The following is a 115,343-nucleotide window of genomic DNA, read 5'->3' on the forward strand; positions in this document are numbered from 1 at the left end:
GCTTCTTTGATGACAGGCCGTCTCGACACGGCATGGGCACGTTGGTCACGACCTTGGACAACGGCCGCTTGGCTCTTTTTGACGCTGGGTATCGTACTGGGTTCATGGTGGGCTTACTACGAACTTGGCTGGGGCGGTTGGTGGTTCTGGGATCCAGTGGAAAACGCCTCTTTCATGCCTTGGCTTGCCGGAACAGCGCTGATGCACTCATTAGCGGTGACTGAAAAACGCGGCACGTTCAAAGCGTGGACGGTACTGCTGGCGATTTCTGCATTCTCGTTGAGCCTATTGGGCACCTTCTTAGTGCGCTCAGGCATCTTGGTTTCGGTGCATGCTTTCGCCTCCGATCCGGCGCGCGGTATGTTCATTCTTGGCTTCTTGATTGCGGTGATTGGTGGTTCACTACTGCTATTTGCGATCAAAGGCGCTTCAGTACGAGTGCGTGGTAATTTTGAGCTGGTATCTCGTGAAAACAGCTTGTTGGTAAACAACGTGCTGCTGATGACTGCACTCGCGGTGGTACTGATTGGTACCTTGTTGCCTTTAGTGCACAAACAACTGGGTCTCGGCTCCGTGTCTATAGGTGCGCCTTTCTTTAACATGCTGTTTGCCTGGTTGATGATTCCTTTTGCATTTTTTATGGGAATTGGTCCACTGATCCGCTGGAAGCGCGATCAAATATCCACACTCTTTAAACCTATGCTCATCACAGCGATTGCATCGTTAGTGTTGGCAGCCTTGATGATGTGGCTGAATGCTCCGACGTTTAGCCCAATGGCTTATCTTGGTTGGGTAATGGCGTGGTGGATCTTACTGTTACACGCTTATGAACTGCACACGCGAGCGACTCATCGTCACAGCTTCATGGTTGGGGTGAAGAAACTGCAACGTAGCCACTGGGCGATGATGCTTGGTCATGTTGGTTTAGCGGTGAGCATCATTGGTATTGCTATGGTGCAAAACTACAGCATTGAACGTGATGTGCGTTTGGCTCCGGGAGATAACTTCCAACTCAATGAGTACAACTTTTACTTCCAAGGTGTGCGTGATAAAGATGGCCCGAATTACGATGGCTACATTGCTGATTTTGAAATCACTAGCCAAGGCCAATATGTCAATACATTGCATGCCGAGAAACGTTTCTATCGCACCGCAAAGTCAATGATGACCGAAGCGGCGATCGACCGTGGCATTACGCGTGACCTTTACATTGCGATGGGTGAGCGTTTGGATGATAACCGCTCTTGGGCTGTGCGTATTTATTACAAACCTTATGTGCGCTGGATTTGGGCTGGCGGCTTGCTGATGGCCATCGGTGGTGCCTTAGCCATCAGTGACAAGCGTTACCGCTTTAGAAAAAACGCACATCAGGAGGCTTAAGTGAATAAGAAGATTTTATTTATCCCGCTAGTGGCATTTTTGCTGTTGGCTGGTGTGTTTGCTACCCAGTTAATGAAAAACTCCGCAGGGGATGACCCAACCAAGTTGGAATCGGTTTTGGTGGGAAAAACCGTTCCTGAGTTTCGTCTCGAAGATCTGGCAGAGCCCGGTAAGTTATACGATCAGTCGATTTTCAAAGGTGAGCCTTTACTGCTCAATGTGTGGGCGACCTGGTGTCCAACCTGTTATGCCGAGCATCAATATCTCAATGAGTTGGCCAAACAAGGGGTAAAAATCATCGGTCTTAATTATAAAGATCAGCGAGATAAAGCAACTCAATGGCTAAATGATTTAGGCAATCCTTACCTGATCAGCTTGTTTGATGGCAATGGTATGTTGGGGCTGGATCTTGGGGTCTACGGCGCTCCAGAAACCTTCTTAATCGATGCCAATGGCGTGATTCGCTATCGTCATGTTGGGGATGTTAATTCGCGCAACTGGCAAGAAACACTCGCGCCACTGTATGAAAAAATGCTGGCGGAGGCGAAACAATGAAAAAGTGGTTGTTTGCAGTCTGTGCCGCCATGCTGATTTCTCTCTCGGCGTTTGCAACGATTGAAGTGTATGACTTTGATACCCCAGAGCAGGAGAAACAATTTCAAGAATTGGGGGCGACCTTGCGCTGCCCGAAATGTCAAAACAACACGATTGCCGACTCAAACGCTGAGTTGGCACAAGATCTGCGCCAAAAAGTGTATGAGATGACCAAAGAGGGTAAATCGAAATCGGAAATCGTCGACTACATGATTGCGCGTTATGGCAACTTTGTGACCTACAATCCGCCATTTACCTTAGGTACCGCTGTTCTTTGGCTTGGGCCTATTTCAGTGTTAGTGATTGGTTTCACTGTGATTGTGTTACGCAGTCGTCGTAAAGCACGTGATGCTGCGAATAATGTCGAGTGGAATGAAGAGCAAGAAGCCCGTTTGAAAGCATTGCTAAAAGAAGAGCAAGAGGGAGAGAAGTAATCATGTGGATGTTTTGGATCTCGACCCTATTACTGGTGGCGATTGCGGTGGTTTTCGTCATCATTCCGTTTATTCAAAAGCGTGCGAATAACGATCAGGCTTTGCGCGATGAGCTGAATAAAGCGTTTTACAAAGACCGATTGAAAGAGCTTGAAGAGGAAACCGAAGAAGGCATTGTTGCCGATCAACAAGATTTGATTGCCGACTTAAAACAGACTCTGCTTGACGACATTCCAACCCAGCAAAAACATCAGAAGGAAAATCGTGTTTCACTGTGGATGGTTGCGCTGCCTTCAGTATTGTTGGTGGTCGGATTGAGTTATGCGCTGTACGCCAAGTTTGGTCACTATCAGCATGTTCAGGCTTGGCAGCAAGTGTCAGCACAACTGCCTGAATTGTCAAAAAAACTCATGTCGCCACAAGCGGAACTCAGTGACGAAGAGATGAATGATTTGACGTTGGCACTGCGCACTCGACTGCATTATCAGCCTGATGATGTTACCGGTTGGCTGTTGCTTGGTCGGATTGGCCTTGCTAATCGCGATCTGGAAACCGCGATTGGCGCGATGAAGAAAGCTTTTGCTCTGGATAATGAAGATCCGGATGTGAAATTTGGTTACGCACAAGCTTTGATGCTTTCGAATGATCCTGTCGACCAGCAAGAAGCGAAGTCGATTCTGCTCAAGTTAGCCCAACGTGGTTATGCTGATTTACGCGTCTATTCATTATTGGCGTTTGATGCTTTTGAAAGTGGAGATTTTCCTGCTGCAATCAAGTACTGGAGTTTGATGCAACAAGCGATTGGTCCTGACGATGCTCGTTATGAGATGCTCAGCCGCAGTATTGAAAGCGCTCGTAAGAGAATGGGCGAGGGCATGGCAGAGGGGCAATCGGTGAAAGTCACCATTAATCTAGGTGAGCAGGTTAAGGTTGATCCTAACGCAGTGTTGATCGTATCTATCCATGCTCCCGGTTCGCCAATGCCTGTTGCTGCAGCCCGTTATCCGCTAGGTGAGTTTCCAAGAACCGTGGTGTTGGATGACAATAACAGCATGATGGAAGGATCAAAATTGTCCAGTCTTGAGTCGTATGTGGTACGCGTGCGTATCGACAGCGATGGTAATGTGGCGACGAAAAGCGGTGACTGGTATGCCGAAAGTCCCACAATGAAAACAGGTGAGCCTGTTGACGTTGTGCTTGATAAGCAGTATGAATAAAATCACAAGCTGAAAAATAATATAACAATAAGGCCGATGGGATCATCGGCCTTTGCACATGGAATTACGTATGGTTGGCCGCTTATCTTGGATTACGCTATTCACACTTTTTTTAGTTGGGTGCAGCAGTGCACCTGATGACTCCTCCCCTCATTCGCAGGTGAACGATCCTCTGGAAAGTTTCAACCGGCAAATGTGGACAATTAACTATGACTATCTAGACCCTTATGTGGTGCGCCCGGTCTCTCTATTTTATGTCGGTTATGTACCTAAGCCTGTACGCAGTGGCATTGCCAACTTCCTCTCTAACTTAGACGAGCCTGCCAGCATGGTGAATAACCTGCTGATGGGCAATGGGACAAAAGCGGTCGATCACTTTAATCGTTTTTGGATTAATACCAGCTTTGGTTTACTCGGTTTGATTGATATCGCTTCTGAAGCCGGCATCAAAAAATACGATGATAAGGCGTTTAGTGATGCGGTAGGCCATTACGGTGTGGGCAATGGCCCCTATTTAATGGTGCCAGGTTATGGTCCCTATACGGTACGCGAAGTGACCGATGTGGTGGATGGCATGTATTTCCCGCTTGCCTATCTCAATATCTGGGCTGGGATAGGCAAATGGGCACTTGAAGGCATGGAAACGCGCGCTGCGTTAGTCTCGCAAGAGGCCTTATTACAAGACTCTCCTGATCCTTATAGTTTGGCTCGCGATGCTTATCTTCAACGGCAAGCTTTCAAAGCGGAGATCCAAGTGGATGACTATGACCCTGAGGAAGAAGAGTATCTCGATGAGTATTTAAATGAAGGGTTATGATCGCCTCTGAAATCAGGCTGACATAACCCTGCCGCTAAAGTATTCATTGGAAACAATATACTCTGTATTACGGATCAGCTCTTCCCGCATTTCTGACCAGTGTACGATTTCATCGTTTGCGCTAGCGATTTGAGGGACAACTCCCCCAACCCGAATATTAAACGGGGTAAGCTCTTGAGCCCAGCTCTGAGTAAACCCCGATACCATCGAATTGGCACTCACAATGCCGGATCTATCTTGTACTGTGTTGTAACACACCACATTGACGATGACCCCTTTGGTCTGCTGTTGGCGCATCCTAACAGAACAAGCATGACTGAAGTTAAACAGTGAAGACGCAATAGCCGCGAGCTGCTGAATAAACTGCTCGCTAGGTTTTTCATCGACTAGTGACGGCAATGGCGCAGACGGTAAGTTGTTGATCAGCACATCGGGCGCACGCTCAAATTTTTGCTCGACCATATCAAGCAGCGTCTCAATACTTTCTGGGGAAAAATCCTTGATATGAAAGTAGGCAACTTGATCTGAGAGTGCATGACAGCGCCAATAGGTATCGACTAATCCTTGTTGATCGCGATCGCAGAGGATCACTTTGGCTCCTAACTTCACAAAATGTGTTGCCAGTGTGCTACCCAAGGCTGAGCTTGCAGAAGTAATTAATATTATTGCACTTTTTATGTCCATGAGTGCCACCTTACCTTATTTTTATCTGCCTTTTTAACCGTGAGGTTTCGCAGGGGGTTTGGACAGCATGGTTGATTACATGTGTATACAGTGTGAATAAGTTCAAATAACTTTGGATTAACCAAACTGAAACTTAATACTTTGCATCCATTCACAAAAAATATTAAACAGAATTATTGTTTGCAGTATGCATTATGTATATCCCCTTCCTACTTAAAACTCAGGGGCTAGGTTGGTTTCTCAAGTGTAGAGTCACTCTATACACATAGTGCTACCCAGTGGCCTCTTACCTGCAACTCACTGTAGTTTGAACATAGAGCGAATGGCTTTCTTGCAGAAGAGAAGAAAGGTGAGAGAAGGTCAAGATTAACTAGCAGTACGTAATTGATCTTGGCGATAGGCGGTGGCGAGACGATGATAAAAGTCTTTTGCCAATAGCGTAGAGGGTTGCTTATCCGCGAGGTGACGTCGTTCGTGCCCTGAGAGGTTCAAGTACACCTCTTCAGGCAAACCTTGAGTATCCTGTGGACGATAAGTAAGCACTTCCGGTGTGAGATAGTGGCTGAGCTTTGCACTGGCCATGCCACCTTGATGAAAGAGTGCGGCTTGCCTGGCGGAGATTTGATAGGAGCTCTCATCATTTTCTAGGCGTTGAGGCTCTGCGAGTTCAAAACGCTGACGCAATACTTGTTCCGTTATCGGTGGAACCTCAATTTTATCTACTGGTGTATTATCACGGACATCATTAGAGAACAGGGCCAAGAGTAAGGCAAAGTCGGCACGACGCCCATGCGTCACTGCTTGGCTAATTCCTTGGCCAAAATGCAGTTCGCTAATGACACCGGCTTTATCTAATGTATGGACTTGCATGACACTCTCCCCTTGATGTCCATATAACGGCACAAGAGCAGAAAACTTGAGGTGAACAAATGAAAAAAGCCTGCAAAATTGCAGGCTTATGACGATTTATTAAGCAGTGTCAGCTTATTTTGCTAGGTTCTGAGCAACGAAGTCCCAGTTAACCAGAGCCCAGAAACCATTCATGTAATCTGGACGTACGTTACGGTAGTCGATGTAGTACGCGTGTTCCCACAGGTCAACCGTCAGCAGAGGGGTTACACCTTCTTCAGTCAGTGGTGTTGCTGCGTTTGAAGTGTTAGTGATTGCCAGAGTGCCGTCAGCTTTTTTCACCAACCAAGTCCAAGATGAACCGAAGTTGTTGATGGCTGAATCAGTAAATTTTGCTTTGAAGTCGGCAAAAGAACCGAATGCTGCATTGATTGCTTCAGCAACTGCGCCTGTTGGCTCGCCACCACCGTTTGGTGACAGGCAGTGCCAGTAGAAAGTGTGGTTCCAAACCTGCGCAGCGTTGTTGAAAATACCTCCAGTTGAGGTCTTGATGATCTCTTCTAGTGATTTGTTTTCAAACTCAGTACCTGGGATCAGACCGTTCAGTTTTACCACATAAGTGTTGTGGTGCTTACCGTGGTGGAAATCCAGAGTTTCTGCTGAGATGTGTGGTTCCAGTGCGTCTTTCGCATAAGGAAGAGCGGGTAATTCAAATGCCATTGCTCGATTCTCCGTTGAGTGTAAAGAGTGGATTCTCTTTATGTCATTGCTTCCAGTGTATTATTTTCTTCGTCGTTACGACTGACTTGCCAAGTATTTTAGCAACTTTTTACTTTATTAAAAGCCTGAAGGCAGAAAAAGATCCTGCAACGCCAAGTCGAGCGTATATCCATATTGAGAATATGCTTTTTATTCTCGGTTATTCCTTTAGAATGTGCCCATATTTGATGACATCCATTAACGAGGAAGCGATGGAAACTATTGACAAAATCAAACAGCAAATCGCCGAGAACCCGATTCTGCTTTATATGAAAGGCTCACCGAAACTGCCAAGCTGTGGTTTCTCTTCGCAAGCCGCACAAGCTCTGATGGCTTGTGGTGAGAAGTTTGCTTATGTAGATATCCTACAAAACTCAGACATCCGTGCAGAGTTGCCGGTTTACGCGCAGTGGCCAACGTTTCCACAACTGTGGATTGAAGGTGAGCTGATTGGCGGTTGTGACATCATGCTGGAAATGTTCCAAAAGGGTGAACTGCAAACTCTGGTAAAAGAAGCGGCTGCTCGCTCAGCAAGCCAAGAGTAATACTGGTTAAATTTACAGTTTTTCTTGATTTCATAAGGCCACATTGAGTAATGTGGCCTTAATTTTATCTCGTCAGCGATTTCCATGACCCGGTTATTTATTGCAGAAAAACCTAGCCTTGCGCGAGCGATTGCCGATGCACTACCCAAGCCTCATAAAAAAGAACAAGGGTGTATTCGCTGCGCTAATGGCGATATCGTGACTTGGTGTATTGGTCACCTTCTCGAGCAAGTCGAGCCAGACGCTTATGATGAGCGCTACAAAAAGTGGAATATGGCGGATTTGCCTATCATTCCACAGCAGTGGCAACTGCGCCCAAGAAAATCCTCCTCTCAACAGCTCACTGTCGTTCGTAAGCTACTCAAAGAAGCAACGCAGATTATCCATGCCGGTGACCCCGATCGGGAAGGGCAACTGTTGGTGGATGAGGTGATCGATTATTGCAAAGTACCGAATAGCAAAAAAGAAACCGTGCAGCGCCTTTTGATCAGTGATTTAAACCTTTCGGCAGTCAAACGAGCCTTGCAAGGCTTGCGCAGTAACCGTGAATTTATTCCACTCTCTGTTTCGGCTTTAGCGCGTTCACGTGCTGACTGGCTGTATGGTATGAATATGTCACGGGCTTATACCTTGCTTGGAAAAAAAGCCGGTTATCAAGGCGTGCTCTCCGTAGGGCGAGTACAGACACCAGTACTGGGTTTAGTGGTGCGACGGGATGAAGAGATCGAGCATTTTATTCCACATGATTACTTTACTCTTGATGCTTTAATTCCATACCAAAATGGCACCGATCACTTCGACATACGTGCCCGTTGGAAACCAAGTGAAGCCTGCTTACCTTGGCAAGATGAAGAAGGGCGGGTCATTAATCGTAAATTGGTGGACAATGTCGCCAGCCGCATTGCGAATCAGCCCGCGACTGTGACTGAATCAGAGCAAGATCAAACCAAGCAAGCGGCACCTTTGCCTTATTCACTTTCAGCGCTGCAAATTGATGCGGCAAAACGGTATAACTTCAGCGCACAACAAGTGTTGGATCTGTGCCAGTCTCTTTATGAAAAGCATAAATTGATCACTTACCCGCGATCTGATTGTCGATACTTACCGAAAGAGCATTTAGCTCAGGCTGCCGACGTGGTAGCGGCGATTGCCAATAATGCGCAAGAGATGGTCACCGCAGTGAATGATGCGGATTTATCACTACACTCCAAAGCATGGAATGACAGTAAAGTCGACGCGCACCACGCCATCATTCCAACGCCGAAGAAAGCGTCGGTTAATGCGTTGTCAGGGCATGAAATGAAAGTGTATCAACTGATTGCGCGTCAGTACCTTATGCAATTTTATCCTGCGGCGATTTATGCAGAAGCCAAACTGGCCTTTAACATCGCTGGCGGCATTTTTATTGCCAAAGGGCGTCAACTGCTCAGTGCTGGATGGAAAGTGTTGACCGGTCAGCAAGATGAGCAAGAAGAGGGGGTCGATAAAGTGCCTCCTTTGCCTGTTGGCACCGTACTGCAGTGTAGAGAAGGGGACATAAAACAGAGACAAACCGAGCCGCCACGCCATTTTACGGAAGCTACATTACTGCAGGCGATGACGGGGATTGCCCGTTTCGTGGCCGATAAAGAGCTGAAAAAAATTCTGCGTGAGACGGATGGTTTAGGCACTGAAGCCACACGAGCTGGGATCTTGGATACCTTGTTTAAGCGTGGATTGCTGCAGCGTGATAACAAGCTCATTAAAAGCACGCCAGCTGGCCGAGGTTTGATTAATGCGTTACCCAGTGAAGCCACCTATCCCGATATGACGGCACATTGGGAACATCAGCTGCAAGCGATCGCGGAAAAGGGGCAAGCTTATCAACCCTTTATGCAGACTCTACAAGGCCGCCTCGAGCAGTTGATTGAGCAAGTTCAGGTCGCACCGGTCCCTGTATCATTGCAAGCTTTGCCAGCGGTGAGTAAACCTGCCTTTAAGCGCGCACGCCGTGCACCAAAGAGTAAAGCCAGAACGTATAAAGCTTAATAAACCCAGAGCAGAGCAAAATGATCCCACTGATTTACCATCCTATTTATTCACAACTGGATTTGCCTGTGGGGCATCGTTATCCGATCAATAAGTATCGCCTGCTTTACGAAGAGATTGTGCGTCAAAGAGAGCAAAGTGAAGCATGGCAAGCGAGCTTCGAGTTTCATACCCCCATTGCTGCCGAGCTTTCACGCATCACGCCATTGCATGACCCAGCTTATGTGCAAGCTTTGCTAGAGGGGACGTTACCTGCGGCCAAGATGCGTCGAATCGGATTTCCTTGGAGCAAACCACTGATTGAGCGTACTTTGCACTCGGTGGGAGGAACCTGCCTCACGGTTGAGCAAGCATTGCAATCAGGGGTGGCAATTCATCTCAGTGGTGGTTATCACCATGCTCACGCCGATTTTGGTAGCGGTTTCTGTCTGTTCAATGATCTGGCGATAGCCGCGCACTTCGCACTCTCTTTGCCTAGTGTTGATAAAGTTCTGATCATTGACAGTGATGTACATCATGGTGACGGCACGGCAACCTTGTGCGCGGAACGTGACGATATCATTACGCTCTCTTTTCACTGTGATAAGAATTTTCCGGCGCGTAAGCCTGCTTCTAGTATGGATGTCGGATTTGCTAACCAGACGGGCGATGAAGAGTTTTTGTCCACCTTCATCCAAGTGGTGGAAATGGCGGTCAATCTCCATCGACCTGATCTGATCCTCTATGACGCCGGTGTGGATATTCATAACGATGATGAGCTAGGTTATTTATCCATTTCACAGGCCGCTATCGCGCAACGAGATCGTTTTATGTTGGGTTTGGCAAAGCAGGAGAGCATTCCAATCGCTTGTGTCATAGGCGGTGGGTATCGCGAAGACCATGCGGCACTCGTGCCATTGCATCTTGAGTTACTGAAAGCGGCGTTAAGCGCAGGGTATTGAGGCGAAATTATGACCGTACGTAAAAGCAAAAAGCCGCTGAATTATCAGCGGCTTTTCTAATGTGGCGGAGAGATAGGGATTTGAACCCTAGGATAGCTATTAACCATCGCCGGTTTTCAAGACCGGTGCTTTCAACCACTCAGCCATCTCTCCGTTATGGGGCGCATAATATCGACCCTAAGTTCGATTGTAAAGCCCTGAAAATACTGTTTGCTTTAATTATGTACACTTGGCCGCTATTTTTATGACTAAGCGCTATTTTACACATTAAATAAAACGGAAAAGGGGAGTTTCTAAGAAACTCCCCTTTAGGTGTATGGTCGGACTGAGAGGATTTGAACCTCCGACCCCCGACACCCCATGACGGTGCGCTACCAAGCTGCGCTACAGTCCGATGCGCGTAATCTAATGACTTTTACTAGATGCGTCAACCCTGAACCGACTTAAAATAATGAATTTAATTATCTTTTGCGTAAAAACGCTGCAATTCGGTCAAACCTTGCATTAATACAGGCAGTGTTGGGTTGGTTTCTTTAAGACGTTGGTAATCGCCATCGTAGACTTTGAAATTACCAAACTTATCTAAAACCGTAGTTTGTGAATCGGTAATCAAGGCTAGCTCACGAGCATCACCCGCCAAAATCCATTTACGCTTACTTTCGTTAAACAGATTTTTACCGCTGCTGTAATCAACTGGATTGGAGGAAACACCGAGCAAATCTTGCATGAGTGTTACCGAGAAATCGAGATGACTAGAGCGATGAGCATAGGTTCCTGCCACTTTGCCAGGCCAATGAATCACCATAGGGACTTGCAGTTGGTAGCGACTGTAGTTGGTGTTTGAACCCCAAGTATTGGTTTTGGTTTCATTAAACTCCGTGCCATGATTGGAGGTGATCACTACCACAGTGTTATCCATAAGTTTCAACGAGTTCAGTTGTTCAAGAACGGCGTTGATGACTTGGTCGGCTTGGGTCACGGACACGTTGTATGCACTGCGTAAACGATCCTCTGCGGACTCTTGAGCACTACTGAGTTCTGAAAACTCTTCTACGGTCGTCAGTTCTAAAAAACTAAACCAAGGCTGTTTTTGACCGACATTTAGCCATTCTGCCCAGCGTTGTATCGCTTGTTCATCAGGGCTGCTCTCATTTTTAACGACAATGGTTTCTATCGGTAAAGTGCGGAACATAGTTTCTTTATAGAGTGGGTCTGCAAAGTTGTTGCCGCTAAATAAGCCAAACTGATAGTCATTTTTCTTCATCACATCAATCAGTAGCGGTGCATTGCCTTGTACTCGCACACTGCTGGCGTAGGTACTCGGTAAGCCGTAAAACAGACCAAATAAGCCAAACATATCGTTGCTTGAACTGTAATGATTGGTGAAATTGAGATTCTCATTCGCAAACTGATAAGTATTGGGCATGAGTTCACGGGTCAGGGCATCTGCACGCAAATTATTGATGCTGACTATCAGCACGTTCAAATTATTGGCTCGACGACTGAACTCTAACGGTTCGAGTGGGTAAATCAGACCGTCAATATCACTATTCTGTTCGGCAAGGCGCTTGCTGTACTCTTCTTTATCGAGCAAGCCGTGCTTTTCCATAAAGGATTTTGCTGTCATTGGATAAGAGAGCGGGAAATTCGCTCGCTGACTGGTGACCGGGGAATAGAGATATGCATCCGACCACACATAAATCAGATGGCTGGCGATGAAACTGAAGAAAAAGACGGCCGCTAGAGGTCGCCCGATGCGTTTGTGCGACAGTTTACGTTGCTTGCGCCAAACCCATTCTGATAAACCGAGCTCAAGGAGAAAGATGAGGGGCAGTACCACAAACAAATGTTGCAAATCCGCACTGACACTGCTGGTTTCATCGCTGAATAGCAGTTCCCACACCACAGGGTTGAGGTGCAAATTAATAATTTGGTAGGCCTGAGTATCAATCAGTAAAACAGTGAGGCCTAACGTCGAGAAGCATACGGCCAAAAAGCGGAATAAGCTTCTCGATGGAATAATGAAAGTGAGTGGAAAAAGCACTAATAGGTAGAGTGCGAAAACCAAAAAGCCGAAATGTCCAACCCAAGACAGCGCAAGGTAGAGCTGCCCAAGCAAGGTTTCTGGCCAAGGTGATTGAGAGATATATCGTGTGCCAATCAACATGGCAGCGATGATATTAAAGAAGGCAAACCAGTGCCCCCAACCTACTAAACGAGATACCCGATCGCCGTATGTATTTCCGCTATCTACCATGTGCTTTTTCTATTTATGGGTTAAATGGGTCAATTTAGCTTTGCAAAGACGACACTAATGCTTGCGCGAATTTTTCAGCAATCACTTTACGTTGTGCAGCAGCAACATTTTGATTGATGACATTCGTTGCGATGTTGCCAACCACCATCAAGGTGAGCTCTGGCGAAGCATTATGTTTATTTAGTACCGCAGCAATTTCAGTCAGAATGGATTCAACGTGTTCGTCACTGTATTTAGATGTAATAGGCATATTGACTCTGATGATGATAGTAAAAGCGGCTTATGATAACCTACTATGCCTGACAACTGAAACCAGAACGATGATTATTTCACTATGAGCCTATTCCTTTCTAACGTGATTTTGCACCAACTCCGTAAAAATGATAACGATGAATTGGTGGTGAATTATCGCGCCGAATCTCTTCGCAATGATACGTCAACTGAAAACTTAGTCGCTGAGTTACATCGTGTTTTTAATGCAAAAGCCGGGAAAGGTTTCGGTTGCTTTAAGTCAGACAGTGAATTCCAGCTTTGGTTGCAAGAGATGCGTCGTGGAATATTACCATTCTATGAGTTTTCACAGCAAAGCGCTCAGCGCCTAAAAAATGAGTTAGCCAAGTATCCTTTTGCTGATGAAGGGATCTTAGTGATGGCTGAATATCAATCTTTGGCGACGGATTATCTCTTTATTGGTCTACTGCCTCTCAATCAAAGTTTGAAAGTGACGGAAGGGCTCGACATCAGTGCGACCGACTATCTCGACATCAACAAAATGGATATCGTGGCGCGTATTGATCTTTCGAGCTATGAAACCGACAAAGAGTCCAAACGTTACCTGAGTTACATCAAAGGTCGTGTTGGTCGTAAAGTAGCAGACTTCTTTTTGGACTTTCTACAGGCGGATATTGGCTTAGACACCAAACAGCAAAACCAAGTGTTGATGCAGGCGGTGGAAGACTTCTGTGCTGACGCGAAATTCGAAAAAGAGGAAGTGATCAGTTACAAAAAGCAGGTGTATGAGTACTGTAACGATCAAATCAAAGCGGGTGATGAAGTCAGAGTGCAAGAGCTCTCCGGCGAGCTGCCTCCGAGTAATGAGGGCGTCAACTTCTTCGATTTCACTCGTGAACAAGGCTATCAGTTAGAAGAGAGTTTTCCTGCCGATCGTTCAACGGTTCGTAAGCTAACCAAATACGTAGGCGCGGGTGGCGGTTTAAACTTGAGTTTTGATAGTTTGCTGCTCGGCGAGCGAGTGTTTTACGATCCAGAAACCGATACGCTGACGATTAAAGGTACTCCGCCTAATTTGCGTGATCAGTTAACTCGTCTGCGTTAAACATCAGCCTGACGATCATGAGATAAGTAGGTGGTTTTCATTGAGTTCATTGAAAAAGAGAGCGATCACGCTCTCTTTTTTGTACGCAATTTATGGCGTGCACCATCAAGAGTAAAAATAGGGTATATGCTTGATCTGACGTTCTAAACAGGATGGTTAGGCATGGAACAGACTTTATTGAATCAAGGTGTTAGGAAGAAAGCCGTGATGGCTGTTTTCGCGGCTTGGAGTTTAGTCGCCGCTTTGGTGTTGTGGCAGTTCTATTTGATCTCTTCCTCCTCACGCAGTCTCGATGAGCTCACCAATCGTTTGATGCATTTTCGTGAGACGCTCTATTTTGCGCAGCCCTATCGAGCCAATCAGGCTCCTAATTTGGAGCTAGAGCTGTCATTAGTCTTAGCTTTACGCATGCAAATTGAGGCAGAACAATCGAGGATATGGATTCGGCGAGATGTGCAGCAGCTCTTGTACCAAACCGATCGATTTATTGAGCAAGCGCGGGCATTTTTAGCTATTGAATTACATCCAACGGAGTTAGCTGAGCGCTTTCGTGAGAGCCGACAGCGTGTGCAGGTCGATCCTCAGTTATTGTCGGCGTATTTCCAGTTAGGCGCGTTTAGCTTTGAAGCGCTGTTTGCGGATAATAGAAACAGTCCTGAAATCTATCGAAGTTTAGAGCGAATTTTGCAAGATTCTTTAACCTTGCCCAGTCGTGAACAAGAGTCGCTACAAGTTGCTTTAGCACAAGTTTCTCGCTTACTGACGCAATACGCCGAAGGCGATAACCTCGTCGGAAAATTGCTCAATCATGCTGTTTATGAAGAAGCGAGTATGCTTGAAGAGGAGTATCACCATCAGCTCTGGATCATGATGGTGATTCTGGTTGGGGCTAGCTCGATAGCGATGCTCTGTTTTATCGTATTGCCATCCCGTCCCCAGTTTTTGCCACGATCTGCTTCAAACCAAGAAAATATAAAATTTCACGAGCTAGGTGGCATGAGTCATCAAGTCAATATCGCTCTGGTAGAGCAAACGCTAAATGGCGACTTTGAAGCCGTTCGACAGTTACTCAAGGTTTTTCTAGAAGATCATAAAAATGATGATGAGCAGATCCGTTCGCTGTTACTCAGTAGTCCTGAAGCCGCGCAGCGACATTGTCATAGCCTAAAAAGTGTTGCGGCAAGTCTTGGTGCTGAGCGCTTAAAACAGGTCGCTGCTGAAATAGAGAGTCATTTGCGAGCGGGTCAGATCCCAAGTGAAAGAGCCTTGGATAATCTTTCTGCTTATCTGGCTGAAACTGTGCGTGAGGCAGAGTGGCATGTATCGCGATTGCCTTCGGATGAGTTGTCGATAAAAAGAGCGCCTTAGCGCTCTTTAAGAGATAACAAGTGATGGAACGTTGTTATGCCGAAGCCGGTGCTTTCTGGATTTCCTCTGCCGTCGCTTCTTGTTCATTCATGGCCTGTGTGGGTTCACATTTATCGACAAACCAACCACAGTAAGATGTGATGATAGTGACGAGGATACACACGAAACTTAGCCACATAAACGGTGCATAAGAGAGTGTTGCCACACCCAAAATGCTCGCCATATAGATACCGTTATCACTCCAAGGCACCATGCCAGAGGTCAGTGTGCCGCCGAATTCCGCGTTACGAGACAGGTTCTTACGTTGATAGCCTAAACGATCGTAGTTCTTGGCACAGATTTTTGGGGTCAGGATCAGTGATACATACATCGCAGAACCAAATACGTTCCCCATAAAGGCGGTACCGATAGTGCTGGTCGCTAGCGAACCTGGGCTAGTGACTCGGCGCTCGAACAGTTTGGCGATGGTTTCTAGCACGCCGACTCTATCAAGCAGTCCCCCAAAACCAAGACCGAAGATGATAACCGCAACCGAGCCGAGCATGGATGACATACCGCCACGGTTAAGAATTGCATCAATAAAGCTTACGCCAGATTCAATATTGTAAGGTGCCCATGCGGTGTTGAACGCTTGAAGGAAATCGACATCTTGGATCATCACAGCCCAAACGATACCGAGCAATGAACCAAAGCTGATCACTGGGAAAGAAGGCATACGCATTGCCAACAAACCCAGCACAATCAACACAGGCACGAAAGAATAAGGCGTGATGTAGAACTGCTGTTCCATCGCGGCAATGACCGTCTCTACTTGTGACATATCGACGTTGCCAGCGTAGTGGAAGCCAAACAGCGTAAACAGAATACCCGTGATCACATAGCTGATCAGAGCAATCGGTAACATGCCTTTAATGTGTTCCATCACTTCAACGTTAGACATCGAAGAGGCTAAGATCACAGAGTCAGACAGGGGAGACATTTTATCTCCGAAGTAACAGCCTGACAGCACAGCACCTGCGGTGATAGGCGCAGGAATACCAAGGCCTTGCCCTATGCCCATCATAGCAATACCCGCTGTACCTGCCGCACCCCAAGAGGTTCCCGTTGCCAGAGCAGTCAATGAACAAATCACCATAGTGGCTAATAAAAAGATAGAAGGGTGAATTGCTTTTAGACCGTAATAGATGATGGTTGGCACAATACCGCCGGAAATCCACGTTCCGACAAGAGCACCGACCGCCAATAAGATCAGCACTGCGCCTAAACCATTTGAAATGCCATTTAGGGCGGCATTTTCTAAGTCTTTGTATTTATGTCCTAGGCGAATGCCTAATGTCATGATCACGAACCAGCCAATATACAGAGCCAGTTGGATCGGTAAATCCAGCTTCGCGGTAAATGAAAACGCTAACAGCAAAAATAGGCCAAGCGAGACGATAACTTGAGTCAAACTTGGCAGGCGTTGTTGGGCTTGTAACATACTAAGAGCCTCTTATCCAATCGTTAGTAAGGAGTCAGAATATCCTTATTGAGTCGAGGTGCACTTTACCGTAGTTAAAATAATATATCGACATTAAAGCTCTTTGTTGTGATTTATATCGTTCAGGTGGTTAATTTGTAGCATTTGCTGTTTATTTTTTGAGTAAAAAATGAAAGTAAATCTTTTGTAATATGAGTTTATTGTGTAACAAGAAATGAGTTTTTTGGTAAAAAACTGACGTCAATACTCTAACTTGGTCAAAAAGTGAGAGTTTTAAGATGCTTGCCGTAAAAACCGAATAACCGATCAAGAAGGATAAGAAAAAGTTGTCGTATTTGCTAAGAAAGGCTTGAGATTTCAGGCTGAACCACTTATAGATGGAGCCAGTGATTTGACATTGGATCTACACGGAGAGTAAGGGAAATGAGAGTAGGTTTAGTAGGTTGGCGTGGCATGGTCGGTTCTGTCCTCATGCAACGCATGGTAGAAGAGCGCGATTTTGATCTGATCGAACCAGTTTTCTTCAGCACATCGCAAATTGGTGTGCCTGCCCCTAATTTTGGTAAAGATGCAGGCATGTTGCACGATGCGTTCGACATTGAGAGCCTTAAGCAGCTTGATGCCGTCATTACCTGTCAAGGCGGCAGTTATACCGAAAAGGTCTACCCTGCATTGCGTCAAGCAGGTTGGAAAGGTTACTGGATCGATGCAGCATCGACATTGCGTATGGATAAAGAGGCGATCATCACTCTGGATCCCGTTAACCTTAAACAAATTCTGCATGGTATTCATCACGGTACAAAAACCTTTGTCGGTGGTAACTGTACTGTGAGCTTGATGTTAATGGCACTGGGTGGCCTGTATGAGCGTGGCTTGGTGGAATGGATGAGCGCTATGACTTACCAAGCAGCATCCGGAGCGGGCGCACAAAATATGCGTGAGCTGATTTCACAAATGGGTGTGATTAATGATGCCGTCAGCTCAGAGCTTGCCAATCCTGCCAGCTCCATTTTGGATATTGATAAGAAAGTGGCTGAAACCATGCGTTCTAGTTCTTTCCCAACCGATAACTTCGGGGTTCCGCTGGCAGGTTCACTGATCCCTTGGATTGACGTGAAACGCGATAATGGCCAAAGCAAAGAAGAGTGGAAAGCGGGTGTAGAAGCCAACAAAATTCTTGGTTTGCAAGATTCCCCAGTACCGATTGATGGTACGTGTGTGCGTATCGGCGCAATGCGTTGCCACTCTCAGGCATTGACCATCAAACTGAAACAGAACATTCCTCTCGATGAAATCGAGGAGATGATTGCTACTCATAATGATTGGGTCAAAGTGATCCCGAATGAGCGAGACATTACCGCACGTGAACTGACACCCGCTAAAGTAACGGGCACGCTGTCTGTTCCCGTCGGCCGCTTACGTAAAATGGCGATGGGCGATGATTTCCTCAATGCCTTCACGGTTGGCGATCAGCTCTTATGGGGTGCTGCTGAGCCGCTGCGCCGTACGCTGCGCATCATTTTGGCCGAGAAATAATCGTCTCCCTTGGCGACGCCATATATCTCATAACAAAAAAGCGCCGTTTGGCGCTTTTTTTATCGACAGTTAAAATCGATTTACTTACGAATTACGCTAAGCCGGGAAACAAGTTACGTAGTCCATTAGCGATAAATTCAATGCCGAGCGCACCAAGAATCAGGCCCATGATACGGGTGATTACGTTGATACCGGTTTGTCCAAGCAAGCGTACGATATACGGCGCTGAACGGAAAAGCAGCCAAGAACAAAAGCTGAATGCTACGACTGTAAAAATAATCCCCAAGGTATCCAGCATATTTGGGTAGCGCGAGCCATAAACAATCGTTGAACTGATGGCACCGGGGCCGGCCATGAGTGGCATCGCGAGTGGGACAACCGCAATTTGCTCACGACTAATATATTCGGATTTTTCCTGTTTATTCTGCTTATCCTCACCAAGCTTACCGCTCATCATCGAAAAGGCGATGCTAAGCAGCAGTAAACCGCCTGCAACACGGAATGAATCGAGAGAAATACTGAAGAGGTCGAGCAGCATTTGACCAGCCAGTAAGGCGATGATCAAGATGATGGCCACGGCGATATTGGCGGTCGCCGCGGTTTTATTTTTCTCTTCCAGCGTCATGTGGCCAGTAAGAGAAACAAATACCGGCATAATGCCTACTGGGTTTACTGCAGCCACAAGGCCGAGAAAAAATTGGAGGAATATAGCAATTTCAAAGCTTTGCATGATGAAGTCTCGTAACCATCATAGGGACATAAAGAAGCGTGCGTAATGTAAGTTAAAGATAGCAAAAGCACGAATGAAAAAAATTGAGTCGCTATTGATTATTATGTGAGAAAAACTAATTGATGAAGAATTATGCAAAGAGTAAGTGTCATTCTTGTGTCAACTTTGTTTGATCATAATGCTGCCTGTTAACATTCGCACATTTTTTGTAAAAACTTAGGTAATGGCTGGTGGTCATAAACATAACCGATATACTCTCAGTAGCACGTTAAGCCCCTCTTAAAAGTGGCAGTTGTGTTTAAAAATGAAACTTTTTTACAGGCTGTTGTAGTTTTTTTAGTTTTTGAAAGCTAAGTGCGGTTTTTTTAATCACGAGTGATTTTTTGTTTAAATCGTTTAATTTCAATTGTTTAATTTATGTTTTTACTCTTGGGTACCACTTGTTAGGTAATTAGTTTTTCATAACTGATCTGAGTCAATTTTTTTCACAGTCTGAAATATTATACTCAGCCGTGAAAGCAATTTACTAAGTCGGTTGTAAGTTAAGTCTTTGAACCACAGTAAAAACGAACTGCAGCACACTTACTAAAGAGTTTTTAACATTTTTTTATTTTAGGAGATTCATTATGCCTGTTACTAATCTGGCTGAACTTGATGCTCTGGTTGCTCGCGTTAAAGCAGCTCAAGCTGAATTTGCTACTTTCTCTCAAGAACAAGTAGACAAAATCTTCCGCGCAGCCTCTCTAGCAGCAAACCAAGCACGTATCCCGCTAGCACAAATGGCGGTAGAAGAATCAGGTATGGGTATTGTTGAAGATAAAGTAATCAAAAACCACTTTGCTTCTGAGTTTATCTACAACAAGTACAAGGACGAAAAAACCTGTGGCATCCTCGAAGAAGATGACAACCTAGGTACTATGACTATCGCTGAGCCTGTTGGCATCATCTGTGGTATCGTTCCAACGACTAACCCAACCTCAACCGCGATCTTCAAATCACTGATTTCTTTGAAGACTCGTAACGGTATCATCTTCTCTCCACACCCACGTGCGAAAAACTCAACCAACGCAGCAGCGAAACTGGTTCTGGATGCCGCAATCGCAGCGGGTGCACCAAAAGACATCATCGGTTGGATTGACCAACCTTCAGTTGAACTGTCAAATGCTCTGATGAAACACGATGGTATCGCACTGATCCTTGCGACGGGTGGCCCAGGCATGGTGAAAGCGGCTTACTCTTCTGGTAAACCAGCCATCGGTGTAGGTGCAGGTAACGTTCCTGTTGTTATCGATGAAACTGCAGATATCAAACGTGCGGTTGCTTCTATCCTGATGTCTAAAACGTTCGACAACGGTGTAGTGTGTGCTTCTGAGCAAGCGGCTATCGTAGTGAGCGAAGTTTACGACGAAGTGAAAGAGCGTTTTGCAACGCACAAAGCGCACGTCCTGAGCAAAGCGGATGCAGACAAAGTGCGTAAAGTGCTGCTGATTGATGGCGCTCTGAACGCGAAGATCGTAGGTCAACCTGCTGCTGCTATCGCGGAAATGGCAGGCGTAAAAGTACCTGCAGATACTAAAGTGCTGGTGGGTGAAGGTCTGGGCAAAGTCTCTTATGACGATGAATTCGCTCACGAGAAACTGTCTCCAACACTGGGCCTGTTCCGTGCTGACAACTTCGAAGACGCGGTTGCACAAGCAGTGACCATGGTAGAGATCGGCGGTATCGGTCACACCTCAGGTCTGTACACCAACCAAGACGTTAACGCAGACCGTATCCGTTACTTCGGTGACAAACTGAAAACTGCCCGTATTCTTGTCAACATCCCAACCACTCACGGTGGTATCGGTGACCTGTACAACTTCAACGTTGCACCGTCTCTGACTCTGGGTTGTGGTTCTTGGGGTGGTAACTCAATCTCTGAGAACGTAGGTCCTAAGCACCTAATCAACAAGAAAACTGTTGCGAAGCGAGCTGAAAACATGTTGTGGCACAAACTACCTAAGTCTATCTACTTCCGCCGTGGTAGCCTTCCAATCGCGCTGAGCGACCTAGAAGGTAAAAAACGCGCATTCCTAGTTACTGACCGTTTCCTATTCAACAACGGTTATGCAGACGACGTGGTTGCCCTGCTGAAAGCGCAAGGCATGGAAGTTCAGACATTCTTCGAAGTAGAAGCGGATCCAACACTGTCTGTCGTAGAAAAAGGCGCTGCAGCAATGCAAAGCTTCCAACCAGATGTAATTCTCGCTCTAGGTGGTGGTTCACCAATGGATGCGGCGAAGATCATGTGGGTAATGTACGAGCACCCAGATACTCACTTTGAAGAACTGGCTATGCGCTTTATGGACATCCGTAAGCGTATCTACAAGTTCCCTAAAATGGGTAAAAAAGCAGAGCTTGTTTGTATCACTACCACTTCAGGTACGGGTTCAGAAGTTACACCTTTCGCGGTTGTGACTGACGACAAGACTGGTGCTAAGTACCCACTAGCAGACTACGAACTGACACCACAAATGGCGATCGTAGATGCGAACCTTGTGATGAATATGCCTAAGTCTCTGACCGCTTTCGGTGGTTACGATGCGGTAACTCACGCACTCGAAGCTTACGTATCCGTTCTTGCGAACGAATACTCAGACGGTCAAGCACTACAAGCGCTGAAGATGCTGAAAGAGTACCTACCGTCTAGCTACGCGAATGGTGCGAAAGATCCTATCGCTCGTGAAAAAGTACACAACGCAGCCACTATCGCTGGTATTGCATTCGCGAACGCGTTCTTGGGTGTATGTCACTCCATGGCGCACAAAATCGGTGCTGAGTTCCACCTACCACACGGTTTGGCGAACGCTCTGCTGATTGCTAACGTAGTACGTTACAACGCGAACGACAACCCAACCAAACAAACGGCATTCTCTCAATACGACCGTCCACAAGCACGTCGTCGTTACGCAGAAGTGGCGGACCACTTAGGTCTGAGCCAGCCGGGTGACCGTACTGCGCAGAAGATTGAGCGTCTGTTAACTTGGTTGGATGAACTGAAAGTTAACCTAGACATTCCAAAATCAATCCAAGCTGCGGGTGTAGCAGAAGCAGACTTCCTTGCAAAAGTGGATGAGCTAGCGGTTGAAGCGTTTGATGACCAATGTACTGGTGCAAACCCACGCTACCCACTGATCGCTGAGCTGAAAGAAGTTCTGCTGGCTTCTTACTACGGTAAGCCATTCGTTGAAGGTCAAACTTTCGAAGGCACCACTGTTATCGTAAAGAAAGCAGATCAAGAAGCGGCGAAAGCGCCAAAAGCGAAAAAGTAATGTGATTGGTTTTCGCTAGCACGAAACAAATCGGGAAATACAAACCCTCCGCAAGGAGGGTTTTTTTATGCCGTTACGTTAAGAATAGTCAGTAGGATGGATGGCCACTTGAGTTAGGTCCACATCACCAAGATAGCGGCCAGAGCCACTAAGATAAGCCCGAATCCATCTTTAATTCGCACTTTTTGACCTAGCCAGAAGATGGAAATCAACATAGTGAAAAAGATCTCCACTTGGCCAAGCGTTTTTACATAAGGCACGGCTTGCAATGACATGGCGCTAAACCAACCTATCGAGCCTAAGCAACTGCTCACACTGGTCAGCATGACTAACCTCGGGCGTTGCCAAAGCTTGTACAAGGTCGATCTCTCTTTAATGAGCAAGTATCCGACCAAACAGAGTGTTTGCAGCGAGATGACCAACAACAATACCCAAGCTGCGCTGTAAGGGAAGGGGAGTTGTGAGGCGAGACTGGCTTCACGAACCCAGAGTGAAGTGAGAGCAAATGCACTACCGCTGCTCAAGCCAAGAAGTACGGTCGGGAGTGAAAGCTGTTTAAAACCGCCGTGACTGCTCAGCATAAAGACTCCAACCCCGCCAATCACTACACCAAGCCAGCCTAATACCGTGAGTTGAGTGCCGAAAAACAGCATACCCAAGATTGCAGCCACCAAAGCTTCGCTTTTAGCCAGCCCAGCACCAACCGCGTAGTTGTTGTATTTAAAAAGCTTGACCATTAACGCGGTAGCCAGGATCTGCATGAACGATGCGCCGACCACATAATGCCAAAATGCACTGGAGAAGGTGGGTAATGCGGCAGGTTGCCATTTATAGAGTGCGATCAGATACACGCCAGCAATCGGGCTTGCCCAGAGAAAGCGTGCGAGGGTCACACCTGCTGTTGTCACATCGCCAGATAAACGGCTCTGGAATGCGTTGCGCCATGCTTGCATAAAGGCAGCAAACAGGGTGAGAAAAATCCATGTCATGGTGTGCTCCAGAAGAAAGTGGAAGTACCATGCTAGAGAAAGGCTAAATTATCAGCAAGTTAAATCATGGATGGCTGGCCGTTGTGAACAAGGCAGCGCAAGGCTGCCTTGGTGATATTATCCCGCCAAAACATCACTAGCGACTTTGTAGGTTGGATCTTCTTTAAGGTTGATTTCCACTAAGCTGCCTGCTTTCTGTAGTAGAGCGCGGCAGTCTTGGCTTAAATGGCGCAAGTGCAAGGTTTTACCAACGGCGGCATAACGTTCCGCTAAGGTTTCTATCGCATCAATCGCTGAATGATCGGCCACGCGTGAGCGAGCGAAATCGACAATCACTTCTTTAGGATCATGGTGCGCATCAAACAATTCAAGGAAGTTCGCGGCCGACCCAAAGAAAATGGGGCCATGAATATGATATTCCTTATGCCCATCAGGATTGATATGGCTGGCTGCGTAAATATGCTTGGCGTGCTCCCATGCAAACATCAACGCAGAGGCAATCACACCGACTGCGACCGCAATCGCTAAATCGGTAAACAAAGTGACCACTGTCACCAACACAATGACGAAGAAATCTTGTTTCGGAACTCGGCGCGCTAATTTGAAGGTAGCCCATTCAAAAGTGCCAATCACCACCATAAACATGACGCCGACTAATGCCGCAAGCGGGATTATCTCAATCAAAGAAGCGGTAAACAGGATAAAGCACAGCAGCAATACGGCTGCGACTATCCCCGATAGACGACCACGTCCACCAGAGTTAACGTTGATCATCGATTGCCCAATCATGGCGCAGCCACCCATGGCACCAAACATGGAGCAGGTGATATTGGCTAAGCCTTGCCCCATACACTCACGGTTGGATTGGCCGCGAGTGCCAGTCATTTCATCTAAAACCGTCAGCGTCAGCAGTGATTCTATCAAGCCAATCGCAGCGAGAATTAAAGCATAAGGGAAAATGATCGTTAGGGTTTCCCAAGTCAGAGGTACCGCGGGAATCGAAAAAGAGGGAAGAGAGCCCGCAAGAGTTGCCGCATCATTCCCAGACATAGCCCGCAGAAAATCCACGACGGTACGAGTTTCCAAGCCTAAACCTTGAACCAGCAGAGTGACAGTGACTATCGCCGCCAATGAAGAAGGTATCGCGGTGGTGAGTTTGGGTAGAAAATGGATGATCGCCATCGTTAAGGCAACCAGCCCTAACATGAGGAGCAATTCCTTTTGTGGTAGCCAAGTCATGACTCCGTTGAGATCGGGAGCTTTAAATTGGCCGAGTTGAGCTAGAAAAATCACAATCGCTAGCCCATTCACAAAACCAATCATCACTGGATGCGGTACCATGCGAATAAATTTGCCTAACTTAAACAAGCCTGCTGCGACTTGCAGTAAACCCGTGAGAAGAATCGCGGCAAATAAATACTGCATACCATGGCTTGCGACTAAGCTCACCATCACCACTGCCATTGCTCCGGTTGCACCAGATATCATACCGGGACGACCACCAAAAATGGAGGTAATCAGCCCGACAGTAAACGCGGCAAAAGGCCAACCATAGGATCGACCCCCGCGACAAATGCAAAAGCCACCGCTTCTGGTACCAGAGCCAGTGCGACCGTCAACCCAGATAACACATCATTTTTTATTGAGTGCTGCGAGAAAGAAGGGAATTCAAACATGGGCAAAACCGTGTTCCGTATTTGTGCTGCTCATGAATGATGAGCATGAAGTGAACCGAGCCGCTTAACATAAAGTGAAAGATCAAGGTGTAACTAAGCGGGTTAATTTTGAACTGCGGATGCTACAGAATTGAACGGTAGGGTGCAATGATCAATTACAGTGTGAGCCCATATCACCAGCGTGAATAAGCGTTAGCGCCTTGCTACTTGAGCTCTAGCGCTATTGGCTGCAACGCCAAGTAGTATGTACGCAAGGTATCTACGCAAGAGATGATGCAAGGCTGTTGGGAAATATAAGAATCACGGGTAAAAGAAAGGGCTGCGTTGGCAGCCCTTATCGTATGGTTTCGCTATTTAGAAGCTTTGCGGCTTACTCATGCCCGCACTGGCTTGATTACGCGCGACTTGACTACCCGCACCACGCGCTTGGTAACGTTCAGCACGTAAAGGCGCGGCGTTAACCTGCACTTCACGGATGTCATCTGAGCCAGGTGCTTTAGTCATCGGCGATGAGGCGTACGGCTGTTGGATGACCGCTTTCGCGGTGAGTGATTTTGCACTCACTGACACTGACTTAACAACCTTAATTGGTTCTGCCATTTTGTCTGCGATCACTTCAACTGTTGTTTGTGCGACAACCTCGTCACTGATTGTGGCTGGCTCTTCGACTTCAGCGACTTTCGCCACTACGGTTTCTAGCGCAGCAGTTTCTGTTGCTGACTCTTCAATTACCGGAGCTTCAATCACTGCAGCTTCAACCACGACCGGCTCAACGGGCGCGATGAGTGTCTCTGCGATCACGTCAGTAATCACTGGCTCTTGCACTACTGGCTCAGGTTGAACCGCAGCAGTTTCACGACGTACGATGACCTTGCCCATCGCCATTTCTGGGAAGACAACGCCTCCGAGTACGCGTGGCGCTGCCACTTTTTCGCTTTCTACTACTGCAGTTGCCGCAGTCGGTGTTACATGGGTCACATGTTGAGCACCTTCAGCAGTTTCATGGCGCGATTGCGGACGCGGCGCTAAGTCGTAGCGAGGCATCACTTTACCCATGGCCATCTCAGGAGAGGCAACCCCACCTTTACGCAGACGGAATGGGTTAGGGCGACGATCACGACCGCGACGGCGACGCTGGCCGCTGGCGCGCAGATGACGTGGCGAGCGGCGATTACGACGCTGCTTCTGATCATCTTGCTCGTTATCCTCTTGAGCCGAATCCGCAAAATCATCGGTTACAGGCAGATTAACTGGCGCTGGAGCGTCGAACGCATTGTCAACAGGAGCTGTAGACAGGTTGTCTAACTCTTCTGCGGCAAGCTGATCTTTGACTCGAATTTGCTTCGAGAGCTTACGACGTTGACGACGTTCTTTAACAACCGTGGCCTTCTCTTCTTTAGGCTCAACGGCTTTAACTTCTTGTTGTGCTTCAGCCGCTAATTGGCGACCTTGCTCAAGCAATTTAGCCGTTTTGCTTTCATCTCGTTTATTACGACGATCTTGACGTTCTGGACGCTCCGTTTCTGGACGTTCATTGCGGTCATTACGTTCGTTACGCTCACCACGCTCTTGCTTTGGCTTGCGCTCTTGTGGCTTACGGTTGTTGTTTGATGTCTCTTTATCGTTACGGTCGTTGTTTTCCTCATTACCGCGGCGACGGTTTTTGTCACGAGGGTTACGACGACGATCATTATTACGATCGTTACGCTCACGACGAGGTTTGTCTTGTTCACTATTCTGCGTTACAGGCGCTTCTACTTTGGCCGCTTCCGGTGTCGTAGAGAATAGGCTCGCAATCGCTTTAAACACACGGCTAAAGAAACCAGGCTGCGCAGGTTGCTGTACCTCTGCAACAGGTTGAGGTTCTGCTTTAGGTTTTGGTGTTGGAGCAGGAACCGCTTCCGCAGGCGCTGCAAAACCTTTCAGTACTGGCTCTTCAATACGTTTTGGTTTGAGCTCAACATCGACTACTTCTTTGCCTTCCGCTTCTTTCATCGCTTCCAGCTTTTTCGGGATCAGGTAAGAGAGAACATCTTGCTCTTCACCTTCACGCACGCGGATCACTTCAAAGTGCGGTGTTTCCATATCGGAATTTGGCACGATAGTAATGCGAACTTGCTGCGCTTTTTCAATGTGATTGATTGAGCGACGCTTCTCGTTTAACAGATAAGAAGCGATAGAGACAGGTACCACCGCAAGTACTTGCGATGTGTTGTCTTTGAGTGCTTCTTCTTCAATTAAGCGCAGAACAGAGAGTGCCAAAGATTCGTTGTCACGAATCACGCCGGTTCCTTTACAACGAGGACAGATGTGATGGCTTGCTTCTGCCAGAGAAGGGCTCAAACGTTGACGCGACATTTCCAGCAAACCAAAGCGAGAAATACGGCCAATTTGAACGCGAGCACGGTCAACACGCACTGCTTCACGTAGACGGTTTTCCACTTCACGCTGGTGGCGAACAGGGGTCATATCGATGAAGTCGATCACCACAAGACCACCGAGGTCACGCAGACGCAATTGGCGTGCGATTTCATCCGCAGCTTCTAGGTTGGTATTGAGAGCGGTCTCTTCAATATCGCCACCTTTGGTTGCGCGGGCAGAGTTGATGTCGATGGAAGTCAAGGCTTCGGTTGGGTCAATAACGATTGAGCCACCAGAAGGCAGGCGAACTTCACGTTGGAAAGCCGATTCAATCTGGCTTTCGATTTGGAAATGGCTGAACAGCGGTACTTCGCCTTCGTATTTTTTCACACGATTGACGAAATCTGGGCGCACTAAACGAATATGCTCAAGAGCACGCTCGTAAATGCTGTTGCTGTCGATAAGAATTTCACCAATATCACGACGCAAGTAATCACGGATCGCACGAACAATCACGTTACTTTCTTGGTGGATAAGGAAAGGTGCAGGGTTGGAATCAGACGCTTGTTTAATCGCACTCCAGTGCTTAAGCAGTACATTTAAGTCCCACTCTAGCTCTTCAGCGCTTTTACCTACGCCTGCGGTACGAACAATTAAGCCCATACCTTGTGGCAATTCTAGTGAGCTGAGTGCTGATTTCAGTTCAGTGCGCTCATCGCCTTCGATACGACGAGAAATACCGCCAGCACGAGGGTTATTTGGCATCAGAACTAAGTAGCTGCCCGCTAGAGAGATAAAGGTGGTTAGGGCTGCACCTTTGCTACCGCGCTCCTCTTTCTCGATTTGCACGATCACTTCCTGACCTTCGTTCAGCACATCTTTGATGTTTGGACGACCTTGGTAGCTATAACCATCAGGGAAGTATTCACGAGCGATTTCTTTGAGAGGGAGGAAACCGTGTCTTTCAGCGCCGTAGTCAACGAATGCAGCTTCAAGACTGGGTTCAATGCGGGTAATGCGGCCTTTGTAGATATTTGCTTTTTTCGATTCGTGCCCCGGACTTTCAATATCCAGATCGAACAGACGTTGGCCATCGACCAACGCGACACGCAACTCTTCTTTTTGAGTTGCGTTAATTAACATTCTTTTCATTTAGAAATCTCATTTTCTTATATAGTTTTGATTCTTGTTTTTGTTGCCGAGTTTCGTTTTCACGGTGCCAGATCCCATGGCTTATTCGATACAGCCTCCCGGCTGGAGGGGATGCTCTGGGGCACATCAGTATTCACAAGCCAACGATTGCCTGTGATCCGCTATAAAGGCGGTGGGTACTCAACATGAAAAGGCGACGAGTAGAGCAACAAAAAGCCTCAAACAGTGTGTCTTACGCCGTGTGCTGCACCTTGTTTTCGACTGACTACTCATTAATTTGCCAGAAATTGAACGGTAAAGAACAAAATGCCACCGGTTCAGCTCTTGCAGCTGTGAACTATAGCAGTGACTGCCAAAGTCAGCAATCAGCTTTCCAATGTAGCGCAAATTATTTGCGGGAGATTACAAAAAACCAACAATCTAACTTATTGTTAAATAAAGATAAGGTGGTTGAAATGTTAGACTTGGAGCATCCGCGCGACCAAATTAGGTAGTGAGCCCAAGGTTAACTTGGTTAAATTGTCGGCAAATGGGGTTGATGCTAATGAAAAATGGCTTTTTTTGTTGCTAAGAAAATGTGACTTTAACTCGATTCCAGATAGAATAGCGCCATGAACGAAATCAGAACTCAAGTCCAGTTCATCGACATTGATGAAGACATGGCTGGTCAGCGCATTGATAACTTTTTGCGCAACCAATTAAAAAATATTCCCAAAAGCGTGGTTTATCGAATTCTACGTAAGGGAGAAGTGCGCGTGAACAAAAAACGCGTAAAAGCAGAATACAAGCTCGAAGCGGGCGATGTGGTGCGTGTGCCTCCCGTCACCGTGGAAGTCAAAGAGAACGAGCCTGCTCCACCGAGTACCAAACTCAGTAAAGTGGCGGAATTAGAACACTGTATTGTCTATGAAGACGATCATTTACTCATCCTCAATAAACCGTCTGGGACGGCAGTGCATGGTGGGAGCGGCTTGCACTTTGGTGCGATTGAAGCCTTGCGCGCCCTGCGCCCCCAAGCGCGTTTTCTTGAGTTAGTACACCGTATTGACCGTGATACCTCTGGGATTTTGCTGGTGGCCAAAAAACGCTCGGCACTGCGTCACTTACAAGCTCAGTTTCGCGAGAAAACAGTGCAGAAGTACTACTACGCTTTAGTCATGGGACATTGGGATGCAGAGTGTAAAGTGGTCAATGCGCCGTTGCTGAAAAATGAAGTCAACAGCATAGTGCGCGTGAACCCCAACGGTAAGCCGTCGGAAACCCGATTCCGTATTCTTGAGAAGTTTGCTGAAGCGACGTTAGTTCAAGCGAGCCCTGTGACTGGGCGTACGCACCAAATCCGTGTACACACCCAGTACATGGGGCATCCAATCGCGTGGGATGATCGTTATGGTGATCGCCGCTTTGATGCTTATACAGCGCAATTTGGGATTGAGCGCCTGTTTTTGCATGCGGCAAACATCCAATTTGTGCATCCTGCCAGCGAGAAAAAGTTGGAAATCCATGCGCCACTCGAATCGCATTTGGAGCAAGCACTGGCAAAAATGCGTCAGGCTTAACCGTTCACTGGATGTTTAAACAAGAAAAGGGCGATAATTCGCCCTTTTCTGTTAGTTTTTTCGTGATAAAACCTTGCGATGCCCGTTGTGTAATGCCAACGCTAAAGTCAAATGACATTGAGCCCTTCATTTTCTAACAACTGAATGAGCTTAATCAGGGGTAAGCCGATGAGCGAATTGGGGTCGTCGCCTTCCAAGCGCTCAAACAAGGCAATGCCTAATCCCTCACTTTTAAAGCTACCTGCACAGTGCAGTGGTTGCTCAGCCTCGACATAACGTCTAGCCATACTCTCGGATAAGGTTCGAAAATGTACCGTAAAGGTATCGCAAAGCACCTGTGTTTGCTGAGTTTGGTTGTTAAAAAGCGCTAAGCCAGTATAAAAGGTAATCGCTTGACCACTTTGGCGTAAAAGTTGTTCAACGGCTTTTTCAGTAGTTAAGGGTTTACCGATGATTTGCTCATCGATCACGCAGACTTGATCTGACCCAATCACTAAGCTCGGTTCTGCTAAAAAGCAGCTACGCGCTTTGTTTTCAGCCAAGCGCATCACTAAGTGTTCAGGTGTTTCTCCGATTAAAGGCGTTTCATCGCAATCGGGTTTTGCAGTGACGAAAGGCAGCTTTAATTTCGCCAGAATTTGTTGGCGAAATGGAGAGGTAGAAGCTAAAACTAGTTGGTAATTTTGCATTTTACTTTACAATCATCGCGTGTTTGACAGCAGCATAACGTATCCTAATGCGCTGTTCATAATGCTCTCTGTGGAAAGGGAAAAAAAACCAAGTTTTTTGCCTTTTTCTTTGACTAAATCTGTTTTGGAAGATAATATTCGCGCCCTATGCAAAAGGTAAAAATACCGCGAACGGTTGATCCGGCTAAAGCCGCTCAGAAAAGATTAGACTTTGATGGCATCATCCAAGCTAATTTGTTCAAGCGCTTAGAGGAGTCAGTCGCAGGCGTTAAACGCGACGCTGAAGTTTCATTGTCATTTGAGATTGATGAACAGCAACTGGTTGTTATCTCTGGTAAAGCTAACATCGAAGTTGATTTAGAGTGTCAGCGCTGTAACGAGGTTTTCGCACACGAGTGCGAAGTTGAATTTACTTATACCCCTTACTTAGGTCGTAAAAGTGAAGAAGACGCCCCAGACGAGTATGATTTGGTAGATCTAAACGAGTTTGGTGAGGTTGACCTAGTTCAGTTAGTTGAAGACGAGTTCATCTTAAATTTGCCTCAAGTTGCGATGCATGACGAAGCGGATTGTAGCGTTGATTCAGACAATTTGGTGTTTGGTGAACTTCCAGAAGAAGTTTTGGAAGAGAAGCCGAATCCATTCGATGTTTTAAAAAGCTTGAAGAAGTAATTCGCTAAGCATTCTTAACATAGGAGTAGGGTCCATGGCCGTACAACAAAACCGTAAAACACGTTCAAGACGTGGCATGCGTCGTTCACACGATGCGCTAACTGCTGCAGCGCTATCTGTAGATGCAACTTCAGGTGAAACTCACCTGCGCCACAACGTAACCGCTGAAGGTTACTACCGTGGTAAAAAGGTTATCAACAAGTAAGGTTGACCTTTGCAAAATTTAACCGTTGCACTTGATGCAATGGGCGGGGATTTCGGTCCGCGCGTAACAGTGCCTGCCGCCGTGCAGGCACTGTCACATTTCCCAGAGCTAAAAGTGATCTTAGTGGGTGATCAACATCAGATCGCTCAACAACTCTCTCTTCTTGGTTATTCGGCCGATACGCGCTTAAGTATTGTGCACAGTGACCGTGTCATCTCCAACTCCGAAAAACCTTCGCTTGCTTTACGTCACAGTGCTGGCAGTTCTATGGGCATGGCGATTGATCTTGTTGCTGAAAATCAAGCGGATGCGTGTGTCAGTGGCGGAAATACCGGCGCTTTAATGGCGCTGTCGCGTTTTCGTCTCAAATTGCTACCGGGTATTGATCGTCCGGCGCTGGTTTCTGCTCTGCCCACTATTTCTGGCCGCAAAACCTGGATGCTCGATCTGGGCGCGAATGTCTCAAGTGATGCCGATTCTCTGTTTCAATTTGCGGTGATGGGCGCCGCGCTTGCTGAGCAGCATCTACAGCAAGCTCCACGAGTGGCAATTTTAAACATCGGTGCAGAAGAGATTAAAGGCAATGATCTGGTTAAGCGCTGTGCGGAAATGCTGACCCAAACTCAGGCGATCAATTTCATTGGTTATATTGAGGGTAATCAACTGTTAACTGATGCTGCAGATGTGATAGTGTGCGATGGCTTTGTCGGGAATGTCTGCCTTAAAGCGTGTGAAGGAACAGCGCAACTCTTTATCGATAAGTTAAAAAAATCGCTTTTAGCCTCATCCATAAAGGGTTGGATTGCAAGAAAACTGTTTTCTGAGCTCTTTACTGAATTAAAAACCCTGAACCCCGACCAGTATAACGGCGCAAGTTTGCTAGGATTGCGCGGCATTGTCATTAAGAGTCATGGAAGTGCTGATGTATCCGCGGTCGTGAATGCGATTTCTGAAGCGGTGCATGAGGTGAAACGACAAGTACCCAGCCGTATAAGCGATCGTTTGGAAGCGGTTTTACTCGAGAGGCATTATTAGTCTTCATGTATAGCAAAATTTTAGGTACTGGCAGCTACTTGCCATCTCAGGTGCGTACTAACGCAGACTTAGAGAAAATGGTAGAGACCAGTGATGAGTGGATTGTTGCTCGTACTGGTATTCGCGAGCGTCGTATTGCGGCTGACAATGAAACTGTTGCCGATATGGCATTCTTCGCTGCGCAAAATGCCATAGACATGGCCGGTATTGATAAACACGACATCGATATGATTATTGTGGCGACCACCAGTGCGAGCCACACTTTCCCATCAGCCGCTTGCCAAGTGCAAGGCAAACTGGGAATTAAAGGATGTCCAGCGTTTGATTTGGCCGCAGCGTGTTCTGGTTTTATGTACGCGCTCTCTATTGCTGATCAGCATGTCAAATCTGGCATGTGCAAACATGTTTTAGTGATTGGTGCGGATGCGTTGTCCAAAACCTGTGACCCCACAGATCGTTCGACCATTATCTTATTTGGGGATGGTGCTGGCGCGGTAGTGGTGGGCGCAAGTAACGAGCCGGGCATTCTTTCTACTCACATCCACGCGGATGGCGAGTTTGGTGATTTACTGAGCCTTGAAGTGCCGGTTCGTGGCGGTGATAGCGATAAATGGCTGCACATGGCGGGGAACGAAGTGTTCAAAGTCGCAGTAACTCAGCTATCTAAACTGGTAGTTGATACGCTAAAAGCCAACAACATGCACAAGTCTGAGCTCGATTGGTTGGTACCACATCAAGCGAACTACCGGATTATCTCAGCAACCGCGAAAAAACTTTCGATGTCGCTCGATCAGGTGGTGATTACCTTAGACCGTCATGGCAACACCTCTGCGGCGACTGTGCCTACAGCGTTGGATGAAGCCGTACGTGACGGTCGTATTCAGCGTGGGCAGATGCTACTGCTCGAAGCTTTTGGTGGCGGTTTCACATGGGGCTCTGCTCTGGTGAAGTTCTAAACGCACAATGAATTTTGACTTTAAGGAGTCCTAGGACTCCTTATCCATTCTTAGATGAAGGAAAGATTTATGAGTAAGTTTGCTATCGTATTTCCAGGTCAGGGCTCGCAAGCAGTAGGTATGCTGGCTGACCTTGCCGAGCAGTATGCTGTGGTAAAACAAACATTCGCCGAAGCTTCCGAAGTGCTTGGTTACGATCTGTGGGCGCTGGTTCAAGATGGCCCAGTGGAAGATCTCAACCAAACTTTCCGTACTCAACCTGCGTTGCTTGCCGCCTCTGTTGCGATTTGGCGTGTATGGCAGCAACTGGATCTTGAGCAACCTGCGGTTTTAGCCGGTCACAGCTTGGGTGAATATTCAGCACTGGTATGTGCGGGCGTGATTGATTTTAAACAAGCGATCAAGCTAGTTGAGCTGCGTGGTCAATTGATGCAACAAGCAGTCCCCGCAGGCACGGGCGCAATGTACGCGATCATCGGCCTAGAAGATGAGGCGATTGCTAAAGCCTGTGCGGACGCGGCGCAAGGTGAAGTGGTTTCTCCTGTAAACTTTAACTCACCAGGCCAAGTGGTTATTGCTGGTCAAAAAGATGCGGTTGAGCGTGCGGGCGTTCTATGTAAAGAAGCGGGCGCGAAACGTGCGCTGCCTCTGCCAGTTTCCGTACCATCACACTGCGCGTTGATGAAGCCCGCTGCCGATGAATTGGCAAAAACTCTAGCAGAGCTTGAATTCAATGCACCACAAATTCCGGTCATCAATAACGTTGATGTTGTGGCTGAAACGGATCCGGTAAAAATTAAAGATGCGTTGATTCGTCAACTCTACAGCCCAGTTCGTTGGACTGAATGCGTTGAACAAATGAGCGCACAAGGTGTCGAAAAGCTGATTGAAATGGGGCCGGGTAAAGTATTGACTGGTCTAACAAAACGTATTGTAAAAACCCTAGAAGGTGTCGCAGTCAATGACGTGGCTTCTTTGGATGCGGTGAAATAACAACAGGAAGAAAACATGAGTCAATTCATGAATCTAGAGAGCAAAGTTGCTCTTGTGACTGGCGCAAGCCGCGGCATTGGTAAAGCGATTGCTGAACTCTTAGCTGAACGTGGTGCCAAAGTGATTGGTACGGCAACCAGCGAAAGCGGTGCGCAGGCGATCAGCGACTACTTGGGTGACAAAGGCAAAGGTATGGCATTGAATGTGACCAATCCTGAGTCGATTGAAGCGGTTCTAAAAGCCATTACCGATGAGTTCGGCGGCGTCGACATTCTGGTGAACAACGCTGGTATCACTCGCGATAACCTGCTGATGCGCATGAAAGAAGAAGAGTGGTCAGACATTATGGAGACCAATCTGACGTCGATTTTCCGTCTGTCTAAAGCCGTTTTACGTGGCATGATGAAAAAACGTCAAGGTCGTATCATCAATGTTGGCTCTGTTGTTGGCACTATGGGTAACGCAGGTCAAGCCAACTACGCGGCAGCAAAAGCGGGCGTAATTGGCTTTACTAAGTCAATGGCGCGTGAAGTTGCATCGCGCGGTGTGACCGTCAACACAGTTGCACCAGGTTTTATCGAAACTGATATGACAAAAGCGCTGAATGACGAGCAACGTACTGCTACACTAGCGCAGGTTCCAGCAGGTCGACTGGGGGATCCTCGAGAAATTGCGTCTGCGGTTGCTTTCCTTGCATCACCAGAAGCGGCATACATTACCGGCGAGACACTGCATGTCAACGGCGGTATGTACATGATCTAACAATTTTGCCTTATTGAGCGATTGAGCAAATTCAGCGCCCGTGAGGCAAGTTTGTGTGAAAAATGTAAGTAACATGCACAATATTTATGCATGATTTATATCAAAAATGGTGTGAATTTCGGTTAAAATCGTCTAATTTGTGGTTAGACCAGAAACCTCACGCTTGCAACTTTCCCTAGTTCGAATAAACTACGGAATCATCGCATTAGGCGAAATCTGTAAAGGAAAAGAAAAAATGAGCAACATCGAAGAACGCGTAAAGAAAATCATTGTTGAACAGCTAGGTGTAGACGAAGCAGAAGTAAAGAATGAATCTTCTTTCGTTGAAGACCTGGGTGCTGATTCTCTGGACACTGTTGAGCTGGTAATGGCTCTGGAAGAGGAATTCGATACTGAGATTCCTGATGAAGAAGCAGAGAAGATCACTACTGTTCAAGCTGCGATCGATTACGTAACCAGCAACGCTCAGTAATCTCTCCTCAGGCGGCTCACTGGCCGCCTGAATTTTTCTTAGTTCTCAACCCTCTCTCATTTCAATTTCAATTCCGGAGAATATTATCGTGTCCAAGCGTCGCGTTGTTGTCACTGGCATGGGTATGTTGTCACCGGTAGGCAACACTGTAGAGTCATCTTGGAAAGCCTTGTTGGCCGGCCAAAGCGGCATCGTCAACATTGAGCACTTCGACACTACCAATTTTTCTACTCGTTTCGCAGGCCTGGTAAAAGGTTTTGATTGCGAACAGTACATGTCAAAAAAAGATGCTCGCAAAATGGATTTGTTTATCCAGTATGGTATTGCTGCGGGCATTCAGGCTCTGGAAGATTCAGGCCTAGAAGTTAATGAAGAAAATGCTGCGCGTATTGGCGTTGCGATTGGTTCGGGTATTGGCGGCCTTGAGCTGATTGAGACCGGGCATCAAGCTTTAATCGAGAAAGGCCCGCGCAAGGTTAGCCCTTTCTTCGTACCCTCAACCATTGTCAACATGATTGCCGGTAACTTATCTATCATGCGTGGCTTACGTGGTCCCAATATTGCGATCTCTACCGCCTGTACCACGGGCTTGCACAATATCGGCCATGCAGCACGTATGATTGCTTACGGTGATGCGGATGCGATGGTCGCAGGTGGTGCAGAAAAAGCGTCGACGCCACTGGGTATGGCGGGTTTTGGTGCGGCGAAAGCACTATCAACTCGTAATGATGAACCGCAAAAAGCGTCTCGTCCTTGGGATAAAGACCGTGATGGTTTCGTGCTCGGTGACGGTGCCGGCATCATGGTGCTCGAAGAGTACGAACACGCGAAAGCGCGTGGCGCGAAAATTTACGCAGAAGTGGTTGGCTTCGGTATGTCAGGTGATGCTTATCATATGACTTCACCGAGTGAAGACGGCTCTGGCGGTGCGCTGGCGATGGAAGCGGCCATGCGTGATGCAGGCGTGACTGGTGAACAGATTGGTTATGTTAATGCTCATGGTACTTCTACCCCTGCGGGCGATGTAGCTGAAGTGAAAGGCATTAAACGTGCGTTGGGTGAAGCCGGGACTAAGCAAGTTCTAGTTTCTTCTACCAAGTCCATGACAGGTCACTTATTAGGTGCTGCAGGTTCTGTTGAAGCGATCATCACAGTGATGTCTTTGGTGGACCAAATGGTTCCGCCGACCATCAATCTGGATAATCCTGAAGAAGGTTTGGGTGTGGATTTAGTACCGCATGTTGCCCGTAAAGTTGAGAGCATGGAATACGCCATGTGTAACTCGTTTGGCTTTGGTGGCACTAACGGTAGCTTGATTTTCAAGCGCATGTAAAAACTTCATCACTCTTTACTTGAGTTAAGACGGCTTGATGCATAGCATTGAGCCGTTTCTTTTTATGGAGTGAGATCATGTACTGGGTCAATGGTCAACGGCGTAATGAAGTGCCTATTCATGATCGATCATTTCAATATGGCGATGGTTGCTTCACGACTATACTGACCAAAGAAGGTCAGGTGCAGCAATGGTCCTCACATAAGGCGCGGTTACAGGCTTGCCTTGATATCTTGCACATACCCGAGCCCAATTGGGATCTGGTATGGCAAGGACTGCAAAGCATGATCCTGCCGCAGGAGAAAGCTGGACTGAAAATACACATTAGCCGAGGTTTGGGAGGGCGTGGTTACAGTCCTACTCAAGTGAGTGAAAGCAGTGTTACTATTAGCGCCTTTGCTTTTCCAGCCCACTATCAAGCATGGCGTGATAAGGGATTGGCTGTGGGGATTTGTCAGCAGCGAATGGGATTAAACCCTCTGTTGGCGGGGCACAAACATAATAATCGATTGGAACAGATCTTACTCAAACGTGAGATGGATAGCGCGGGATGGGATGACGGGGTCTGTTTAGACATCAATGGTAAGGTGATTGAAACCACCGCTGCCAATATATTTTGGTGTAAAGATGGAAAAATTTTTACACCTTGTTTAAGAAATGCCGGAGTCGCCGGAGTTGCGCGTCGACAGACACTCGAATTCGCGCAGCGACAAGAGATTCCTATTGTGATTGATGAATTTACGCTGGAAGACCTATTGAACGCAGAGGAAGTTTTTATTACCAATGCTTTGCTTGAGGTTGCTCCAGTCAGACAAATTGGTGAACAGCAATTAACGATAGGTAGTATGACGCGACGATTTCAGGAGAGTAGTAATTCGTGATTAAAAAACTGGTATTGGTGTTGGTTGCGCTGTTCTTTGTTTTGGCAGGCAGCTACTTTTATGTTGTTAAGAAGATGGATCAATATCTGGCTCAGCCTCTGATGATCCAAGAGGCTCAGTTAGTCACGATAGCCTCTGGGACTAGTCTCAGTCGAGAGCTGGCCCAGTTAACCGAACAAGCTTGGATCCAAGATAGTTTTGTTGCCGAATGGGTGCGTCGTTTTCACCCTGAACTATCCAGAATTAAGGCAGGAACCTACAAGCTAGAACCTAATATGACTCTAGCGCAGGCTTTGGCTTTGCTGGTTTCTGGTAAAGAGCATCAATTTTCCATTACCTTTGTAGAAGGCAGTCGTTTTCAAGAGTGGCGGGAGATCCTCGCAAGCGATGAAAATATCACCCAGCAACTGACGGGCATGACTGAAATCGATATTGCTAAGGCTTTAGGGCTTGAGCATGAAAAGCTGGAGGGGCTTTTTCTTGCAGAAACATACCACTTTACTAAAGGGACGAGTGATCTCGATATCCTTAAGCGTGCGCATCAGAAATTAGATAAGTTTCTGCAAGTGACTTGGGAACATCGCCAAGAGGGACTGCCGATCCAGACGCCTTATGAAGCATTAATCTTGGCCTCGATTATTGAGAAAGAAACCTCAATTGCAGAGGAGCGTGAGCGTATATCTGGGGTATTTATTAATCGTCTGAATAAACGCATGCGTCTGCAAACTGATCCTACTGTGATTTATGGTATGGGCGAAGATTTCGATGGCAATATTCGTAAGAAAGATTTACGTGCACATACTCCCTACAATACTTATGTTATCAATGGTTTACCTCCAACTCCTATCGCTATGCCGGGTGAAGCCTCCATTTATGCAGCGTTAAATCCAGAACAAACGGAGTATCTATACTTTGTGGCAAGTGGAGAGGGGGGACACAATTTCTCTAAAACTCTTGCTGAGCACAATAGTGCAGTGCGTGCTTATCTTAAAAAACTTAGAACGAAACAATGAACGCAAAATTTATCGTAATTGAAGGCCTTGAAGGCGCAGGCAAAAGCTCGGCGATTCAAGTCGTTGTTGAAACCTTGCAGCAAAACGGCATTGATCGTATCACTCGTACCCGCGAGCCGGGTGGTACGGTGTTGGCTGAAAAGCTACGTGCGTTAGTGAAAGAAGAACACCCGGGCGAAGAGCTTCAAGACATTACTGAATTACTCTTGGTCTATGCCGCGCGAGTACAATTGGTGGAAAATGTCATTAAACCGGCGTTAGCAAGGGGGGAATGGGTTGTGGGTGATCGCCATGACATGTCCTCTCAAGCGTATCAAGGTGGTGGTCGACAGATTGCACAGAGTACGATGCAAAGCCTCAAACAGACTGCACTTGGAAATTTCAAACCCGACTTAACATTATATTTGGATATCGACCCTAAGCTTGGTTTGGAACGTGCTCGTGGCCGTGGTGAATTGGATCGTATTGAAAAAATGGACATCAGCTTTTTTGAGCGTGCTCGTGAGCGTTACCTAGAATTAGCCAAGAGCGATGATTCTGTGGTTATGATTGATGCGGCACAGTCGATTGAATACGTCACGGCCGATATTCGTCATGCATTGCAAGATTGGTTGAGTCAAGTTAACTGTGTCTAGTCTCAATTCTCTTTACCCTTGGTTAGTTCCTGTCTGGCAGCCTTGGCAAGCGGGATTAGCGGCAGGAAAAATCTCGTCAGCGACGTTAATTCAAGCATCAGAAGGATTAGGCGCTGAGAGTTTGGTTGAACTCATGGCCCGCACCTTGATGTGTACGAGTAGCCAAACTGAGCCATGCGGTTTTTGCCATAGTTGCGGTCTCATGCAATCGGGAAATCATCCCGATTTTCATGTCGTTAAGCCAGAAAAGGTAGGGAAATCGATCACGGTGGAGCAAATTCGCCAGATGAATCGTATTGCCCAAGAGTCGTCCCAGCTCTCCGGCTATCGTTTGATTGTCATTGAGCCTGCCGATGCGATGAATGAATCTTCCGCCAACGCGCTACTGAAAACGCTCGAAGAGCCTGCACCAAACTGTCTATTTATTTTGGTTACCTCTCGGATTAAGCATCTTTTGCCGACGATAGTCAGCCGTTGCCAAAGGTTAGTGATCCCTGCGCCAACCACTGCGCAGGTCGTTGAGTGGCTAAAAGGGCAGGGGATCACGACGCCTGCCTACGCCTTACATCTTTGCGCAGATTCACCGATCAAAACCCGTGCCTTTATGTTAGAAGGGGGAGCGGAAAAATATCATGAGCTTGAAAGCCAACTGATGAATGCGCTGAGTGGCGATGTGAATGCGCAACTTAAATGTATCGCACTCATCGATGCCGATTTGACCACGCATTTGTATTGGGTTTGGTGTGTTTTGACCGATGCGCAAAAAATTCACTTTGGTGTGCAGCAAGACTATTATCCCGCTGCAAGTACCGCATTAGCTGGCCGCTTTACCTATTCTAAACTTCATGCACAGACAGAAAGCTTGGAAAGGCTGATGGAACAATTGAACCAGTTCAGTGGATTGAATACAGAGCTGTTGTTGCTGCAATGGTTATATCAATTTAGTAATGAGGAAACATGTTTGTAGATTCTCATTGTCATCTCGACAAGTTGGATTACCAAGACTTACACGCGGATGTCAGCGATGTGCTTGCCAAAGCGCATCAAGCCAAAGTGGAATATTTACTCTCGGTTGGCGTTACGCTCGACTCTTTCCCTAAGATGCTCGCGATGATTGAGCCTTTTCCGCAAGTATATGCTTCTTGTGGTGTGCATCCACTGGATGTGCAGAGTGATTTCTCACTCGATCTTTTCCACCAATATGCACAGCATCCTCGAGTGGTTGCGATTGGCGAAACGGGGTTGGATTACCATTACCAACCAGAAACCGCCGATTTACAAAAACTGCGTTTTCGGCAGCAGATTGAGACTGCTGTGGCCCTGAATAAACCGCTGATCATTCATACTCGTAATGCTCAACAAGATACCCTTCAATTACTGAGAGAAGGAAAAGCGCAGCAGTGTGGTGGTGTGATTCACTGTTTCACAGAGGATCTTGCCTTTGCTCAAGCTGCAATGGATCTGGGATTCTATATCTCTATTTCAGGGATTGTGACTTTCCGACAAGCAACGGATCTTAAAGAGGTCGTAAAAGCTTTACCTCTGGATCGTCTATTGATTGAAACGGATTCACCTTATCTCGCCCCAGTACCGCATCGTGGTAAAGAGAACCAACCTGCTTATGTGGTCGAAGTCGCTGCCTATATTGCCGATCTAAAAGGCGTTTCTTTGACAGAAGTTGCGCAAAAAACAACACAAAATTTTCAAAATCTTTTTTTGCGATGAAAATCATATTTAGATAAAAAAGCGAGCGTTTGCTCGCTTTTTTATTCGTCAAATAAATAAGAAATTCTAAATAAGCAGGTGTTTACTGTATTTGTTGAAAAATAGAGCGGAATTCCTCAAATTGTAATTTTGTTACTAAAAATAACATGCCTATCTATTTTATTTACCCAGTAAAATTAATGCTATCAATAATTACCTCTATATAAAACATATGGTTATGCTGTTTTTTGAGTTGAAAATGAAAGGTTGCCGATTGTGATCTAATTAGTAATTTGAAACTTAATTTCGTCGCAAACTAGAAAATTTGAGGGGTATCAAGATATATTTAGAGCCGGAAAATATAATACAAAAAGTGGTTACATTTTCACTGGGTGCTAACATTTAGGCTACGGGGGTATGCCGTTAGTCCCAGCAATTCTAATAACTTAATCAGGAGCATAAACATGTTTAAGAACGCTTTTGCGAATCTGCAAAAGGTCGGTAAGGCGCTGATGCTGCCAGTATCAGTTTTGCCTGTCGCCGGTATTTTGCTAGGCGTGGGTGCCGCTAATTTTAGTTGGCTACCAGAAGTTGTATCACATCTCATGGAACAAGCGGGTGGTTCAGTCTTCGGTCAAATGGCTCTGCTATTTGCTGTCGGTGTTGCGCTGGGCTTTACTAATAACGACGGTGTATCAGGTCTGTCTGCTATCGTCGGTTACGGCATTATGGTTGCGACTTTAAAAGTCATGGCAACAGTGATGGGCGTGAGCGGCATCGATACCGGTGTTTTGGGTGGTATCCTAGCCGGTGGCGTTGCAGCTTGGTCATTCAACCGTTTCTACAAAATTCAACTGCCTGAATACCTGGGCTTCTTTGCAGGTAAACGTGCTGTTCCAATCATTACTGGTTTTATTTCGATTGCACTGGGTGTGGTTCTGTCGTTCATTTGGCCACCAATCGGTTCTGCGATCGCCACTTTCTCTGACTGGGCGGCAAACCAAGATCCTGTAACCGCATTTGGTATCTACGGTATCGTTGAGCGTTCACTGATCCCATTTGGCCTGCATCACATTTGGAACGTACCTTTCTTCTACCAAGCAGGTACTTGTGTGAACGGTGCTGGTGAAACCGTTAACGGTATCATGACATGCTTCCTGACGGCAGACGAGGCTTCTCGTGCGGCAGGCAATGGCTTCGGTCAATTGGCGGGTGGCTACTTGTTCAAGATGTTCGGTCTTCCAGCCGCTGCATTTGCTATCGCTCACTGTGCTAAGCCTGAAAACCGTGCAAAAGTAATGGGTATCATGGCTTCTGCTGCTCTGACTTCATTCCTAACCGGTATTACTGAGCCAATCGAATTCGCATTCTTGTTCGTTGCTCCAGTATTGTACGCAATTCACGCTGTATTAGCGGGTCTGGCTTATGTTCTGACTAACGCGCTGGGCGTGGTTCACGGTCACACCTTCTCTAACGGTTTCATTGACTTCGTGGTTCAATCGCCACGTGCTGACAATATGTTACTGCTGGTTGGTCTAGGCATTGGTTATGCTGTACTGTACTACGTGGTATTCACATTTGTTATCCGTGCTCTTAACCTAAAAACACCAGGTCGTGAAGATGAGAGCGCTGAGAAATCAACATCAAGTGGTAATGAACTAGCAGGTGATCTGGTTGCTGCATTCGGTGGTAAAGCCAACATCACTAACCTAGATGCGTGTATCACCCGCTTACGTGTATCGGTAGCAGATACTGCTCTGGTTGATCAAGATAAGCTGAAAAAGCTTGGTGCAGCAGGTGTGGTTATGGTTTCTGGTGGTGTACAAGCTATCTTCGGTACTAAATCAGACAACCTGAAAACAGAAATGGATGAGTGGATTCGTAACAACGGTTAATCTCATTCTTCCCCCTAGAGAAAAGGAGACCTAAGGTCTAATGCATGTGAGTTAAGCTGAGTTACGCTTTCTAGAAGGCCTAGTCGCATAGCGATTTGGCCTTTTCTTTACTGCTCTTGGATATGTCCTCTCCCGCCTCTCTGGAAGCACAAAGCTTTCTGCCATGTCGAGGATATATCGGAGCACTTCTGGATATCTTCCAGGTGCGACAGCCGGAAGCATCTGCAACTGACTCACCAAAAATATCGATGCCTGCTTAAAGCCTATTTGGTATGGCATTACCGTGTCCAATGAATACGCCATCTGGCACATCATAAAACGCAGCAGGTTGTAGGCGAGCAGCATCCCCCAAAGCTCCTGTTTGACTAACGCCGGCGTTTTACTTCTTAGCGTTAGGCTATTTTGAAGCATGTACTGCTTCATCTCTCGATAACCTAATTCGATTTCCCAACGATGACTGTAGAGCTCTGCAATATCTGCCCCTATGTAACGCTTGGGGTCGGTCATTGAAGTCAGCAGTTGGACCTCTTTCCCTTTCACCTTAGTGGTAATGAGTCTAGCTTCTAGTGTATCCGGCGCATCTGCCCATTTCTTTTTCGCTTGAGCAGTCAGCGAGAGTTCAATCAGCTCCTGACCGCGCCCCAATTTTCTTAACGTCTTATATTGCGCCCCTTTACGCAGGGGAATTAGCCAGTGCCTTTCCTTACCTTGGCTTTGCCAACGATGGAGAAGTCCTAAGGCATAAAAGCCTTTGTCAAACAGGGTCAGGCTATTATCTGGGGCTTTGTCGATAAGCTGAGCAGTGAGGTCAACCTCACTGACGGAGACGGAGTCAAAGGCGGCACTGTTGAGCAGATGGCTCGTTAATTCCATGTGGCAGACCATGCGAACTTGAGGATAGTCTGACGTCGTGGTTTGATTACCTGTTCGGCTAAAAGCCTTATCGTTGTCGGCCGTATCTGGTGTTCGCCAGACCACACCATCAACAGCATGTAAAGTGAGCCCGTACCAGTCAGGGTGTGGGGTTTTCTCATGCCACAATTGCTGAGTTTGGTTGAACACCGCTTCTACTGGCTCATGCCCCAACTTCTTACGGGCGTGGATAACCGCACTCGGCGCAACAAAGGGTTTCTTACCCGGCAGCAATATATCTAGCTGAGAGACCACCTTACTCATCGATAGATGCCGATAAAGAGACATACCCACAATGCTCCATACCATCAATTCCATGGGGAGCCTACGCTTACGAAGCGTGGCAACGCCTGTGTCCTCAAGACATTGATTAATGAGTTCAGGGCAAAGGAGATCGGATAGACCATTGAGTTGGTCAGCAGAGAATTGATGTATTCGGTCGAGGGCTTGTCTTAAGAACATAAAAAAATCCGAGTGCGTAGAAACACTCGGATTTTGACACCCTCTCAGGATCGTTCAACCGATCATTTTTTGCTTAACTGATCGGCATTAAGGTACCGTCGCTCTTTTTTCTTGATTGGTTGCAAAACCATAGCTATTAAAGCCAGATTCAGCACGCTCATCTGCGAGTTCCTTTTGAATAAACAGAATAAAATCCTGCCGTGAAGAGCCGCTAGAAATAGGGATTCGATGAAAACTATCGATGACACGGTCTTCATTCGTTACTGGTAATGATTGTTCAATACCAAATAACTCGGCCCTAGCCATACTGCGTTTGATTCGACGCTTTTTGGAACCCAAAAAGTTTTTCCCAATCGTCTGATTACGAACAAACCTTACTTCTTCGGAAGTATCTGGCACCTCATAAACACTGGAGATCTCAAACAAACCTTCATTAACCATCAATGAAAAATAGGGCTGAAAAGAGAGGCCAATCATCATCTCTTTGTCCTCGGAAACAAAGGCAATGGTTTGGCCAACTGAAGATTCATTCCAATCAGGAAAACTCACACCCACTCTATTCATTGCTTGGTGGTGATTAACCATAAACAAGTGCATTTGTGAGATACAACGCCCTGCTAGCAAGCCATAGTCGGCATTAGCATTCGTGTAACGTATCAAGAAGTAGTAACGTTGAGACATGATAGACCCTCTTAATTAGCCTTGGCGCAATTAAACAATCCACCCTTGATCAAAACAGACATAATAAAGTGCACGTCATTCGGAATGGATTCAGAAGCAGTCATACTTTCAATCCAGTTCTCTGTATTTCTGAGTAATTGATAGAAGTCATTTCCATATGCTACATGTCTTCTTGCTATAACGTATTCTCGATCTGCACCATATTCGTTCACTCTTAAAGGCTTATCAGCCTCTTCATGCCACCAATCGTCAATCGATTGCAACGCTGCACCAACTTTTTGTCCGTGAAACGCGACGGTTTCTTTTCCGCTCAAAAGCTCTACTGTGGCTAGCTGCTTAGTAGGGATTCCATCTTCTCGACTATCCAAAAACTCTTGGCTTGGGTAAACCTCATCTCCCCAGCCAACCCGCAGTTTTGCTTTGATGTCCATGTAGAAGTATTCGGTTGGGTCAGACAATGCTCGCTCCAGATAGGCAGTAAGCCTTTCTAAGCATTCTGTTGAATCACCATCCCAATGACCATACCAAGAGAGTTTTTGAGCATGTTCGACAACAAAGGTATCCAATTCACTGGTCGTCACTTCAATAGTGATATTTCTGCACTCACGATTTCGCCATAACCAAGTACCAAGCAAGATGTTCTTCGCATAACGATTAGCTAACTCTTTGTATCCGTTGAGCTCTTTATAAATCTTAGCAAACATAGATAGTTTACTGCGCACTTCATCATCACTACAGATATCTGGGGTTAACGAATTGGCCCGAATTCGAAGTGAAAATGCGCAATAGATTTCATCAACGCCGGGCTTTACATAGCACTCTTCGATGAACTGAGGGTTTGAATATGCCAAGTCTTGGGGGGCAACATTCTTGTCGACGAACTTGTTCCCCTTATATGCTTCTGAATAGTATCCGCCCCATGATCCCACAGGGCGATATTGTTAGTGTTTGAAGTTCCAAGGCAGGAGTGCATCGATATCTGGCTCTGCTTTCGCTAGCTCTTTCATGCACTTGACCATGTAGTCGTAGAGGATGAGACCGTTGGCTTTCGCTGTCCCAACGATGCTGTAAAGCATCGCACTCGCTTCAGCTCCATTGGGATTGGTCGAGAAGAGCCAGTTCTTTCTACCAATAACCAGCGGCTTAATGGCGCGTTCAGCACGGTTATTGTCTATCGATAAGTGACCGTCATCGATATAGAGGATTAACTTTGACCATTGGCCGAGCGTGTATTTTATCGCCTTACCCAGCGGGCTAGACTCAAGCATCTGTTGAGTCGTCATCCATTCGTATAACTCATCCAGTATCGGTTTGGCATGCTGCTGGCGTTCTGCTTTTCGTTTTTCCGCAGACTCACATTTTAAGCGTGATTCTATCCCATAAAGCTTTTGGATTTTGGCAAGCGCTTTATCCGCTTTACCTGACTTACCTTTGCCTTGAAGCTTTTTCGCGTCCATGAACTTACGCCGAGCATGCGCGAAGCAACCGACATTGGTGACTCGATGAAGCCCATCATAAGCACCATAGCCATCGGTTTGCAGATAACCACTGTAATCCCCCAAGAAGGCAACAGGGCACGACCTCGCGCGACTGTTTTGATAGTCGTACAAGACGATATTTTTCACATTAGGGAGTGCGGCACCTGGCGAGTCCGCGCCCGAGCAGTAGAGCCACATGTAGCATTGCTTGTCTTCCTTGAGGACATTGAGCGGCGTTTCATCCGCCTGAACCACCACTTGCTCAAGTAGGTGCGTTTTTAAGGCCGCGTAAAGTGGGGCGAACTTCTCACTGACTTGGATAACCCACCTTGCCATGGTGGTGCGTGAGAGTTCGATACCCGACTGGGTAAACAGGGATTCTTGACGATACAGTGGCATCGCGTATTGGTATTTGCCGAGGATGATATTGGCCAGTAAGCTTTCTGTGGCGAAGCTTTTAGGGATAATGCTTTGCGGCGCTGGCTTTTGAACGACGTGGTTTTTGTCTTCTGTTTGTTCGCATTGGCGGCAAGCATATTTAGGACGAACATATTCCAACACTTTTAGTACCGCTGGCGTGAACTCAAGTTTCTCGCTACGGTCTTCACCGATTTTATGCAGACTATGTTGGCAGCAAGTGCACTGCTTTTCATGGTCGTCTAAATCAAGTTCGATAACTTCACGAGGCAGGCTCTTTGGCAGTGGCTTGCGTTTACCACGTTTCTTGGTTGTGTTGGTCGTCGTGACCTCAACCTCTTCTTCCTTAGCGGCTTCACATTCCGCTTCGTTGAAGAGGTCACCTTGTGATTCATTGTAAGGCTTTAACGCCTCCGAGCGTTTAGCGAACTGACGGTCGAAGGCAAGTTTGAGTTGTTCAAGCAGCGACTGGCGCTCTTGTTTCAATTGGGTTTCTGACGCCAACAGCGCTTTCACCATCGCTTGTAGCTCGGCAACATCTTGGCTTTCTGGATTGATATTTGGCGTCTTTTTCATGGCATTGATTATACTAAAATTATGCCATTAATGCTTGGTGGATAAGACTTTATTATCGCTTAAGTCATTGTAAAATCATTTATTATAACGGGTTTGTGGCCGATAATCGTGAAGCCAGAAAGCAGTCTATCAAGCTCGAATTGAGTTAGGGTAAACACGTCGTTTTGCTCTTTTGATGGCCACTTGTACTTGGCTTTTTCAAGGCGCTTGTACCAAAGAGCAAAGCCTGTCTTATCCCAGTACAGCACTTTGATTTTGTCGCGCTGTTTGTTGGTGAACAGGAACAGTGCACCACTTCCTAACGGTAAGTCGGTGTCACTTTCAATCATGGCCGCGAGACCGTTGATGGACTTTCTAAAATCGACGCTTTCACGATAGAGATAGATTTCGGGAGCACTGAGCATGCGTTTCATGACAGCGCACCGATAAGTTCTGCAAGATAGGTTGTTGGCGTGCCTTGCGGAATGATCAGTTCAACATTGTTTACAAGTAGTGTCATGTTGGCAACGACAAGGTGAGTGGCTTGATACTTTGTCCTCTTTTCAACGACTTCTGCTTTAACAAAGCCAATCGTGTTCGGTTTTTCGATGTGCTTTAACTGTTGGCGCTTAGCGTAAAAAGTGGAGAGGCTCAGTCCGTTACGTTCACAGAATAATCGTTGTGATAACTGGCTGGATTCATAGTGTTCGAACAGGGTTCGCCATTCTTGGTGAGTGCGTCGTTTAGCCATTTCAAATCGCCTTTGGGTTGGAGGTTTGATCTTATTATTCGGGCTAGACGATTAGAATGCGGGGTTTATGACGCGCTTACTCTGAATAACTCCCTTTTGGTGCGCGCAATCGGGTTCTATCTACATTAAGGGGACACATATCACCACTTTCGGATAGATAGTAGAAATAAGCTTTGCCAGCAGAAAGTGATCGGACATAGTTCAACTGAGTGCAAAGTTCCATAAACGATTAATCCCTATAGTTTTTTATAAGAATAGTTTCGCTACTGCATTCTATCGACCAAAAGGCGTGGTTTAAAAAGTGATCTCGTCCACTAAAACGGACCTCTATCGGGTTTACTTGCTTAGCAAGCCCTATCGCATTCTCCGCATAAGCATGGCAACCTGTGATTGCGTTATCCCGCTTAGTTGGATGCTCTAATAAATGGTAACCAAGAGAAACGGGCAAGTTATCATCGTTTTGAGTGAGCAACCGCTCTAACTCATCAAAATTAGTAGGTTGCTTTTCACTTGGGTATAACCATCGCCCGTATGCAGGTAATCCTTTTAAAACATGGAAAAGTTCACTCCTGCCTGTAAATGTTCTAAGCCACTCAATCTGCATCGATAGCTGTGGTTGGTATAATGCCCCTCCGGCGAAAGCAACGGGAAGGGCCGTTTTAAGCGCTGATCTAAAATCTGAAATTCGGCTTTCACTATGAACTCTGATAACTAAGTCTATTTCTAGATCCGACAATCGTTCACTGCGAATGGTTGGTCGTTTCGCATTCGAGACCGTTCTAGCTTTGGCGACTGAGTTTGGTTCTGTCAGCTTCGCTGTTGATTGAATATTCTCGTTTCGAACATAAAAAGCGAAACTCGAAAACTCAACTGGGGAATCATTGTTAACCAATTGATTAAGTTGCCTTTGATAATCGTGCATGAATCCCCAAATGGCCGTCAAAGACGGCACACCACACAAACAAGGGTTACTCATCGCTACCGCATCTTGCACTCTCATTGACGACAGGTAGATATATTGCTCCCCCGTCACCGTATCTTGATTGTTAATTGGCTTACTTAGTTGCTCAAGCACCCATGTCACTTGTGCTTTAGCTACCTGCATCAGTTTGGGATGATAAGCAAACTTGGCTGAATACATATTATTTTGAAACGTGAGATGTAAGCGTCGGTTAAACTCACTAGCCAAAGAGCCAAGCTCCCATTCTGGCAACGACAAAAAGGCTTGAGCTAAAGTGTCGTCATGCTCTAGTTGTTGCTGATTGGGTTCAGATTCGGCGATATCTCTTAACTCAATGAGTGGCAGCATCCATAAGGCTATTTGCTTTCGTAAAATCTTACTTCTAACCTTACGAGCTCTTTCTCTTTGCCGCTGTGTTTTGGATGGCTCAGACCCAATTAGGCGATTTAGCACCTGACAAATTTTGGCGTTAGTTACCTGATAGTCATCAAAGTAATGACCACTCTTTTGACGGTTTCCCGTTAACGTCCCACCCTTGGCCTGCTTAACACCTAGCGGGTAATTTAGGACTCTCATATACCCACCCAAACTGCCACACAGGTTCCCAATACTGGCAGAATTAGGTAGTGACGAAGAGACAAAACTGAACTTGTTTTCTGGACTTCGCGCTCTTATTTCTAGTTCGCACTGAAGAGCATGACTCACAACGGGCGTGATCGAAACATAATCATCACCCCATGGAAACCGTAATTGCTTACTGTAAGTACTAACACTGTCGGGAAAACTATTCTCAGGAAGCTGTTCTTCAATTGCACGTTGTAAGCGAGCAAGTGACTTCACATCCAAGCCAAATTCTGTAAGCAGATCAAGCCAAACTGGATTTTTCTGCTGAATAAGCGAAAGAATACACACTGGCTGTGATTGCCATTTAAAAGGATTCAGTAACCATAACGTGTGACGATAGACAGCAGAGTTATGAGCCCAGCCCAATCGCTGATCCAATACTGCACTTGAAATAAACTCCTCGGCTGTAGAAAGAGGTCGCGCAATTATCCGTTGGTCCTTAACACGACAGTCTGGAAACTTTAGGGTATCCGCCCCATGATCCCACAGGGCGATATTGTTAGTGTTTGAAGTTCCAAGGCAGGAGTGCATCGATATCTGGCTCTGCTTTCGCTAGCTCTTTCATGCACTTGACCATGTAGTCGTAGAGGATGAGACCGTTGGCTTTCGCTGTCCCAACGATGCTGTAAAGCATCGCACTCGCTTCAGCTCCATTGGGATTGGTCGAGAAGAGCCAGTTCTTTCTACCAATAACCAGCGGCTTAATGGCGCGTTCAGCACGGTTATTGTCTATCGATAAGTGACCGTCATCGATATAGAGGATTAACTTTGACCATTGGCCGAGCGTGTATTTTATCGCCTTACCCAGCGGGCTAGACTCAAGCATCTGTTGAGTCGTCATCCATTCGTATAACTCATCCAGTATCGGTTTGGCATGCTGCTGGCGTTCTGCTTTTCGTTTTTCCGCAGACTCACCTTTTAAACGTGATTCTATCCCATAAAGCTTTTGGATTTTGGCAAGCGCTTTATCCGCTTTACCTGACTTACCTTTGCCTTGAAGCTTTTTCGCGTCCATGAACTTACGCCGAGCATGCGCGAAGCAACCGACATTGGTGACTCGATGAAGCCCATCATAAGCACCATAGCCATCGGTTTGCAGATAACCATCATAGTTGCCCAAGAAGGCAACAGGGCACGACCTCGCGCGACTGTTTTGATAGTCGTACAAGACGATATTTTTCACATTAGGGAGTGCAGCACCTGGCGAGTCCGCGCCCGAGCAGTAGAGCCACATGTAGCATTGCTTGTCTTCCTTGAGCACATTGAGCGGAGTTTCATCCGCCTGAACCACCACTTGCTCAAGTAGGTGCGTTTTTAAGGCCGCGTAAAGTGGGGCGAACTTCTCACTGACTTGGATAACCCACCTTGCCATGGTGGTGCGTGAGAGTTCGATACCCGACTGGGTAAACAGGGATTCTTGACGATACAGTGGCATCGCGTATTGGTATTTGCCGAGGATGATATTGGCCAGCAAGCTTTCTGTGGCGAAGCTTTTAGGGATAATGCTTTGCGGCGCTGGCTTTTGAACGACGTGGTTTTTGTCTTCTGTTTGTTCGCATTGGCGGCAAGCATATTTAGGACGAACATATTCCAACACTTTTAGTACCGCTGGCGTGAACTCAAGTTTCTCGCTACGGTCTTCACCGATTTTATGCAGACTATGTTGGCAGCAAGTGCACTGCTTTTCATGGTCGTCTAAATCAAGTTCGATAACTTCACGAGGCAGGCTCTTTGGCAGTGGCTTGCGTTTACCACGTTTCTTGGTTGTGTTGGTCGTCGTGACCTCAACCTCTTCTTCCTTAGCGGCTTCACATTCCGCTTCGTTGAAGAGGTCACCTTGTGATTCATTGTAAGGCTTTAACGCCTCCGAGCGTTTAGCGAACTGACGGTCAAAGGCAAGTTTGAGTTGTTCAAGCAGCGACTGGCGCTCTTGTTTCAATTGGGTTTCTGACGCCAACAGCGCTTTCACCATCGCTTGTAGCTCGGCAACATCTTGGCTTTCTGGATTGATATTTGGCGTCTTTTTCATGGCATTGATTATACTAAAATTATGCCATTAATGCTTGGTGGATAAGACTTTATTATCGCTTAAGTCATTGTAAAATCATTTATTATAACGGGTTTGTGGCCGATAATCGTGAAGCCAGAAAGCAGTCTATCAAGCTCGAATTGAGTTAGGGTAAACACGTCGTTTTGCTCTTTTGATGGCCACTTGTACTTGGCTTTTTCAAGGCGCTTGTACCAAAGAGCAAAGCCTGTCTTATCCCAGTACAGCACTTTGATTTTGTCGCGCTGTTTGTTGGTGAACAGGAACAGTGCACCACTTCCTAACGGTAAGTCGGTGTCACTTTCAATCATGGCCGCGAGACCGTTGATGGACTTTCTAAAATCGACGCTTTCACGATAGAGATAGATTTCGGGAGCACTGAGCATGCGTTTCATGACAGCGCACCGATAAGTTCTGCAAGATAGGTTGTTGGCGTGCCTTGCGGAATGCTCAGTTCAACATTGTTTACAAGTAGTGTCATGTTGGCCACTGCAATATGAGTGGCTTGATACCTCGTGGTTTTTTCAACGACTTCTGCTTTAATGAAGCCAACCGTGTTCGGTTTTTCGATGTGCTTTAACTGTTGTCGCTTAGCGTAAAAAGTGGAGAGGCTCAGTCCGTTACGTTCACAGAATAATCGTTGTGATAGCTGGCTGGATTCATAGTGTTCGAACAGGGTTCGCCATTCTTGGTTAGTGCGACGTTTGGCCATTTCAAATTTCCATTGGGTCGGAGGTTTGATCTTATTATTCGGGCTAGACGATTAGAATGCGGGGTTTATGACGCGCTTACACTTTAGGTTATGTGTGTGGAACCACTGGATTTCAGCAAGAGAGGCATCTAAGTTTTCGCGGTCTTTAAAATACCTTTGAGCCCGAGCTACATCCAACCAATCCGAGCACCTATCAGCTTGATGACTAGAACTGAGATTGAGCAAAATCGTCAACGTTTCTTGTTCATACCCATCAACACAAACGTCTTCTGTATAGGGCATAAACATCTTTTTTAGAGCAGTTTGTTTTATTGCTTCGTCTTCAATTGCTAGTAGATCACTTAATTTCGTCATAATTACCACTCAGGTAGATACACGCTTAAACCGTCATTTTCAGAGCACATGCGAGTCAGCTTTGTTTCGATGACACTTCTTAGGGTGAACGCCGATTCATGACTGGCAATTTTGGTATGCATCCGCGGCCTAATCGCTGCTTTAATCTCACCAAACTCATACAACCGATACACCTCATCCGTTGTGCAAGAAAGCAATGTAGACACTTCTAAGGGGCTCAACAGCACATCGCCTACATTCCCTTTGCTGCTTGAAGGTAGTGTTGCCATTAACTTTGTAAAGTAAGCTAACACTTGAGTGAGCACGCTATTACGCTCTAACTGCCTACTTGGTAACTGGCGGCAATCTTTAAGCAAAGCGCCAAAAACTTCATTGAAAAACGTCTTTTTCCAATCTTTGATTCGAATGAGATCGGCTTTGTTTACCAACTCATCAAGTTCTTCCTTCAGCACTCTTGGCCAGCAAGAGCAATACTCAACAAATGACTCAAAACTGATGTTCTCAATATCGCCGTAACGATTAACGTACCATAGTAAAAAACCATAGCGCTCAGAGAGCGTCATTTCAGCCTTCAATAATCCCAAAGGTTTTGAGTCATTTCCTGACAACCATCGAGCAACCAGTAGCGCAGCCACTGGCGCATCTTCTACCGGTGAGTGTCGGAGTTCAAAACCGCATTCGCATTGGCTAATACTTTCGGTGGTTTGGTATTCCAGTCTCGATTGGCACTCGGGGCAGTGATGAACCAATTTACAGCCATGGCGCTCACAAGCTTGCTGAGAAAGAAGTTGCCACTGCTGGCGAATGTATGGAGCCTCACTAATACATAAAGGGCAAATAGGCGTGAAGCGTTGACCAAGAAAAACGAAAGGATAATCAGCTCCCAACCGATGCACGGCTTTGTATTCGGGAGAAAACTGAGCTTTTGAATGTGACAACGCAAGGCGCAGTGCACCAAAGTTATTGAGTTTTAATTGGTTCTCAAGATGGATAAGAACTCGCACCCGCATTTGGCTTGTGGTTTGTGCGTGGTAGATATTGATTCGGTTGAGCTCTAAGGGGAAAGCACCGGGAATCGCTTCATGCTGATCCAACGTGTCAAACCAGATGTCTTCAGCAAAATGAGAAAATCGCTCGTAACCTTGCTCTTGCGATAAGCGCAACAAGAAGCTTTCAAGCGATTCGTCAGGGTAAAGTTGAATGTCTGTATTCACATATCACCAACTAAAACTTAGAATTTCTAAGTTTTATTATTAGTGGTTATTCTGATGCATCAAATTTTAAGAAGTAATTTTGTGATTCAACACGACTTATACCTTCCAAACTAGGGCTTACTTTGATCTGCCCGCATCATTTCTTGAAACAAAGTTTTTGAATAAGGTGGGGCTTTGAAGAGCTTGTATGAAGAAGAATCTCGTACAAGACAAAAGCCTTTAGAATAGACAATCGGTTCTTTAGAATGACTGAGACCATTTACCTCTTCCTCATCATCTAAGCAGATTATGAAATCGATGCTTGAATATTCTTTTTTAGAATCATCCGGTTCAAACATCTGATACTCTCTGTCAAATATGTAGCCACTGCGAGCAAGAACCGTACTCGTTTGGCCGTTTATCTTATAACAAAACATTCCGCACAATAGATTTTCATTATGAATTTTGAGCTGCTTTGATTTACGTTCGAAGTCTCTAATTTCTGTTAATTTTGCGTTCGTTTTAACTTCAATGATCGCAACACATTCTGTGCTACAAATTCTAACTTGGTTACCTATACATGGATTCACTGTGCCTTTTCGTCTTAAGATAATATCGTGTTGTCCATGTTCGATGTTCTGGTAGAAGACCTCTCCTTTATGTAATCGGCCATCAACATGATCTAGCCTTTCATTAATTTGATAGCGAAGGAACTCCTCACGAGCATCGCCCAACACTCCTGTATGCTTAAACTTTTCAACAGCTCTTGATTGAAGGCGTAAAAGCTCATCAATGTATTCGTACAAATAAGACACTACTTAAACCTACAAATATTAAGCACTCTGGCTTTCTGCAACCACGGCATTCGCGTTCACTTTACGAATCACCCCAAACAACTCCACTACGGTGCCTTCATCAAAAAAGCCGTAGGCGCTTTCGCCATGGTTATCAGTAAAGGGTGGCTCGAACAGCTGTGACATATCGAGAATGCCGTTGTTGACGAGGTAGTCGATCACTTGGTCGATGAATTCAATCTGTTCAGCGTTATAAGACGCCTCATCGAGAAAGGCACTAAATGCTTCTCTAGCCGCATTCTGATCTAACCCAACTAATTGACGGATAAAGGTACCTAGAGGCTTCTCTTGTAAGATTTTCTCACGGTAAGTTTCAACATCGCTAATCCCACTCGCTTCCAATAGCAATCCTTCTAAAACATCCAAATCCGCTTGGGTGATGGCCTTATTGCGCTTTAGCTTTTGGATTGTTAAATGGTCTTGGTGGTCTTGAATATAGAGCTCAATTTTTTTGCGGTACTGGGCCAAATCAACACTCGGGTTCTTGTACACGTTTGTCACGTCATGGACACCTTGCACTTCATCTGCAAAGTTGGTGTACACCATCTCTTTTTTATCTTTGTCCAACGCAAACATGAGATTGCGTAATTTACGACGCAGCTCTTCCAGCGTGACTAAGTGGATGTCTTGCCAAAACTCTTGAGTCTGAACATCTTGAATGAGCGATAACTGAGCCTGTACTGCTGGAATGGTGGATTTGGCTTCTAACTGCTCGGCGAACTCGATCACTCTTCCACGGAGCATTTCAGAGATCATGCCTTTCTCTAACAGGTCTAACTGCATGGTTAACACTAAGCTATCAAAGCGGTGTGATAGGTGATTAAGTTGCTCATCAGAATTAAAGGCTTCCGCTTCCGTTGGCAGCGGTGAAATCTGATTTTCTAGCTCAGTAAACTTAGCGTCATCAATGTTATCCCAATACTTACGGTCTAAAAACGGCTCAATCGATCGACGCTTCGGCCTTACGATAAAGTTATCGAGATTCATCCCGATGACAATGTGGTGCAACATATCCAGTTGGTAACGGTTTAACTCAGAATAGCGCTCATAGTCTTCTGGGTTTTGCTCGCGGAACTCTTCATTATTCAACTTGCTGTTGAGTAATGTGCTGAGTAGAACGCGTTTTTCGAACACCTGTTGAGTCACTGGTTTCGCGACGCCTACAGGTAAACCTTCGGGATTCGCATCGAAGTATTCAAAGTTCTGGCAGTAATCAAACACCTTGAAGGTTTTCTTGTCGTCATTCGGGCCAAACAAGTCTTTGCACAAGCGTGTTCCACGGCCAATCATCTGGGTGAATTTGACCTTCGAACGCACCACTTTAAAGAACACAAGGTTAACCACTTCAGGCACGTCGATACCGGTATCAAGCATGTCGACCGAAATAGCTATCCGGCAGGTAGGGTTTTTCGGGTCAAAGTCTTTACGCTCGTTTTCGTCACCGCTGAATTCATCAATTAAGCTTTGAGCATAAGTTTCTTTGAAGGTGATCACTCGCGCTAGCTTGCCAGCCCATTTGGGGTAGTTTTTATTGAACATTTTCTCAAGGAAAAGCGCATGATCATTGTTAGCAGCAAAGATGATGGTTTTACCAATCACATCACCACCTTCAACATGAATTCCACCATGCTCATCTTTACTCATTAACTGAGCAAACATCTTCTCGGCAGTATCTTGGTTAAATAAGAACTTGTTGACCTCCGAGGGCAATACTTCGTCCCTGTCTTGCAGCTCCGCTTTGTTTTCCCACTCTTCTTGTTCTTCAGGTGATAAGTCTTTGTACTTTACCCCTTCACGTAGGAACTTGGTCGCGACAGAAATCTTAGTTGGCGGCACAAGAAAACCTTGGTCATACGCTTTTTCGTCTTCATAAGCGTAGGTTGGCATCCCTTTTTGCAGGTCAAAAATGCCATAAGTATCTTTTTCAACTTCGTCTTTGGGTGTTGCTGTTAAGCCTAGGAGAAAGCCGTCGAAGTATTCAAATATCTGGCGATACTTTGAATACACGGAACGGTGCGCTTCATCGACAACAATCAAATCGAAATGACCGACGCCAAAGGGTCGCTCATTCGCGCCACGATCAAGCAAATTCTTCATGGTTGGGTATGTCGAGAAGTACAAACGGCTATCGATGTTGTCTTTGCTTTGGCTGGAGTCAAGAATTGAGCAACTGACACGAGGCAGTAGCTTAACAAAGTTCTTCTTGGCTTGGGTGAGTAGTGCATTGCGGTCAGCAAGAAACAGAATGTTCTTAACCCAATTATTCTTCACCAACAAATCAACAAGGCTGATCACGGTACGAGTTTTGCCCGTACCCGTCGCCATCACGAATAGCCCTTTGCGCTCATGTTCTAGCTCAAAATCTTGCAATAGTTTGGTGATGGCTGATTTTTGATAATGGCGGTTGGTGATGTCGTTGTTGATCACCAGATTGCTGTTCGGTTGGCCATTTTCAAAGAAAGGTTTGCGGTCGGTACGACGCTTCACCATAAGCTCAAGTTCGGCTTTGGTGTAAAAGCCCTGAACTTGACGTGGCGGGTAGAAATGATCATCCCACAGATACGTTTCATACCCGTTGGTGTAAAAAATCACCGGACGCACACCACACTGTTTTTCTAAGCAATCGGCGTAAAGCTTGGCTTGTTGTTGCCCATCTTCGGCTCGGCGGTGAGTGCGTTTTGCTTCAACAACCGCGAGCGCCGTGCCGTCATCTCCCCATAGAACGTAGTCAACAAAGCCATTGCCATTAGGGTTGGCCTGCGAAATTGGCATGCCAGATACAGGGTATTCACGGTCTCGCTTATGCTCGAGTTTCCAACCCGCTTCATGGAGAAGCACATCGATAAGATAAGTGCGTGTTTCTGCCTCGTTGTAATCGTGGGCATCTGTGACTTTTTCCGCACTTTGTTTGGCTTGTTCTATCTGCTCAAGTAAGGCTTGGTTCGCGGCTTTTAGCGCCTCGTTTTCTTTGAGCTGCTTGAGGTAAGCTTCACGCTCGACTTTGTCCGCTTGCTCTAGCAGCGTCTCTAGCTCTTGAACCCGCTTGATGCTGCTTAGCGCTTTCGTCGCCACGGCTGCATCAATTGAGACATACTGTGGGATAAGCGCTTCATCAAAAGGTGGAACCACAAACTTACTGCGATCAAGATTAGGGGTGTAAGTGCGAATAAACCAATAGAGCACATGGTGCAGCTCTTTCACCGCTTGCAAAGCATCACGCTGTGGCAGTGTAGTTTTGCTGTGTACCGCCTCGTTACCCACCTTGATAACTAACTTGAGCTTAGGAAATAGATTTGTGGTAAGGCTTTGCTTAAAGCCACTGTCATGAATGAGTGACATTAAGGCCACATCATGGCGCGGGCGAGTCAGCCAGTTATCAATGTCAAATACGGTTTCAACCATTAACTCCAAGGCATTGCGGGCATAGAAACCAGCAATGCGCGGATCGGTCTTGATGTTGCGCTCCGCATTTTTGGCGCGAGTTTGAATTTCGGCACAACGCGTGGTGTATACATCGCTGCCACCGCTGCGGGCAACGTCCATAAACGCAAAGTTACTCTTGTGAACAATAGAGCCTTGAGCGTCTTTTGAATCAACCGTCTCTGACATTGAATTTCCTTTTTACATCATTATTTTTTAGTATTCGTTATAGCGTTAACTCGCCTTTAAAGGCTTTTTGCATTAGGGCGTTAAAGTTGGCTTGATAAGAACCTCGTAGCTCTTTAAGAGTGTCCTGCTGCTCCCAAATACCAACAATAGAGCGAGTGTATTTTTCAATTTCACTTTCAGGTGGCAAGGGCAAAGTAAGGTCATACAACTTTGACTTTGCAATATTTGGCATTGAACCAGCTGCACCTGAAGCTAAGGCCCTAACTTTTAAATTAAAGCTTTGATTGTTTAGTAGTCCCCATAGATACACTTTTAATTGTTCAGGCATTTGAAATCGAAAAATCAAATCCGGGAGCATCAACTGTTCAGGTGTTTCTCTAACGTAAGCACACGCACCGACTAGTTCATACGTATTTTTCCTAGTGAATAGCAAATCGCCCTGTTTGAGCTCTATATCAGGGTTTGGCAAAGTGCCTTCAAGTATCGCTTTGTTCTGGTCAGGTCTGTATAACCCACCTGTGACAGCACTTAACTTTAATATGCCCCATTCATTATTGAGTGCGGGTCTGCTTTCACATTTTGGGCTTTTACCACCCTGAATTGACACAACTACATTTGAAAGAGCACGAACATCCCACCCCTTCGGGTTCGTTACCGGATCACCAAACATATCAATAAACAGTGACTGAGCGAGGCTGTTTAGTTCTTGCTCCAAAAGCTTACCGTCTTTACGCAGTTGGTCAGCTTTCTCTAGCACCGCTGCGATTTGCTTTTGGGTTTCTAGTGGTGGGAGTGGAAAACTAACAGTCTTAAGGTAGGTTGCTGAAATATTGGGTTGAGCACCACCTACGCCATCTCTAATAAAATCATTTTTTTTAGATATCAAAAAGTAGTAAAGGTAATTTGTGTCAACTTTTTCATTTGGTAAAAACGCGGCACATGCTTGGTTTGTCGCAGCTTCAATATCCAATATTGAGCAAGCACCGATAGTTGCACCGTACATTGCCAGCAACACAGTCCCCTTAGGGAACAATTTTGCTGATGACTTATCTAACCCTAATTGAGTTATATACTCAGATGCTTGCTGAATTCTACATTTGTGTAAGTCACCTGTTTTTATCCACGGTATATCCCCATTATCGTAGTAAGATTTCTCTCTGCGGCTGGGAGTACCGCCGGAGCTAATTTTGAACAAATCACCTAGAGTAACAAATTCCATTACAGTAACTTCTCCAACTCAGCAACACCCTTCGCCATCTTCTCTTGCAAGGTTTTAATTCGCCCTAATATCTCTTTTGGCGAGTCGTACTGCACTTCTTCATACACCACTTCTTTGTAGCGGTTGATGCTTAGATCGAAGTCGTTATTGGTGATGTTTGATACCGGAACCATAAAGCTCTGCTCGGTTCTCTTACGCTGGTATTCTGGGCTATCGCTGTTCGGCGTATTGTCGGCATTAGTTAGGGTTTTAAAGCGCGCGATGATATCGGCAATATTGCTTTGCTCATGAGTCGGCACTTCACCATCTTTGAATAGCTGCGTGCGCTTATCATCGAGTGAGTAACCATCTGCCTGCATATCGTAGAACCAAACGTTATCGGTACCGCCACTATTGGTTTTGGTGAAGATAAGAATCGCAGTACTTACCCCTGCGTAAGGTTTAAACACCCCTGAAGGTAAAGAGATCACCGCTTCCAGCTTCTGCTCGTTAACGATTTTCTGACGAATACTCTGGTGAGATTTGGTGGAGCCAAAAAGAACGCCATCCGGCACAATCACCGCTGCACGGCCACCGACTTTGAGCATGCGAAGAATCAACGCTAAAAACAGCAGTTCAGACTTTTCGGTTGGACCTTTCTGTTTCACCTCAACTTGAATTTCGTTGCCCTGTTCGTCGATTTCGGTTTTGAACTTTGGTGCCGATTTTTTAACGATAGGGTTCTTACCCAGTGCGCGCAGCAAATCTGGTGCGACGATGTCAAAATCCACCGAGCCTTTGAATGGGGGGTTAGCTAAGATGAGGCTGTAGGCTTCGGAGATATTCTCACTGCCTTGATCCTGCAAGCTATCACGGTAATGCACCGACGGGTTTTCAATCCCATGCAGTAGCATGTTCATGGCACCGATGCGCAGCATGTGTCTATCAAAGTCAAAGCCAGTGAACATTTCATTATTAAAGTGCTTACGGTTTTCCGGTTTGTTCACTTCTTTCGCGTGATGCTCTTCAACGTACTCAACCGCCGCCATTAAGAAACCACAAGTCCCTGATGAGGGGTCACAAATGGTATCGCCCACTTTGGGCTGCATCAGCTCGACCATCATTCGGATGATATTACGCGGGGTACGAAACTGACCGTTTACACCTGACTGTTGCAGCTTACTTAGCAGGTACTCGTACAAATCGCCCTTGGTGTCTTTGTCGTCCATGTTAATGGCGCTGAGCAGTTGCACGACCTGATCGAGTAGTTTGGCCGATGGGATCATGAAAATCGCATCTTTCATATGCTCCGCAAAACTACCTTCGTTTTGCAGCGTTTTGATTTTGGGGAACACACGATCACGGACGATTTCCATCATGACGTCTGGATCTTTATCTTTGAAATTGCTCCAGCGCAGGGCTTGCTCGTCTGGTCCAAAGGTTGGGTTATTCAGCGGCAGACCTGTGGCTTGGCTGCGGCGCTCAGCGGTCTTTTGAAGTTCGTCTAAACGACGAATAAACAGCAGGTAGGAGATCTGCTCAATCACTGAGATGGGGTTAGCGACGCCGCCTGTCCAAAACATTTCCCAAACTTGGTCGATCTGATTACGAATTTTGCCTGTTAGCATGGTGATTCTCTTTGGTAAATTGTTCGTCTCTTAACAACAAGAAAACAACTTAATGATGTATCGATTTATCGCGTGATTTTACCATACAAACTCAGTTTTACGTTAATGTGCATCACATTGAATTACTTATGAATAAAAGTGCTATTTTTTATTCAGTTAGCTAGTATCTAGCGCATCGATTTTTGTGAAAAAGTGAACGACGATGACGAGAGGAACTCAGCTCAAAATATACCTAGCGAATGGCTCTGTTACAGGTATTCGACATGCGGAAATTGTCAACTGGACAGGTCAAGCGATTGCCGTACCCAGAGTACACATCAAAGAACTCTCTGAATGGGAAGAAACGCATCGTCCCGGCGTGTACTTTTTGTTCGGATACAATGCAGATAGTGGTAATAGCCTTGTTTATGTTGGGGAGGCTGAGCACATTCAAAAACGATTGTCGCAACACTTAGCAGGCAAAGAATTTTGGAATGAAGCGATTTGCTTTACCAACAAAGATGAAAACTTAACAAAAGCACACGTTAAGTATCTCGAAGCTCGTTTAATCGAAATCATCGTAGAATCAAAACGATACGATCTTGATAATGACAAACTACCTCCAGCGTCCTCACTACCTAGAGGCGAAAGGGATGCAATGGAGACTTTCATTGATAACATTCGCACTGTTATTGGCTCCCTAGGTCATAAATTATTGGAGCCAAGGGTGTCTCTAACCTCTCCTTCTCAAACAAACGAACCAGAAAACACTGTATTACAGCTTAAGGTCAAAAAAGTGGATGCTAAAGCAATGCTTACGGATGAAGGCATTGTTGTGTTGAAAGGTTCTCAAGCGCTAACCACCGCACAGCCTAGTTTGTCTAAAGGCTATACGAAGCTACGCAGTAACCTCGAAGAAAAAGGGATTCTAACGCCATCTGGCGATCATCTCGTCGCGGTTGAAGATATTCTCTTTACAAGTGCCTCGCAAGCCGCCGCCGTCTTACTTGGCTATCCTTGCAGCGGCCCCGATTACTGGAGAGACACTTCTGGTAAAACGTTGAAAGAGATTGAAGCCGAATCCGTTTAAGTGAACGCGGCGATGACACGTTGTTTAAACTGTCCTAATCGCAATTCGTCATATAAGAGGGTGTTGTTTGTATTATTTGACTCAATAACAGCAGCAATATTTTCCCAACTCAGTGTGCTCGGTTGGGAATAACTTGATTGGATTCGATCACTTACCGTGCTCGATAATGAAATGGGTTCATCGGCAACATTCTGCGCTCCCTCTTCTTGCTTAAGGAACATACAGGTGTCTGGAATATCCTGTTCAATTCTTTCAGCAAACCCAATCAAACTTTCTTCAGCAAAGGTATACAACCATGCTTCTTGGTTCATTGAGTCGTTAACTCTCAATATTCTTCCAAGGACCTGCCTGAAATAGAGTTCTGTTTTCACTGAGCTCATATGACAGCAAACCTGCAACCGGGGAATATCCGTACCTTCACTTATCATCCCAACACTGACTATCCACTGAACATTCGAGTGTCGAAAAGATTCAATTTCATTTAGTGGGTTTACATGGTGATAAGTCACAATGCTGGCTGATTGATTAAACTGCTCGACCAAACGTTTTTGAATATCTTTCGCGTGCTTGATAGAAGCAGCGACCACTAACCCGCCTGCGTTTGGCGAAAGTTCCCTGATCTGCGCTAGCTTTTTACAGGCACTGTTCAAGATGTAATGCATCGCTTCTTCATTGTGAATGACGCTTTGATAAGAAATATCAGATTGTTTAAGGCAATCCAAAATGGACGCAAAATGTTGCCTATTGCCTCCAGACGTAATACTCAAATGCTCATTATCGATTAAGACAATTTTCGGTTGGCGACAAACTCCGTCTACAACCGCTTGCTTTAAGCCATACTGGTAATCGCAGATAAGCATCCCTTCAGGGTCAGAATATTCTGCCATCACAATCGGCAGTCTGTCTGAACGCCAAGGAGTGCCTGACAATGCCAGCGTGTATCGTGCAAGTCCTTGTATCTTTGAGACTATCTCTACACCCCAAGAGTTTGATCGACCATCTTCTTCAAACGAACAGTGATGAATTTCATCAAATACGACTAAAACTCGATGTTTGCTGATAGTGTTCCAAAAGTTATCGTCAAAAAAACGGATAGATTGGTAAGTATAAGATCCTCCGAGAGAACCTAACCCTCCGTTAAATGAGCACTCTAATTTCCATGCAAACGTTTTTTGCATCCCTTCAGCTACAGACAAAGATGGAGAAAAACAGAGCACTAAGTCAATCATACCTTCTTCAAATAAGCGCCTTGCCACCTCGGCAGCCATAACGGTTTTACCTGCACCAGGGGTCGCTTGGCAGAAGAAATGCGGTCGTCGATTGGATGCAAATTTATTGATAGCCCGCTCTGCACAATCGGCTTGCCATGCTCTTAGCATTGTAGAGCCCTACCTTGTACCACCTGTATCCAGTTGGTTAGTGCATTGATTTTGCCCAATAGCTTAGCTGATCGCTCTCTCGCTGCGTTAAATAGAGGTTGCATCTTTTGTCTGCTGTGTGGGAAACGCGTCAATAGCGACTGATATTCCTCTATCTCCCCTAGAGTAATCGCGAGCTCTCCTTCATATTGTTTTTTCTCTTGCTCCAATACCATTAGAGGTGTATCAGCAGTTTGAACCGCTATTGGATCAACATTAACTTTACTCTTTCTAGCCACCCTGGGCTCGACTGTGAGCGCTTTGAACTCACTAGTTTGACGGTAACGTTTCGATCTGTAAGTCCCAATAGTGGCAAGCCAACCTTTCTCCTCGAATGATAGAAGTTGCTTATATATATACTTTCGAGCGTCATCTTTACTCGGGAAGGTTACATTACTGCTTAGTAAAGCATCTCTAGCATCTATGACTGAAAATCCATCCATTCTTTTTTCAATCAACAGGTTAAACATGTGAGGGTTAATTCTGGTTACTTTATTCATATCACTAGTACAAACAGCTAAAACTTAGGATTGCTAAGTATACAAAAATCAGTAAAACTTAGACAATCTAAGTTACCTAGAGGTTGAAAAGAAATGTGTAAGTGCAAAAAGACAACCCAATCCCAGAGAGGCTCAAAGCTGCGCGTAAAAAAGCCAAAATCACCCAAAAAGATTTAGGGGTGAAAATAGGCATGGAACCCAGCTCAGCAAGTGGGCGGATGAACCACTATGAGAAAGGTAGACATGTGCCCGATCTTGGCACGCTCGAACGAATGGCTGAAGAGTTAAACGTACCACTAAACTACTTTTTCTGTAGAAACGAGTTAAGTGCTGAACTGGCTTGCGTGATTGACAAAATGAGTGATGAAGAGAAAGCAGCGCTGTTGGACAGCCTAAGCCGTGACAAGTAGCCTCTAAGCTTTAAGCCCATTTTTGCTCAATAGCATGCTCAGCGGAATGGCATCCGTAAAACGAGGGGCCACTATCTTATCTTCAGTGGCGATTGCATTTAAGTTGTAAGCAGAACCAGAGTCAATTTGATGAAGACTAAGCTGCTCTAAAGGACGATCAAACGGGTTATCTAGGTAGGGAAACTTAAATGTAAAAGTGCGTGACAATATTGTTTTGTCTATCGTATCCGCATTGTCGTTGAAGCTCATAAGCAACGCGTCTTTCAAGAAGTGTTTTAACGCTCGACATTCTCCTCGGCACATTGCAAACAAAGGATATAGCAGTTCATTCTTTGTAAGTACTGGTGGTTCATCAAAGCACATTCTTGAACTCAAACCCGCGACAAATCTGGCGAAATGCTTTTTTTGTTCTAAGTCAAACCCATAGGATGTCTTTCTACTCAAATGGCTATTAGTTTTCAACAACTTGAAATAATGTATCTTTCTTCTCCAGCTTAGCCGCGAATTCCATTGTGGTTCTGTCGCTATCACATCAGCATAAGGCATACCCACAAGCACAAAAGAGACTCTTGCTTCTTCACTTATATATTTGAATGTGTTGGCAATAACTTGTCTCTGTTCTGCGGTTGAAAACTCAACAAGCTCTTGAATTTCATTAACAATAATCAGCTCAACAGATTTACGTTTAAGTTGCTTTACAACCGCTTCGCCAAGCGCAATTTCATTACGGCGCCGAATCCCTCGTCCTCCTGATTTACAATCTAAATCAACCAAAAATTGGGTCAGCGTATTCTGTTCATTGATACGACTTGGCACTCTAGTGCTTAATACTGGCTGCTTTCCCCAAGTTGAACCAGATTGAAAGCGTGACAAATAGTTGTTGATCAAAGCTGTCTTTCCACTTCCAGCCTCACCAGTTAACAAGAAAGATTCAGGTTCACCACCTAAAGAGTGATTGAAACGAAGTTGATCGAAAATGGAGTAGATTTCAGTTATCGCGGGATACTCGATAAAGCAGGTTTCAAAAGACTTTAGCTGCTCAAGCTGCTTTGGCGTTAAATTCAAACTAATACCCTTCAATATCTTCAAAATCATCGTCATCTAAGTACTCTGAGGCATCGGAAACAACCTCAGATTTGAGCCTAACAGGAGTCACGTTGATTGAGTTTGGTCCCTCAGATCCGACATCATTAAACTTTGCTAGTTTCGACGTGTTACCTGTTTTAGGAAGGTTGGGCTTGCTACTTTTAACACGACGGAATCTATCGGTTTCTTCGTGGATACGTTTTTTCATATATAGAAATGTATCCGCAAGAGCCTCATCATCAGCAAGATCCTTGGTGTTCAGTCTGCGTACTTTTTGTATGCGCTGGTGTTCAAAAAGTGAAAGTCCGTTTGTATACCCGCTGTTGTCTACTGCTGGAACTTTTATGTACTTCTTTTCTGATTCTAGGTAAACATGAATGTAGCTGATATCAGAAGGATCTGTTTTGGTCTTAACAAAGAGCTGTTTGCCATTATTAGGTGTGCAATATTTTCGGTATTCAATAAGCTCGGCGGACTGATAGCGTAAGTTATGCAGCCTGATCCCGGCCACTCCAATCGTCCTGTGTCTAAGCAATCCTAACTCTACTCTGAGTTGCTCCTTCTCAGCACCGTCATAGTAAGACGGCGTCCATTTCGATTGGTGCCACTTGTGGTATGGGATCTCGCGCTCTCTAGAATCAGGCTTCATGTGGTAATAGTCGACAATCCATTTATGAAGTAATTCAAGAAATACCGATACCCTAACCACCGCATCCTTCTTTGGATTGTAATCTTGTAGTTGAGTAGGATTGGTGAAGGTTTTTCCAGGCAGCGCGTTAACTAACCCTTTATTCATTTGATCGAACAACTTTTCGATCCCTGACTTTCGCCAAGGCTTCGCTGCTTGACTGTATTGAATGTTGGACACCAAAGGCCGTAACGAATCTTCCAAGCTTTGACTCCAAAACTCGGTACCATTATCAACGACCAAGCAAGCAATCTTACCGTGGCAAGGCCACTCATTCTCAATCGATGGATACTTTGCTTTAAGCCAGCTTTTATCCAAAAGTGAATTCAACAGAGCCTTTCTAACAGAGTCAAAGCTTGGCTCTCTAAAGTTGATACTGCAACCAACAATGCACTTACTGAAACGGTCATAAAGCATCGTCAAATAAGGGCGGCCCAAAGGAATATCTAGCTCATCGTCAATCAAAATCACAGGAACTGGGGTATGGTCTATTTCAACAAACTCCATAGGTTTAGTTGCAGCGACCTGCTGACCAACCGAGCGATACTCCCGATCTGCATATCTCTTACCAAATCTCGCAATCGCCACTTCATAAGGGGGTAACTCATTTATTCGATTGTAAAAAGAACGTTCGGCAATTGGCTTGATTTTTCCTTCAACAATCCCTCGATTCATTTGAATCACTCGACTCTTATAATATCGGTATGCTTCTGCAACGCTAAGTCGTTCACGTGTCAGGTATACGTTCTGAATAGCCTCATCAATAAAGGATTGCGAATCCATTTCTTTCTGGCGATTACCCTTAAACGTATGCTTCGGAATAAGTGCCCATGGTTCTCTACCTGCTTCAGAGTAGGATTTTTTCCAAGTTGCTACAGTCCGCCAACTAGGGGGAGTCAGCTGTAATTCTGACTCAACAAGACTTAAGATGGGGTTCAAGTTTTTCTCAGTCCACCCACCTTTCAAGCGCTTCTCCACAAAGGTAATCACTTTTATGCGGCGAAGAACCTCTTCCTGAATTTTTGCTGGCAAACTATCTATGGTCGATGATATTTCAACGGGTTCTAGAATTAGTTCTTTTGGGAGCAATTGTGATTCTTCTTCTGACGCTTCAAACTCATCAAAGAACCCAAATATACTATTAGAGTCCGGTGGCATAGTTAGCACCAAACGCAAGTTTCTAGGCCAAAGCCAATAGTGTTGAGATCTGTTTTAACGTGCCCCGAAGAGATCCAAGGTAGAATAGAGATAAGCGTGTCTTGCTCTGATAGACCAAAATACAAAGACACCTCTTGCAACTTCACCATTTGCTTGCGTTGAATAAATGCCAAAACTCGCTTTTGAAATTCGGTCACTGTTCGCAATCCTGAGTAGCGGTGTAACAACTTAAAGTTATCTAGCGTTGGCCCCATCCTGATTTGCTTCTCAGTAACAAGAACTAACCGTCTGTTGAACTCACTCAACGCTACTCTCTGCTTTTCTTCAAAGCGCTCCCTAAAATCAGGTTTAAGAATCTGGCTAGAGTGTTTGACCTCGAAGAATGTTGATTGCTCATTGTGACCTATTGCTAAAAAGTCAGGGGTATATCGACACTTACGGTTATTGAATAGATAGTGGAAACCAAAAGGTTGAGAGGTAAAACTTTTGATGTTTGGGTTGTATTCGAGGTGAAAACAGAAATCGAACTCCAGAATGGAGAGAGTGCGAACAACAGCATCATTCTTCAAGCTCATGAACTTACAGATGTTGTGCACATGAGATGATTTCTTAGTTTGGTCAAACATAGCTAAGTCACTTTTGTTGTAAACCTACAACAAAACGTAGTCTATGCAGACTTATAGTGCAAATTTGCGAAATATTCTGCAATTTATGCGAACTTATTTTGCAAACATCAGATGGGCGGAGGCCCCAGCCACATCCCGGCACACACATCATCCGCTGTGGCTGCTCCCTTCCGGATCTGACCAGGTTCACGAACTAGTGTTGCGGGAGGACCAGGGCCCCCATCGATTTGAGTTTGGATTGCTCCAAAGCGGGTGCGATTATTAAACATCGACTTAGGCAATGCAAGCGATAATCCTGATTTACCCCCACATTGCCTATCAACCGAACAGCATTTCACCAGTTTGATTAAACGATGTGTAATCCTTTTACCTTGCTGGCAGCCTGAAATGGCGATTGCGTCGATTCCGCCTTGGCGCGATACATCGCAATATCCGCTTGGTGCATCACATCATTGAGTGATTCGGTCCGTTCACGATTCTTAGCAATACCAATCGCCACACTCACTTCAAAACTGACATCGCGCTCTGCATCCACAAACATAAAACGTTCACATTGCGCAACCACATGTTCAAGCCGCTTAGCAGAACATTCACCGATTAAAATAAATTCATCCCCACCAATCCGATAGCTGCGCCCACGCCATACCGCTTCGATGCGCTGAGCCAACTGCTTAAGGACTTTGTCCCCCACTTCATGCCCATACTGATCATTGATCGATTTAAACGTATTCACGTCAAGATAAACCAAGCTTAGGCGAGGCGATAACCCGCGGCGGTATCGGTTATACAAAGCACGACGATTGCGCAACTTAGTAAGGTTATCGGTATGTGATATGCTATGGAGGTAAAACGCCACCATAAACAAAACGATGAAAGCCATGGCAAAAAGCCATTGAGTACTACGCTGATATTTCTTTTCCGCAAGTAATGTGGCTCGCCAATTTGGCTGATAATCATAGGTATGTATGATCTGTTCGGTATTGAGCATTTTAGTTGCCCGGGAAAACAGTGGAGCGAGGGTTGCACCCAGTGGATTTTTAGCAAAACCTATCGCAATGTCATATTGGTAGAAACTGCCAATCATGGTGTCTTCTACAATCGGTAACATCTCCGTTGACTCGCGAAGCAAGAGATTAAAATTGGCTCGATTGAGTACTATGTAGTCCACCTCTTTATTCAGTAAGGCTTGAACTTTCTCTTCCTGACTTGCGTAGCTGAACAAGATCTTGTTCGGCAGCATCTGCTGTAACAGCTCTTCAAAAAAATCGTCTTTGATGACGCCAATACGTTCAGCCACCAACTCAGACACATTGCTATACACATCGTCTTTATAGTGTTCACGTTTGACCAAAATCGCTTGTGGGTGATAGTAGCTTTCACTGAAGTAAGCGAGGTTTTTACGCTGCTGAGAAACCGTGATAGGAGCCAAAATATCGATGCTTTTATCCTGCAAATCATCAAACATGCTCTCCCATGTTTCTTGACCATTACTGACCAATTCGCATTTCAGCAGTAGCATCTCACAGGCCTGAAACACAACATCAGCACTGATCCCACGAACCGAACCGTCTGGCTGATAAAGTGCATATTGCGGGTTGTTCTCTAGCTTAACACGCAACACACGCTGCACGTTGAGTCCGCTCTCGACCACGGCTTGACGCAGAGCTTGCTTACGGATGTCCAATTGATACTTTTGGATCGATTCACGTAATAAACGTTGTACGTGAGCCGAATGCGCGTATTTTTCAATCTTCCCCAATAGCGCTGAGTGTTTGCCTTTAGGCGTCACAATAGAAACAGGCTGAATCGGTAATTGGTCGTTAAGGAGTTGTACATCAAGCCCTTTCAGTAGCATAGGTTTGAGCTGATTGATCGCATCAACCACTCCGTCTACTCGGCCACTTTCCAGCAAAGTGAGCGCTTCTAAATGCCCTTCATACTCAACTTGCTGGATATAGGGATAGTGTTCTTTTAGTAGGGTCCCGTAGATGGTTCCTTTCGGGATACCCACGAGGCGCAACTCGGGTAAACGTAGGCCACCATAACTGTAGAGATAGGTGTACTCGATGTTGGTTGGTCTTGAAAAATCAAAACGTTGAGCACGCAAATCAGTGTAAGTAATATTGGCAGCAAAATCGGCGTTGCCAGTCTCTATCGCCACCAGAATATCGTTAAAACTGGGGTAGTTGACGTATTCAATTTCAAGGTTGAAGTGGTGAGCAATCGAATCAAAAAGCACACGAGTCACCACGTCATCCGCTTCGGTGGCGACCTTATACGTCGTAGATGTTGCGGCTAAACTGCTGGTGGAAATCAATAGCCAACCTAGCCAAAGTAAGACTCGGCGTGAAAAAGCGTTAAGTAGCATAGACGTTGAATAATGGTATGTTGTATTTTTTGCTGCGCATTTTATCGTAAATACCCCCACCCCACTATCAACTTTAGGTAATAAATTTCATAGAGCCACCGATGCTTTATTAGGCTCTCATCTGGCTATTTAATGCACTCAATGGACTATTCGTGCGCTTCCTCTGTGCTTTTCAGTACATAGTCTGTGGTCCAAGCTGTGACCAAAATGCAGATCCATACCACAAAGACCGGATTGGGCACTTCTGTCGCGGGTGAAACGACTAACGCAGCAAAACTGACACAAGGTAGGCTCCATCCCAACAAGCTTCCCCAGTTTAAGGAAGGGGTTGCTTTAGGGATCAGGTTTTCGCATGCAGCAATAATTCCGGTTATCAGTAACGCTAAGGTGACCGCATAAAATTGCTCGGCCACCCAGAGCGGAATCACTAAAGCCAATGCCCACCAACTGTGAGCATGATTTGGTTTCCAACCTCGAGCTGCCCACCAGATCAACATCACCATAACTATCTGCACCACAGTCACCATAGCAGAGCCTTCCAGTTTACCCGCCGATTGCGTTACCATGATGCCTACTTGCAAAGTGAGTACAATCAAACCACTGACTAAGATCACTCCCCAGTTACTACGTGGAGAAAACGCCACCATCAACAGCGGAATAAGCACCCACTGACTGATAGACAACGCCACCGGTTGGAGTGGTAAGGTAAGGCCAAAGATCCCTATCGCGAGCAACATGACAACGCTGGAAAATCCTGATTTGGGCAATAACCAGAGAGCAGGGATCAAAAATGCGATGATCGGAATATCGCCCTCACTCAAACCTGCCACATACGCAGCAACAATGGAAAACAGAGTCGCGATGAGAAATTGTAAGGCAGACAGAATCATACCAACTCCCTATACCTATCCTTGGTAAACTTGTTTCGGGCACTTGTATTATGGACCAGTTTTTACAACAGATCTTTGTCGTGATTCACCAAATTCCGGTTGGTCGGGTTTCGACTTACGGCGCTATAGCCAAAATGGCTGGTTATCCGGGCTATGCACGCCATGTGGGCAAAGCGCTGGGTCATTTGCCTGAGAGTAGTCAGTTACCTTGGTTTCGAGTCATCAACAGCCAAGGCAAAATTTCACTGCAAGGGGAAGATTTTGTGCGCCAGCGGCAATTATTGTTAGCCGAAGGGATAGAGGTGAGTGACGCCGGGAAAATATCGCTACGTAAATATCAATGGCAGCCGTGATGGCTGCCATTGCACAATCGAAAAAGCTTTACGTAATAACGCCTTATCGCGAGTTATTCGCCATGCACACCAATCAGCATCATAGGTACGTGTTTAGTTGCTTCAGGATCGGTGATCACACCGTAATGAGTATCCGTGATGAAACGTAGCTTACCGTCGACTTCGATACGCGCACTCACACTGTAACGGTGACTCGCTTTGATCTTGCGGCTGTCATACGCTAGGTTGAACTCAAGTGGTACTTGCATACCATTAGTGATGAAGTTCTGTTTTGCAATAACCGTCGCTGGCGCATCAGCCAAGGAAACGTCTTGTAGGTAAACTGTCACCACCGCATTATCCGGCAACGCAATGCGCTCACGGTATGCCACACTCCCCGTAATCGATTGGATTTTATCTTGTGTCTTGTTGGATTCATTCATTTGGCAGCCTACGAGTACAGAACCAAACAGGATAGAGATAACAATAAGTAGAACCTTTTTCATAGCGCCTCACTACACAACTGGGAAACATCACATTCGAAAACCAGCAAATTATATGCCACCACGGTATTTGTGTCATTGGACAGCAGGATTATTGACAAATGTCTGACTAACATCACAAAATCATCAAACTACAAAAGAGGGTCCTAAGTCATGAGTAAACCGTTAGACGAATTATTAAGTCTGCTGCAATTGGAGAAACTGGAAGAGGGGTTGTATCGCGGTGCCAGCGAAAATTTGGGGCTTCCTCAAGTCTATGGCGGACAAGTGATTGGCCAAGCCTTGTCGGCAGCTCGCTACACGGTCGAGTCAGATCGCACTGTGCACTCTTTCCATAGCTATTTTCTTTACCCTGGCGATCCAGAAAAACCGATTATTTACGATGTAGAAAATCTTCGTGATGGCAAAAGCTTCAGCACTCGCCGTGTTAAAGCGATCCAAAATGGTCGGCCAATTTTTTATCTGACCGCATCCTACCATGGTGATGCACCGGGATTTGAGCACCAAAAAACCATGCCTGTGGTTCCGGGGCCTGAAAACTTTGCTTCCGAATCCGAGCTCGCGGCGCAGATTGCGCATTTCTTACCAGAAAAACTGCAAAAAGCCTTTTGTGGTGAAAAACCGATTGAGATGCGTCCCGTTACTGTCATCAACCCCTTGAAGCCAGAAAAAGCGGAGCCTAAGCAGTATTTGTGGATCCGAGCCAATGGCGATATGCCCGATGACCAGCTCATCCATCAGTATTTGCTTGGCTATGCGTCTGACTGGGGCTTCTTAGTCACCGCCTTGCATCCACACGGCGTTTCTCTGATGACACCAAAATTCCAAGTGGCAACCATTGACCACTCTATCTGGTTCCACCGTCCGTTTAAGATGGATGACTGGCTACTGTTTGCCATCGAAAGTCCTACGGCGAGCAATACACGCGGTTTAGTGCGTGGTGAGATTTATGATCGCCAAGGCAACTTGGTCGCAACAGCCGTCCAAGAAGGCGTGATGCGCTTTTTAAGCTGATCTCACGCTTAGAGCGGCAACTGAGTCGTGTATTTAAGTGACTCCATCGCAAAGGTGGAGGTCACTTTGTTCAACCCTTCGATACTATTGACCAGTTTTTTATAGAATCGGTCAAAACACGGCATATCTTTGACCTGCACCTTCATCATGTAATCGTATTCCCCCGCCATGCGATAAAACTCCATCACTTCGGGAAACTCTTCCACGGCAGTCACAAAGCGGCAGTACCATTCATGGGAGTGGTTATTGGTCGTCACCATGACAAAGGCCGTGAAAGAGAGGTCAAGGGCTTGCGCATCAAGCAGTGCGACTCGCTCGCGAATCACGCCACCTTCTTCCATTTTTTTCAAACGCTTCCAGCAAGGCGTTGTGGTTAAATTGACCGCTTCGGCTAATTCATTGAGTGACACGGTGCAGTCTTGTTGCAAAATGGCCAAGATTTGCCGATCAACTTTGTCGAGCAACATACAAATTGCCTTTTTTAGAGAAAATTTTTCTACAAAACTACAAAAGCATAGGCAAAATGGCAAAGTTTTTCTCTCCAAGCCTAGCTAAACTGATTCGGTAACCTAAGGGAGAAACTGGATTATGTGTACCGACCATCAGTGGATTAACAGTGCAATTCGTAAAATTGAAGCAGACTATCAACGCTCCGCCGACACCCATCTGATTAAACTCGACTTACCTTGCGTCTCTGGCGTCGATATCTATCTGAAAGATGAAAGTACCCACCCCACCGGTTCTCTCAAACACCGCCTCGCCCGTTCACTGTTTTTATATGGACTGTGTAATGGCTGGATTGGCCCAGAAACTACCATTATTGAATCCTCATCTGGCAGTACTGCCGTATCGGAAGCTTACTTTGCTCGCTTGCTTGGCCTACCCTTTATTGCCGTGATGCCAAAGTGCACCGCGCGTAAAAAAATCGAACAGATCCAGTTCTATGGGGGCAAGGCGCATCTTGTAGATCGCTCCGATCAAATTTACGCAGAATCTCATCGTCTCGCGAAAGAGCTGAAAGGCCACTACATGGATCAGTTTACTTACGCTGAACGAGCCACCGACTGGCGTGGCAACAGCAACATCGCTGACAGTATTTTTAGCCAGATGCAGATGGAACAACACCCCGTTCCAAGCTGGATTGTGATGAGCCCGGGGACGGGAGGCACCTCAGCCACTATCGGCCGCTTTATTCGCTACCAACAATACAACACCAAACTGTGTGTGGTTGACCCGGAAAACTCGGTTTTTTATGACTACTACCGCACGCGAAATGCCGAGCTAACCCGTGACTGCGGCAGCAAAATTGAAGGCATTGGCCGCCCAAGAGTCGAGCCCAGTTTTATTCCTGATGTGGTGGATGAAATGCGTGCGATCCCTGATGCCGCGAGTGTAGCGACCATTTACTGGTTGGAGAAAATTCTTGGCCGTAAAGCAGGCGCCTCCACGGGCACTAACCTGTATGGCGCGCTGCAACTCGCCTGCGAAATGAAGCGCCGCAGCGAGCAAGGTTCCATTGTCACGCTCTTGTGCGATAGCGGTGAACGCTACCTTGATACCTATTACAACCCTGAGTGGGTTAACAACAACATTGGTGATTTAAGCAAATACCTGCACAAGCTGGAAACATTCTCCGCGACAGGCTGTTTGGATTAAGTGCTTACTCCATGCAAACCATTCCACCGCAAAAAGCGATGATTTAGGGATGACCATAAAAAACGCGCTTAGCAAACTAAGCGCGTTTTTTCATTACGGCAACGAACATTAAACTAATCGACGTTAAACCAACTAACGTTAAACCAAGGGACGTTGGCCTCGGCTGATCAGTTTCAGCAACACATTGTCGGCGGCATCACCAGCCACTCCGGCAAGTTTATCAGCCAGCTTTTTCTTTTGCGTATAACGCAGCAAAAGTACGGTTTTGCTCTTACACGCGGCAACAATCAAATCATCGGATGTTTGAATCTCATCAACCAAGCCCAGTGCTTTGGCTTGCGTGCCAAACCAGTGTTCACCTGTCGCGACTTTATCAAGATCCAACGCGGGGCGATGCTCACGGATAAAGTCTTTGAACAGTTGATGCGTTTCTTCCAACTCTTGCTTGAACTTTTCACGCGCTTTATCGGTATTTTCACCAAACATGGTTAAGGTGCGCTTGTATTCGCCCGCCGTGAGCTGCTCAAACTCGATATCGTTCTTTTTCAGCAGTTTATGGAAGTTTGGTAACTGAGCCACCACACCGATAGACCCGACAATCGCAAATGGCGCACTGACGATTTTATCGGCGATGCAGGCCATCATATAACCGCCGCTAGCCGCGACTTTATCTACCGCAATGGTCAGCGGTAAACCAGCCGCTTTAAGGCGATCCAGTTGTGATGATGCCAAACCATAACCATGCACCATGCCGCCACCAGTTTCCAAACGCAGCAGCACCTCATCACCCGCTTGTGCCACCGCCAAGATCGCGCTCACCTCTTCACGCAGTGAAGCGACTTCTTTCGCATCAATACTGCCGTGAAAATCAAGCACAAATAGATGCGGATCGCGCTTGCTTTCCAATTCGCCTTCTTTCGCCGCTTGCTTAAGCGACTTTTCACGACTTTTCTGCTCAGCTTTTTCTTTCTTCTTATCCGCTTTATCGCGCGCTTTTAAAAACGCTTCGTCATGCAGATAAGCCTCTAAACGCTCAACCGTATCTTTGTGCTGTTCGGTCAGATCGGTGATTTCCAACTCCCCTTTGGCACCACCACTGCGTCCGCCCAATGATTTTACTATCACTAGTACTGCGACCAATGCGACCACCACAGTCACAATCTTGGCCAAAAACAGGCCGTAATCTAACAAAAACTCCAAGTGACTCATCCTTCTTGAATACGAATTGGTGTATTGTAACCACCTTGTCACGAAGACTTAAAGCAAATCCTCTTCCAACTCGACTAACCTTGGATTTTTGACATGCCTCAGCCAGAGTTTGCCAGCAGGAAGAGCTAAAAAATAATAAGGAATAAGACGTGAATTATTCAGTCTCAACAGACGCTTTGAAAGAGAAAGTGATTTTAGTCACCGGAGCGGGTGATGGTATTGGTAAGCAAGCGGCGATCAGTTTCGCGGCGCACGGCGCGACCGTGATCTTACTTGGCCGTACCGTGAAAAAGCTCGAACAAACCTATGATGCTATTGAAGCAGCGGGTTATCCGACACCGGCGATTGTTCCTTTAGATATGAAAGGCGCAACCAAACAAAATTATCTGGATATGGTCGATACCATAGAAGATCAATTTGGCCGTTTGGATGGCGTATTACACAATGCCAGCTTGCTTGGCGTACTCAGCCCCTTCGATCAAATTGGCGAAGACAGCTTTGATGAAGTGATGCAAGTGAACGTGAAAGCACAGTTCCTTATGACTCAAGCGCTGCTACCGCTGCTGCACAAATCAGCCGATGCGCGCATTGTGTTTACCACGTCTACCGTAGGTCATATTGGCCGTGCTTTCTGGGCGACTTACGCGATTTCTAAGTTTGCAACTGAAGGTATGATGCAAATTCTGGCCGATGAATTGAGTGAAAGCACCATTCGAGTCAATGCGATTAACCCGGGCGGCACTCGCACCGCGATGCGCGCGAAAGCCTACCCAGCAGAGGATGCAGACAAGTTAAAAACACCGCTCGATATTATGCCGCTCTATCTGTACTTGATGGCTCCAGAAGGCCGTGAAGTGCACGGTCAATGTATTGATGCCCAGCCAAAGAAGTAACGCGGTTTCGTTTTGGCTTTCGCACAAAGACCAACGCCTTGCAAATAGCAAGGCGTTTAAGCTTTTATAAAAAACCAATCGATATTTCAAATACAGCTAAGATTATCTGTGACAGCCACCACAACCGCTACTACCGCTGCTGCTACCGCCATGACTACCAGAATTGCTAGAAAATGGAGATGGAGTAATCATTGGCGGTTTATTATTATTAGGAAATGGTCTAGGTAGAATAGTTGGTGGCTTAGATGGTATATTTCCTGTTACATCAATTGATGTTAATGGCGGACGAGGCTTACCTGCATTACTATTTATATTCTGAGTTATAGCAGCAGAAACCGCTGGCCCAACAATTGGTGCAAGTGGCCCGCTAGCTACACCTACTGCAGTACCAAGTATACTTCCAATGACAACTGGAGCAATCTGAACATCATCACCTCCAGCAGCGGAGGTACCTGCCGCTGCACTCAGATTCTGTACAACTGCCAAACCTATATCCTTTAGTGGTTTTAAAGAACGTTTAGTCCGTTGTATCGGAGCATCATATATATATAACACCATTAACTTCTACTAAGTAAGAGTTTTGAAATGATGTAATCCTAAAAACTTTAGGCACCTCTAATATTTCACCTGGATATAAAATTTCAAAAACTGTTTTATCAAAATTAGAAACTTCTACAACTCCCAGACTATCTTCAGCACCATACATATAAATTGATTGATATTTAGTTTCAAGACAATACTCAACGCCACTCGAAAGAAAATAGATATGGCTAGGTATAGCATCTAAGCACACTGATGCATTTGACGATAACGGAAATAAACACAAAAATAACAATAGCCTTGACTTTTATAAGAATCCAAATAAAAATAAGAATAGTTATTATTAATAATGGACCATATAATGTCAACATATAGAATCATCCAATACTTATTCGCCACTATAATGTCTTTTATCACAAGCTATCTGATAACTTTGTTATTTAAACATCAGAATTATTGGGGAATGGAAGGGCATGCTTCAACTATACATGCAGCTATAAATAGTTTAATTGCGATCATAGCAATAAGAACTATTGCTTATTTTGACAATAAAGAAGATAGCAAATGAAGGCTTAATAGTGATTGTTTACTACAATAAATAACCGCTTTGCTACGTAAAAATAATTCACTTATCCATTTACTCCCCAAGCGATGATAATCCACTAAAGCCTATCACTTGGTAGATATATTAAGTAAACGAAGAGTTTTATTATGAATTGACACACTAATTCTTCGTGAGTTCATTGTTACGCAAAAGCCCATGAGAACTATATTTTTATTAATAAATATTAGATCAGGACGATCGCACTTGTGTTTAATATTTGCGCTAATAGAGTGACTTGCTTTTCAAAGGTTTGATAAAAGAGCTTATTGCGTTCAAATACCACTCACTTCTTGCTCAAAATATGGACTTAAGTTGGGCAAATAACCTCCATTCGTTCACCTTGGATATTAGAAAGCTTAATCTCGGCTCATCAGCACAATGTGATCTTCCCAATCAATCACATCCACTTCATAAACGATTTTACCGCGCACACTTTCATCGGCGGCATGCATGGCGTCTTTCGAACCGGTCAGCAAAGGATGCCATTCTGGAAGTGTTTGTCCATTGCCAAGCAAACGGTAAGCGCAGGTATCAGGCAGCCAGTTAAACTCTTCAATCTTGTCGCGAGTGAGCTTTAAACACTCTTCACCTGAGCTAAAACGATTAGGGTAATCTTTACAAGAGCAGGTGTCGCTATTGAGCCAGCTACACGCCACATTGGTGTAGTAGATTTCATCCGTATCTTCGTCCATGAGTTTGTGCAGGCAACATTTACCACAGCCATCGCACAGCGATTCCCACTCGGCTTCGGTCATTTGGTCTAACGTTTTGCTTTGCCAGAAGGGTGTACTCATTGCAGTGTCTTACGGTTTATCTATCGGGGGGACGATTTATACTCTTTACATCGCTAAAGTGCAAGAAAAGCGCAAGTCAGTGCATCCTATCGAGCTTTCTGTTAGGATGGCCGCCCATTTTTCCAGCGCAAAGAGATTATGATGGATTGTCGATTAGGCTGCGGCGCTTGCTGCATAGCGCCAAGCATCTCCTCCCCGATTCCCGGCATGCCGAATGGCAAACCGGCTGGTGTGCGCTGTGTTCAGCTTAATGAGGATAATTTGTGCCAACTCTTTGGCCGCCCTGAGCGCCCAAAAGTGTGTCACGATTTCAAAGCCTGCCCTGTCGTTTGTGGAAAAACCAATCAGCAAGCCTTGGCTAACTTAACCGAACTTGAGCGGATAACAGATCAACTCAACCCGCCTTAGAGATCGTTCACACTCGGTCTAGCCATGAGTAGCGCAAGATATAAAAAAGGAGACCTTAGGTCTAATGCCGATCAGTTAAGCAAAAAATGATCGGTTGAACGATCCTGAGAGGGTGTCAAAATCCGAGTGTTTCTACGCACTCGGATTTTTTTATGTTCTTAAGACAAGCCCTCGACCGAATACATCAATTCTCTGCTGACCAACTCAATGGTCTATCCGATCTCCTTTGCCCTGAACTCATTAATCAATGTCTTGAGGACACAGGCGTTGCCACGCTTCGTAAGCGTAGGCTCCCCATGGAATTGATGGTATGGAGCATTGTGGGTATGTCTCTTTATCGGCATCTATCGATGAGTAAGGTGGTCTCTCAGCTAGATATATTGCTGCCGGGTAAGAAACCCTTTGTTGCGCCGAGTGCGGTTATCCACGCCCGTAAGAAGTTGGGGCATGAGCCAGTAGAAGCGGTGTTCAACCAAACTCAGCAATTGTGGCATGAGAAAACCCCACACCCTGACTGGTACGGGCTCACTTTACATGCTGTTGATGGTGTGGTCTGGCGAACACCAGATACGGCCGACAACGATAAGGCTTTTAGCCGAACAGGTAATCAAACCACGACGTCAGACTATCCTCAAGTTCGCATGGTCTGCCACATGGAATTAACGAGCCATCTGCTCAACAGTGCCGCCTTTGACTCCGTCTCCGTCAGTGAGGTTGACCTCACTGCTCAGCTTATCGACAAAGCCCCAGATAATAGCCTGACCCTGTTTGACAAAGGCTTTTATGCCTTAGGACTTCTCCATCGTTGGCAAAGCCAAGGTAAGGAAAGGCACTGGCTAATTCCCCTGCGTAAAGGGGCGCAATATAAGACGTTAAGAAAATTGGGGCGCGGTCAGGAGCTGATTGAACTCTCGCTGACTGCTCAAGCGAAAAAGAAATGGGCAGATGCGCCGGATACACTAGAAGCTAGACTCATTACCACTAAGGTGAAAGGGAAAGAGGTCCAACTGCTGACTTCAATGACCGACCCCAAGCGTTACATAGGGGCAGATATTGCAGAGCTCTACAGTCATCGTTGGGAAATCGAATTAGGTTATCGAGAGATGAAGCAGTACATGCTTCAAAATAGCCTAACGCTAAGAAGTAAAACGCCGGCGTTAGTCAAACAGGAGCTTTGGGGGATGCTGCTCGCCTACAACCTGCTGCGTTTTATGATGTGCCAGATGGCGTATTCATTGGACACGGTAATGCCATACCAAATAGGCTTTAAGCAGGCATCGATATTTTTGGTGAGTCAGTTGCAGATGCTTCCGGCTGTCGCACCTGGAAGATATCCAGAAGTGCTCCGATATATCCTCGACATGGCAGAAAGCTTTGTGCTTCCAGAGAGGCGGGAGAGGACATATCCAAGAGCAGTAAAGAAAAGGCCAAATCGCTATGCGACTAGGCCTTCTAGAAAGCGTAACTCAGCTTAACTCACATGCATTACGACGGTACCTGACTTACGTTTTAACTCTTTTGACGAAGACTCTTTTTTAGTTCATTAGAAACAAAGAGTTACAGTTGTGAAAATAAAAAGGGTGTTTTTACCAAGTTGTGACTTTAAGCAAGAATGATCAGATGCTTAGTGATTATATTTTATAGTGTTCTGCCGAATAGGCAGCCAAGAAAGTTGAAGTGGAACTATAAAGCAAGTGAGCCTCGTGTTCTGCCGAATAGGCAGCCAAGAAAAGCTTGAAAAGTACATGGCTCGCGGTGAACTTGTGTTCTGCCGAATAGGCAGCCAAGAAATTGTCGCCAACGTTTGTATCACCGATGTATACGTGTTCTGCCGAATAGGCAGCCAAGAAAAGTTTGCATTGTGACTTTGGCTTGCACGTACCGTGTTCTGCCGAATAGGCAGCCAAGAATAGGTCAGGAAGAAAGCAACCTACCTGCTGAACAAGCAGTTAATAATCAAAACCATCAAGTTTTATCTTGGTGGTTTTTTGTTTAAAAGGCTCCCCATGTATTTAAAAAGACTTGAAGCTATTGATGTTAATTTCAATCACTATGAGGTAGGACTTGAACGATATGTTAGGTGTACTTGGGCCCTGAACATGTATCGGCATCATGTGTTTCGTGCAAACCTGCCAGACACATTTGTGTTGGAGATCAACCGAATCAATGAATCTTTGGGTATTGCGGTAGAAACCATTGATTTGAAAGAGTATAGAGACAATTTTAGGTCGTCAGAAAAGATTAACAAGTCTATTAAAGAAAATGAATATCCTCGTTGGATCTGGTTTTACGGTGTTGAAGTGTTAAGGGATACGAATTATGCAGGTTGGTTACGTAGTCGACTAACAGTCCGATCAATAGAGAACTTAAGAGTTATCTTTGTTGTTGAGTCTAGTGACGATTATCGAGATGTTTTTTGTGATTACAGGGTACCTTTCTATCAATCTACAACATTACTACAAACGAATATTGACGACTTAAATTAAGGTTGTTGGCGATTCAGGTCGTTTGGATTAGAACATAATCCTTATACTCAGGATGTTTAAGATTATTGATTTGGAAATGAGTTAGACCAAGTTGAGAAAAGTAGGGTCAGACCGATCGATGTTGAAGGGTCTGTGTAAAATAGTATTTTGAAAACAATCCGATACATAAGTGACTTTCTTATATGTGAGGATTTTGATGGAATAAGTAGCACTCGATCTTGTTTTAGTTATTTGTTGGTTGAATGTATTGTGGTGGGTATGTAATCTCGCGGAAATATAAAAAATAGCAGTAGATTTATAAATCGTTATGGTTAGGGCTTATCCGAAACGGGTGGCACTGTCACGCAGTGCTGTTGTAAGTTCTCAGGTTTTGCTCAAGCTTATGGGCGTCTCTTATCAAGTGCCAAAAGAGCATACAGGAGATGATCTAAAAAGCTGGCTTAAGAACGCATCAGGTCAAACTGATGGTCAACTGAGATTAAAGCGTCTAAAAGAAAAAAAACTTGCAGCTTCACATCTTCCTCTTGCTTATCAACAGCACGATGGCGAATTTGTAGTGCTTGCTCGTCTGTCTGATGACCAAGCGTTGATCCAACGCCATCACGAGCATGTACCCCAAGTCATTTCAAGAACCACACTTCAAGAAGTGTGGGCAGGTCAAGTGATTCAATATCATGAAAGCGGGCGCCAGTTTGATATTCGCTGGTTTATCCCCGAGTTTCTTCGATACAAAAAATTGCTGTCAAGCGTACTCTTCTTTTCGTTTCTCTTGCAATTACTAGCGTTGATTAGCCCTCTCTTTTTTCAGGTTGTGATGGATAAGGTGCTTGTTCACGCCAACATTTCAACACTGGATGTGCTTGCGGTTGTACTGGTAATTGTGGGCGTTTATGAAGTGCTACTGAAAGGGCTTAGAGAGTACTTATTTGCACATACGACTAACAGAATTGATATTCAGCTCGGCGGTAAGCTCTTTGGCCATCTGCTGTCTCTGCCGCTCATCTATTTTAAAACACGGCAAGTAGGCTCAATTGTTGCCCGCGTTAGGGAGTTGAGTAGCATTCGTGATTTTTTGACCAGCTCTGCGATGACGCTCAGTGTAGATGTTGCGTTTAGCGTGGTCTTTTTCGCTGTAATGGGCTGGCTCTCTTTTCCTTTAATGGTGATGGTTGTCTCAACCATTCCCGTTTACTTCATTCTCGCTTGGGTAACTGGTGCACACCTGCATAAAGCCGTTGAGAGGCAGTTCTCATGCGGGGCGAAAAATACGTCTTTTGTTACGGAATCTGTCTCTGGCATCCAAACAATGAAAAGCCTTGCCATAGAGCCTGCTATGCGGCGGAAGTGGCAAGGACAAGTAGAAGACTTTGCTCACGCGAACTTTGATACGCAGAAAATTACAGCGGTCACGAACCAAATTGTACAACTTGTTCAAAAGTTAACAGCGGTACTTGTCATTTGGGCTGGCGCGATGCAAGTGATGGCACTGGAAATGACAATAGGTCAGCTTATAGCTTTCAACATGTTGTTAAGCCATGTACACCAACCCTTGGGTAAGCTGGTAGACCTTTGGCAGCAATTTATCCAAACGCGAGTCGGTATTGATGCATTGGGAGATATGCTTAACCTCCCGCCAGAAACCGAGCATTCCTCAGTTCAGGTTGATGGTGTCTCAGGCAACATTCAGCTGAGAAATGTTGTCTTTAGTTACCAACCGAAATCGCCTGCCGTGCTTAAAAGTATCGATTTGAGCATTCGTGCAGGAGAAACCATTGGGATTGTTGGCCCTTCAGGTTCTGGAAAAAGTACAATTACTCGTCTTATCCAAAAACTCTATCTTCCTGTTTCTGGGTCAATTCATATTGATGGCATTGATCTCGCTACGATTTCATCTTCATCGCTAAGACAGCACATTGGTGTTGTTCTTCAGGAAAACTATCTTTTCAATAAAACGGTTAGGGAGAACATTTGTTTAAAAAAGCCGACCGCTGATTTAGAAGAGATCATCAAAGCTGCGAAGTTGGCAGGCGCTCACGATTTTATTCTAAAACTCCCCATGGGATATGACACCGTTTTGGCTGAAGGAGGCGCTAGTTTATCTGGTGGTCAAAGGCAACGTGTTGCCATTGCCCGTGCTTTGCTGGGCGATCCTAAAGTCCTGATATTTGATGAGGCCACGAGTGCGCTTGATGACGAAAGTCAGGAAGTTATTCAGAACAATATGTCTGCCATCAGTCAGGGAAGAACCGTGGTCATTATCGCACATCGGCTTTCTACAGTGAGAAGTTGTGATCGCATAATTACGGTTGAAGCCGGCCAAGTGACCAGTCAGGGCTCTCATGAGGAACTGGTGGCACAAAACGGTATTTACCGACGGTTATGGCAACTCCAACAGGCAAAGCAGCAAGAAGAAAGGGAGTAAACATGGCGGGCATAATTGAGAAAATCCAGCCTCTGAAAAAAAAACGACAGGCACCCTTAGATGAACGGTATGAGTTTTTACCTTCGTATTTAGAAGTGGTTGAGAAGCCTGCTAGCCCGCTGGCTAAAACGAGTGCATGGGCTATTTCCAGTTTGCTCATAGCTGCACTTGTATGGTCGATAGTCGGCAAACTGGATATTTTTGCCAGTGCATCAGGACAAGTGATTGTATCTAGTCGCTCCAAAGTCATTGAACCTTTCGTCCAAGGTGAAGTGGAGGAGATTCTTGTTAAAGAGGGTGATCGAGTGCATCAAGGTGATGTATTGATCAAGCTAAACCCAATTGGCGCTGAAGCAGAACGTGCTCGAATAGCCAGTCAGATAGATTTCACCTTGCTAGAGATTAGTCGCTATCAAGCTCTTTTGGGCGATGAACTGCCCGCGTTGTGGCTTGACCCAAATGTTGGATCTGAGGAATTGCTTAATGCATCACGAATGGCTATTCAGTCTGACTGGCAAGAAAGACAGGCACAATTGGAGGGGATTTCAGCGGAGCTTGATGTCAATTTGGCGAACCAACTGGCTGTGCGCAATGAGTTGAGCTCGCTGGCATTGCTCCGGAATAATGTCGAAGAGAGGTTGGATGCGCGCAAGATTTTAATGGAAAGCAAATCTATTGCTCGAATGGAAGTATTGGACTTGGAGAAAGAGCTGCTTGATACGCAAAGAGCTGTGTTTCAGCAGCAATCCCAATTAAAGGTACTTCAGGCAGAAGAAAAAAAACTCAAAGACAGCCGGACGACCTATCTAGCTGGCTTGAAAAAAGACTATCACCATCGATTAAATGAACTTCAAGGTCAGTATCAAGGGTTGGCGCAAGAGTTAGTGAAAGCTAACAATGCGATTCGTCAGCAAGTCCTTCTTGCGCCGGTGAATGGCACAGTACAGCAACTGCAAGTGAATACGTTGGGAGGGGTTGTTCAACCTGCGGAAGAACTGATGGTAATTGTGCCCGAAGACGCCTTGCTTGAAGTCGAAGCCAAACTGTTAAACAAGGATGTTGGTTTCGTCATTCCGGGACAAACCGTTGAAGTTAAAATTGATACTTTCCCCTATACCAAGTACGGCACCGTACCCGCGGATGTGGTTCATGTATCCCGCGACGCAGTTAAAGACGAACAGTTTGGTATGGTCTTTCCCGTCAGGATCCGATTGCAAAAGGACAACATTAAAGTTGAAGAGAACCTTGTGCCGCTTCAACCGGGAATGACTGTTGTCGCAGAGATAAAAACTGGTCAGCGGCGTGTGATTGAGTATCTGTTAAGCCCTCTCCAACAGTACCAATCTGAAGCAATGAGGGAGCGATAAGAAAATGATCGTGACAGATTTGCACCCGACACTGGATGTGTTATGCGAACTAGCGAATGACTATGAACTCGCACCAGATAGCTCGCAACTGGCGCATCGTCTAGGGAAAAACGATAACAGCATTGATGAGATTGATTTGTGTCGTGCGGCGCTATGGTCTGGCCTTCAAGCTCGGGTGGTTGAAGCCAATATTGATGAACTTCAGGCGTTGCCGCTGCCCGCGTTAGTGTTGATGGACGAACAGTGGCGACTTGTTAAGCGTATTAGCCCAAAAACTGTGGAGATCGTTGATCAGCATAGGCGATTAAACTTGGAAGTAGAGGCTTTCAAGCTTACATATCAAGGGAAGGTCCTAGTTGCGAGGGCTAACTTCCAAGCTAAAGAGAAAACTGCGTTTGGATTTGGCTGGTTTATTCCGGCAATAAAGAAGCATAAGCGACAGTTTTCTTGGGTCATCGGTGTGTCGTTAATGATTCAACTGATTGCATTGGTTTCTCCGCTATTGTTTCAAAATGTTATCGATAAAGTGCTTGTAAGCCGGAGCCTATCGAGCCTAGAGGTATTGGGCGTTGCCATGCTGGGACTTGCAGTGATGGGGCCGCTCTATGGATTACTTCGTAGTTGGTTATTCTCCAACCTGTCCAGCAAAATTGGTGCTGAACTTTCATCTAAACTCTATGATCATTTAACCGCATTGCCGCTTTCATACTTTAATGAGCGTCAAACGGGTCAGATCATCGCAAGAATGAAGGAAATGGATAGCATCCGACAGTTTCTGACAGGCTCCGGGCTGACACTGATTCTAGACCTTGCGTTTATCGGCTTGTTTATCGGTGTAATGCTGATGTATTCCTCTCTACTGACCTCGGTCGTTGTAATAAGTCTTGTGCTGTATTTCCTGTTTTGGATCCTCGTCGGTAAAGGGTTACGAACGCGAGTAAATCACGCCTTTGAAGCAGAAGCCGATGCAACAGCCATGCTGACAGAGTCGGTAATGGGGATAGAAACCGTTAAAACAACAGCAACAGAGTGGCGTTTCAACAAGCATTGGCAAGAGCAATTGGCGCATTTTACTAAGGCATCATTTGCCGCAACAAACTATGGTAACTGGGCTGGGCAAGGTATTTGCTTAATTCAGAAGCTCACAGCGGCATTACTCTTGTGGTTAGGTGTGAAACTTGTATTGGATGGAGCGCTTACTTCTGGTGAGTTAGTCGCATTCAATATGTTTGCGGGACATGTTACTCAACCTATTTTACGCCTCGCCCAAATTTGGCAGGATTTTCAGCATACGCTGATATCGTTGCGAAGAGTGGGTGACATTTTAGATGTAGAGACGGAATCCGGGTCTGAAGGGCTGGCTTCCGTGGCACCCCTAAAAGGAAAAGTAGCATTCGATAACGTGCGTTTTCGTTATTGCGGGCAGTCTCCAGACGTTTTGCGCGGATTGAGCATCACCATTGAGCCGGGAGAGTTCGTTGGGATTACTGGCCCCTCTGGTTCAGGTAAAAGCACACTGACCAAGTTGCTTCAGAGACTTTATAGCCCCACACAAGGCCAAGTCTTGATTGATGGATTGGATTTGGCCATCGCCGACCCGGTCCAGCTGCGTCGCCAAATGAGCGTTGTGTTGCAAGAAAGCCACCTGTTTTCAGGCACAGTCGCTGAAAACATTCGATTGAACTGTCCTGAAGCATCAGATGAAGATGTGAGAAACGCCGCGGAACTTGCGGGCGTCATCGATTTTATCGGCGATTTGCCGCAAGGTTTCAATTCTCCCGTCGGAGAAAAAGGGGCGTTACTTTCTGGCGGCCAAAGACAGCGAATAGCGCTTGCTCGTGCTCTTATCTCTAACCCTAGCGTGTTGATTTTAGATGAAGCAACTTCTGCGCTCGATTATGAGTCTGAGGCAGCCATTATGAGTAATATGACAAAAATATGTAAAGGTAGAACGGTAATAAGTATTGCTCACCGACTCGGCACGATTAAAAACGCCGATCGGATATTGGTTATAAATGATGGTCGAATTTCGGAAGAGGGAGAGCACAATTTCCTAATTCAAGAGCAAGGCTTATATAAGCATCTTTGGGAAATTCAATCTGGTTTTTCATAAGACTACAAGGGAAAAAGATTGTTAAATTCTTTAATAAAAATTTTTTAAGTCCTAAAGTGTAAGTGATCTTCGTGGCCTTATTATTTTTATAAGGTTAGTTATAACGCCTAATAAGCACCATATAAATAGGCAAGTGTCGGAATGGACCAAGGTATGATATTTGAAAACCTTTGGTTGATTAAAAACAATCAATAAGTAAATAAGGTTTTTTATGTTTTCTTTTTTTTATGCTCTTAGGGTAAAAAAGTCAGACCTAATACTAGCGACAGTAATTTCTACATTTACTTTAATATTTAGTATTGTCAGTAATAGAGTGTTCTTAGACCCTTATAAAGAAGGGGAAGTATATTATTCAAGCTACTCACATGATGGAAGGCACGGTTCTGATGGACGGGGTTTGAGTTATAGCATAATTCATAACGAAATAGATGGTTCTGATTATAAAGTACAAGGTTTTGATTTTGGGCGCCTTAGTAATAAATTAAATAATTATGGAACGCAAAGGTTTGATGAAAGGGAAATAGAAGGCATAAAGGTTGGCTTGGTTTCGACATCAAATGAAAATATATATTATGTGGTTTACGTAGAGTTTAATCAACAGGTTATGCTCGAAAGTAGACCCACAATAAAAACTATAAATGAAAATAATTTCAATAATTTTATATTTGGAGTTGTTTCTTCAATTTTTATATTTTTCTTTATCATAATAATTAATTCTTTAATAAATTCAAGTAAATAAAGGTATACGTGATGCAAGATATAGTCCGAAAAATTTTCAATAACAGAACTTTGGGAATCGCTGAACTAGAAACAAATGTTTTAGTGTTAGATTCGCAATTACAAGGGCAAAGGACGACAAGTAAATTACTTGCTGCCGCTGATGTTGTTGTCTCAGTAGCGAGCTTTTTAAACAAATGGCCAGGGCTAGGAATCGGAGTTAGTGTTGGTGCTGTCGTAGACGCTATGGATGTATACCGAAAGGAAATGCAACAAAACGATGGTCTCGTTGGAGAGAATACTATCGCTTCTCTAGTAGCTGCAAGCTCTGACCTTATTGCTGGTATTAGCGGAGCAGTTGCTGGAAAGTCAAGGTTGTGGCCTCTGGCTGCGGTATCCGCAGGCTTCTCGATGCTGAGCGTCGCAGCTAAGCACCTTTCAATACATGGAAGTAACGTTAATCAGGTAAAAAATAATTTAAAAAATGAACAAAAAAGTCTGCTCGATAGTTTGAGGTATCAGACAGAGTCAAGGCGTGATGCAGTTATTAAAGACTATGAATCTTTGATTCGACAAGAAGCAGCTAAAGCAGGCATCGATTTTTCTACGGTAATTGATAGCGGATTTTCTTCTGAGGTTGATGGACTTATTGAACTACTTAATAACGAGATTAATGCTGATATTGAGAAAAGCTTGTCGCTTCGTATCGATCTTAGCGTTGATCGAATAGAAGAAATAAAAGATGAGTACATTGGTGATTTTAATACAATACTCGGCGATTATAGTGACGGTGGTAGAGTCACCAGCCTTTTAAATACGTCCCTCGGTATAGCGGTTAAAAAATCAAGAACTAAAATTTTAGATGCTGTGCACAATGATTTTGTAGAAGAAGTCGAGGATGCTGATCTAAACCGTGCCCAAGTGCTAGATTTTTCTGCAGGACTAAAAGATGCCCTTCGACAAGCTAATCTAAAGTCAGGCAGTGTTGGAGGATTTGTTGATAAATGGATTGGGAGATATCAACAAGCATTGTCTAGTACACGATCTAATCTGATAGCTGACTCACTGAGTTATAAAAACGGTGTGTTGAACGGCGGGATGGTTTTATTCGAGGAGGTCAAGAAAGATCTCGTCCAAGATTATTTAAATAAACGGAATGAATTAAATGATCAATACCAGATGTTTGAGAGGCTCGAAAAAAATAGACAAATAGACCTTGCTCATCGAGATGCCGCATCCTTAGTTATTGGGGATAAGAAAGAATTCATGGACGATGTTCTCAATATGCATCAAACATCAGCAGAGTATTTACGTCAAAAAGCAATTAGACTAGCAGCGAAAGCAAATAGTAAAGAAGTAAAAGTACCGGATTCAACTTTTAATAAGTTGGGCGAACTTCACCAAGAAATAAACATTCAGATAGATAACTCTAGGACGGCTTCCAGTAACGTTCTCGATTCTTATTTGAGTAATTTTACTGACCTCACTCACTTCCTCAACATCTCAGATGTATATATAAAAGAAGAGCATCATCGATTAAATGATGCTTTCAGTAGCATTATTTCTTTATTAGAAAGCATTATCGACCAGTTGGAAGAGCTTCTAGATGAAGAGCCAGATGATGAAAAGCCTGATGAAGATGGCGACGGCATCCCTGATGATGAAGAGCAAGATAGCGATAACGATGGTATACCTGATGATATAGACCCCGATCAAGATGGTGATAACGACCCTAATAATCATGATGATGACAGCGGCTCTACTGGTGGTGAAGGCGGCACGCAAGGCGATGCTGTTCATGAGGGTAGTAATAACTCCGATCGCCAGCGCAGGATTGATCCACTCGTTCTCGATTTAGATGGGGATGGATTAGATTTTTTAAGTCTTGATAACAGCCAAGCCAAATTTGATTTAACGGGTAATAGCTTTGCTACCCATACGTCTTGGCTAAGTGGTGATGATGGGTTTCTTGCAATCGACAAAAACAATGATGGTTCGATAAACAATATCGACGAACTGTTTGGCCGTGAAGATATAACGGGTTTTGAGGAACTCGAGCTACTAGATAGTAATGGTGACGGTAAGATCTCAACGGAAGATGCCGCGTTTGAACAGTTACTAATCTGGCAAGATAAAAATGGCGATGGTGCATCTACACAAGAAGAGCTCAAGAAACTCTCAGACTATAACATCACAGAAATTAGCCTCGACAGGAGTGCATCTGGTGCAGAAAAAAATGATGTTTTACTCGAGGAAGTTGGCCACTATGTTACCGTTGACGCGAACGGTAACAGACAAGAATATCTACTGGGTGATGTGTTGTTCAGCACTCGACCAACCTATTCAGAATTCGTTGGAGAAGTCACGCTGACAGATGCGGCCAAAGCCATTGCAAACATTCAAGGCTACGGCATGATGCCCGACCTTAACGCAGCAATGAGCTTGAATAAAGAGTTTGAAGCTCAGATTCTCCAGTTTACCCGAGATTTAAGTAGCCAAACACTCACCAGTGGCTTTGATGACATTTTGTATGGTTGGGCCGGTTCTAAAAGGCTTACGCTTGCTGATATCGACAGCACCCCAAACTTGTCGGCTGACGAAAATGGTTTGGTTCGATTCCCTAATGCCAATATTACTCTTAGCATTGAACAGCTCGGTGTTCTAAAAGCTTACACAGGCATTAACACCCTAGAGATAGGTGACGGTATTTGGAACGCCAATGGACAGACGCATACTACGGGTCAACTTTATCTTGAAGCATGGAACAGTATTCGCGCCAATTTAGTGGCTAAGTTTGCAGTAAGTCAAGGACTCTTAGATCACTTAATCCCTTCTGTTACCTACGATGCTGCATCTGATACGTTACAAAGTACCTTCGATTTTAAGAGCCGTGCTGATGCAACATTTCAAAAAGTCACAAGCAAGTTAGGTAACCTAAAAACAGCTAATGATGCAGCAGAACTACTTCTTGTCTTAGATGTGTTCGAACAGTTTGAATCTGGCTTCTCCAAAACGCAAAAAGAATGTGTTATCGACCTTATTAAATCAGCAGAGCCAGCAGCTTATGATTGGTTAGCCAATAATATTGACCTTGTTAAGAAAATTGATAATAGCATTCTTTTGGGGACGAATACGCAAGGTGGCAGCGCTGCGGACTTTGCGATTGGTTCAAAAGGCAATGACATAATCAACGCGGGAGGCGGCAACGACATTGTTGAAGGCGGTCTTGGTGACGACACTTTGCATGGCCAAGACGGTGATGACCAACTTTTTGGTGGTGTGGGCAACGATACCTTGACAGTCAATGGTAGTGGCTCAAACACGCTGGAAGGAGGAGAGGGTGATGACCTTCTCAAGGTGAATCGCAGCGTGGATGCATACTATCAACGTGATCATGTGCGCAAGGCCGTCAACACGTTCAATGGTGGTCAAGGTAATGATCGTCTAGAAGGCAGTGCGGGTGCTGAGACGTATGTATTTAACCGAGGGGACGGGCAGGACACCATCAACGACTATGACCATAACAGTTGGAGCTCCGTGGACGGTTGGAATCAAGTCGACCGGATTGTCTTGGGTGAAGGGATTAGCCGAGACGAGTTAACGTTGCGTCGAAACGGTAATCATATGGTGCTCATGATTGGAGGTCTTGATTCTGGGGATTCGATTACGATAGAGAATGCGTATACCGACAAACGGTACCGCATTGAAGAAGTGGTGTTGAGTGATGGTACGACACTGGCTCCGCAAGATATCCCTCTATACACCATCGACGGCGATAACGATATTCGAGGTGGTGGTTTTGCTGAGACGGTAACCGTAGGCGATGGCAATGACACTATTAGCCTTGAAGGCGGTAATGACACGATCCGTAGTGGTGGAGGGGTTGATACCGTTGATGCTGGAAGCGGTGATGATGAGGTTTATGCGGGTCTCGGAGACGATACGGTCTTGGCCGGCTCTGGTAATGACCTCGTTTATGGTGAAGAAGGTAATGATACGCTTCATGGCCAAGACGGTGATGACCAACTTTTTGGTGGTGTGGGCAACGATACCTTGACAGTCAATGGTAGTGGCTCAAACACGCTGGAAGGAGGAGAGGGTGATGACCTTCTCAAGGTGAATCGCAGCGTGGATGCATACTATCAACGTGATCATGTGCGCAAGGCCGTCAACACGTTCAATGGTGGTCAAGGTAATGATCGTCTAGAAGGCAGTGCGGGTGCTGAGACGTATGTATTTAACCGAGGGGACGGGCAGGACACCATCAACGACTATGACCATAACAGTTGGAGCTCCGTGGACGGTTGGAATCAAGTCGACCGGATTGTCTTGGGTGAAGGGATTAGCCGAGACGAGTTAACGTTGCGTCGAAACGGTAATCATATGGTGCTCATGATTGGAGGTCTTGATTCTGGGGATTCGATTACGATAGAGAATGCGTATACCGACAAACGGTACCGCATTGAAGAAGTGGTGTTGAGTGATGGTACGACACTGGCTCCGCAAGATATCCCTCTATACACCATCGACGGCGATAACGATATTCGAGGTGGTGGTTTTGCTGAGACGGTAACCGTAGGCGATGGCAATGACACTATTAGCCTTGAAGGCGGTAATGACACGATCCGTAGTGGTGGAGGGGTTGATACCGTTGATGCTGGAAGCGGTGATGATGAGGTTTATGCGGGTCTCGGAGACGATACGGTCTTGGCCGGCTCTGGTAATGACCTCGTTTATGGTGAAGAAGGTAATGATACGCTTCATGGCCAAGACGGTGATGACCAACTTTTTGGTGGTGTGGGCAACGATACCTTGACAGTCAATGGTAGTGGCTCAAACACGCTGGAAGGAGGAGAGGGTGATGACCTTCTCAAGGTGAATCGCAGCGTGGATGCATACTATCAACGTGATCATGTGCGCAAGGCCGTCAACACGTTCAATGGTGGTCAAGGTAATGATCGTCTAGAAGGCAGTGCGGGTGCTGAGACGTATGTATTTAACCGAGGGGACGGGCAGGACACCATCAACGACTATGACCATAACAGTTGGAGCTCCGTGGACGGTTGGAATCAAGTCGACCGGATTGTCTTGGGTGAAGGGATTAGCCGAGACGAGTTAACGTTGCGTCGAAACGGTAATCATATGGTGCTCATGATTGGAGGTCTTGATTCTGGGGATTCGATTACGATAGAGAATGCGTATACCGACAAACGGTACCGCATTGAAGAAGTGGTGTTGAGTGATGGTACGACACTGGCTCCGCAAGATATCCCTCTATACACCATCGACGGCGATAACGATATTCGAGGTGGTGGTTTTGCTGAGACGGTAACCGTAGGCGATGGCAATGACACTATTAGCCTTGAAGGCGGTAATGACACGATCCGTAGTGGTGGAGGGGTTGATACCGTTGATGCTGGAAGCGGTGATGATGAGGTTTATGCGGGTCTCGGAGACGATACGGTCTTGGCCGGCTCTGGTAATGACCTCGTTTATGGTGAAGAAGGTAATGATACGCTTCATGGCCAAGACGGTGATGACCAACTTTTTGGTGGTGTGGGCAACGATACCTTGACAGTCAATGGTAGTGGCTCAAACACGCTGGAAGGAGGAGAGGGTGATGACCTTCTCAAGGTGAATCGCAGCGTGGATGCATACTATCAACGTGATCATGTGCGCAAGGCCGTCAACACGTTCAATGGTGGTCAAGGTAATGATCGTCTAGAAGGCAGTGCGGGTGCTGAGACGTATGTATTTAACCGAGGGGACGGGCAGGACACCATCAACGACTATGACCATAACAGTTGGAGCTCCGTGGACGGTTGGAATCAAGTCGACCGGATTGTCTTGGGTGAAGGGATTAGCCGAGACGAGTTAACGTTGCGTCGAAACGGTAATCATATGGTGCTCATGATTGGAGGTCTTGATTCTGGGGATTCGATTACGATAGAGAATGCGTATACCGACAAACGGTACCGCATTGAAGAAGTGGTGTTGAGTGATGGTACGACACTGGCTCCGCAAGATATCCCTCTATACACCATCGACGGCGATAACGATATTCGAGGTGGTGGTTTTGCTGAGACGGTAACCGTAGGCGATGGCAATGACACTATTAGCCTTGAAGGCGGTAATGACACGATCCGTAGTGGTGGAGGGGTTGATACCGTTGATGCTGGAAGCGGTGATGATGAGGTTTATGCGGGTCTCGGAGACGATACGGTCTTGGCCGGCTCTGGTAATGACCTCGTTTATGGTGAAGAAGGTAATGATACGCTTCATGGCCAAGACGGTGATGACCAACTTTTTGGTGGTGTGGGCAACGATACCTTGACAGTCAATGGTAGTGGCTCAAACACGCTGGAAGGAGGAGAGGGTGATGACCTTCTCAAGGTGAATCGCAGCGTGGATGCATACTATCAACGTGATCATGTGCGCAAGGCCGTCAACACGTTCAATGGTGGTCAAGGTAATGATCGTCTAGAAGGCAGTGCGGGTGCTGAGACGTATGTATTTAATCGAGGGGACGGGCAAGACACCATCAACGACTATGACCATAACAATTGGAGCTCCGTGGACGGTTGGAATCAAGTCGACCGGATTGTCTTGGGTGAAGGGATTAGCCGAGACGAGTTAACGTTGCGTCGAAACGGTAATCATATGGTGCTCATGATTGGAGGTCTTGATTCTGGGGATTCGATTACGATAGAGAATGCGTATACCGACAAACGGTACCGCATTGAAGAAGTGGTGTTGAGTGATGGTACGACACTGGCTCCGCAAGATATCCCTCTATACACCATCGACGGCGATAACGATATTCGAGGTGGTGGTTTTGCTGAGACGGTAACCGTAGGCGATGGCAATGACACTATTAGCCTTGAAGGCGGTAATGACACGATCCGTAGTGGTGGAGGGGTTGATACCGTTGATGCTGGAAGCGGTGATGATGAGGTTTATGCGGGTCTCGGAGACGATACGGTCTTGGCCGGCTCTGGTAATGACCTCGTTTATGGTGAAGAAGGTAATGATACGCTTCATGGCCAAGACGGTGATGACCAACTTTTTGGTGGTGTGGGCAACGATACCTTGACAGTCAATGGTAGTGGCTCAAACACGCTGGAAGGAGGAGAGGGTGATGACCTTCTCAAGGTGAATCGCAGCGTGGATGCATACTATCAACGTGATCATGTGCGCAAGGCCGTCAACACGTTCAATGGTGGTCAAGGTAATGATCGTCTAGAAGGCAGTGCGGGTGCTGAGACGTATGTATTTAATCGAGGGGACGGGCAGGACACCATCAACGACTATGACCATAACAATTGGAGCTCCGTGGACGGTTGGAATCAAGTCGACCGGATTGTCTTGGGTGAAGGGATTAGCCGAGACGAGTTAACGTTGCGTCGAAACGGTAATCATATGGTGCTCATGATTGGAGGTCTTGATTCTGGGGATTCGATTACGATAGAGAATGCGTATACCGACAAACGGTACCGCATTGAGCAGATAGAGTTGTCGGATGGAACGCAGCTAACGCCTCAATCTTTGCCGTTACTTACGACGGAAGGGGACGATGTAGTGGAAGGCGGTGGTTTTGATGAAACCGTCACACTTCTTGGTGGGAACGATACACTTAATGCCGGTGGTGGTCACGATACCGTAAGCGGCGGTTCAGGGAATGACACGGTTCATGCTGGCGCTGGGAACGACGTGGTGCGTGGCGATGAAGGTGACGACACTTTGCATGGCCAAGACGGTGATGACCAACTTTTTGGTGGTGTGGGCAACGATACCTTGACAGTCAATGGCAGTGGCTCAAACACGCTGGAAGGAGGAGAGGGTGATGACCTTCTCAAGGTGAATCGCAGCGTGGATGTATACTATCAACGTGATCATGTGCGCAAGGCCGTCAACACGTTCAATGGTGGGCAAGGTAATGATCGTCTAGAAGGCAGTGCGGGTGCTGAGACGTATGTATTTAATCGAGGGGACGGGCAGGACACCATCAACGACTATGACCATAACAGTTGGAGCTCCGTGGACGGTTGGAATCAAGTCGACCGGATTGTTTTGGGTGAAGGGATCAGCCGAGATGAATTAGCGTTGCGCCGAGACGGTAACCATATGGTGCTCGTGATTGGTGGTCTTGATTCTGGGGATTCGATTACGATTGAGAATGCGTATACCGACAAGCGATACCGCATTGAGCAGATAGAGTTGTCGGATGGAACGCAGCTAACGCCTCAATCTTTGCCGTTACTTACGACGGAAGGGGACGATGTAGTGGAAGGCGGTGGTTTTGATGAAACCGTCACACTTCTTGGTGGGAACGATACACTTAATGCCGGTGGTGGTCACGATACCGTAAGCGGCGGTTCAGGGAATGACACGGTTCATGCTGGCGCTGGGAACGACGTGGTGCGTGGCGATGAAGGTGACGACACTTTGCATGGCCAAGACGGTGATGACCAACTTTTTGGTGGTGTGGGCAACGATACCTTGACAGTCAATGGCAGTGGCTCAAACACGCTGGAAGGAGGAGAGGGTGATGACCTTCTCAAGGTGAATCGCAGCGTGGATGTATACTATCAACGTGATCATGTGCGCAAGGCCGTCAACACGTTCAATGGTGGGCAAGGTAATGATCGTCTAGAAGGCAGTGCGGGTGCTGAGACGTATGTATTTAACCGAGGGGACGGACAGGACACCATCAACGACTATGACCATAACAGTTGGAGCTCCGTGGACGGTTGGAATCAAGTCGACCGGATTGTTTTGGGTGAAGGGATCAGCCGAGATGAATTAGCGTTGCGCCGAGACGGTAACCATATGGTGCTCGTGATTGGTGGTCTTGATTCTGGGGATTCGATTACGATTGAGAATGCGTATACCGACAAGCGATACCGCATTGAGCAGATAGAGTTGTCGGATGGAACGCAGCTAACGCCTCAATCTTTGCCGTTACTTACGACGGAAGGGGACGATGTAGTGGAAGGCGGTGGTTTTGATGAAACCGTCACACTTCTTGGTGGGAACGATACACTTAATGCCGGTGGTGGTCACGATACCGTAAGCGGCGGTTCAGGGAATGACACGGTTCATGCTGGCGCTGGGAACGACGTGGTGCGTGGCGATGAAGGTGACGACACTTTGCATGGCCAAGACGGTGATGACCAACTTTTTGGTGGTGTGGGCAACGATACCTTGACAGTCAATGGCAGTGGCTCAAACACGCTGGAAGGAGGAGAGGGTGATGACCTTCTCAAGGTGAATCGCAGCGTGGATGTATACTATCAACGTGATCATGTGCGCAAGGCCGTCAACACGTTCAATGGTGGGCAAGGTAATGATCGTCTAGAAGGCAGTGCGGGTGCTGAGACGTATGTATTTAACCGAGGGGACGGACAGGACACCATCAACGACTATGACCATAACAGTTGGAGCTCCGTGGACGGTTGGAATCAAGTCGACCGGATTGTTTTGGGTGAAGGGATCAGCCGAGATGAATTAGCGTTGCGCCGAGACGGTAACCATATGGTGCTCGTGATTGGTGGTCTTGATTCTGGGGATTCAATTACGATTGAGAATGCGTATACCGACAAGCGATACCGCATTGAAGAATTGGTGTTAAGTGAAGGTAGTAAGGTATCGCCGTTTGAACTCCCAGACTATGTGGAACCAGTCATAAATACGGACTTACTCGTCCAAGCGATGGGTGCTTTTGATACGCGAGAAAGCGTGACAAATAACGCTGTTATTGACAGTGTTACATCTTCATTCTCACCCAACTTAGTTGTCAGCGGACAGATCCAGCTCTAAAGGTAATCATCTATCGATGATGAAATACGATACTCTGCGTGCGCGGCATGCAGAGTATCGAGCGAATTCACTCTCTATAAGTCATCTAAGAAAGTGGTAAATTTACTACGCTCAATTTGAGTGGTTATCTAAATTTGTAATCTTTTGATGCAATCTTATGTGAACTTATTCTGCAAATATCTTTGTAACTATTTGAAAGCTCGTTCTGGCTATGCAGACTTATGCTGCAAGCATCACCATCTGATGTTCTAAAAATCCAATTCTTCCCCAATAATTCTGTGAGCTTCCTTGTTCAAGGGATAAGTTGACCTAGTCTAAGCTATTGCTACTTCCTACCCTCGGTTCTACTCATTTTTCTAGCCTGAATGATTTTTTATCCAAGCACAATTTGTCTTACCTCATTGTTTATTCATGGTTTTATTAATTTTTGATGACAGATGTTGCAGTCATCGTTGATTTATTTTTATTCAATACACCAAACACTGATTGACATCGATTTTTTCTCCAATAAGATATCTGCATATCCATATATATTGGAGTTTGATTATGTTACCCCACCAGTTTTTCAAATTACTCGCCGATGAAACGCGGGTGCGCTGCTTACTGATGATTGCTCGGGAAGAGAAGGTTTGTGTGGCTGAACTTACCGAAGCTTTGAATGAGAGTCAGCCGAAAATTTCCCGCCATTTGGCGTTGCTGCGTGCCAGCGGCGTGGTGGTCGATATCCGTCAGGGGCAGTGGGTGTTTTATCGTATTTCCGATCAACTGCCGGGATGGATGCGCAAGCAGATCCAAGGGTTGGTGGAATCCAACTGTCTTAAACAAGAATACCAGCAAGATATTAAGCGCCTCGCCGAGATGACTTCTCGTCCTCAGTGCTGTGTGTAAAGAACCAAGTTGAGTTATCCCTCAACGGCTTAGCGTTGTAGCCCAAATGGCTGCTTAGTTGGGAAGGGATAAAAACAAGTTTAAAGGAAAAGGAAGATGGCAATTAAAGTCGGAATTAATGGATTTGGTCGTATTGGGCGCTTGGCTTTAAGAGCTTCGTTTGATTGGCCGGAGATTGAATTTGTACAGATCAACGATGTGGCGGGTGATGCTGCAACATTAGCGCATCTTTTGGAGTTCGATTCGGTACAAGGTCGTTGGCACCATGCTGTGGGCAGTGAAGCGGATGCTATCCTGATTAACGGCAAACGCATTCGCACAACACAAGAAAAAGCGATTGATGCAGTGGATTGGTCGGGCTGTGATGTGGTGATTGAGGCTACGGGTAAGCACCGTAAAGGCGAATTCTTGAACCAGTATTTGGCACAAGGAGTAAAACGCGTCGTCGTTTCAGCGCCTGTCAAAGAAGAGGGGATCGCCAATATCGTGGTCGGGGTAAACGATAACATCTTCAATCCTGAGCAACATCGCATTGTCACTGCCGCTTCTTGTACCACTAACTGTATTGCTCCAGTGGTGAAAGTGATCCACGAAAAATTGGGTATCGCGCAAGCCTCTTTTACTACCATCCATAACCTAACCAATACGCAAACCATTTTGGATGCACCGCATAAAGATTTACGCCGTGCTCGTGCTTGCGGTATGAGCCTCATCCCCACAACCACCGGCTCTGCTAAAGCGATTATCGAAATTTTCCCGGATCTGAAAGGCAAGATTAATGGACACGCTGTACGTGTACCGTTGGCGAATGCGTCGTTAACCGACATCATTTTTGATGTTGAGCGTGATACGACGGTGGAAGAGATCAATCAGCTGTTAAAACAAGCCTCAGAAAACGAGCTTAAGGGTATTCTGGGTTTTGAAGAGCGTCCACTGGTGTCGATTGATTACCAAGGCGATCAACGTTCAACGATTGTGGATGCGCTCTCTACTATGGTGGTTGGTAAGCGAATGGTGAAAATCTACGCTTGGTATGACAACGAAATGGGTTACGCCACGCGCACCGCGGAATTGGTTCGTAAAGTCGGTTTGGCATAAGGAGTAGTAAAAAATGACGCATCCTACTTGGGAATTACCGGTAGCCGACAGTCAGGCGAGCTTAGTGCTCACACCTTGTCCGGGAACCAAAGGCACACCACTGTCGGAAAGTATTGCCCAACTGAAAGCGCAAGGGGTTTCGGCTGTAGTCACGGCGCTAAGCCATGAGGAAATGGAGCTGCATGGTGTCGGTGAGCTACCAGCGGAAGTCGAAAAAGCCGGATTACAGTGGTTTCATGCGCCGATTGAAGATGATTGCGCGCCGGATGCGGCCTTTGCGCAAGATTGGCAGCAGTGCTCACCGGCTTTGCATCAGGCACTCAGCCGCGGTGAAAAAGTCGCTTTGCATTGCATGGGCGGTTCGGGTCGTACTGGCCTACTGGCCGCGCATCTGCTGCTGGAAAAAGGTTGGCCGCTGGAAAGCATCATTACTCAGGTGCAAGCATTAAGGCCGGGTGCATTTACCAAAGAAGTGCAAGTGCAGTACGTGCATCAAATCGTCAAACCATAACCCGATCAAGGGCCGCATAAGCGGCTCTTTTTAAGAGAGTGTTTATGTTGTCCCAACTGAATGCCCATGTTCGTCAGTACATGCTCGTGACGTTCAACTACTGGAATTTTACTCTGACTGATGGGGCGCTGCGTATGTTGGTAGTGCTCTATTTCTATGATTTAGGCTATTCCAGCTTAGCGATTGCCTCGCTGTTTCTGTTCTATGAATTTTTTGGTGTGGTGACCAACTTAATTGGCGGGTGGCTTGGGGCTCGGCTTGGGCTGAATCGCACCATGAACATCGGGCTTGGTTTGCAAATCATCGCACTTTTGATGCTGGCAGTGCCAGCAAGCTGGCTGACCATTCCTTGGGTAATGGCCGCGCAAGCCTTGTCGGGCATCGCGAAAGATCTCAATAAGATGAGTGCCAAAAGCGCCATCAAAACCCTAGTGCCAGAAAATGCACAAGGCGCGTTGTTTAAGTGGATTGCGATCCTGACGGGGTCAAAGAATGCCTTAAAAGGTGCTGGATTTTTCTTGGGCGGCGCGTTGTTGTCTTTGATCGGTTTCCAGTACGCAGTGGCTGCCATGGCGGCTGTGTTGGTATTGGTTTTCATTGGCAGCGTAATGAGTTTGAAATCCGATCTCGGCAAGGCCAAGAACAAGCCGAAGTTTTCCGATATTTTCTCTAAATCGGCGAGTGTGAACATCTTGTCGGCGGCACGGCTATTTCTGTTTGGCGCGCGCGATGTGTGGTTTGTCATCGCACTGCCTATCTATTTAGGCAGCGTGTTTGGTTGGGATCACAGTGCTGTGGGCGGTTTTCTGGCGCTTTGGGTGATTGGCTACGGCGTCATTCAAGGATTCGCGCCCAAAATCACAGGCAGCAAATCGGAGCATCCACCAGCAGGGCGAGCCGCTATTGGCTGGGCATTGGCACTGTCGTTGGTTACGGGGCTGATTGCTTACGGTGTGCAGATACAGTGGCACCCAGAAGTGGTGATCATCGGAGGACTCATGCTGTTTGGCGCGGTATTTGCGGTGAACTCTTCACTGCATTCATACCTGATTGTCAGCTACGCCAAAGATGATGGCGTGTCGCTCGATGTCGGCTTTTACTACATGGCGAATGCGATGGGGCGCTTAATCGGCACGATATTATCTGGCTGGGTCTTTCAGCTTTGGGGGCTTGCGGCTTGTCTTTGGGTCTCTTTCGGATTTTTAGTGCTGACGACGCTGATCTCATTTTGGTTGCCGAATCGTGCGTATACGTCACAAGTGAATTTGAAATAATGAGCTTGGTCGATTTTTTGTAGTCGATATGTACCTCTAGTCAATAATTTACCAATCCGCTTTTACGGGAATGCACAGATAATTATTTATTGGAAATGTTTATTGGCGACTTTTTATTGTGTGGGGTTATTCTGACTCTGGGATTAATGACTTGGCGGCTATCTTTATAAAAACATGTTGTTTTTGTATATCAGTATTGTCTGATTTTTTATTTATGATCAAAAATAAAGGGACTGACTTATTTGGCGTGAGTGATTATTGACCTGAAATGTAATTAAGTGTGACTGAAATTTGTATTGATTAAGGTTTAGTGCATTGAATTTAAAGGGTTGGTATTGATCTTGTGTTTATTTTGTTGTTTGGGTATTTATCTTGGTTATGGTTCTTTCTAGCGAGCGATAATTTTATTGAACCGTGATCTCAATGATTTTATGAATTATTTCTTTCTGATTATTTTCAAGCTCTCAATGAGTTTATTTAAAATTATGAAAGTGTCGTTACATTTGCTTACATCCGTTTGAAACAGACTGAAACAGTTTCTTTTCTATAATGAGACATAAATTTTGTTCAATAAAATAAGTCTCGAAATAATGAAAAGATCAGCATTAACTTTAATGCCGACCGTTCTTGCATTAGCAGTGGGAATGGCGATGCCTGCAGTGCAGGCGGCAATCAATAGTGACGCTTCTGTGGTTGGCACTGAAAGCCAGTGGTGGAATACCTACAAAGTGACGCTCACTAACAACGGCAATCAGCCAGTTGAACTGCGTGATGCGAGCATTGCGTTTGATACCAACCTTTCCGTTTCAGCGCCTTCTTGGTCAGCTCAAGGCATCTCTTACCCAAGCATGAGCTTTAGCAGCAACGCGCAAGGTTCTGTATTTAGCAATCGCTTAACTCTGAGCTTTGATCAAGGTAGCTGGGTAAAAACGCAACTGCTGCCGGGGGCAAGCATTGATCTTACCTTAGGCGTCAGTGGTGTGCTTGACCTGAGCCTGCTGCAAAGCACGATCGCTCTGGAAACCGATGGTGAAGTGGAGCCAGGTCAGCCAGAAATTTCGCTAGAGCTGGCTTCACCCGTTCAAGGTGCAGAGTTCATTGAAGGCCAAACCGTTGCGATTGTGGCTAACGTTACTGCAACCAACACGACAGTAAAAACCGTCACGTTCTTGGTGGATGGTGAGCAGATTGCGTTGCTTGAGCAAGCGCCATTCCAAGCGAACTGGACTGCGGCTGGTGAGGGGGCTCACTCCATCAAAGCCATCGTGGAAGATGCTTCTGGTTTGCTGAAAGAGCAAGCGGTACGTATTACCGTCAAGGCCGAAGAAATTGATCCACCGGTTGAGCCTGAAGTTCCTGTTGCACCTGTGATTGAGTTGACCAATCCACGTAACGGGCAAAGCGTATTCTTGGGTAAAGTCACCACACTGGCCGCGAATGCGACAGACGAAAATAATGATCTCACCGCAGTTGAGTTTTTGGTGAATGGCGAATCGATTGGCCGTGTTACGCAAGCTCCATATCAAATGGCTTGGACTCCGGTAGCTTTGGGTCAATACACCATCGAAGCGATCGCTTACGATGCGGCAGGGCACCAAACGCAAACCCCAATGGTGACAGTGAACGCCAAAGAAATGGGCACGGGCAACCTAAGCTGTGATATCAAACAGATCTATCGTGAAGATGGCACTGAGTGTATGGGTGACGATCACCCGCGCCGTATCATCGGCTACTACACCTCATGGCGTACCGGTAAAAATGGTCTGCCAGCGTACCTCGCCGGCGATTTGCCTTGGGAAAAACTGACCCACATTAACTACGCGTTCGCCAGCATCAACAAGTCTGATTTCAGCATGCAAGTCGATGATTCCGCGACCAAAATGACGTGGGAAAATGTACCGGGTGCCGAGATGGATCCCTCACTGCCATACCAAGGTCACTTCAACCTGCTGAGCAAGTTTAAGAAACAGTACCCCGATGTGAAAACGCTGATTTCTGTTGGCGGTTGGGCGGAAACCGGTGGTTTCTATCCAATGACGACGGATCTGGCTTCCTGTTCAGTGAATATGGAAGGCATCAAGGCGTTCAACAAATCGGCGGTCGATTTCATTCGTCAATACGATTTTGATGGCGTGGATATCGACTACGAATACCCATCATCAATGAAAGATTCCGGTAATCCGGTCGATTTCGAGCAGTCGAACAAGTGTCGTGGCCAGTTGTGGGATAACTACATGGTGATGATGACCGAACTGCGCAAAGCGCTGGATAAAGCGGGCGAAGAAGATGGCCGTCGTTACATGCTGACCATCGCGTCACCTTCATCAGCTTACCTGCTGCGTGGTATGCAAGACTTCGCGATGCAAGATGTACTGGATTACGTCAACATCATGTCTTACGACCTGCATGGTACGTGGAACGAGTTTGTCGGCCCACAAGCCGCACTGTTTGATGATGGTAAAGATGCTGAGCTTGCCAAATGGGGCGTGTACTCGACTGCAGAATATCAAGGCATTGGCTACTTAAACCAAGCGTGGACGCACCACTTCTTCCGTGGTGCCTTTAAACCAAGCCAAATCAACATGGGGATTCCTTACTACACTCGTGGCTGGCAAGGTGTGAGCGGCGGTGAGAAAGGTCTGTGGGGTCGCGCGGTTGAGCCTAATCAATCGTCATGTCCAGAAGGCACCACTGTTTGTGGTTGGGGCGCGGAAGGTACCGATAACATCTGGCACGATGTGGATGCCAACGGTAACGAAATCAAAGCCGGTGTGGTGCCCATGTGGCATGCGATGAACCTGATGCATGCTGAAAAATTGGGTATTGACGGTATGCCAAGCTATGGCCCTGCGTGGGGTATGGATCCAAACAACCCGAAACATCTGATTGAAGGCAAATACGAGCGCGTATGGAGCCAAGAGCTGCAAACTGCATGGCTGTGGAACGACACCAAAAAAGTATTCCTGAGCATTGAAGATAAAGACTCATTGAAGCCAAAACTGGACTACATCGTCGATAACGGTTTAGGCGGTATGATGATTTGGGAGATGGCGGGTGACTACTCGTATGACGCGGTGAAACGTGAATACGTGATCGGTTCTGACATGACTTCTTATGCTCATGAAGTGTTTGCTGCGGCGAAGCCGATGGATATTCGTCATAACGATCTGCCACAACCAGACTCGATGATTGACGTTACGGTATCGACCACAGAATGGCCAGAAGGCGATAGCAACTACCCAATCAACCCGAAATTGGTGTTTACCAACCACTCAAATGTGGCGATTCCGGGCGGTTCAACCATTGAGTTCCTAATGCCAACGTCAACCGGTGATATCGTCAAAGATTGGAGCGGTGCAGGCCTGAAAGTGATTGAAAGTGGTCATACCGGCAGCAACTTCTCGGTGAATGGTGAGAAGAAACTGTTCCACAAAGTGGCCGTGACACTGCGCTCAACCGAAACGATCCCTGCGGGCGGTGAGTACAGCGTCGATATGGTGTACTACACCCCAGTCTCTGGCGTGGCTAACGGCGTGCGCTTTATCGTGGGTAACGAAACGGTCGGTCTGAAGAAAGACTTCCCAACATTGCCAGCGTTTGAAGGTGCCACCGATGGCGGCAATGGTAACGAAGGTGGTGCGGGTCAATCTTGTGCCGATGCCGGCATCAACCCGAATGGCTTGAAAGTGTACCCAGAGTTTCCACGTGGCGACCACGCGGCAGGCGGTGACCAACTGATCCACAACGGTTCTGTATGGCAAGCCAACTGGTGGACCAACAGTACGCCATCGAGCACCGATGCATCATGGAAAGCCGTGTGCAAAATCTAAGCTAACTACCGTTCATTAAACATAAGCCCAGCCATTTGGCTGGGCTTTTCTATGCTTGGAAAAAGGGATAAGAAAAATGGAAAAGGCGTTTAACGCGCCAGCATGGGATAGGTGAAAAACAGCAAGTGAGCGAAGTTAAATAAGAAATGCACGCCAACACTGACCCAAAGACGCCCGGTAAAATGGAACACCAAACCATAGCCAAGCCCTGCAAGGGCGGCAAAAATCATCAGAAGTGGGCCACCCGCAAAATGGGCCATACCAAACAGCGCACTGGCGATCAAAAGTCCGGCAATGGCGCCAAACTGCTGCTGAGCTTTTTGCTGAATCAAACCACGAAATAGCGCTTCTTCTGCCACACAAGTAAATAGCAAATTGTTGAGTGCAAAAATCCACCACCACTCCGGTAGTGACCATTCAAATGCCAGCGCGCCTAACCAAACCGCGATCGGCAAGAGAGCAAATAAAGGCACTAAGGTCAGCAGTGTGGTCTTGATGTTTGGCATTTTAGACTGACCCAGTAGCGCTGGAAACGCGAGTAACAGAGCAAAAAACACCAGCGGTTTATCTAAATTCAGATAAAGGCTGAAAGAGGTACTGTGCGCACTGGCGATCACTTTATCCAGCACTTTGAGGTTAGAAAAACCGGGTAGCCAATGGAGAAATAGCGCCAAACACCACAGCAGCAAAGCAACCCAAGCGGTCGTGCGCCAGTGTGATTGACCATTCGCAGCCAGATACGCCAGAGCAAAACCAATACCGACGATTCCAGCGCCAACGAAGGTGAGGTAACCACTTCCTAATGCACTGAGCAGAGTGATGATCAGTAGTCCCCAACTAACGCGGTGATAACGAGCGAAGCCCGCCATGATCGCTAAGGCCAGCGGTAGCCAAAGCAAAGCGGATGCAGAAAGTAACATATTGATATCCTATTTATTTCCTCTTGCTTCAAGAGCTTGAGGTATTTAAGGCAGGGATAATGACGTGCTAAGCGAGTAAGGACAAGCCACGAAGTCAGGCTTTCTGACTGGTTAAACCTGTTGAACAGCTATACCGTGAGCTTTTTTGCACGTTGACAGTGATTAAATGTAACGATAAAACTCAAAAGTAACGAATCTTGAGTGTTTATTGAGTTTTATTGTTGCTTATTGAGCGATTGAAGAAGGTAAATTATTCACGTCAACTTAACGAGGAGAATCTCAATGAAAGCACGTCATCTTTTACCTGTACTCGCCGCCGCGATCAGTTTTCCTGCGCTGAGCAGCCCTGTAATGACGCTCACTAGCCAAGACATTCAAGAAGGTTCACGAATGGCGAAGCATTTTGTGTTTAATGGTTTTGGTTGTAGCGGTGATAATTTGTCGCCACAACTGAGCTGGAACAATGCCCCGAAAGGCACCAAAAGTTTTGCCATTACCGCTTATGATCCTGATGCACCGACTGGCAGTGGTTGGTGGCACTGGGTAGCACTGGATATCGCGGCGGATCAACACGCCGTGGCTCGTGGTGCAGCCAAACAACTTAAAGGAGTTCGTGAGCTGAACAACGATTACGGCTTTAGCGGCTTTGGTGGTGCGTGCCCTCCACAAGGTCACGGTATGCACCGTTATCAATTTACGGTTTGGGCACTCCCGTTTGAAAAAATGGAGATCCCACAGGGGGCTTCTAATGCTTTAGTGGGTTTTATGCTGCGCGCTAATGCGCTTGAGCAGGCCACGCTAACCGCAACCTATGTGAATGAATAATAAGGAAGAGAAATGAGCAAAGTGATCGTGCAGACTGGGCAGTTTAAAGGTTTGCGTAAACAGCCTCTGCATAATGTCTTGATCTATGCGCCCACCATTATTTGGGTAACGCATGGACATAAACAGCTCTGGTGGCATGACACGACGCTCAATTTTCATTCTGCTGATTGGCTGATGTTGCCAGCCAATCAGTATCTTACCTTTGTGAATGTGCCGCAGCAGGCGCAGTTTTATTCACGCACCTTGACCTTACATGAAGCGCCACCAGTAGAGTGGATAACTCAATCAAGTCAATATGAGCGAAATGAACAACCTAGAGTGAGAGTGACGGCTGCGCTGGCCTACTGTTTTGAGCTGCTTTACGAGATGAACCAAAAATCGCTCAGTGAAGAGACACAGCGCCAGTTTGTGCTGGGTTTTTACGCGCAGTTGCGGGATGCGAAAGCGCTGCATTTGCTGTTTCCGAGCGATAATGCCTCAATGCGAGAGCGTTTAGCACGTTATTTAAGTGTTAATCCCGGTGATGAACACAATATTGAAACGGTTTCGGCGCATTTTGCGATGAGTCGAGCGACCTTGGCTCGCCATTTGGCAGCGGAAGGTACGGGTTTTCGAGAAGTGCTGAGTGAAGTGCGGATGAACTACGCGCTCGCGCTGCTGCAAGAGCTGCGTCCTTTGATGGAGGTCGCAGTGACTTGCGGGTATCAATCATTGACTCGATTTTCGGCGCGCTTTAAGCAGCAGTATCGGCTTACGCCTTATCAGTATTTACAAACCATTACGGATAAGCCGGAAAAATAAAAGAGCCACCTCAGGTGGCTCTTGAACGATGGATTACTGAACTATAGATTACCGAGATTAAATGCCCGCGCGCTTTAGAAGGCCCGCCATCAACGCTGAGCTCGATTTCACTTGCTTAGATTTGTTGAGCAGATTTTTCGCTAACGCTTGGTTATCAATGCTTTTGGCGATGTAAGACATCGCATGATAGAAATCGCTGGCAGATTTAATCTTGTCGGCGTCATTGAGTGGCGCAAGCAATTTCACCATTTCCGTGCCTTTCATTTTTTTCTCAGTGGCGTACGCTTCAACGGCATCCAGCACAAGATCGAGGTCGTTCATGGCTTCGGCACTTTCCACGCCATTCTTTTTCATCTCTTTTTGGTTACGTTTACGCAGCTGCTTGATCATAAACGCAGGTTTGTTAATTTTTCTAAAACCAAAATAACCCGCAGCAATCACGATGACGATCCCGCCGACCACATAACCCCAAATGGAGCCGCTTGACTCAACTACAGGCTGTACGGTTTGGGCGGCAAAATCGACGGTGGTAGAAACATCAGACATCTTACAAATCCTATCGGTGGCGCTTCGAAACAGAAGCTATTAATTAATCTGGCTGCCGAGTCGGCGCATTGCGGTGCATCAATCTTTATTGAAAGGGCGATTGAAAAGCACGTTTTTTTCACCAGCTTTGTGAACATCAATGGGGATGTTCATCGACAAAACCAAGCGGATATCTGCAGACATCTCAGTTTGGTTGTCTAGTTTGCTGCGTGAGTTCACAAAAATGGTGACCTTTCTTCTCTGTACTCGGCGTGGATATTGGCTTAGCTGGCTGCGCGACGCAGCCGATCATGCACGGCAAGCCACGCTTCACCTTGTGGTGGACGCTCTAACCAAATTTCATCTACGCCCCATTTATCCACTTCGGCCAGAGAGCGGTACAAGGCTTGTCCGTAGGCTTTGGCTTCTTGCGGCATCGGCTTGAGTAAACGCTGCTCGCTGGCTTGCAGCGCAGAGAGATGAAGTAGCGCGATGCGAAGCTCATCCGATTGAGTGGCAAGCTCGCGGGCTAGGTCATCAATCACCCTTAGGCGCGTTTTCGGTTGATAGTGGCTATCGACATTTCCGGGAACCGCCACTTGGTGAACTTGTGGTTGCAATACTTCTTGACCTAGCACCGCACTTAATTCACTTGCCGTAATGGGGCCTGCGCGCAGCACACGAAAAGGTTTGCTGGTTAAATCGACAATCGTGGATTCCAAACCGTGTTGGCATTCACCGCCATCCAAGACTGCGGCGAGTCTGCCATCCAAACCATCAAGCACCTGCTGGGCTGATGTTGGGCTGAGTTTTTTGTAGGGGTTGGCCGAAGGTGCCGCCACCGCTAAGCGATGTGTCTTTAAAATGTCCAGCAAGACAGGATGAGCGGGAACACGAATGCCGACCGATTCTAAACCGCCAGTCACAACCGATGAAACCTGCTTGGCTTTGGGGAGCAATAACGTCAAAGGCCCCGGCCAAAACGCTTCGGCAAGTTGATACGCTTCTGGCGCAATATCGGTAGCCCATTCAGAGAGTTGTTCTGCCGACCCGAGATGGACGATCAACGGATGATTCGCTGGGCGACCTTTGGCACTAAAAATCTGCTTCACCGCTTCAGGTTGGGTGGCATCGGCCGCCAGTCCATAAACGGTTTCGGTCGGTATCGCAACCAGTTGGCCTTGCTTAAGTAACTGCGCTGCGCATTCAATATCAGCAGGTGTTATCGCTGAAAGCTGTTGGGTATTCAACAAAAAATCTCCGTGGTTCGGCATAACTTACTCGCATCATCCATTCACCGATGAAAGGGTGTCCGGTGTTTTGAAGGGCGGCATTCTAACAAAATTTGACCCAGATCCCTACTCAAGAATGCTTCTGAACGATAAACCTTAGTATGGGTTTTATCGATAACTTTAAAACTAAAAGTGTGCACCGCTACCGTTTACATATCCGATAATGAACTACACTAAAGTTAAAGTATTGGTTTATATCGCAACCCTAACATTGGAATGAAAAAGAGATGGAGCAGAGTGCCGCATTTAACATTTCGACAATCGCCAAAATGGTCGGCAGCGATCTGGTAGAGCCTATGTTGGTGAGCTATCAAGAGAACACGCAAGCTCAGTTGACGAAATTAATCACGATTGTTGCCACGCAGTCCGCCAGTGAGCTGCATCGCTTGGCACACAGCATGAAATCCTCGGCAAGGTTCATTGGTAGTGATGCTCTGTCCGAATTCTGTTTTCAACTTGAGATGAAAACGGCCGCCGACCCAGAGTGGCATAATGATTATGTGCGGCAAGTGGAAGAATTATGCCAGCGAAGTCGCGATGTCCTTGAACAGATCGCCATCTATTTAGAACAGCAAAAAGTGAGTAATCGATGACTGCAGAAGCGATGAAGGTTGTTTGCGTCGATGACGACGATTTTATGCTCAAAGCCTTAGGGCGCATGATTCGACGCATGCGACCTGATTGGGAGATTGAGTTGGTTGAAGATGCTAACCATTGGGTGGCGGATGTAGAGCACGCGCCTAGCGTGGTGATTTCCGATCTGCTGATGCCGGGGAAAAATGGTGAAGCCTTGCTGACAGAATTACGTGCGCGTTGTCCTGAGACTATGCGGGTACTGTTAACCGGAGATACGACCCAAGAATTGCCTCGTAAAGCGCACACCTATGCGCAATTTGTGCTTCCTAAACCCTTTACTCACGAAGATTTTGAACACCTTTTCTTATGTGTCGAACGGCTGTATCGAATGCCGTTCAATATTGAATGCCGCAAGCGACTGGGGGCGTTAGAGGAAATTCCGATCCTGCCTAACTCCGTCCGTAAGTTACAGCAGGTGATTGCTTCGCCAAATTGCAGTATGGACGCAATTGCGGAAACCATAGTTCATGAGCCTGTATTGGTGGCCAAAATCATACAAATCGCCAATTCATCCTACTTTGGCTTTCGGCGTAATACCGATTCACTGCATGAAGCGGTTGCGCGTTTGGGCGCGGTTTTGGTGGAGTCTATTGCCATCTCTTTGCTCGCAATTCATCCCAGTAATGTGAACTCAGCGGAAGATCATCAATGGGTAGCGGATTGTGCATTTAAATCCAGCTCCATAGCGAGAGCGTTAGCGAGAGAACTGGGGTATCCACGTGCAGATCAAGACCGCATCTTTGTAGCGAATTTACTGACCTCGATTGGCAAAATTTTGCTGTTGGAAGATGGTGCAAGTAAAAAAGAGTTTTTGGATTACTACCACTTACAGTCTGGGTATGCCGATTGTGATGTGATATCGGCATACATACTGATTATGTGGGGCTACGATATTGAGATAGGGGACATTATTCTTAACCAAAGATTAGGGGCTTTTAATGGAGAACATGTGGAGCGACTGGGTTGTATTTCATATATCGCTAATTTTATTGGTGAATGCAAAGACGATGATCAATTAAAGATTTTCTTCTCGAGCTTACCAGATGATCTTCGACTAACTTTAAATCAACTTCAATCAATATTATCGACATAGAAGAGCTGGGGTAAGATCGTTAACGTTTTTCGGTTTAATCTGCTTTTTGAGTCGTGCTCGAAGTGAGCTAAAAGCACCTAGCAATGCTAGTCAATTTGGTTGTTTGTTGCAGCGGTTACAACGAGACCAACCTTGTGCGTTCAAAAATAAACACTCATGCGGACGTACCGCCTAGATGAGGAACTATAAGGAGATTGTATATGCCAATAAATGTCACAGTTGCCGATGATTCAAAAATGTCTAGAAAGTGTGTTATACGAGCAATTCCACAAACTTGGGAAGTGGATATTACCGAGGCTGAAAATGGCAAGCAAGCTATTGAAAAATATAACAGTGGTCTTGCGGATGTTATGTTTCTTGATCTGACAATGCCAGAAATGGATGGGATTGAAGTTTTAGAATATCTGCATAATATTGATGCAAAATGTGTTGTGATTGTTATAAGCGCTGATATTCAACCTTTAGTTCAGCAGCGTGTTAGAGAATTAGGAGCATTTACCTTCTTACAGAAACCACTTGATCCAGCGAGTTTAGAGGCTACATTACACGAGGCAGGTCTACTATGAATGTTGAGCTTACTTCTGATCATAAAGATGCTCTCCAAGAATTTATGAATATTTCGATGGGAAGAGCTGCTAGTAAATTGGCTATTATACTGAATATGCATGTCATAATTTCGGTTCCAAACATACGAGTTGCTACTGAAAAAGATATGGAGACGTTGCAATCTTTTGTCTCTGATTTCTTTTATACACGGCAATCTTTTTATGGTGGGTTAGATGGTGAATTGATTACCTTGATCAGCCGTCGCGGTTCTGAGAGGGTTGTATCTGATCTCAACAGTGATCCGCAATATAGAAAAGTAATAAGTCTAGAAGAGAGCATACTAGATATTTCAAATATACTCTCAGGTGCAAGTTTGAAAGGTTTATGCGAGCAAATTGAGCTAAAAACTAAAATTCAACCACCGGAGTTATTTGATCCGATTCGTCAGCCACTTCCTATTACTCAGTGGAGATTGTCTTTAATCATGGAAACTGATTTCTTAATTGAAAAATCAGAGTTTTCCGCAAGGACAAGTATTTGTTTTGCAAATGAGGATTTGAACAGAGTCTTTGCACAGTTAGATCAACTATTAATGTGAGAGAGAAACTATGACGAAGTCAAGATTGCTACTTTCAGATTTATTAGATCAATTATCCTTTGCGTTGTGCATAGTGCGTAGTGATTATATAATTGTAAAAGTTAATGAGTCTTTTAGTTCAAGAGTTATATGTGAAACAGGAGATTTTGTTGGTAGAAATATTATTGAATTATTTCCTGATGCATCAGAATATTTAAAACGTAAAATAGATACTACATTACTTATTGAGTCATCAGGATTTAGCTGCTGGGAACAACATCCTCATCTGTTACCATTTAAGAGTTCTCGTCCAGTATCTGGTGTTGAAGGGAAAATGTTTCAGAATATAGAAGTTATACCTATACATAGTGAAGATGGTAAGATAGAGCACATATGTTTATGTATTTATGACATGACAATACAAGCCAGCCAAAATATAGAGTTGAAGAAGATTACTCAAAAGCTGGAAGAGCAATTTAGCGCTCAAAAAATATTAAATAAAAAGCTCGAAGATGCACAAGGCCAACTTATCCAGTCCGAGAAAATGGCTTCTATAGGACAACTTTCTGCGGGCATAGCACACGAGATAAATAATCCTGTTGGATTTATTACATCTAATTTACAAACGTTGAGTGATTATTTCAATAGTTTAGAAAAGGTTATCAAAAATCTAACGGAATCTATTTCTCAAAGTCATGATCAGACACTGAATGATGCTTGCCAAAAAATTTTGAAACAAGGACAGGTAGATTTTGTCTTGGAAGATACAGCAGATTTAATCAATGAGTCTTTGGAAGGCTCATCTCGGGTTATGGCTATAGTAAAGAACCTCAAAGATTTTTCACACATGGATCGCTCAGAGTGGAGTTATGCAAATTTAGAATCTTGTATAGATTCTACACTTAAAATTATTCACAATGAGATTAAATACAATATAACTGTGGAAAAGGAATATGGGAAAAATATTCCAGAAGTTTGTTGTCAACCTATGCAGATAAACCAAGTTTTACTAAATTTATTAGTGAATGCGAGTCATGCTATTGATGGTGAGGGTAAAATCACGGTTTCTTTAGAAAGACTTGATGATAAACATGTGATTATTAAAGTGAAGGATTCTGGTTGTGGCATACCAGAAGATATTCGTGACAGGATATTTGAACCATTTTTCACAACTAAACCTGTTGGTTCTGGCACTGGTTTGGGGCTTTCGGTCTCATACGGTATAATAAAGAAACATCACGGTACTATTGATGTAAAAAGTACCGTAGGATTGGGAACTGAATTTATCATCTGTCTGCCAGTTGAACCTAGCGATTACGAAGTAGATAATATCGATGATAATGTTGTGTAGATTGGATTCACTATGGATAATAGAGAAAATAATTCACATTGCAGTATTAGCGTTACACGGAATGAAAAACACATTCTCTCTACCGTAATTTCGTTCATTAAAGTGTTGTATTCTAATGAAAATACCAAGCGGAAATTCGATTGTTTAATAACAACGATTGAAGATTTGATCCCTGATTGCCAAATTTTTCTTCTACAGCAGAAGGAAGAAGATAATTGGTATATCATTCAACCTAATGCGGTGAGCGATAGTAGATTAGTTTCTCACCCATTCCCAGTTCTTCTTAACGGAGACTATCGATGTTTGTTAAATGTACAAGATGATGTGTTATGGATGGAAAAATATGCTGAATACTTCCCAAATTGCAACAGCGCATTAGCCGTTAAATTTCACACAATCGAT

At 45.8% G+C, this 115,343-nt stretch carries 92 protein-coding genes, 2 tRNA genes, 1 other RNA gene and 5 pseudogenes (2 of these 100 cut by a window edge); 54 read left to right on the plus strand and 46 right to left on the minus strand.

Annotated elements, in window-relative coordinates; genetic code table 11:
- The 5 genes from R4537_RS09675 to R4537_RS09695 form a co-directional block, all read left to right on the plus strand.
- On the plus strand, positions 1-1,380 hold the 3' portion of the coding sequence (locus R4537_RS09675; RefSeq protein ID WP_029627399.1) for a heme lyase CcmF/NrfE family subunit. 576 nt of this gene lie to the left of the window's left edge; only the last 1,380 of its 1,956 coding nucleotides appear in the window; its start codon lies off the left edge, out of view; it ends in the stop codon at positions 1,378-1,380.
- Positions 1,381-1,935 carry a DsbE family thiol:disulfide interchange protein gene (locus R4537_RS09680; protein WP_001035064.1) on the plus strand — a complete coding sequence of 185 codons (555 nt, stop codon included), beginning with the start codon at positions 1,381-1,383 and terminating at the stop codon, positions 1,933-1,935. It abuts the gene before it with no gap.
- Positions 1,936-1,964: 29 nt separating this feature from the next.
- The gene (locus R4537_RS09685) at positions 1,965-2,408 is read left to right on the plus strand and encodes a cytochrome c-type biogenesis protein (protein WP_002053208.1); all 444 of its coding nucleotides are present in this window, start codon (positions 1,965-1,967) and stop codon (positions 2,406-2,408) included.
- Positions 2,409-2,410: 2 nt separating this feature from the next.
- A complete protein-coding gene (gene ccmI, locus R4537_RS09690) occupies positions 2,411-3,625 on the plus strand; it encodes a c-type cytochrome biogenesis protein CcmI (protein ID WP_071177843.1) in 1,215 nt (404 codons plus the stop codon).
- Between the two features lie 70 nt (positions 3,626-3,695).
- On the plus strand, positions 3,696-4,442 hold the full coding sequence (locus R4537_RS09695; protein WP_000233071.1) for an MlaA family lipoprotein: 747 nt from the start codon (positions 3,696-3,698) through the stop codon (positions 4,440-4,442).
- Positions 4,443-4,454: 12 nt separating this feature from the next.
- On the opposite strand, the gene R4537_RS09700 is transcribed toward R4537_RS09695, so the two are convergent.
- From R4537_RS09700 to sodB, 3 genes are all read right to left on the minus strand, one after another.
- Positions 4,455-5,078, minus strand: coding sequence for an SDR family oxidoreductase (locus tag R4537_RS09700; RefSeq protein ID WP_235859082.1), 624 nt, complete (start codon positions 5,076-5,078; stop codon positions 4,455-4,457).
- A 414-nt stretch (positions 5,079-5,492) separates the two neighbouring features.
- Positions 5,493-5,996 carry a VC2046/SO_2500 family protein gene (locus R4537_RS09705; protein WP_071177841.1) on the minus strand — a complete coding sequence of 168 codons (504 nt, stop codon included), beginning with the start codon at positions 5,994-5,996 and terminating at the stop codon, positions 5,493-5,495.
- A 114-nt stretch (positions 5,997-6,110) separates the two neighbouring features.
- A complete protein-coding gene (sodB, locus tag R4537_RS09710; protein ID WP_000863548.1) occupies positions 6,111-6,695 on the minus strand; it encodes a superoxide dismutase [Fe] in 585 nt (194 codons plus the stop codon).
- Between the two features lie 251 nt (positions 6,696-6,946).
- On the opposite strand from sodB, the gene R4537_RS09715 reads away from it, so the two are divergent.
- The 3 genes from R4537_RS09715 (at position 6,947) to R4537_RS09725 (ending at position 10,248) form a co-directional block, all read left to right on the plus strand.
- Positions 6,947-7,279 (plus strand): Grx4 family monothiol glutaredoxin, encoded by a 333-nt coding sequence (locus R4537_RS09715; RefSeq protein ID WP_071177840.1) that lies wholly within the window; start codon positions 6,947-6,949, stop codon positions 7,277-7,279.
- 84 nt (positions 7,280-7,363) lie between these two features.
- A complete protein-coding gene (locus R4537_RS09720) occupies positions 7,364-9,307 on the plus strand; it encodes a DNA topoisomerase III (protein WP_071177839.1) in 1,944 nt (647 codons plus the stop codon).
- 20 nt (positions 9,308-9,327) lie between these two features.
- Entirely contained in the window at positions 9,328-10,248 is a 921-nt protein-coding gene (locus tag R4537_RS09725; RefSeq protein ID WP_071177838.1) for a histone deacetylase family protein, read from the plus strand.
- Positions 10,249-10,310: 62 nt separating this feature from the next.
- Here R4537_RS09725 and R4537_RS09730 read toward each other — a convergent pair.
- The 4 genes from R4537_RS09730 to R4537_RS09745 all read right to left on the minus strand — a co-directional run bounded on the left by R4537_RS09730 (position 10,311) and on the right by R4537_RS09745 (position 12,755).
- Positions 10,311-10,401, minus strand: a tRNA-Ser gene (locus tag R4537_RS09730).
- Between the two features lie 164 nt (positions 10,402-10,565).
- Positions 10,566-10,642: transfer RNA gene (locus R4537_RS09735), tRNA-Pro, on the minus strand.
- A 63-nt stretch (positions 10,643-10,705) separates the two neighbouring features.
- Positions 10,706-12,505 (minus strand): DUF3413 domain-containing protein, encoded by a 1,800-nt coding sequence (locus R4537_RS09740; protein WP_071177837.1) that lies wholly within the window; start codon positions 12,503-12,505, stop codon positions 10,706-10,708.
- A 34-nt stretch (positions 12,506-12,539) separates the two neighbouring features.
- The gene (locus R4537_RS09745) at positions 12,540-12,755 is read right to left on the minus strand and encodes a YejL family protein (protein ID WP_001123168.1); all 216 of its coding nucleotides are present in this window, start codon (positions 12,753-12,755) and stop codon (positions 12,540-12,542) included.
- 84 nt (positions 12,756-12,839) lie between these two features.
- Between R4537_RS09745 and yejK the strand changes: the two genes are divergently transcribed.
- A complete protein-coding gene (yejK, locus tag R4537_RS09750; RefSeq protein WP_071177836.1) occupies positions 12,840-13,841 on the plus strand; it encodes a nucleoid-associated protein YejK in 1,002 nt (333 codons plus the stop codon).
- Positions 13,842-14,003: 162 nt separating this feature from the next.
- Positions 14,004-15,209: an Hpt domain-containing protein gene (locus R4537_RS09755; protein ID WP_071177835.1), complete on the plus strand. Its 1,206-nt coding sequence runs from the start codon at positions 14,004-14,006 to the stop codon at positions 15,207-15,209.
- A gap of 34 nt (positions 15,210-15,243) precedes the next feature.
- Here the strand turns inward: R4537_RS09755 and nhaC are convergent, their stop codons facing one another.
- Entirely contained in the window at positions 15,244-16,689 is a 1,446-nt protein-coding gene (gene nhaC, locus R4537_RS09760; RefSeq protein ID WP_071177834.1) for a Na+/H+ antiporter NhaC, read from the minus strand.
- 423 nt (positions 16,690-17,112) lie between these two features.
- Here nhaC and asd point away from each other — a divergent pair, with 423 nt between their 5' ends.
- The gene (gene asd / locus R4537_RS09765) at positions 17,113-18,225 is read left to right on the plus strand and encodes an aspartate-semialdehyde dehydrogenase (protein WP_001263693.1); all 1,113 of its coding nucleotides are present in this window, start codon (positions 17,113-17,115) and stop codon (positions 18,223-18,225) included.
- A 91-nt stretch (positions 18,226-18,316) separates the two neighbouring features.
- On the opposite strand, the gene R4537_RS09770 is transcribed toward asd, so the two are convergent.
- A complete protein-coding gene (locus R4537_RS09770) occupies positions 18,317-18,955 on the minus strand; it encodes a YchE family NAAT transporter (RefSeq protein ID WP_001190427.1) in 639 nt (212 codons plus the stop codon).
- Between the two features lie 626 nt (positions 18,956-19,581).
- Here R4537_RS09770 and adhE point away from each other — a divergent pair.
- Complete coding sequence (gene adhE, locus R4537_RS09775; RefSeq protein WP_001145580.1) at positions 19,582-22,266, plus strand: bifunctional acetaldehyde-CoA/alcohol dehydrogenase; 2,685 nt, start codon at positions 19,582-19,584, stop codon at positions 22,264-22,266.
- 113 nt (positions 22,267-22,379) lie between these two features.
- Here the strand turns inward: adhE and R4537_RS09780 are convergent, their stop codons facing one another.
- Positions 22,380-23,255 carry a DMT family transporter gene (locus R4537_RS09780; protein WP_000219802.1) on the minus strand — a complete coding sequence of 292 codons (876 nt, stop codon included), beginning with the start codon at positions 23,253-23,255 and terminating at the stop codon, positions 22,380-22,382.
- Between R4537_RS09780 and R4537_RS09785 the strand changes: the two genes are divergently transcribed.
- Positions 23,236-23,370 carry a hypothetical protein gene (locus R4537_RS09785; RefSeq protein ID WP_080483197.1) on the plus strand — a complete coding sequence of 45 codons (135 nt, stop codon included), beginning with the start codon at positions 23,236-23,238 and terminating at the stop codon, positions 23,368-23,370. The two genes, R4537_RS09780 and R4537_RS09785, sit on opposite strands and share 20 nt — an antisense overlap.
- 2 nt (positions 23,371-23,372) lie before the next feature.
- Here the strand turns inward: R4537_RS09785 and R4537_RS09790 are convergent.
- A pseudogene (locus R4537_RS09790) lies at positions 23,373-24,931 on the minus strand (SulP family inorganic anion transporter).
- 354 nt (positions 24,932-25,285) lie between these two features.
- Positions 25,286-28,444 (minus strand): ribonuclease E, encoded by a 3,159-nt coding sequence (rne, locus tag R4537_RS09795; RefSeq protein WP_080483196.1) that lies wholly within the window; start codon positions 28,442-28,444, stop codon positions 25,286-25,288.
- 611 nt (positions 28,445-29,055) lie between these two features.
- Between rne and rluC the strand changes: the two genes are divergently transcribed.
- A complete protein-coding gene (gene rluC, locus R4537_RS09800; protein WP_071177833.1) occupies positions 29,056-30,003 on the plus strand; it encodes a 23S rRNA pseudouridine(955/2504/2580) synthase RluC in 948 nt (315 codons plus the stop codon).
- A gap of 107 nt (positions 30,004-30,110) precedes the next feature.
- Here the strand turns inward: rluC and R4537_RS09805 are convergent, their stop codons facing one another.
- The gene (locus tag R4537_RS09805) at positions 30,111-30,692 is read right to left on the minus strand and encodes a Maf family protein (protein WP_071177832.1); all 582 of its coding nucleotides are present in this window, start codon (positions 30,690-30,692) and stop codon (positions 30,111-30,113) included.
- Between the two features lie 147 nt (positions 30,693-30,839).
- Here R4537_RS09805 and yceD point away from each other — a divergent pair, with 147 nt between their 5' ends.
- The 14 genes from yceD (at position 30,840) to ptsG (ending at position 43,248) form a co-directional block, all read left to right on the plus strand.
- Positions 30,840-31,364, plus strand: a complete 525-nt coding sequence (gene yceD / locus R4537_RS09810; protein ID WP_071177831.1) for a 23S rRNA accumulation protein YceD — start codon at positions 30,840-30,842, stop codon at positions 31,362-31,364.
- Between the two features lie 34 nt (positions 31,365-31,398).
- Positions 31,399-31,569, plus strand: a complete 171-nt coding sequence (gene rpmF / locus R4537_RS09815) for a 50S ribosomal protein L32 (RefSeq protein ID WP_000290732.1) — start codon at positions 31,399-31,401, stop codon at positions 31,567-31,569.
- Between the two features lie 9 nt (positions 31,570-31,578).
- Positions 31,579-32,604: a phosphate acyltransferase PlsX gene (gene plsX / locus R4537_RS09820; RefSeq protein WP_001180560.1), complete on the plus strand. Its 1,026-nt coding sequence runs from the start codon at positions 31,579-31,581 to the stop codon at positions 32,602-32,604.
- Between the two features lie 5 nt (positions 32,605-32,609).
- Positions 32,610-33,560, plus strand: a complete 951-nt coding sequence (locus R4537_RS09825) for a beta-ketoacyl-ACP synthase III (RefSeq protein WP_000287005.1) — start codon at positions 32,610-32,612, stop codon at positions 33,558-33,560.
- 69 nt (positions 33,561-33,629) lie between these two features.
- Positions 33,630-34,553: an ACP S-malonyltransferase gene (fabD, locus tag R4537_RS09830; protein WP_000032620.1), complete on the plus strand. Its 924-nt coding sequence runs from the start codon at positions 33,630-33,632 to the stop codon at positions 34,551-34,553.
- A 27-nt stretch (positions 34,554-34,580) separates the two neighbouring features.
- Positions 34,581-35,315, plus strand: a complete 735-nt coding sequence (gene fabG, locus R4537_RS09835) for a 3-oxoacyl-ACP reductase FabG (protein WP_071177904.1) — start codon at positions 34,581-34,583, stop codon at positions 35,313-35,315.
- A 235-nt stretch (positions 35,316-35,550) separates the two neighbouring features.
- Positions 35,551-35,787 carry an acyl carrier protein gene (acpP, locus tag R4537_RS09840; RefSeq protein WP_000065130.1) on the plus strand — a complete coding sequence of 79 codons (237 nt, stop codon included), beginning with the start codon at positions 35,551-35,553 and terminating at the stop codon, positions 35,785-35,787.
- A gap of 88 nt (positions 35,788-35,875) precedes the next feature.
- Positions 35,876-37,120 (plus strand): beta-ketoacyl-ACP synthase II, encoded by a 1,245-nt coding sequence (gene fabF / locus R4537_RS09845; protein ID WP_000044695.1) that lies wholly within the window; start codon positions 35,876-35,878, stop codon positions 37,118-37,120.
- A 77-nt stretch (positions 37,121-37,197) separates the two neighbouring features.
- Complete coding sequence (gene pabC, locus R4537_RS09850; protein ID WP_000289967.1) at positions 37,198-38,001, plus strand: aminodeoxychorismate lyase; 804 nt, start codon at positions 37,198-37,200, stop codon at positions 37,999-38,001.
- Positions 37,998-39,014, plus strand: a complete 1,017-nt coding sequence (gene mltG, locus R4537_RS09855; RefSeq protein ID WP_000592347.1) for an endolytic transglycosylase MltG — start codon at positions 37,998-38,000, stop codon at positions 39,012-39,014. The genes pabC and mltG overlap by 4 nt, the downstream gene beginning before the upstream one ends.
- Positions 39,011-39,649: a dTMP kinase gene (gene tmk, locus R4537_RS09860; protein ID WP_071177830.1), complete on the plus strand. Its 639-nt coding sequence runs from the start codon at positions 39,011-39,013 to the stop codon at positions 39,647-39,649. Before mltG ends, tmk begins: the two co-directional genes overlap by 4 nt.
- The gene (locus R4537_RS09865) at positions 39,642-40,616 is read left to right on the plus strand and encodes a DNA polymerase III subunit delta' (protein WP_071177829.1); all 975 of its coding nucleotides are present in this window, start codon (positions 39,642-39,644) and stop codon (positions 40,614-40,616) included. Before tmk ends, R4537_RS09865 begins: the two co-directional genes overlap by 8 nt.
- Complete coding sequence (locus R4537_RS09870; RefSeq protein WP_000497149.1) at positions 40,607-41,374, plus strand: TatD family hydrolase; 768 nt, start codon at positions 40,607-40,609, stop codon at positions 41,372-41,374. Before R4537_RS09865 ends, R4537_RS09870 begins: the two co-directional genes overlap by 10 nt.
- A gap of 443 nt (positions 41,375-41,817) precedes the next feature.
- Positions 41,818-43,248 carry a PTS glucose transporter subunit IIBC gene (gene ptsG / locus R4537_RS09875; protein ID WP_000475678.1) on the plus strand — a complete coding sequence of 477 codons (1,431 nt, stop codon included), beginning with the start codon at positions 41,818-41,820 and terminating at the stop codon, positions 43,246-43,248.
- 51 nt (positions 43,249-43,299) lie between these two features.
- On the opposite strand, the gene R4537_RS09880 is transcribed toward ptsG, so the two are convergent.
- The 17 genes and pseudogenes from R4537_RS09880 to R4537_RS09960 form a co-directional block, all read right to left on the minus strand.
- Positions 43,300-44,622, minus strand: coding sequence for an IS4 family transposase (locus R4537_RS09880; RefSeq protein WP_043992589.1), 1,323 nt, complete (start codon positions 44,620-44,622; stop codon positions 43,300-43,302).
- Positions 44,623-44,709: 87 nt separating this feature from the next.
- The gene (gene cas6f / locus R4537_RS09885; RefSeq protein ID WP_071179249.1) at positions 44,710-45,303 is read right to left on the minus strand and encodes a type I-F CRISPR-associated endoribonuclease Cas6/Csy4; all 594 of its coding nucleotides are present in this window, start codon (positions 45,301-45,303) and stop codon (positions 44,710-44,712) included.
- A gap of 11 nt (positions 45,304-45,314) precedes the next feature.
- Positions 45,315-46,217 (minus strand): annotated as a pseudogene (gene csy3 / locus R4537_RS09890) (type I-F CRISPR-associated protein Csy3); the annotation flags it as partial.
- Between the two features lie 27 nt (positions 46,218-46,244).
- The gene (gene tnpC, locus R4537_RS09895; protein ID WP_114813761.1) at positions 46,245-47,774 is read right to left on the minus strand and encodes an IS66 family transposase; all 1,530 of its coding nucleotides are present in this window, start codon (positions 47,772-47,774) and stop codon (positions 46,245-46,247) included.
- Positions 47,775-47,833: 59 nt separating this feature from the next.
- Entirely contained in the window at positions 47,834-48,187 is a 354-nt protein-coding gene (tnpB, locus tag R4537_RS09900) for an IS66 family insertion sequence element accessory protein TnpB (protein WP_071178690.1), read from the minus strand.
- Positions 48,184-48,504, minus strand: coding sequence for an IS66 family insertion sequence element accessory protein TnpA (tnpA, locus tag R4537_RS09905; RefSeq protein WP_114813763.1), 321 nt, complete (start codon positions 48,502-48,504; stop codon positions 48,184-48,186). The genes tnpB (R4537_RS09900) and tnpA (R4537_RS09905) overlap by 4 nt, the downstream gene beginning before the upstream one ends.
- Positions 48,505-48,583: 79 nt before the next feature.
- Positions 48,584-48,727 (minus strand): annotated as a pseudogene (locus tag R4537_RS09910) (type I-F CRISPR-associated protein Csy3); the annotation flags it as partial.
- 6 nt (positions 48,728-48,733) lie between these two features.
- Positions 48,734-50,560, minus strand: a pseudogene (locus tag R4537_RS09915) (type I-F CRISPR-associated protein Csy2); the annotation flags it as partial.
- Positions 50,561-50,588: 28 nt separating this feature from the next.
- Positions 50,589-52,118, minus strand: coding sequence for an IS66 family transposase (gene tnpC, locus R4537_RS09920; RefSeq protein WP_338953869.1), 1,530 nt, complete (start codon positions 52,116-52,118; stop codon positions 50,589-50,591).
- A 59-nt stretch (positions 52,119-52,177) separates the two neighbouring features.
- On the minus strand, positions 52,178-52,531 hold the full coding sequence (gene tnpB, locus R4537_RS09925; protein ID WP_071178690.1) for an IS66 family insertion sequence element accessory protein TnpB: 354 nt from the start codon (positions 52,529-52,531) through the stop codon (positions 52,178-52,180).
- On the minus strand, positions 52,528-52,848 hold the full coding sequence (tnpA, locus tag R4537_RS09930; protein WP_338952405.1) for an IS66 family insertion sequence element accessory protein TnpA: 321 nt from the start codon (positions 52,846-52,848) through the stop codon (positions 52,528-52,530). The genes tnpB (R4537_RS09925) and tnpA (R4537_RS09930) overlap by 4 nt, the downstream gene beginning before the upstream one ends.
- Positions 52,849-52,929: 81 nt before the next feature.
- Positions 52,930-53,202 (minus strand): annotated as a pseudogene (locus R4537_RS09935) (type I-F CRISPR-associated protein Csy2); the annotation flags it as partial.
- A gap of 2 nt (positions 53,203-53,204) precedes the next feature.
- Positions 53,205-54,416 carry a TniQ family protein gene (locus R4537_RS09940; RefSeq protein WP_071178687.1) on the minus strand — a complete coding sequence of 404 codons (1,212 nt, stop codon included), beginning with the start codon at positions 54,414-54,416 and terminating at the stop codon, positions 53,205-53,207.
- 110 nt (positions 54,417-54,526) lie between these two features.
- Complete coding sequence (locus R4537_RS09945; protein WP_069212616.1) at positions 54,527-55,210, minus strand: DUF6602 domain-containing protein; 684 nt, start codon at positions 55,208-55,210, stop codon at positions 54,527-54,529.
- Positions 55,211-55,228: 18 nt separating this feature from the next.
- Positions 55,229-58,858, minus strand: coding sequence for a DEAD/DEAH box helicase family protein (locus R4537_RS09950; protein ID WP_071178686.1), 3,630 nt, complete (start codon positions 58,856-58,858; stop codon positions 55,229-55,231).
- Positions 58,859-58,895: 37 nt separating this feature from the next.
- Positions 58,896-60,077: a restriction endonuclease subunit S gene (locus tag R4537_RS09955; protein ID WP_071178685.1), complete on the minus strand. Its 1,182-nt coding sequence runs from the start codon at positions 60,075-60,077 to the stop codon at positions 58,896-58,898.
- Positions 60,077-61,684 carry a type I restriction-modification system subunit M gene (locus tag R4537_RS09960; RefSeq protein ID WP_071178684.1) on the minus strand — a complete coding sequence of 536 codons (1,608 nt, stop codon included), beginning with the start codon at positions 61,682-61,684 and terminating at the stop codon, positions 60,077-60,079. Before R4537_RS09960 ends, R4537_RS09955 begins: the two co-directional genes overlap by 1 nt.
- 202 nt (positions 61,685-61,886) lie before the next feature.
- Between R4537_RS09960 and R4537_RS09965 the strand changes: the two genes are divergently transcribed.
- On the plus strand, positions 61,887-62,753 hold the full coding sequence (locus tag R4537_RS09965) for a GIY-YIG nuclease family protein (RefSeq protein WP_038939483.1): 867 nt from the start codon (positions 61,887-61,889) through the stop codon (positions 62,751-62,753).
- On the opposite strand, the gene R4537_RS09970 is transcribed toward R4537_RS09965, so the two are convergent.
- Positions 62,750-64,132 (minus strand): DEAD/DEAH box helicase, encoded by a 1,383-nt coding sequence (locus R4537_RS09970; protein ID WP_071178683.1) that lies wholly within the window; start codon positions 64,130-64,132, stop codon positions 62,750-62,752. The two genes, R4537_RS09965 and R4537_RS09970, sit on opposite strands and share 4 nt — an antisense overlap.
- Positions 64,126-64,671, minus strand: coding sequence for a hypothetical protein (locus tag R4537_RS09975; protein WP_071178682.1), 546 nt, complete (start codon positions 64,669-64,671; stop codon positions 64,126-64,128). The genes R4537_RS09970 and R4537_RS09975 overlap by 7 nt, the downstream gene beginning before the upstream one ends.
- 101 nt (positions 64,672-64,772) lie before the next feature.
- Between R4537_RS09975 and R4537_RS09980 the strand changes: the two genes are divergently transcribed.
- Positions 64,773-65,081, plus strand: a complete 309-nt coding sequence (locus R4537_RS09980; RefSeq protein WP_071178681.1) for a helix-turn-helix domain-containing protein — start codon at positions 64,773-64,775, stop codon at positions 65,079-65,081.
- A 3-nt stretch (positions 65,082-65,084) separates the two neighbouring features.
- On the opposite strand, the gene R4537_RS09985 is transcribed toward R4537_RS09980, so the two are convergent.
- The 6 genes from R4537_RS09985 to R4537_RS10010 all read right to left on the minus strand — a co-directional run bounded on the left by R4537_RS09985 (position 65,085) and on the right by R4537_RS10010 (position 71,897).
- The gene (locus tag R4537_RS09985; RefSeq protein ID WP_071178680.1) at positions 65,085-66,182 is read right to left on the minus strand and encodes a TniB family NTP-binding protein; all 1,098 of its coding nucleotides are present in this window, start codon (positions 66,180-66,182) and stop codon (positions 65,085-65,087) included.
- Positions 66,148-68,013 (minus strand): Mu transposase C-terminal domain-containing protein, encoded by a 1,866-nt coding sequence (locus R4537_RS09990; protein WP_071178679.1) that lies wholly within the window; start codon positions 68,011-68,013, stop codon positions 66,148-66,150. Before R4537_RS09990 ends, R4537_RS09985 begins: the two co-directional genes overlap by 35 nt.
- Positions 68,014-68,015: 2 nt before the next feature.
- Positions 68,016-68,639 (minus strand): TnsA endonuclease N-terminal domain-containing protein, encoded by a 624-nt coding sequence (locus R4537_RS09995; RefSeq protein WP_071178678.1) that lies wholly within the window; start codon positions 68,637-68,639, stop codon positions 68,016-68,018.
- A 119-nt stretch (positions 68,640-68,758) separates the two neighbouring features.
- Positions 68,759-68,855, minus strand: an RNA gene (ffs, locus tag R4537_RS10000) — signal recognition particle sRNA small type.
- Positions 68,856-68,985: 130 nt separating this feature from the next.
- The gene (locus tag R4537_RS10005) at positions 68,986-71,007 is read right to left on the minus strand and encodes a GGDEF domain-containing protein (RefSeq protein ID WP_071178677.1); all 2,022 of its coding nucleotides are present in this window, start codon (positions 71,005-71,007) and stop codon (positions 68,986-68,988) included.
- A 146-nt stretch (positions 71,008-71,153) separates the two neighbouring features.
- Positions 71,154-71,897, minus strand: a complete 744-nt coding sequence (locus R4537_RS10010; RefSeq protein WP_071178676.1) for a VP0952 family biofilm-associated protein — start codon at positions 71,895-71,897, stop codon at positions 71,154-71,156.
- 50 nt (positions 71,898-71,947) lie between these two features.
- Between R4537_RS10010 and R4537_RS10015 the strand changes: the two genes are divergently transcribed.
- On the plus strand, positions 71,948-72,250 hold the full coding sequence (locus R4537_RS10015) for a DNA base-flipping protein (protein WP_029627380.1): 303 nt from the start codon (positions 71,948-71,950) through the stop codon (positions 72,248-72,250).
- 53 nt (positions 72,251-72,303) lie between these two features.
- On the opposite strand, the gene R4537_RS10020 is transcribed toward R4537_RS10015, so the two are convergent.
- Positions 72,304-72,735, minus strand: coding sequence for a YbaY family lipoprotein (locus tag R4537_RS10020; protein WP_000756880.1), 432 nt, complete (start codon positions 72,733-72,735; stop codon positions 72,304-72,306).
- A 150-nt stretch (positions 72,736-72,885) separates the two neighbouring features.
- On the opposite strand from R4537_RS10020, the gene tesB reads away from it, so the two are divergent.
- Positions 72,886-73,746: an acyl-CoA thioesterase II gene (gene tesB, locus R4537_RS10025; protein WP_000042747.1), complete on the plus strand. Its 861-nt coding sequence runs from the start codon at positions 72,886-72,888 to the stop codon at positions 73,744-73,746.
- 8 nt (positions 73,747-73,754) lie between these two features.
- Here tesB and R4537_RS10030 read toward each other — a convergent pair whose 3' ends face one another.
- Positions 73,755-74,213, minus strand: coding sequence for an Lrp/AsnC family transcriptional regulator (locus R4537_RS10030; RefSeq protein WP_000923262.1), 459 nt, complete (start codon positions 74,211-74,213; stop codon positions 73,755-73,757).
- A 121-nt stretch (positions 74,214-74,334) separates the two neighbouring features.
- On the opposite strand from R4537_RS10030, the gene R4537_RS10035 reads away from it, so the two are divergent.
- Positions 74,335-75,402: a PLP-dependent cysteine synthase family protein gene (locus R4537_RS10035; protein ID WP_071178675.1), complete on the plus strand. Its 1,068-nt coding sequence runs from the start codon at positions 74,335-74,337 to the stop codon at positions 75,400-75,402.
- A gap of 138 nt (positions 75,403-75,540) precedes the next feature.
- On the opposite strand, the gene sohB is transcribed toward R4537_RS10035, so the two are convergent.
- Entirely contained in the window at positions 75,541-76,602 is a 1,062-nt protein-coding gene (gene sohB, locus R4537_RS10040) for a protease SohB (protein ID WP_071178691.1), read from the minus strand.
- A gap of 158 nt (positions 76,603-76,760) precedes the next feature.
- Here sohB and R4537_RS10045 point away from each other — a divergent pair, with 158 nt between their 5' ends.
- Positions 76,761-77,504, plus strand: coding sequence for a YciK family oxidoreductase (locus tag R4537_RS10045; protein WP_001109956.1), 744 nt, complete (start codon positions 76,761-76,763; stop codon positions 77,502-77,504).
- A gap of 102 nt (positions 77,505-77,606) precedes the next feature.
- Here R4537_RS10045 and R4537_RS10050 read toward each other — a convergent pair whose 3' ends face one another.
- Together R4537_RS10050 and R4537_RS10055 are read right to left on the minus strand one after the other, a co-directional pair.
- The gene (locus R4537_RS10050; RefSeq protein ID WP_262359529.1) at positions 77,607-78,062 is read right to left on the minus strand and encodes a hypothetical protein; all 456 of its coding nucleotides are present in this window, start codon (positions 78,060-78,062) and stop codon (positions 77,607-77,609) included.
- A 942-nt stretch (positions 78,063-79,004) separates the two neighbouring features.
- The gene (locus tag R4537_RS10055; protein ID WP_001880862.1) at positions 79,005-79,442 is read right to left on the minus strand and encodes a YcgN family cysteine cluster protein; all 438 of its coding nucleotides are present in this window, start codon (positions 79,440-79,442) and stop codon (positions 79,005-79,007) included.
- Positions 79,443-79,583: 141 nt separating this feature from the next.
- Here R4537_RS10055 and R4537_RS10060 point away from each other — a divergent pair, with 141 nt between their 5' ends.
- From R4537_RS10060 to R4537_RS10115, 12 genes are all read left to right on the plus strand, one after another.
- On the plus strand, positions 79,584-79,850 hold the full coding sequence (locus R4537_RS10060) for a YkgJ family cysteine cluster protein (RefSeq protein ID WP_000340597.1): 267 nt from the start codon (positions 79,584-79,586) through the stop codon (positions 79,848-79,850).
- Between the two features lie 152 nt (positions 79,851-80,002).
- Positions 80,003-81,325 (plus strand): IS4 family transposase, encoded by a 1,323-nt coding sequence (locus R4537_RS10065; protein ID WP_043992589.1) that lies wholly within the window; start codon positions 80,003-80,005, stop codon positions 81,323-81,325.
- 1,342 nt (positions 81,326-82,667) lie between these two features.
- Positions 82,668-84,758, plus strand: coding sequence for a peptidase domain-containing ABC transporter (locus R4537_RS10070; protein ID WP_080483384.1), 2,091 nt, complete (start codon positions 82,668-82,670; stop codon positions 84,756-84,758).
- Between the two features lie 2 nt (positions 84,759-84,760).
- Positions 84,761-86,125 carry an HlyD family type I secretion periplasmic adaptor subunit gene (locus tag R4537_RS10075; RefSeq protein WP_071178730.1) on the plus strand — a complete coding sequence of 455 codons (1,365 nt, stop codon included), beginning with the start codon at positions 84,761-84,763 and terminating at the stop codon, positions 86,123-86,125.
- A 4-nt stretch (positions 86,126-86,129) separates the two neighbouring features.
- Positions 86,130-88,238 (plus strand): type I secretion system permease/ATPase, encoded by a 2,109-nt coding sequence (locus tag R4537_RS10080; RefSeq protein WP_071178729.1) that lies wholly within the window; start codon positions 86,130-86,132, stop codon positions 88,236-88,238.
- Positions 88,239-88,449: 211 nt separating this feature from the next.
- Complete coding sequence (locus tag R4537_RS10085; protein WP_071178728.1) at positions 88,450-88,977, plus strand: hypothetical protein; 528 nt, start codon at positions 88,450-88,452, stop codon at positions 88,975-88,977.
- Positions 88,978-90,419: 1,442 nt separating this feature from the next.
- Positions 90,420-98,774, plus strand: a complete 8,355-nt coding sequence (locus tag R4537_RS10090; protein ID WP_338953875.1) for a calcium-binding protein — start codon at positions 90,420-90,422, stop codon at positions 98,772-98,774.
- A 546-nt stretch (positions 98,775-99,320) separates the two neighbouring features.
- Positions 99,321-99,662, plus strand: a complete 342-nt coding sequence (locus R4537_RS10095) for a metalloregulator ArsR/SmtB family transcription factor (RefSeq protein ID WP_000936743.1) — start codon at positions 99,321-99,323, stop codon at positions 99,660-99,662.
- 96 nt (positions 99,663-99,758) lie between these two features.
- A complete protein-coding gene (locus tag R4537_RS10100) occupies positions 99,759-100,760 on the plus strand; it encodes an ArsJ-associated glyceraldehyde-3-phosphate dehydrogenase (RefSeq protein WP_071177741.1) in 1,002 nt (333 codons plus the stop codon).
- Positions 100,761-100,773: 13 nt separating this feature from the next.
- A complete protein-coding gene (locus R4537_RS10105; protein ID WP_000149592.1) occupies positions 100,774-101,271 on the plus strand; it encodes a cyclin-dependent kinase inhibitor 3 family protein in 498 nt (165 codons plus the stop codon).
- 44 nt (positions 101,272-101,315) lie between these two features.
- Positions 101,316-102,545, plus strand: coding sequence for an organoarsenical effux MFS transporter ArsJ (gene arsJ, locus R4537_RS10110; protein WP_000952193.1), 1,230 nt, complete (start codon positions 101,316-101,318; stop codon positions 102,543-102,545).
- 614 nt (positions 102,546-103,159) lie between these two features.
- A complete protein-coding gene (locus R4537_RS10115; RefSeq protein WP_071177742.1) occupies positions 103,160-106,375 on the plus strand; it encodes a glycosyl hydrolase family 18 protein in 3,216 nt (1,071 codons plus the stop codon).
- An 89-nt stretch (positions 106,376-106,464) separates the two neighbouring features.
- Here R4537_RS10115 and R4537_RS10120 read toward each other — a convergent pair whose 3' ends face one another.
- Positions 106,465-107,295, minus strand: a complete 831-nt coding sequence (locus R4537_RS10120; RefSeq protein ID WP_071177743.1) for a CPBP family intramembrane glutamic endopeptidase — start codon at positions 107,293-107,295, stop codon at positions 106,465-106,467.
- 282 nt (positions 107,296-107,577) lie between these two features.
- Between R4537_RS10120 and R4537_RS10125 the strand changes: the two genes are divergently transcribed.
- Both R4537_RS10125 and R4537_RS10130 read left to right on the plus strand, forming a co-directional pair.
- Positions 107,578-108,120, plus strand: a complete 543-nt coding sequence (locus R4537_RS10125) for a YbhB/YbcL family Raf kinase inhibitor-like protein (RefSeq protein ID WP_071177744.1) — start codon at positions 107,578-107,580, stop codon at positions 108,118-108,120.
- Between the two features lie 12 nt (positions 108,121-108,132).
- Positions 108,133-108,921 (plus strand): helix-turn-helix transcriptional regulator, encoded by a 789-nt coding sequence (locus R4537_RS10130; protein WP_071177745.1) that lies wholly within the window; start codon positions 108,133-108,135, stop codon positions 108,919-108,921.
- A gap of 57 nt (positions 108,922-108,978) precedes the next feature.
- Here the strand turns inward: R4537_RS10130 and R4537_RS10135 are convergent, their stop codons facing one another.
- Both R4537_RS10135 and R4537_RS10140 read right to left on the minus strand, forming a co-directional pair.
- Entirely contained in the window at positions 108,979-109,467 is a 489-nt protein-coding gene (locus R4537_RS10135) for a hypothetical protein (RefSeq protein WP_002032619.1), read from the minus strand.
- A 263-nt stretch (positions 109,468-109,730) separates the two neighbouring features.
- A complete protein-coding gene (locus R4537_RS10140) occupies positions 109,731-110,720 on the minus strand; it encodes an L-threonylcarbamoyladenylate synthase (protein WP_071177747.1) in 990 nt (329 codons plus the stop codon).
- A 245-nt stretch (positions 110,721-110,965) separates the two neighbouring features.
- Here R4537_RS10140 and R4537_RS10145 point away from each other — a divergent pair, with 245 nt between their 5' ends.
- The 6 genes from R4537_RS10145 to R4537_RS10170 form a co-directional block, all read left to right on the plus strand.
- Positions 110,966-111,331, plus strand: coding sequence for an Hpt domain-containing protein (locus R4537_RS10145; protein ID WP_071177748.1), 366 nt, complete (start codon positions 110,966-110,968; stop codon positions 111,329-111,331).
- Positions 111,328-112,467: an HDOD domain-containing protein gene (locus tag R4537_RS10150; RefSeq protein WP_071177749.1), complete on the plus strand. Its 1,140-nt coding sequence runs from the start codon at positions 111,328-111,330 to the stop codon at positions 112,465-112,467. The genes R4537_RS10145 and R4537_RS10150 overlap by 4 nt, the downstream gene beginning before the upstream one ends.
- Before the next feature lie 200 nt (positions 112,468-112,667).
- Positions 112,668-113,033, plus strand: a complete 366-nt coding sequence (locus tag R4537_RS10155; protein ID WP_071177750.1) for a response regulator — start codon at positions 112,668-112,670, stop codon at positions 113,031-113,033.
- Complete coding sequence (locus tag R4537_RS10160; RefSeq protein WP_071177751.1) at positions 113,030-113,611, plus strand: chemotaxis protein CheC; 582 nt, start codon at positions 113,030-113,032, stop codon at positions 113,609-113,611. The genes R4537_RS10155 and R4537_RS10160 overlap by 4 nt, the downstream gene beginning before the upstream one ends.
- 10 nt (positions 113,612-113,621) lie before the next feature.
- On the plus strand, positions 113,622-114,941 hold the full coding sequence (locus R4537_RS10165; protein ID WP_071177752.1) for a sensor histidine kinase: 1,320 nt from the start codon (positions 113,622-113,624) through the stop codon (positions 114,939-114,941).
- Positions 114,942-114,986: 45 nt separating this feature from the next.
- On the plus strand, positions 114,987-115,343 hold the 5' end (the start) of the coding sequence (locus R4537_RS10170; RefSeq protein WP_407047520.1) for a sensor histidine kinase. It continues 915 nt past the right edge of the window; 357 of the gene's 1,272 nt are visible here — the first part of the coding sequence; its start codon is at positions 114,987-114,989; its stop codon lies beyond the right edge, outside the window.

The sequence above is a fragment of the Vibrio paracholerae genome (genome assembly GCF_037672085.1).
Classification (GTDB): domain Bacteria; phylum Pseudomonadota; class Gammaproteobacteria; order Enterobacterales; family Vibrionaceae; genus Vibrio; species Vibrio cholerae.

Excerpts from the sequence above, each read along its gene's own strand:
- R4537_RS09685 (WP_002053208.1), top strand. The coding sequence starts at position 1,965 with ATGCTGATTTCTCTCTCGGCGTTTGCAACGATTGAAGTGTATGACTTT.
- ccmI (WP_071177843.1), top strand. The coding sequence starts at position 2,411 with ATGTGGATGTTTTGGATCTCGACCCTATTACTGGTGGCGATTGCGGTG.
- R4537_RS09695 (WP_000233071.1), top strand. The coding sequence starts at position 3,696 with ATGGTTGGCCGCTTATCTTGGATTACGCTATTCACACTTTTTTTAGTT.
- R4537_RS09705 (WP_071177841.1), bottom strand. The coding sequence starts at position 5,996 with ATGCAAGTCCATACATTAGATAAAGCCGGTGTCATTAGCGAACTGCAT.
- sodB (WP_000863548.1), bottom strand. The coding sequence starts at position 6,695 with ATGGCATTTGAATTACCCGCTCTTCCTTATGCGAAAGACGCACTGGAA.
- R4537_RS09715 (WP_071177840.1), top strand. The coding sequence starts at position 6,947 with ATGGAAACTATTGACAAAATCAAACAGCAAATCGCCGAGAACCCGATT.
- R4537_RS09720 (WP_071177839.1), top strand. The coding sequence starts at position 7,364 with ATGACCCGGTTATTTATTGCAGAAAAACCTAGCCTTGCGCGAGCGATT.
- R4537_RS09725 (WP_071177838.1), top strand. The coding sequence starts at position 9,328 with ATGATCCCACTGATTTACCATCCTATTTATTCACAACTGGATTTGCCT.
- R4537_RS09740 (WP_071177837.1), bottom strand. The coding sequence starts at position 12,505 with ATGGTAGATAGCGGAAATACATACGGCGATCGGGTATCTCGTTTAGTA.
- R4537_RS09745 (WP_001123168.1), bottom strand. The coding sequence starts at position 12,755 with ATGCCTATTACATCTAAATACAGTGACGAACACGTTGAATCCATTCTG.
- yejK (WP_071177836.1), top strand. The coding sequence starts at position 12,840 with ATGAGCCTATTCCTTTCTAACGTGATTTTGCACCAACTCCGTAAAAAT.
- R4537_RS09755 (WP_071177835.1), top strand. The coding sequence starts at position 14,004 with ATGGAACAGACTTTATTGAATCAAGGTGTTAGGAAGAAAGCCGTGATG.
- nhaC (WP_071177834.1), bottom strand. The coding sequence starts at position 16,689 with ATGTTACAAGCCCAACAACGCCTGCCAAGTTTGACTCAAGTTATCGTC.
- asd (WP_001263693.1), top strand. The coding sequence starts at position 17,113 with ATGAGAGTAGGTTTAGTAGGTTGGCGTGGCATGGTCGGTTCTGTCCTC.
- R4537_RS09770 (WP_001190427.1), bottom strand. The coding sequence starts at position 18,955 with ATGCAAAGCTTTGAAATTGCTATATTCCTCCAATTTTTTCTCGGCCTT.
- adhE (WP_001145580.1), top strand. The coding sequence starts at position 19,582 with ATGCCTGTTACTAATCTGGCTGAACTTGATGCTCTGGTTGCTCGCGTT.
- R4537_RS09780 (WP_000219802.1), bottom strand. The coding sequence starts at position 23,255 with ATGACATGGATTTTTCTCACCCTGTTTGCTGCCTTTATGCAAGCATGG.
- rne (WP_080483196.1), bottom strand. The coding sequence starts at position 28,444 with ATGAAAAGAATGTTAATTAACGCAACTCAAAAAGAAGAGTTGCGTGTC.
- rluC (WP_071177833.1), top strand. The coding sequence starts at position 29,056 with ATGAACGAAATCAGAACTCAAGTCCAGTTCATCGACATTGATGAAGAC.
- R4537_RS09805 (WP_071177832.1), bottom strand. The coding sequence starts at position 30,692 with ATGCAAAATTACCAACTAGTTTTAGCTTCTACCTCTCCATTTCGCCAA.
- yceD (WP_071177831.1), top strand. The coding sequence starts at position 30,840 with ATGCAAAAGGTAAAAATACCGCGAACGGTTGATCCGGCTAAAGCCGCT.
- rpmF (WP_000290732.1), top strand. The coding sequence starts at position 31,399 with ATGGCCGTACAACAAAACCGTAAAACACGTTCAAGACGTGGCATGCGT.
- R4537_RS09825 (WP_000287005.1), top strand. The coding sequence starts at position 32,610 with ATGTATAGCAAAATTTTAGGTACTGGCAGCTACTTGCCATCTCAGGTG.
- fabD (WP_000032620.1), top strand. The coding sequence starts at position 33,630 with ATGAGTAAGTTTGCTATCGTATTTCCAGGTCAGGGCTCGCAAGCAGTA.
- fabG (WP_071177904.1), top strand. The coding sequence starts at position 34,581 with ATGAATCTAGAGAGCAAAGTTGCTCTTGTGACTGGCGCAAGCCGCGGC.
- acpP (WP_000065130.1), top strand. The coding sequence starts at position 35,551 with ATGAGCAACATCGAAGAACGCGTAAAGAAAATCATTGTTGAACAGCTA.
- pabC (WP_000289967.1), top strand. The coding sequence starts at position 37,198 with ATGTACTGGGTCAATGGTCAACGGCGTAATGAAGTGCCTATTCATGAT.
- tmk (WP_071177830.1), top strand. The coding sequence starts at position 39,011 with ATGAACGCAAAATTTATCGTAATTGAAGGCCTTGAAGGCGCAGGCAAA.
- R4537_RS09870 (WP_000497149.1), top strand. The coding sequence starts at position 40,607 with ATGTTTGTAGATTCTCATTGTCATCTCGACAAGTTGGATTACCAAGAC.
- ptsG (WP_000475678.1), top strand. The coding sequence starts at position 41,818 with ATGTTTAAGAACGCTTTTGCGAATCTGCAAAAGGTCGGTAAGGCGCTG.
- R4537_RS09880 (WP_043992589.1), bottom strand. The coding sequence starts at position 44,622 with ATGTTCTTAAGACAAGCCCTCGACCGAATACATCAATTCTCTGCTGAC.
- cas6f (WP_071179249.1), bottom strand. The coding sequence starts at position 45,303 with ATGTCTCAACGTTACTACTTCTTGATACGTTACACGAATGCTAATGCC.
- tnpC (WP_114813761.1), bottom strand. The coding sequence starts at position 47,774 with ATGAAAAAGACGCCAAATATCAATCCAGAAAGCCAAGATGTTGCCGAG.
- tnpB (WP_071178690.1), bottom strand. The coding sequence starts at position 48,187 with ATGAAACGCATGCTCAGTGCTCCCGAAATCTATCTCTATCGTGAAAGC.
- tnpA (WP_114813763.1), bottom strand. The coding sequence starts at position 48,504 with ATGGCTAAACGACGCACTCACCAAGAATGGCGAACCCTGTTCGAACAC.
- tnpC (WP_338953869.1), bottom strand. The coding sequence starts at position 52,118 with ATGAAAAAGACGCCAAATATCAATCCAGAAAGCCAAGATGTTGCCGAG.
- tnpB (WP_071178690.1), bottom strand. The coding sequence starts at position 52,531 with ATGAAACGCATGCTCAGTGCTCCCGAAATCTATCTCTATCGTGAAAGC.
- tnpA (WP_338952405.1), bottom strand. The coding sequence starts at position 52,848 with ATGGCCAAACGTCGCACTAACCAAGAATGGCGAACCCTGTTCGAACAC.
- R4537_RS09950 (WP_071178686.1), bottom strand. The coding sequence starts at position 58,858 with ATGTCAGAGACGGTTGATTCAAAAGACGCTCAAGGCTCTATTGTTCAC.
- R4537_RS09955 (WP_071178685.1), bottom strand. The coding sequence starts at position 60,077 with ATGGAATTTGTTACTCTAGGTGATTTGTTCAAAATTAGCTCCGGCGGT.
- R4537_RS09960 (WP_071178684.1), bottom strand. The coding sequence starts at position 61,684 with ATGCTAACAGGCAAAATTCGTAATCAGATCGACCAAGTTTGGGAAATG.
- R4537_RS09965 (WP_038939483.1), top strand. The coding sequence starts at position 61,887 with ATGACGAGAGGAACTCAGCTCAAAATATACCTAGCGAATGGCTCTGTT.
- R4537_RS09970 (WP_071178683.1), bottom strand. The coding sequence starts at position 64,132 with ATGCTAAGAGCATGGCAAGCCGATTGTGCAGAGCGGGCTATCAATAAA.
- R4537_RS09975 (WP_071178682.1), bottom strand. The coding sequence starts at position 64,671 with ATGAATAAAGTAACCAGAATTAACCCTCACATGTTTAACCTGTTGATT.
- R4537_RS09985 (WP_071178680.1), bottom strand. The coding sequence starts at position 66,182 with ATGACGATGATTTTGAAGATATTGAAGGGTATTAGTTTGAATTTAACG.
- R4537_RS09990 (WP_071178679.1), bottom strand. The coding sequence starts at position 68,013 with ATGCCACCGGACTCTAATAGTATATTTGGGTTCTTTGATGAGTTTGAA.
- R4537_RS09995 (WP_071178678.1), bottom strand. The coding sequence starts at position 68,639 with ATGTTTGACCAAACTAAGAAATCATCTCATGTGCACAACATCTGTAAG.
- R4537_RS10005 (WP_071178677.1), bottom strand. The coding sequence starts at position 71,007 with ATGCTACTTAACGCTTTTTCACGCCGAGTCTTACTTTGGCTAGGTTGG.
- R4537_RS10010 (WP_071178676.1), bottom strand. The coding sequence starts at position 71,897 with ATGATTCTGTCTGCCTTACAATTTCTCATCGCGACTCTGTTTTCCATT.
- R4537_RS10015 (WP_029627380.1), top strand. The coding sequence starts at position 71,948 with ATGGACCAGTTTTTACAACAGATCTTTGTCGTGATTCACCAAATTCCG.
- R4537_RS10020 (WP_000756880.1), bottom strand. The coding sequence starts at position 72,735 with ATGAAAAAGGTTCTACTTATTGTTATCTCTATCCTGTTTGGTTCTGTA.
- tesB (WP_000042747.1), top strand. The coding sequence starts at position 72,886 with ATGAGTAAACCGTTAGACGAATTATTAAGTCTGCTGCAATTGGAGAAA.
- R4537_RS10030 (WP_000923262.1), bottom strand. The coding sequence starts at position 74,213 with ATGTTGCTCGACAAAGTTGATCGGCAAATCTTGGCCATTTTGCAACAA.
- R4537_RS10035 (WP_071178675.1), top strand. The coding sequence starts at position 74,335 with ATGTGTACCGACCATCAGTGGATTAACAGTGCAATTCGTAAAATTGAA.
- R4537_RS10050 (WP_262359529.1), bottom strand. The coding sequence starts at position 78,062 with ATGGTGTTATATATATATGATGCTCCGATACAACGGACTAAACGTTCT.
- R4537_RS10055 (WP_001880862.1), bottom strand. The coding sequence starts at position 79,442 with ATGAGTACACCCTTCTGGCAAAGCAAAACGTTAGACCAAATGACCGAA.
- R4537_RS10060 (WP_000340597.1), top strand. The coding sequence starts at position 79,584 with ATGGATTGTCGATTAGGCTGCGGCGCTTGCTGCATAGCGCCAAGCATC.
- R4537_RS10065 (WP_043992589.1), top strand. The coding sequence starts at position 80,003 with ATGTTCTTAAGACAAGCCCTCGACCGAATACATCAATTCTCTGCTGAC.
- R4537_RS10075 (WP_071178730.1), top strand. The coding sequence starts at position 84,761 with ATGGCGGGCATAATTGAGAAAATCCAGCCTCTGAAAAAAAAACGACAG.
- R4537_RS10080 (WP_071178729.1), top strand. The coding sequence starts at position 86,130 with ATGATCGTGACAGATTTGCACCCGACACTGGATGTGTTATGCGAACTA.
- R4537_RS10085 (WP_071178728.1), top strand. The coding sequence starts at position 88,450 with ATGTTTTCTTTTTTTTATGCTCTTAGGGTAAAAAAGTCAGACCTAATA.
- R4537_RS10095 (WP_000936743.1), top strand. The coding sequence starts at position 99,321 with ATGTTACCCCACCAGTTTTTCAAATTACTCGCCGATGAAACGCGGGTG.
- R4537_RS10100 (WP_071177741.1), top strand. The coding sequence starts at position 99,759 with ATGGCAATTAAAGTCGGAATTAATGGATTTGGTCGTATTGGGCGCTTG.
- R4537_RS10105 (WP_000149592.1), top strand. The coding sequence starts at position 100,774 with ATGACGCATCCTACTTGGGAATTACCGGTAGCCGACAGTCAGGCGAGC.
- arsJ (WP_000952193.1), top strand. The coding sequence starts at position 101,316 with ATGTTGTCCCAACTGAATGCCCATGTTCGTCAGTACATGCTCGTGACG.
- R4537_RS10115 (WP_071177742.1), top strand. The coding sequence starts at position 103,160 with ATGCCGACCGTTCTTGCATTAGCAGTGGGAATGGCGATGCCTGCAGTG.
- R4537_RS10120 (WP_071177743.1), bottom strand. The coding sequence starts at position 107,295 with ATGTTACTTTCTGCATCCGCTTTGCTTTGGCTACCGCTGGCCTTAGCG.
- R4537_RS10125 (WP_071177744.1), top strand. The coding sequence starts at position 107,578 with ATGAAAGCACGTCATCTTTTACCTGTACTCGCCGCCGCGATCAGTTTT.
- R4537_RS10130 (WP_071177745.1), top strand. The coding sequence starts at position 108,133 with ATGAGCAAAGTGATCGTGCAGACTGGGCAGTTTAAAGGTTTGCGTAAA.
- R4537_RS10135 (WP_002032619.1), bottom strand. The coding sequence starts at position 109,467 with ATGTCTGATGTTTCTACCACCGTCGATTTTGCCGCCCAAACCGTACAG.
- R4537_RS10140 (WP_071177747.1), bottom strand. The coding sequence starts at position 110,720 with ATGCCGAACCACGGAGATTTTTTGTTGAATACCCAACAGCTTTCAGCG.
- R4537_RS10145 (WP_071177748.1), top strand. The coding sequence starts at position 110,966 with ATGGAGCAGAGTGCCGCATTTAACATTTCGACAATCGCCAAAATGGTC.
- R4537_RS10150 (WP_071177749.1), top strand. The coding sequence starts at position 111,328 with ATGACTGCAGAAGCGATGAAGGTTGTTTGCGTCGATGACGACGATTTT.
- R4537_RS10155 (WP_071177750.1), top strand. The coding sequence starts at position 112,668 with ATGCCAATAAATGTCACAGTTGCCGATGATTCAAAAATGTCTAGAAAG.
- R4537_RS10160 (WP_071177751.1), top strand. The coding sequence starts at position 113,030 with ATGAATGTTGAGCTTACTTCTGATCATAAAGATGCTCTCCAAGAATTT.
- R4537_RS10165 (WP_071177752.1), top strand. The coding sequence starts at position 113,622 with ATGACGAAGTCAAGATTGCTACTTTCAGATTTATTAGATCAATTATCC.